At 41.1% G+C, this 115,343-nt stretch carries 97 protein-coding genes, 1 tRNA gene and 2 pseudogenes (2 of these 100 running past the window's edge); 49 read left to right on the forward strand and 51 right to left on the reverse strand.

What is annotated here, in order from left to right:
• Both ACFG4S_RS20230 and ACFG4S_RS20235 read right to left on the reverse strand, forming a co-directional pair.
• Positions 1-511: the 5' portion of a hypothetical protein gene (locus ACFG4S_RS20230; protein WP_392530816.1), read on the reverse strand. 83 nt of this gene lie to the left of the window's left edge; the window shows 511 of its 594 coding nt (coding positions 1-511); the start codon lies at positions 509-511; its stop codon lies off the left edge, out of view.
• Positions 512-710: 199 nt separating this feature from the next.
• Entirely contained in the window at positions 711-2,063 is a 1,353-nt protein-coding gene (locus tag ACFG4S_RS20235; protein ID WP_392530817.1) for an OB-fold nucleic acid binding domain-containing protein, read from the reverse strand.
• Positions 2,064-2,515: 452 nt separating this feature from the next.
• Here ACFG4S_RS20235 and gatA point away from each other — a divergent pair, with 452 nt between their 5' ends.
• Complete coding sequence (gene gatA, locus ACFG4S_RS20240) at positions 2,516-3,976, forward strand: Asp-tRNA(Asn)/Glu-tRNA(Gln) amidotransferase subunit GatA (protein ID WP_392530818.1); 1,461 nt, start codon at positions 2,516-2,518, stop codon at positions 3,974-3,976.
• Between the two features lie 53 nt (positions 3,977-4,029).
• Here gatA and ACFG4S_RS20245 read toward each other — a convergent pair whose 3' ends face one another.
• Positions 4,030-4,485, reverse strand: a complete 456-nt coding sequence (locus ACFG4S_RS20245; protein ID WP_392530819.1) for a helix-turn-helix domain-containing protein — start codon at positions 4,483-4,485, stop codon at positions 4,030-4,032.
• A gap of 193 nt (positions 4,486-4,678) precedes the next feature.
• Between ACFG4S_RS20245 and ACFG4S_RS20250 the strand changes: the two genes are divergently transcribed.
• Together ACFG4S_RS20250 and ACFG4S_RS20255 are read left to right on the forward strand one after the other, a co-directional pair.
• On the forward strand, positions 4,679-5,575 hold the full coding sequence (locus tag ACFG4S_RS20250; RefSeq protein ID WP_392536034.1) for an alpha/beta hydrolase: 897 nt from the start codon (positions 4,679-4,681) through the stop codon (positions 5,573-5,575).
• A 387-nt stretch (positions 5,576-5,962) separates the two neighbouring features.
• Positions 5,963-6,598 carry a PadR family transcriptional regulator gene (locus ACFG4S_RS20255; RefSeq protein ID WP_392530820.1) on the forward strand — a complete coding sequence of 212 codons (636 nt, stop codon included), beginning with the start codon at positions 5,963-5,965 and terminating at the stop codon, positions 6,596-6,598.
• Positions 6,599-6,725: 127 nt separating this feature from the next.
• On the opposite strand, the pseudogene ACFG4S_RS20260 reads toward ACFG4S_RS20255, so the two are convergent.
• Positions 6,726-7,406, reverse strand: a pseudogene (locus ACFG4S_RS20260) (HAD family hydrolase).
• 415 nt (positions 7,407-7,821) lie between these two features.
• On the opposite strand from ACFG4S_RS20260, the gene ACFG4S_RS20265 reads away from it, so the two are divergent.
• Positions 7,822-8,595 carry a glucosamine-6-phosphate deaminase gene (locus tag ACFG4S_RS20265; protein WP_392530821.1) on the forward strand — a complete coding sequence of 258 codons (774 nt, stop codon included), beginning with the start codon at positions 7,822-7,824 and terminating at the stop codon, positions 8,593-8,595.
• Between the two features lie 49 nt (positions 8,596-8,644).
• On the opposite strand, the gene ACFG4S_RS20270 is transcribed toward ACFG4S_RS20265, so the two are convergent.
• On the reverse strand, positions 8,645-9,136 hold the full coding sequence (locus ACFG4S_RS20270) for a pentapeptide repeat-containing protein (protein ID WP_392530822.1): 492 nt from the start codon (positions 9,134-9,136) through the stop codon (positions 8,645-8,647).
• Between the two features lie 15 nt (positions 9,137-9,151).
• Entirely contained in the window at positions 9,152-9,274 is a 123-nt protein-coding gene (locus ACFG4S_RS20275) for a hypothetical protein (protein ID WP_392530823.1), read from the reverse strand.
• 9 nt (positions 9,275-9,283) lie between these two features.
• Here ACFG4S_RS20275 and ACFG4S_RS20280 point away from each other — a divergent pair, with 9 nt between their 5' ends.
• Complete coding sequence (locus ACFG4S_RS20280; RefSeq protein ID WP_392530824.1) at positions 9,284-11,341, forward strand: potassium channel family protein; 2,058 nt, start codon at positions 9,284-9,286, stop codon at positions 11,339-11,341.
• A gap of 245 nt (positions 11,342-11,586) precedes the next feature.
• Here ACFG4S_RS20280 and ACFG4S_RS20285 read toward each other — a convergent pair whose 3' ends face one another.
• On the reverse strand, positions 11,587-12,309 hold the full coding sequence (locus tag ACFG4S_RS20285) for a WGxxGxxG-CTERM domain-containing protein (protein ID WP_392530825.1): 723 nt from the start codon (positions 12,307-12,309) through the stop codon (positions 11,587-11,589).
• A gap of 898 nt (positions 12,310-13,207) precedes the next feature.
• Between ACFG4S_RS20285 and ACFG4S_RS20290 the strand changes: the two genes are divergently transcribed.
• The 7 genes from ACFG4S_RS20290 (at position 13,208) to ACFG4S_RS20320 (ending at position 21,601) form a co-directional block, all read left to right on the forward strand.
• On the forward strand, positions 13,208-15,160 hold the full coding sequence (locus ACFG4S_RS20290; RefSeq protein WP_392530826.1) for a PAS domain S-box protein: 1,953 nt from the start codon (positions 13,208-13,210) through the stop codon (positions 15,158-15,160).
• A gap of 22 nt (positions 15,161-15,182) precedes the next feature.
• Positions 15,183-16,706: a response regulator gene (locus ACFG4S_RS20295; RefSeq protein ID WP_392530827.1), complete on the forward strand. Its 1,524-nt coding sequence runs from the start codon at positions 15,183-15,185 to the stop codon at positions 16,704-16,706.
• 152 nt (positions 16,707-16,858) lie between these two features.
• Positions 16,859-18,019, forward strand: a complete 1,161-nt coding sequence (argJ, locus tag ACFG4S_RS20300; protein WP_392530828.1) for a bifunctional glutamate N-acetyltransferase/amino-acid acetyltransferase ArgJ — start codon at positions 16,859-16,861, stop codon at positions 18,017-18,019.
• A 399-nt stretch (positions 18,020-18,418) separates the two neighbouring features.
• Positions 18,419-18,616 carry a hypothetical protein gene (locus ACFG4S_RS20305; protein WP_392530829.1) on the forward strand — a complete coding sequence of 66 codons (198 nt, stop codon included), beginning with the start codon at positions 18,419-18,421 and terminating at the stop codon, positions 18,614-18,616.
• A 19-nt stretch (positions 18,617-18,635) separates the two neighbouring features.
• On the forward strand, positions 18,636-20,288 hold the full coding sequence (locus ACFG4S_RS20310) for a PRC-barrel domain-containing protein (RefSeq protein ID WP_392530830.1): 1,653 nt from the start codon (positions 18,636-18,638) through the stop codon (positions 20,286-20,288).
• Positions 20,288-20,602 carry a hypothetical protein gene (locus ACFG4S_RS20315; protein WP_392530831.1) on the forward strand — a complete coding sequence of 105 codons (315 nt, stop codon included), beginning with the start codon at positions 20,288-20,290 and terminating at the stop codon, positions 20,600-20,602. The genes ACFG4S_RS20310 and ACFG4S_RS20315 overlap by 1 nt, the downstream gene beginning before the upstream one ends.
• 261 nt (positions 20,603-20,863) lie before the next feature.
• A complete protein-coding gene (locus tag ACFG4S_RS20320; protein WP_392530832.1) occupies positions 20,864-21,601 on the forward strand; it encodes an SDR family oxidoreductase in 738 nt (245 codons plus the stop codon).
• 326 nt (positions 21,602-21,927) lie between these two features.
• Here the strand turns inward: ACFG4S_RS20320 and ACFG4S_RS20325 are convergent, their stop codons facing one another.
• Entirely contained in the window at positions 21,928-23,508 is a 1,581-nt protein-coding gene (locus ACFG4S_RS20325; RefSeq protein ID WP_392530833.1) for a B12-binding domain-containing radical SAM protein, read from the reverse strand.
• A 274-nt stretch (positions 23,509-23,782) separates the two neighbouring features.
• On the opposite strand from ACFG4S_RS20325, the gene ACFG4S_RS20330 reads away from it, so the two are divergent.
• From ACFG4S_RS20330 to ACFG4S_RS20345, 4 genes are all read left to right on the forward strand, one after another.
• Entirely contained in the window at positions 23,783-24,136 is a 354-nt protein-coding gene (locus ACFG4S_RS20330) for a hypothetical protein (protein WP_392530834.1), read from the forward strand.
• 30 nt (positions 24,137-24,166) lie between these two features.
• On the forward strand, positions 24,167-25,177 hold the full coding sequence (gene trpS / locus ACFG4S_RS20335) for a tryptophan--tRNA ligase (protein ID WP_392530835.1): 1,011 nt from the start codon (positions 24,167-24,169) through the stop codon (positions 25,175-25,177).
• Between the two features lie 148 nt (positions 25,178-25,325).
• Entirely contained in the window at positions 25,326-26,246 is a 921-nt protein-coding gene (locus tag ACFG4S_RS20340; protein ID WP_392530836.1) for a methylenetetrahydrofolate reductase, read from the forward strand.
• A gap of 126 nt (positions 26,247-26,372) precedes the next feature.
• On the forward strand, positions 26,373-27,197 hold the full coding sequence (locus ACFG4S_RS20345) for an Rpn family recombination-promoting nuclease/putative transposase (RefSeq protein ID WP_392530837.1): 825 nt from the start codon (positions 26,373-26,375) through the stop codon (positions 27,195-27,197).
• Positions 27,198-27,271: 74 nt separating this feature from the next.
• On the opposite strand, the gene ACFG4S_RS20350 is transcribed toward ACFG4S_RS20345, so the two are convergent.
• From ACFG4S_RS20350 to ACFG4S_RS20360, 3 genes are all read right to left on the reverse strand, one after another.
• Entirely contained in the window at positions 27,272-27,517 is a 246-nt protein-coding gene (locus ACFG4S_RS20350; RefSeq protein WP_392530838.1) for a hypothetical protein, read from the reverse strand.
• A 233-nt stretch (positions 27,518-27,750) separates the two neighbouring features.
• Positions 27,751-28,299 carry a phosphate-starvation-inducible PsiE family protein gene (locus ACFG4S_RS20355; RefSeq protein WP_392530839.1) on the reverse strand — a complete coding sequence of 183 codons (549 nt, stop codon included), beginning with the start codon at positions 28,297-28,299 and terminating at the stop codon, positions 27,751-27,753.
• Positions 28,300-28,481: 182 nt separating this feature from the next.
• Positions 28,482-29,399, reverse strand: coding sequence for a tetratricopeptide repeat protein (locus ACFG4S_RS20360; RefSeq protein WP_392530840.1), 918 nt, complete (start codon positions 29,397-29,399; stop codon positions 28,482-28,484).
• A 283-nt stretch (positions 29,400-29,682) separates the two neighbouring features.
• Here ACFG4S_RS20360 and ACFG4S_RS20365 point away from each other — a divergent pair, with 283 nt between their 5' ends.
• Positions 29,683-31,728, forward strand: coding sequence for an elongation factor G (locus tag ACFG4S_RS20365; RefSeq protein WP_392530841.1), 2,046 nt, complete (start codon positions 29,683-29,685; stop codon positions 31,726-31,728).
• Between the two features lie 422 nt (positions 31,729-32,150).
• On the opposite strand, the gene ACFG4S_RS20370 is transcribed toward ACFG4S_RS20365, so the two are convergent.
• The 3 genes from ACFG4S_RS20370 to ACFG4S_RS20380 all read right to left on the reverse strand — a co-directional run bounded on the left by ACFG4S_RS20370 (position 32,151) and on the right by ACFG4S_RS20380 (position 33,872).
• Positions 32,151-32,223: transfer RNA gene (locus ACFG4S_RS20370), tRNA-Ala, on the reverse strand.
• 24 nt (positions 32,224-32,247) lie between these two features.
• Positions 32,248-32,976 carry an HAD family hydrolase gene (locus ACFG4S_RS20375; RefSeq protein WP_392530842.1) on the reverse strand — a complete coding sequence of 243 codons (729 nt, stop codon included), beginning with the start codon at positions 32,974-32,976 and terminating at the stop codon, positions 32,248-32,250.
• The gene (locus ACFG4S_RS20380) at positions 32,973-33,872 is read right to left on the reverse strand and encodes a class I SAM-dependent methyltransferase (protein ID WP_392530843.1); all 900 of its coding nucleotides are present in this window, start codon (positions 33,870-33,872) and stop codon (positions 32,973-32,975) included. Before ACFG4S_RS20380 ends, ACFG4S_RS20375 begins: the two co-directional genes overlap by 4 nt.
• 657 nt (positions 33,873-34,529) lie before the next feature.
• Here ACFG4S_RS20380 and ACFG4S_RS20385 point away from each other — a divergent pair.
• A complete protein-coding gene (locus ACFG4S_RS20385; protein WP_392530844.1) occupies positions 34,530-35,711 on the forward strand; it encodes an RtcB family protein in 1,182 nt (393 codons plus the stop codon).
• Positions 35,712-35,729: 18 nt separating this feature from the next.
• Here ACFG4S_RS20385 and ACFG4S_RS20390 read toward each other — a convergent pair whose 3' ends face one another.
• The 6 genes from ACFG4S_RS20390 to ACFG4S_RS20415 form a co-directional block, all read right to left on the reverse strand.
• Positions 35,730-36,182, reverse strand: coding sequence for a nitrate reductase associated protein (locus ACFG4S_RS20390; protein ID WP_392530845.1), 453 nt, complete (start codon positions 36,180-36,182; stop codon positions 35,730-35,732).
• Positions 36,183-36,319: 137 nt separating this feature from the next.
• Positions 36,320-36,778: a phosphate-starvation-inducible PsiE family protein gene (locus ACFG4S_RS20395; protein WP_392536035.1), complete on the reverse strand. Its 459-nt coding sequence runs from the start codon at positions 36,776-36,778 to the stop codon at positions 36,320-36,322.
• Between the two features lie 339 nt (positions 36,779-37,117).
• Complete coding sequence (locus ACFG4S_RS20400) at positions 37,118-39,328, reverse strand: molybdopterin oxidoreductase family protein (protein ID WP_392530846.1); 2,211 nt, start codon at positions 39,326-39,328, stop codon at positions 37,118-37,120.
• A 181-nt stretch (positions 39,329-39,509) separates the two neighbouring features.
• Positions 39,510-40,967 (reverse strand): NarK family nitrate/nitrite MFS transporter, encoded by a 1,458-nt coding sequence (locus tag ACFG4S_RS20405; RefSeq protein ID WP_392536036.1) that lies wholly within the window; start codon positions 40,965-40,967, stop codon positions 39,510-39,512.
• Entirely contained in the window at positions 40,871-41,314 is a 444-nt protein-coding gene (locus ACFG4S_RS20410) for a hypothetical protein (protein WP_392530847.1), read from the reverse strand. The genes ACFG4S_RS20405 and ACFG4S_RS20410 overlap by 97 nt, the downstream gene beginning before the upstream one ends.
• A gap of 131 nt (positions 41,315-41,445) precedes the next feature.
• The gene (locus ACFG4S_RS20415) at positions 41,446-43,053 is read right to left on the reverse strand and encodes a ferredoxin--nitrite reductase (RefSeq protein ID WP_392530848.1); all 1,608 of its coding nucleotides are present in this window, start codon (positions 43,051-43,053) and stop codon (positions 41,446-41,448) included.
• A 458-nt stretch (positions 43,054-43,511) separates the two neighbouring features.
• Between ACFG4S_RS20415 and ACFG4S_RS20420 the strand changes: the two genes are divergently transcribed.
• The 3 genes from ACFG4S_RS20420 (at position 43,512) to ACFG4S_RS20430 (ending at position 46,548) form a co-directional block, all read left to right on the forward strand.
• Complete coding sequence (locus ACFG4S_RS20420; protein WP_392530849.1) at positions 43,512-43,925, forward strand: ubiquinol-cytochrome c reductase iron-sulfur subunit; 414 nt, start codon at positions 43,512-43,514, stop codon at positions 43,923-43,925.
• Positions 43,926-44,059: 134 nt separating this feature from the next.
• Entirely contained in the window at positions 44,060-45,361 is a 1,302-nt protein-coding gene (locus ACFG4S_RS20425; RefSeq protein ID WP_392536037.1) for a HEAT repeat domain-containing protein, read from the forward strand.
• Positions 45,362-45,519: 158 nt separating this feature from the next.
• On the forward strand, positions 45,520-46,548 hold the full coding sequence (locus tag ACFG4S_RS20430; RefSeq protein ID WP_392530850.1) for an isochorismatase: 1,029 nt from the start codon (positions 45,520-45,522) through the stop codon (positions 46,546-46,548).
• 81 nt (positions 46,549-46,629) lie between these two features.
• Here ACFG4S_RS20430 and ACFG4S_RS20435 read toward each other — a convergent pair whose 3' ends face one another.
• Positions 46,630-47,523 carry a LysM peptidoglycan-binding domain-containing M23 family metallopeptidase gene (locus tag ACFG4S_RS20435; RefSeq protein ID WP_392530851.1) on the reverse strand — a complete coding sequence of 298 codons (894 nt, stop codon included), beginning with the start codon at positions 47,521-47,523 and terminating at the stop codon, positions 46,630-46,632.
• Between the two features lie 269 nt (positions 47,524-47,792).
• Here ACFG4S_RS20435 and ACFG4S_RS20440 point away from each other — a divergent pair, with 269 nt between their 5' ends.
• Positions 47,793-48,998 (forward strand): HhoA/HhoB/HtrA family serine endopeptidase, encoded by a 1,206-nt coding sequence (locus tag ACFG4S_RS20440; protein WP_392530852.1) that lies wholly within the window; start codon positions 47,793-47,795, stop codon positions 48,996-48,998.
• A gap of 81 nt (positions 48,999-49,079) precedes the next feature.
• Here ACFG4S_RS20440 and ACFG4S_RS20445 read toward each other — a convergent pair whose 3' ends face one another.
• The 3 genes from ACFG4S_RS20445 to ispD all read right to left on the reverse strand — a co-directional run bounded on the left by ACFG4S_RS20445 (position 49,080) and on the right by ispD (position 51,375).
• On the reverse strand, positions 49,080-49,418 hold the full coding sequence (locus tag ACFG4S_RS20445) for a DUF760 domain-containing protein (RefSeq protein ID WP_392530853.1): 339 nt from the start codon (positions 49,416-49,418) through the stop codon (positions 49,080-49,082).
• Positions 49,419-49,659: 241 nt separating this feature from the next.
• Positions 49,660-50,202 (reverse strand): SMC-Scp complex subunit ScpB, encoded by a 543-nt coding sequence (scpB, locus tag ACFG4S_RS20450; RefSeq protein ID WP_392536038.1) that lies wholly within the window; start codon positions 50,200-50,202, stop codon positions 49,660-49,662.
• A gap of 489 nt (positions 50,203-50,691) precedes the next feature.
• On the reverse strand, positions 50,692-51,375 hold the full coding sequence (gene ispD / locus ACFG4S_RS20455) for a 2-C-methyl-D-erythritol 4-phosphate cytidylyltransferase (RefSeq protein WP_392530854.1): 684 nt from the start codon (positions 51,373-51,375) through the stop codon (positions 50,692-50,694).
• A 69-nt stretch (positions 51,376-51,444) separates the two neighbouring features.
• Between ispD and ACFG4S_RS20460 the strand changes: the two genes are divergently transcribed.
• Positions 51,445-52,404 (forward strand): glycosyltransferase family 9 protein, encoded by a 960-nt coding sequence (locus ACFG4S_RS20460; protein WP_392530855.1) that lies wholly within the window; start codon positions 51,445-51,447, stop codon positions 52,402-52,404.
• Positions 52,405-52,884: 480 nt separating this feature from the next.
• Here the strand turns inward: ACFG4S_RS20460 and ACFG4S_RS20465 are convergent, their stop codons facing one another.
• Both ACFG4S_RS20465 and ACFG4S_RS20470 read right to left on the reverse strand, forming a co-directional pair.
• Positions 52,885-53,346 (reverse strand): HAD domain-containing protein, encoded by a 462-nt coding sequence (locus tag ACFG4S_RS20465; protein ID WP_392530856.1) that lies wholly within the window; start codon positions 53,344-53,346, stop codon positions 52,885-52,887.
• A 425-nt stretch (positions 53,347-53,771) separates the two neighbouring features.
• A complete protein-coding gene (locus tag ACFG4S_RS20470) occupies positions 53,772-54,257 on the reverse strand; it encodes a CRR6 family NdhI maturation factor (protein WP_392536039.1) in 486 nt (161 codons plus the stop codon).
• 96 nt (positions 54,258-54,353) lie between these two features.
• Between ACFG4S_RS20470 and ACFG4S_RS20475 the strand changes: the two genes are divergently transcribed.
• On the forward strand, positions 54,354-54,476 hold the full coding sequence (locus ACFG4S_RS20475; protein ID WP_392530857.1) for a hypothetical protein: 123 nt from the start codon (positions 54,354-54,356) through the stop codon (positions 54,474-54,476).
• A gap of 198 nt (positions 54,477-54,674) precedes the next feature.
• Positions 54,675-55,121, forward strand: a complete 447-nt coding sequence (locus ACFG4S_RS20480; RefSeq protein ID WP_392530858.1) for a Fur family transcriptional regulator — start codon at positions 54,675-54,677, stop codon at positions 55,119-55,121.
• A 138-nt stretch (positions 55,122-55,259) separates the two neighbouring features.
• Here ACFG4S_RS20480 and ACFG4S_RS20485 read toward each other — a convergent pair whose 3' ends face one another.
• The gene (locus ACFG4S_RS20485) at positions 55,260-58,301 is read right to left on the reverse strand and encodes a pentapeptide repeat-containing protein (RefSeq protein WP_392530859.1); all 3,042 of its coding nucleotides are present in this window, start codon (positions 58,299-58,301) and stop codon (positions 55,260-55,262) included.
• A gap of 142 nt (positions 58,302-58,443) precedes the next feature.
• On the opposite strand from ACFG4S_RS20485, the gene ACFG4S_RS20490 reads away from it, so the two are divergent.
• Both ACFG4S_RS20490 and ACFG4S_RS20495 read left to right on the forward strand, forming a co-directional pair.
• A complete protein-coding gene (locus ACFG4S_RS20490) occupies positions 58,444-60,216 on the forward strand; it encodes a DUF3685 domain-containing protein (protein ID WP_392530860.1) in 1,773 nt (590 codons plus the stop codon).
• A 49-nt stretch (positions 60,217-60,265) separates the two neighbouring features.
• The gene (locus ACFG4S_RS20495; RefSeq protein WP_392530861.1) at positions 60,266-60,973 is read left to right on the forward strand and encodes a diacylglycerol/polyprenol kinase family protein; all 708 of its coding nucleotides are present in this window, start codon (positions 60,266-60,268) and stop codon (positions 60,971-60,973) included.
• Positions 60,974-61,012: 39 nt separating this feature from the next.
• Here the strand turns inward: ACFG4S_RS20495 and ACFG4S_RS20500 are convergent, their stop codons facing one another.
• The gene (locus tag ACFG4S_RS20500) at positions 61,013-62,248 is read right to left on the reverse strand and encodes an FIST N-terminal domain-containing protein (protein WP_392530862.1); all 1,236 of its coding nucleotides are present in this window, start codon (positions 62,246-62,248) and stop codon (positions 61,013-61,015) included.
• Positions 62,249-62,619: 371 nt separating this feature from the next.
• On the opposite strand from ACFG4S_RS20500, the gene ACFG4S_RS20505 reads away from it, so the two are divergent.
• From ACFG4S_RS20505 to ACFG4S_RS20535, 7 genes and pseudogenes are all read left to right on the forward strand, one after another.
• The gene (locus ACFG4S_RS20505; protein WP_322651734.1) at positions 62,620-62,865 is read left to right on the forward strand and encodes a Calvin cycle protein CP12; all 246 of its coding nucleotides are present in this window, start codon (positions 62,620-62,622) and stop codon (positions 62,863-62,865) included.
• 1,332 nt (positions 62,866-64,197) lie between these two features.
• Complete coding sequence (locus ACFG4S_RS20510; RefSeq protein ID WP_392530863.1) at positions 64,198-64,794, forward strand: DUF3177 family protein; 597 nt, start codon at positions 64,198-64,200, stop codon at positions 64,792-64,794.
• A gap of 46 nt (positions 64,795-64,840) precedes the next feature.
• A complete protein-coding gene (locus ACFG4S_RS20515; protein ID WP_392530864.1) occupies positions 64,841-65,137 on the forward strand; it encodes a hypothetical protein in 297 nt (98 codons plus the stop codon).
• 122 nt (positions 65,138-65,259) lie between these two features.
• Positions 65,260-65,451 (forward strand): annotated as a pseudogene (locus tag ACFG4S_RS20520) (DUF433 domain-containing protein); the annotation flags it as partial.
• 23 nt (positions 65,452-65,474) lie between these two features.
• Complete coding sequence (gene cbiD, locus ACFG4S_RS20525) at positions 65,475-66,587, forward strand: cobalt-precorrin-5B (C(1))-methyltransferase CbiD (RefSeq protein ID WP_392530865.1); 1,113 nt, start codon at positions 65,475-65,477, stop codon at positions 66,585-66,587.
• 227 nt (positions 66,588-66,814) lie between these two features.
• Positions 66,815-68,437 (forward strand): glutamine-hydrolyzing GMP synthase, encoded by a 1,623-nt coding sequence (gene guaA, locus ACFG4S_RS20530; RefSeq protein ID WP_392530866.1) that lies wholly within the window; start codon positions 66,815-66,817, stop codon positions 68,435-68,437.
• Positions 68,438-68,670: 233 nt separating this feature from the next.
• Entirely contained in the window at positions 68,671-68,868 is a 198-nt protein-coding gene (locus ACFG4S_RS20535; protein WP_392530867.1) for a hypothetical protein, read from the forward strand.
• Between the two features lie 129 nt (positions 68,869-68,997).
• Here the strand turns inward: ACFG4S_RS20535 and ACFG4S_RS20540 are convergent, their stop codons facing one another.
• Positions 68,998-71,697, reverse strand: coding sequence for a DUF3656 domain-containing protein (locus ACFG4S_RS20540; RefSeq protein WP_392530868.1), 2,700 nt, complete (start codon positions 71,695-71,697; stop codon positions 68,998-69,000).
• Between the two features lie 206 nt (positions 71,698-71,903).
• Between ACFG4S_RS20540 and ACFG4S_RS20545 the strand changes: the two genes are divergently transcribed.
• The 3 genes from ACFG4S_RS20545 to ACFG4S_RS20555 all read left to right on the forward strand — a co-directional run bounded on the left by ACFG4S_RS20545 (position 71,904) and on the right by ACFG4S_RS20555 (position 74,120).
• Positions 71,904-72,188 (forward strand): DUF1778 domain-containing protein, encoded by a 285-nt coding sequence (locus ACFG4S_RS20545; RefSeq protein ID WP_392530869.1) that lies wholly within the window; start codon positions 71,904-71,906, stop codon positions 72,186-72,188.
• Complete coding sequence (locus ACFG4S_RS20550; protein ID WP_392530870.1) at positions 72,178-72,699, forward strand: GNAT family N-acetyltransferase; 522 nt, start codon at positions 72,178-72,180, stop codon at positions 72,697-72,699. The genes ACFG4S_RS20545 and ACFG4S_RS20550 overlap by 11 nt, the downstream gene beginning before the upstream one ends.
• Positions 72,700-72,791: 92 nt before the next feature.
• Positions 72,792-74,120 carry an IS701 family transposase gene (locus ACFG4S_RS20555; RefSeq protein WP_392530294.1) on the forward strand — a complete coding sequence of 443 codons (1,329 nt, stop codon included), beginning with the start codon at positions 72,792-72,794 and terminating at the stop codon, positions 74,118-74,120.
• 267 nt (positions 74,121-74,387) lie between these two features.
• Here ACFG4S_RS20555 and ACFG4S_RS20560 read toward each other — a convergent pair whose 3' ends face one another.
• From ACFG4S_RS20560 to ctpB, 5 genes are all read right to left on the reverse strand, one after another.
• A complete protein-coding gene (locus tag ACFG4S_RS20560) occupies positions 74,388-75,038 on the reverse strand; it encodes a DUF3226 domain-containing protein (protein WP_392530871.1) in 651 nt (216 codons plus the stop codon).
• 2 nt (positions 75,039-75,040) lie between these two features.
• Entirely contained in the window at positions 75,041-76,177 is a 1,137-nt protein-coding gene (locus ACFG4S_RS20565; protein WP_392530872.1) for an ATP/GTP-binding protein, read from the reverse strand.
• A 138-nt stretch (positions 76,178-76,315) separates the two neighbouring features.
• Positions 76,316-78,301 carry an EAL domain-containing protein gene (locus ACFG4S_RS20570; protein ID WP_392530873.1) on the reverse strand — a complete coding sequence of 662 codons (1,986 nt, stop codon included), beginning with the start codon at positions 78,299-78,301 and terminating at the stop codon, positions 76,316-76,318.
• A 387-nt stretch (positions 78,302-78,688) separates the two neighbouring features.
• Complete coding sequence (locus ACFG4S_RS20575; protein ID WP_392530874.1) at positions 78,689-79,657, reverse strand: glycosyltransferase; 969 nt, start codon at positions 79,655-79,657, stop codon at positions 78,689-78,691.
• An 88-nt stretch (positions 79,658-79,745) separates the two neighbouring features.
• Entirely contained in the window at positions 79,746-81,086 is a 1,341-nt protein-coding gene (gene ctpB, locus ACFG4S_RS20580; protein ID WP_392530875.1) for a carboxyl-terminal processing protease CtpB, read from the reverse strand.
• A 310-nt stretch (positions 81,087-81,396) separates the two neighbouring features.
• On the opposite strand from ctpB, the gene ACFG4S_RS20585 reads away from it, so the two are divergent.
• The 4 genes from ACFG4S_RS20585 (at position 81,397) to ACFG4S_RS20600 (ending at position 83,983) form a co-directional block, all read left to right on the forward strand.
• Complete coding sequence (locus tag ACFG4S_RS20585) at positions 81,397-82,122, forward strand: YdcF family protein (protein ID WP_392530876.1); 726 nt, start codon at positions 81,397-81,399, stop codon at positions 82,120-82,122.
• A 97-nt stretch (positions 82,123-82,219) separates the two neighbouring features.
• Positions 82,220-82,711 (forward strand): GNAT family N-acetyltransferase, encoded by a 492-nt coding sequence (locus ACFG4S_RS20590; RefSeq protein WP_392530877.1) that lies wholly within the window; start codon positions 82,220-82,222, stop codon positions 82,709-82,711.
• A gap of 52 nt (positions 82,712-82,763) precedes the next feature.
• Positions 82,764-83,441 (forward strand): ComF family protein, encoded by a 678-nt coding sequence (locus ACFG4S_RS20595; protein ID WP_392530878.1) that lies wholly within the window; start codon positions 82,764-82,766, stop codon positions 83,439-83,441.
• Positions 83,442-83,527: 86 nt separating this feature from the next.
• Positions 83,528-83,983 carry a PPC domain-containing protein gene (locus tag ACFG4S_RS20600; RefSeq protein ID WP_392530879.1) on the forward strand — a complete coding sequence of 152 codons (456 nt, stop codon included), beginning with the start codon at positions 83,528-83,530 and terminating at the stop codon, positions 83,981-83,983.
• A gap of 52 nt (positions 83,984-84,035) precedes the next feature.
• On the opposite strand, the gene ACFG4S_RS20605 is transcribed toward ACFG4S_RS20600, so the two are convergent.
• From ACFG4S_RS20605 to cobS, 4 genes are all read right to left on the reverse strand, one after another.
• Positions 84,036-84,506, reverse strand: a complete 471-nt coding sequence (locus ACFG4S_RS20605; RefSeq protein ID WP_392530880.1) for a GAF domain-containing protein — start codon at positions 84,504-84,506, stop codon at positions 84,036-84,038.
• A gap of 100 nt (positions 84,507-84,606) precedes the next feature.
• Positions 84,607-86,106 (reverse strand): IS5 family transposase, encoded by a 1,500-nt coding sequence (locus ACFG4S_RS20610; protein ID WP_392530881.1) that lies wholly within the window; start codon positions 86,104-86,106, stop codon positions 84,607-84,609.
• 235 nt (positions 86,107-86,341) lie between these two features.
• The gene (locus ACFG4S_RS20615; protein WP_392530881.1) at positions 86,342-87,841 is read right to left on the reverse strand and encodes an IS5 family transposase; all 1,500 of its coding nucleotides are present in this window, start codon (positions 87,839-87,841) and stop codon (positions 86,342-86,344) included.
• A gap of 187 nt (positions 87,842-88,028) precedes the next feature.
• Positions 88,029-88,802: an adenosylcobinamide-GDP ribazoletransferase gene (cobS, locus tag ACFG4S_RS20620; RefSeq protein WP_392530882.1), complete on the reverse strand. Its 774-nt coding sequence runs from the start codon at positions 88,800-88,802 to the stop codon at positions 88,029-88,031.
• Positions 88,803-89,180: 378 nt separating this feature from the next.
• On the opposite strand from cobS, the gene ACFG4S_RS20625 reads away from it, so the two are divergent.
• The 5 genes from ACFG4S_RS20625 to psbM all read left to right on the forward strand — a co-directional run bounded on the left by ACFG4S_RS20625 (position 89,181) and on the right by psbM (position 91,895).
• Positions 89,181-89,633 (forward strand): hypothetical protein, encoded by a 453-nt coding sequence (locus ACFG4S_RS20625; protein ID WP_392530883.1) that lies wholly within the window; start codon positions 89,181-89,183, stop codon positions 89,631-89,633.
• 127 nt (positions 89,634-89,760) lie between these two features.
• The gene (tgt, locus tag ACFG4S_RS20630) at positions 89,761-90,864 is read left to right on the forward strand and encodes a tRNA guanosine(34) transglycosylase Tgt (RefSeq protein ID WP_392530884.1); all 1,104 of its coding nucleotides are present in this window, start codon (positions 89,761-89,763) and stop codon (positions 90,862-90,864) included.
• A 158-nt stretch (positions 90,865-91,022) separates the two neighbouring features.
• The gene (locus ACFG4S_RS20635) at positions 91,023-91,160 is read left to right on the forward strand and encodes a photosystem II reaction center protein K (protein WP_006195022.1); all 138 of its coding nucleotides are present in this window, start codon (positions 91,023-91,025) and stop codon (positions 91,158-91,160) included.
• Between the two features lie 186 nt (positions 91,161-91,346).
• Positions 91,347-91,643, forward strand: a complete 297-nt coding sequence (locus ACFG4S_RS20640) for a 2Fe-2S iron-sulfur cluster-binding protein (protein WP_392530885.1) — start codon at positions 91,347-91,349, stop codon at positions 91,641-91,643.
• Positions 91,644-91,778: 135 nt separating this feature from the next.
• The gene (gene psbM / locus ACFG4S_RS20645; protein ID WP_191756905.1) at positions 91,779-91,895 is read left to right on the forward strand and encodes a photosystem II reaction center protein PsbM; all 117 of its coding nucleotides are present in this window, start codon (positions 91,779-91,781) and stop codon (positions 91,893-91,895) included.
• Positions 91,896-92,015: 120 nt separating this feature from the next.
• On the opposite strand, the gene ACFG4S_RS20650 is transcribed toward psbM, so the two are convergent.
• Positions 92,016-92,867 carry a universal stress protein gene (locus ACFG4S_RS20650; RefSeq protein WP_392530886.1) on the reverse strand — a complete coding sequence of 284 codons (852 nt, stop codon included), beginning with the start codon at positions 92,865-92,867 and terminating at the stop codon, positions 92,016-92,018.
• 587 nt (positions 92,868-93,454) lie between these two features.
• Between ACFG4S_RS20650 and gatB the strand changes: the two genes are divergently transcribed.
• The 3 genes from gatB to argJ (ACFG4S_RS20665) all read left to right on the forward strand — a co-directional run bounded on the left by gatB (position 93,455) and on the right by argJ (ACFG4S_RS20665) (position 97,237).
• Positions 93,455-94,930, forward strand: a complete 1,476-nt coding sequence (gatB, locus tag ACFG4S_RS20655; RefSeq protein WP_392530887.1) for an Asp-tRNA(Asn)/Glu-tRNA(Gln) amidotransferase subunit GatB — start codon at positions 93,455-93,457, stop codon at positions 94,928-94,930.
• Positions 94,931-95,359: 429 nt separating this feature from the next.
• The gene (locus ACFG4S_RS20660) at positions 95,360-95,536 is read left to right on the forward strand and encodes a hypothetical protein (RefSeq protein ID WP_392536152.1); all 177 of its coding nucleotides are present in this window, start codon (positions 95,360-95,362) and stop codon (positions 95,534-95,536) included.
• A 459-nt stretch (positions 95,537-95,995) separates the two neighbouring features.
• A complete protein-coding gene (argJ, locus tag ACFG4S_RS20665) occupies positions 95,996-97,237 on the forward strand; it encodes a bifunctional ornithine acetyltransferase/N-acetylglutamate synthase (protein WP_392530888.1) in 1,242 nt (413 codons plus the stop codon).
• Positions 97,238-97,831: 594 nt separating this feature from the next.
• On the opposite strand, the gene ACFG4S_RS20670 is transcribed toward argJ (ACFG4S_RS20665), so the two are convergent.
• From ACFG4S_RS20670 to ACFG4S_RS20725, 12 genes are all read right to left on the reverse strand, one after another.
• Complete coding sequence (locus ACFG4S_RS20670; protein WP_392530889.1) at positions 97,832-98,551, reverse strand: mobilization protein; 720 nt, start codon at positions 98,549-98,551, stop codon at positions 97,832-97,834.
• A 359-nt stretch (positions 98,552-98,910) separates the two neighbouring features.
• Positions 98,911-99,270, reverse strand: coding sequence for a hypothetical protein (locus tag ACFG4S_RS20675; protein WP_392530890.1), 360 nt, complete (start codon positions 99,268-99,270; stop codon positions 98,911-98,913).
• A 662-nt stretch (positions 99,271-99,932) separates the two neighbouring features.
• Positions 99,933-101,060, reverse strand: coding sequence for an acyltransferase family protein (locus tag ACFG4S_RS20680; RefSeq protein WP_392530891.1), 1,128 nt, complete (start codon positions 101,058-101,060; stop codon positions 99,933-99,935).
• Between the two features lie 220 nt (positions 101,061-101,280).
• Positions 101,281-102,126, reverse strand: coding sequence for a GNAT family N-acetyltransferase (locus tag ACFG4S_RS20685; protein ID WP_392530892.1), 846 nt, complete (start codon positions 102,124-102,126; stop codon positions 101,281-101,283).
• A 320-nt stretch (positions 102,127-102,446) separates the two neighbouring features.
• Positions 102,447-103,301 (reverse strand): formyltetrahydrofolate deformylase, encoded by an 855-nt coding sequence (purU, locus tag ACFG4S_RS20690; protein WP_392530893.1) that lies wholly within the window; start codon positions 103,299-103,301, stop codon positions 102,447-102,449.
• Positions 103,302-103,328: 27 nt separating this feature from the next.
• On the reverse strand, positions 103,329-103,955 hold the full coding sequence (locus tag ACFG4S_RS20695) for a DUF4340 domain-containing protein (RefSeq protein WP_392530894.1): 627 nt from the start codon (positions 103,953-103,955) through the stop codon (positions 103,329-103,331).
• Positions 103,956-103,998: 43 nt separating this feature from the next.
• Complete coding sequence (locus tag ACFG4S_RS20700; protein WP_392530895.1) at positions 103,999-105,717, reverse strand: GldG family protein; 1,719 nt, start codon at positions 105,715-105,717, stop codon at positions 103,999-104,001.
• A gap of 225 nt (positions 105,718-105,942) precedes the next feature.
• Positions 105,943-106,743: an ABC transporter permease gene (locus tag ACFG4S_RS20705; protein ID WP_392530896.1), complete on the reverse strand. Its 801-nt coding sequence runs from the start codon at positions 106,741-106,743 to the stop codon at positions 105,943-105,945.
• Positions 106,744-107,736 (reverse strand): ABC transporter ATP-binding protein, encoded by a 993-nt coding sequence (locus ACFG4S_RS20710; RefSeq protein ID WP_392530897.1) that lies wholly within the window; start codon positions 107,734-107,736, stop codon positions 106,744-106,746.
• A gap of 301 nt (positions 107,737-108,037) precedes the next feature.
• On the reverse strand, positions 108,038-113,101 hold the full coding sequence (locus ACFG4S_RS20715; protein ID WP_392530898.1) for a PAS domain S-box protein: 5,064 nt from the start codon (positions 113,099-113,101) through the stop codon (positions 108,038-108,040).
• Positions 113,102-113,357: 256 nt separating this feature from the next.
• Positions 113,358-114,299, reverse strand: a complete 942-nt coding sequence (locus ACFG4S_RS20720) for a response regulator (RefSeq protein ID WP_392530899.1) — start codon at positions 114,297-114,299, stop codon at positions 113,358-113,360.
• Positions 114,292-115,343 carry the 3' portion of a response regulator gene (locus ACFG4S_RS20725; protein WP_392530900.1) on the reverse strand. The gene runs 3,223 nt beyond the window's last position, so 1,052 of the gene's 4,275 nt are visible here — the last part of the coding sequence; its start codon lies beyond the right edge, outside the window; the stop codon is at positions 114,292-114,294. Before ACFG4S_RS20725 ends, ACFG4S_RS20720 begins: the two co-directional genes overlap by 8 nt.

A 115,343-nucleotide genomic window follows, 5' to 3' on the forward strand; every position in this document is an offset into this window, starting at 1 on the left:
ATTTTTCAAGATAGTCTATAGATATTGATTTAGATGTGACATTCACACCATTTCCTCGCCAAGCAACTTCTGGATCTGTTGTAAAAACCCCACACTCTAATTGATCTAGCCTAATATTCCAATATTCACTAAATCGACCTTTTAAAGTAATAACTTGCTCAAATACCTTATTTCTGTGTTTATTTCTTCTTTTTCTTTCTGTCGCTCCTGTTGCTTCTGTATCAATAAACTTAGTTTCAACTAAAAACAGACTACCTTTAAAGGTCAAGTAAACAAAATCGCACTTTCCTAAATCGGTATAATCTGATATTGGAGATTTTTCAAATAACAACAATTCCGCGCAAGAGGGAAATAAATCTTTAATATTCAGAAACAAATAAGCTTGCAATAGCAGTTCCTTATCATAAGGAAACAACAGCACCCCTTCAAAAAATTTTTGAATGTCCTCCTGAGTTTGGGGTTGAATTCTTTTACAGTATGAAACAAATTTATGTAACTCATTAACGGTCATCAAGTTATAACTCCTTCCCCCAGTCGCAGCCTTAAGGGCTATGGCATAAAAAGATACCATGTCCTTAAGAGAAATTTCATCCGCATAAGTAACTAAAAAAACCCTTACTAGCCTAAATACTTAAGGCAATATACTGTTGACAGCTAAGAAAAACTGATTTAACTTGCTTTCAGTACTGGAGGACTTTTTACTTCTAAAATCAGCTACCAATAAGGGATTTTAGATGAGCAGGAAAACTGGCATTTTGCAAAGCTTGAACGGTTATTCTAGAATCTTGTACGCAAAATTGCCAACCCAAACGAACAAGTTTACGCGAATGTTCAGTTTGTATAATTCCAATCACTGGCATTTTTGCCTTTTCTTTATCTGGTGAATGCTCTTGCAAAATTGTTTTCAAGCGATGTAGGTCTTCCATATTACCTGCTTGCTGGGGATTTAACTCCACCATTACCATTTGTACTGTTTCCACTGGTTCTGCATCTTCAAGGATAAATTGGGTTTGTTCGTCACGTCGATCTACTTTTCCCCAGATAATCAATCTGGTATCAACTTGGAGTATGGAACTAATACGTTCATAGGTTTTGGGAAAGACTACAGCCTCTAATTGTGTCGTTAGGTCTTCTATTTGCAAAATTGCCATCTGGTCGCCTTTTTTAGTGACGACTTTTTTCACATTATTCAACATGACAACTGCACAAAGTTTTGTATCTTCCCTTTGTTCTCCAAGTTGAGAAAGGTTAATTGGAGTCAAAAGTGGCACTATTTGCCGTAAAGATTTTAGGGGATGATCTGATACATAAAAGCCTAATAATTCTTTCTCCATTTGTAATTTTTTCTGTGGAGGAAAATCCATCACAGATTGAGATTTGGGAGCAGTTTCAAAGGCATTATTTGCTCTTTTATTTTGAGTTTGAGAAAATCCATCACCTAATAAATCAAAGAGATTACCTTGACCACTAGCTCTATCTTTAGCGCGAGATTGTGCCCAATCGTATACTAATTCTGAGTCATTTATTAACTGTTGTCGGTTGGGTTGAATTTTGTCAAAGGCTCCACAATAAATCAGTGACTCCAGAGTGCGGCGGTTAACAGCACGTAGATCCACGCGATCGCAAAAATCAGCCAGAGATTTAAACTCTCCTGTCTCATTTCTCGCCTCCAAAATACAAGCGATCGCATTTTGTCCCACATTACGCACTGCCGAGAATCCAAATAAAATTTTTCCGGCGGTTGGCGTAAAATCAACACCAGAACGATTAATATCTGGCGGATCTATGGGAATACCCATATTTGCACAGTTAGTAATATATCTCTGTACCTTATCTGTATCGCCACTGTTAGCCGTCAACAGTGCCGCCATGTATTCCAATGGGTAATTAGCTTTCAAATACGCTGTTTGATAAGTTACGTAACCATAGGCAGTTGAATGGGATTTATTGAAACAATTGGAAGCTATTAAACCATTTTTTATAACAAAATTATGGTCACACTCAACCCCAATATCATAGACATTTTCTCTGCCTAAATATTTGCGTGTCAGTATTTTTACCATCCTAACCCCTCTGAAAACAAATTTTGCAAACAAAATTAATTAATTGATAAAATGATGAAAATTGTAAATTGAGTAATACTGATAATACAATTCCTCCAAATTAGAAAACATTGATATACTCTTACACAAAATTAACCATAATATATCAAAAGTTTAGTGAACCAATAAATAGACAGTTAATAGGCAGATAATTGGTGTTTTCAAAAAGTATTAAACACATTGAAATACATATTAATCCGCTTAACCAGGTATCTATGATTCGGTATGGGGCATAGAGCATTAGGAGTGCTGAGTTAGGAGTTAGGAGTTTTGTTTATTTCCTTGTCTCCCTCATTTCCCCAATCCCCATTACCCCTTATCCCCAGAGGGGACCCCACCTTCCCCAATCCCCCATTCCCAATCTCATTCAATATGTACTAGAATCAATGATTTGAGTCACTAAGAGAGCAATCATGGCATCCATCCGCGAGTTGCACGAACAGCTAGTAAAAAAAGAACGTTCTGCCGTTGAAATTACCCAAGAAGCTTTAGAGCGTATTCAAACCTTAGAGCCGAAATTGCACAGCTTTTTATGTGTCACGGCAGAACGGGCATTAGAACAGGCGGGTACTGTGGATGCAAAAATTGCTGCCGGAGAAGAAATTGGACTACTAGCAGGAATTCCTGTAGGTATTAAAGACAACATGTGTACCAAAGGGATTCCTACCACCTGCGCCTCCCGGATTTTGGAAAATTTTGTACCGCCTTATGAATCAACGGCGACACAAAAACTTGCAGATGCTGGGGCGGTAATGGTGGGTAAAACCAACTTAGATGAGTTTGCAATGGGTAGTTCCACTGAAAACTCTGCTTACCAAGTGACGGCTAATCCTTGGGATTTGTCACGAGTTCCAGGTGGTTCTTCAGGGGGTTCTGCTGCTGCGGTAGCAGCCGAAGAATGTGTGGTTGCTCTTGGTTCTGATACTGGGGGTTCGATTCGCCAGCCAGCGTCTTTTTGCGGTGTGGTGGGGATGAAACCAACTTATGGTTTGGTTTCGCGTTATGGTTTGGTAGCTTATGCTTCGTCTTTAGACCAAATTGGGCCATTTGGAAACACGGTAGAAGATGCTGCTATATTATTGAGTGCGATCGCAGGTTACGATCCTAAAGACTCTACTAGCCTTAAAGTTCCTATTCCCAACTACGCCGCTAGTTTAAAACCAGACTTCAAACCCAGAGGTCTTTTAAGAATTGGTATCATCAAAGAAACTTTTGGTGAAGGCTTAGACTCTGTTGTGGAAGAAGCTGTAACCAAAGCAGTAGATCAACTACAAAGTTTGGGAGCAGAAATTCATATAGTTTCCTGTCCCCGCTTTCGTTACGGCTTACCTACTTATTACATTATCGCCCCATCAGAAGCATCAGCAAACCTGGCTCGTTACGATGGCGTTAAATATGGTTACCGCGCTGCTGATGCTGATAATTTGCTATCGATGTATACTCGTACCCGTGCCACTGGTTTTGGTACAGAAGTTAAACGCCGGATTATGATCGGGACTTATGCCCTTTCGGCTGGTTATTATGACGCCTACTACTTGAAAGCGCAAAAAGTCCGCACACTGATTAAGCAAGACTTTGAAAAGGCTTTTGGCGTGGTTGATGTGTTAGTCTGTCCCACATCTCCCACTACAGCATTCAAAGCAGGGGAAAAAACGACTGACCCCTTGAGTATGTATTTAACTGACTTGATGACTATTCCTGTAAATCTTGCTGGTTTACCTAGTTTAAGTTTGCCATGTGGTTTTGACGATCGAGGGTTACCCATAGGATTACAGCTAATTGGTAATGTGCTGCGAGAAGATCAATTGTTTCAGGTAGCTTATGCTTATGAGCAATCAACTAGTTGGCATCTGCGTAAACCGAAAATATCTTGAAAATTGTCATTAGTCATTGGTCATTGGTCATTTCTCTTCTAGCTTCTGCTCCCTCACTGATTACTAACTATTGATTGTTGATTGTTGTCCTCTGGTGCCAGGGATTCAGATGTAAGTCGTGGATTAAGTGTATAAACAAGACCGGCAGATGCACCCACTAATAATAAAATATAGGTCAGAACAAGAGGTATATATGTATTTCGTTTATTCTCAAAATTCTTATGAGAATTTTTGGAGTTTTGGCGCACAACATTGGTTATAAGGCTGTATGATAAAGCATTTCCATCCAACCCTAAAGCATCCCCATAGCGACGAATCAATCCTTGAAGAAAAATAGGCTCAGGTAATTCTTCAAATTGCTCTTGTTCTAAGGCTTCCAAAACACCTGGTCTAATTTTTGTTTGAGCAGCTATTTCTTCTAGGCGGATAGATTTCTCTTGTCTAACTTTTCGTAAGTGTGTGCTTATTTCCTTTAGTTGCTCTACTTGAGCTTCGTTTAAGAACGTCACAGTCTTCTCCTAGTATGGGCTAATTCTACTTTCATGGAGAAGACTTAAATATGCATACGTAAAATTACTGAATATTTGATTTTCGGATTAATTTTTTTCATAATAGCTTAATCCTGCATTCCAAAATGCTAAAGCCGCTCAAGGTAAGTATATTTTTTGTTACAATGCATACTTTTTACATCAAAAAATGGGCATAAAAATTAAGAAGCTGCAATTTATAATACAAGTATTTTCACGACTTTTACTGTGGGTTGGGATAATTGCAGCGATCGCTTATTTTGCTATCTGTGTACTTCTTTTTATCGGACAAACTCGGTTCATTTTCTTTCCCTCTGCTGTTATTGAAAAGACACCAGAGTTTTTTTATCTCCCTTACGAAGATGTTTGGTTAGCTGTAAAAGTTAAACCAGGTAAGGTTGAACACATTCATGGTTGGTGGATCAAAGCCAACCAACCCAATGCTAAGGTGTTGCTATACTTACACGGTAACGGTATCAATATTGGTGCAAATGTAGCTCATGCCAATCGGTTTCATCAACTAGGGTTTTCGGTGTTGCTGATTGATTATCGGGGTTATGGTCGTAGCGAAGGCGGCTTTCCCAATGAAAAGCGAGTTTATGAAGATGCAGCCACAGCTTGGAATTACTTAGTGCAGCAACAAAATATTTCACCAAGCCAAATTTTTATTTATGGTCATTCTTTGGGGGGTGCGATCGCCATCGATTTGGCTGTAAAACACCCACAAGCCGCTGCTTTAATCGTAGAAAGCTCTTTTACCTCTATCCGCGATTTAATCACTTATCGAAAGATGTTTCAGATGTTTCCTGTGGATTTAATCTTGACACAGAAGTTTGAATCTATTAAAAAATTGCCAAATTTAAAAGTGCCAGTTTTATTCATTCATGGCGCTCTTGATTCGACTGTACCCTCTTTCATGAGCCAAAAACTTTATGCTGCGGCTCCCGAACCAAAGCAACTACTCTTAGTTGCAGGAGCAGACCATAATAACACCGCAGTAGTTGCCGGTTCACAATATTTGCAGTGGGTAGAGTCTTTTCTCCAACAAGTGCAGATAACTCATAAACGATAACTTTAACCTGAATATTAGGCGATCGCTAAATAGAGCAATATCCACGACGGGCTACACCTACACAGTAGACCTCTTGCAAAAGTGCTTTTTGCAAGAGGTGGGAAAAGGGAAAAGGATAAAGGGGAAAGGGAAAATACAAAACCTTTCCCCCTTATCCCCTTCTTGGGACCCCACCTTCCCCTTTTCCCGACTTCTGCAAGAAGTCTAGTTTCTCCGTCGTTACCAATTTTTGCAACCAAATGGTTGCACAGCTATCTAGCCATAGGAACTTAACAGGTATTTTGTGAAATGCCATTAATTCACAAATCTTCATAAAAATTCTATCCGATATATCGCGATATATTCTGATATATCGTATATTAGAGATAGTTGATTTGAGATTCACTTATGTTTAGACACTTTCGGTCACGTTTTGGCGCACCTGTATGGGCAGGAGTTAGCGAAGATGATTTCTTGCTTGTCAAGTCTTGGTTTGAGCATGGCAAGCATCATGAGCATCATGGTAGACATCATGAGAAACATTTTGGCAATGAAATGTTTGGTCGTGGTTGGGGAGATGAATATCGGAATCGTCGGGGTGACATCAAGTTCATCCTGCTGGAATTGTTATCCGAGCATCCTAGTCATGGTTACGACCTGATTAAAGAAATGGAAACTCGTTATGGTGGTTTCCGTCGCCTCAGTCCTGGCTCAGTGTATCCAACACTGCAACTATTGGAAGAAGGTGGTTATTTAACGAGCGCGCAGGAAGGTGGCAAGCGGATTTACACAATTACCGATGAGGGTAGACAACTTTTAGCAGAACGTACCCAACAAGAAACTTCAGATTCTCCTTGGGATACCTTCAAAAGTTTTGTGACAGGTAAGCCTCAAGAATTTATTGAGTTACGGAATGCGGCTACAGAATTAGCTGCTGTGGTGGTGCAGGTTGCTCGCAGTGGAAATATGGAGCGGATAAATCGGGTGCGTGAGCTTCTAGAGCAAGTTAAGCGCGAAATTTATGCAATTATGGCTGAGAAATAAGTAGAGGCTCGTAGTAAGGACTAAAGTCCTTATTTTCTCAGCACTTTAGTGCTGACTACAAACCTTCATAAATGAGTAGTTTGACTACGCTTAGCGTTCGCTGTCGTGCATCTTTATGTGATGTTCATCATGAAGCGATCGCACTTGAATCTTCGGCGATCAGTGAGTTGAGGAATGTCCACAACTGCAAATCAGTAAAATCTGGTATTGCCATAAATGCGCCAATATCTTGTAAGAGTTGCGGATTATGGGTGGAGGCTATGCCAATGGTGCGGATATCTGCGCTCACGGCAGAACGAATTCCAGAAGGAGAGTCTTCTAAAGCGATCGCTTGTTCTGCTGTAATTCCTAACTTGCTCAAGGCAGCTTGGTACGGTGCAGGGTCAGGTTTACCTGCAATACAATCATCCGCCAAAACAACTGTATGGAAAGCTTCTTTTATTCCTAAAACTTATAGCATAAATTCTGCATTTAGTCTAGGAGCATTAGTTACTAATGCACGTTTTAAATGATGTGTGTCTGTCCATGCTAATAGTTCAGAAAATCCACTCAGGGGTTTGAGATTCGGGGCGAGTTTGCGGAAAAGCGCCTCTTTTTCGTCTGCAAATTTTTGCCCTTCTGCTGCTGATAATTGTGGCAGAATATCCTTAACAATTTCTGGATTCAGCCCTCCACTAATTCGGGATTTATAAAATGTTTCGTCAATTTCTATACCGTAATTTAACAGCATTTCCTGCCAAGCTTGGTAGTGTATGGGGTCAGTATTGACAATAGTGCCGTCTAGGTCAAAAAGAATTGCAGCCAGCATGATTTTTGGGTAAAATGTAAATAATTGTTAACTTAATTTAAATAGTTTACATTGTTTTTTGTCCTTAGTGATTGTTCCTTAGTCAATACTGGGGACTGAGGAATAAATTAGTTTACTATGGGGAAGATTTTAACTAAATCTTAAGAGTCAGAAATTAATCTGCTAAATCTAAAATCTATGCTGGATATGGCATGTAAGGGTAGACATATACAGGGTCTTCAGTAATCAGTTAAACTGTTACGCTTTTAATTTGTAAATTTACCTGATGACTGATGACTGAAAACCCGTCAACAGTTAACAGTCAACAACCATCAATAGTGTTTATATACTTTAGACGCGCATTAGCTAAACAGGGAAATAACTGATTACTATTTTCAGTAACTGGCGTATAATTAGTAACTTTCAACGTAAGCAAATGCTAGCCACCACAAAATTTTTTCGCGTTGATGATTTACTGGTGCAGATTTATAACTCTGAAGTCGAAATGGCTCAGGATGTTGCCGAAATCGTGCAAAAGTATTTACTGCAAATTCTCAAAGAACAGGATATAGCTGCTGTGTTGTTAGCAACAGGTAACTCCCAATTGAAATTTCTCGATGCATTGATTGCATTGGGTGGTGTAGATTGGTCACGGGTTATTCTGTTCCATCTAGATGAGTATTTGGGAATTAGTGGTGACCATTCAGCCAGTTTTCGGCGCTATATGCGAGAACGTGTAGAGAAACGGGTTTTTCCGAAAGAATTTCACTATCTAGAAGGTGATACACTGCAACCAGTGGCAGAGTGCGATCGCTACACGAAATTATTGCAAGCACAACCAATTGACTTATGCTGTCTTGGTATTGGCGAAAATGGACATTTAGCTTTTAACGATCCAGCAGTAGCAAATTTCCAAGATCCTTACAATGTGAAACTAGTGAAACTGGATGCGGTGAACCGTCAGCAACAAGTAAGCACAGGTCACTTTCCGAATCTAGAAACTGTCCCACAATACGCTTTTACTGTTACCATTCCGATGATTTGTTCAGCCAAAAAAATTATCTGTCTTGCTCCAGAAAAACGTAAAGCGAATGTGGTAAAAGAGATGTTGCAAGGAGCTATAAGTACAGATTGTCCAGCTTCTATACTCCGTCAACAATCCCAAGCGACGTTATTTTTGGATGTTAATTCTGCTAGTTTGCTTTCTTGAACTTCTCTCGGAATTATCAGAAGATGTTTTAAAAGTCTTTGGTGATGTATTAAAAATCAAGCTCACCATCCCCTTTAGTTTTGCTTTCAGCAATACGTTCAGCAATATACAGGTCGAAGGTAAAACCAGGGACGAAAACCCCATCGTGTCGAATGACATCCCAGTACTTACAAGGATCTTCGCCAAATCCACGCAACTTAGCACCTTGAAGGTTGACTCTAATGAAATGAGTACTAGTCAGATCGCATACCCTTGTATTAGCACTTCTCAAATCGCAGTCATAAAACCAAGCCCATTCCAAGTTACAACTCTCGATAAGAGCATCCCTGAAGTTACAGTAAATGAACTGAGCTTTCAAAATACAACTCCTCAACTTGATGCCGCTCAAATTGACATAATTAAATTGAGCGCCATGCAGATTGATCCCTTGCAGTTCAGCCCCACTCAAGTCAGCGTATTCTAAAATGATCCGATGGAAATCTCGCTCCCCAGCAGCATAACGTCTGAGAAATTCTTCTACAGTAACTCTCTCCCTTTCCATACCTCAACTCCCACATCAAGTAACACATATTGCCCAATTCCCCATGCCCAATGCCCAATGCCCAATTCCAGCGATCGCGCGAACAGTGATATATAATCCTAGTAAACACATACTGTTAGCAGTATCGAATACTGCCATCGACAGAAAGTGCATTCCCCTCCTACCAGCAATCCCAAAAAAACCCAAGACCTTTTCTTAGTATGCGGACTTCAAAGTTTAGGGCAACATTGTGTTGAAGTCCTAAAAGAATACGATGTTAAAGTCAGCGCCATTGACGATATACAGCCCGAACATTGGGAAGTCCCAGAAGTACCAAGCTTACTAGAAAAATTAATCGTAGGAGACTGCCGCCAGCCAAGTGTTCTAGAGCAAGCAGGTATAAGGCAGTGTCGTTCAATACTTTTAGTGACTAGAAATGAGCGGATAAATATAGAAGCTGCCTTTGCAGCCCGGCGTCTTAATCCGCAGGTTCGCCTGATTGTACGTTCTGATAAACAAAATTTTAACCAACTCTTGTGGGAAAATCTCGGCAATTTTGTTGCCTTTGAGCCTACTCATCTCTCGGCTCATGCCTTTGCTCTGTCAGCCCTTGGCTCTGAAGCTATTGGATATTTCACCTTGGAAGGGCAACTATTGCAAGTGATCAAGCACGAGGTACAAGCGAAGGATAGCTGGTGTAATGGCAAGCCAGTACATAGACTCAATCTGACAACTCGCCGCATCTTGAGTCACAGACCTGTTTCATCTAACCCACCCAAAGAATTGTTTGGCTGGAATCCAGAGACAGAAGTGCAGGTAGGAGACACCCTAGTTTACATTGATGTTGCATACGATTTGGCTTTATCTGAGCAAAATCGAAAATCTAATAGTCAAAAATGGCAGTGGCAAAAGTTTATCCAGGGCATCACACCGAAAAATCTCAAGGAAAAAATAGCAGAATTTTGGCAATCTTACTACCAAAGCCAAAATCAAATCCGGCGAATTGCAACAATCTATGCGATTACCGTACTCATCCTGTGGTTTGTTGCAATAGTTCTTTACCGCTTATATTATCCTGATATCACCATCCAAGAAGCTTTTTATGCAACAGCAGTCTTGCTTTTAGGAGGATACGGAGATTTATTTGGTGGTGTTGAATTTGCATCACAATCAAAACCCTCAGACGATATGCCTTGGTGGTTGAGGTTATTTAGCTTGGGACTAACGTTGACAGGTCAAGCTTTTGTCGGAGTATTATATGCACTGGTGACTGATGCTCTTGTCACTTCAAGATTCCAGTTTTTCAATTCTCGTCCTCCCATCCCACAACGCAACCATGTAGTGATTATTGGCTTAAATCGCTTGGGACAGAGAGTGGCTACCCTTTTACAAGAACTCAACCAGCCCTTAGTAGGAATTCATACTACCACTCTTGAGCAAAACACTTTACCCGATATGCCCCTTATTGTTGGCAATGCTAGCGAAGCACTAACTAAGGTGAATCTCTCCCATGCTAAAAGCATCGTTTTAGTTGGGGACGATAATATGGAAAATCTGGAAATTGGTTTGATGGCTCATGCAATGAACCCCATCACTACCTTGATTATCCGCTCTCAAGACCGCCAATTTAGTGATAATATAGCCCCTTTGTTTCCCTATGCTCAAGTTCTCTGTGGCGCGGCTTTGTCAGCGGAAGTCTTTGCTTGTGCGGCCTTTGGAGAAAATGTTCTGAGCTTGTTTCACTTAAACGAGCAAATAGTCATGGTGACGGAGTACAAGATTGAAGATGGCGATACTCTCAATGGGTTGCTTTTATCGGAAATAGCCTATGGCTACAGTGTTGTGCCGATTCTCTACCAAAAATATCGGCGAGACAATTACTACTTAATGCCCTGGTATGATGTTAAGCTTAATGCTGGCGATCGCCTGATTGTTTTAGCCACAAGCAGTAGTTTGCAGCGAATTGAATGGGGTGAAATGCTGCCTCGCCTTTGGCAGGTGCAGATTGAAAAAGCTTTGACTACAAATGCTGTTATCTATGGTGCAGAAGAAATAGTCTTAATTACGGGATGTAGTAACGCTATTGCCAAGCAATGGATGAATGATTTGCCTAGAGTTTTACCAATATCACTTTATAAACATCAAGCTCAGCGTCTTGTGCGGGAACTGACGAAAGTACAAGTTTTGGCAAATGTCATCTTCATTGGGCAACCATCAAATAATTAAATTTAGTACGTGTTTTCTTGGTTGACGTAACCAAGGGGAGCAAGGGGAGAAATGGAGGCTGGCGTTGAGTTTTCCCTCCCCTGCTTATCCGAGTAGTATTGACCCCACACAGTGTTCCTTTTTTCAGATGACGTGAAAAGTCAGGGAGGCTGAAACAACAATAATCGTTGACGGTTGGCGGTTATCAGTCAATCGCCCGCCAAACGTCATCAGGGAAATCTACAAATGAAACGCATAAAAGCTTACTATCTGGGCCGAGAACCTGTTACTTCATTAGGATCGCTATAAGCCCGAGCTTTTTCACGATTACGAGCCAGACCTGCTAAACCACCTAGACCAAGCAAACCTAGCCAACCCCAATCTAAACCGCGATCGCGATTTTCCTGGTAAGTTGTGACACCTGTATTCCTGTTAGTACCTGTTGTACTAGTGCCATCTGTAGTTGTGCCTGTACCTGTTGTACCTGTACTATCACTACCTGTAATACCAGTGCCAGTGCCATCTGTAGTTGTGCCTGTACCCGTGCCTGTACCTGTGCCTGTTGTACCTGTACTATCACTACCTGTAATACCAGTGCCAGTACCAGTTGTGCCAGTACCAGTTCCAGTACCTGTTGTACTACCAGTACCAGTTCCAGTACCTGTTGTACTACCAGTACCAGTTCCAGTACCTGTTGTACTACCAGTACCAGTACCAGTTCCTGTACCTGTTGTACCTGTACTACTAGTACCATTTATACCAGTGCCAGTACCAGTTGTACCTGTACTACTAGTACCATTTGTACTAGTGCCTGTACCAGTTGTACCTGTACTACTAGTACCACTACCAGAACTAGTTCCCGAGCTAGAGCCAGTGCCACTACCAGAGCTTCCGCTTTGGGCGGAAACAGACACAGGTAAAGATGCAGACGCAAAACTTATGGCGAAGAGACTAACCAAAACAGCTTTAGATAAATCAGAAGGTTTCATGATTATGGTTCCTTGTATGTTCTATATTCTTGTGGTTTGTTGATTTTCAAAATCGATATTGCCTACTCAATCTGCTACTGAAATTAAGTAGATTTAGCTTCCCTAGACAGATTAATGATTATTGAACCTATATAATGTTTCTAGTGCGGAAAAAATCATTAGCTTAATTCCACCATAAGCTTTGAAGTTTAGACAAGCAAGGATTGTTTATTTGTTTAGGTTACTCTAATTTAGAATACATGCTGCTATTTTTCGGGACTTCTATACATAGGAATAACACTAGTTATGTCAAAAGAATTATTTTCAATTTTAACTAAGTTGAGATTGAAAATAATGAAGAAAAATTAGCTAATTAAGCCTCAAGATAGATACAATATTAACAATGCGCTCGTCGTAATTTAGCAGGGTAAGCGTATCTAATTTTTTTGTATCGAAAAATATATATGATTTTCCAAAAGGCTGTATACAGTAATAGAAGTTAAGTATTAAATTATATTAAGTAGTAGGCTAATAAGCCAAGAATCTAATGCTGATGTTATCTTCTATCGTGACTGGCAAAGACTTGTAGCTTTGTCAGATTGACGAGTTAGAGGCCATAGGCAAAATCTCTCGTACATACTACAAATCCGCAAGTAAGGTTTTTATGTGAACGATAAATAGTTCATTTCAGAAGATCTACGGTAACAATAACCAAAGCGATCGCGGTATTTTAATTTCAATAAATCCCAAATTATCAGGTTAAAAACTCAGAAAGTATGATGAATAAAGGATCTAGAAGCTCTATCCAACCTCCAGGCGCTCTGAAGCCTATGGTTTCTGCCCCATAGCACAGCAACATCTGCGTATTGCTTCACACTCTGGCTTCTATGAAGACTTTTGCAGTGTATAGGTTTTGATCGTGGAGTTTTTAAATAGTTTTTTCTCTATTAACCAATTTATTCCGCATGGACATTGCTACCTCTGGAAACCAGAATTGGTATACTTACATCTGCTTTCAGATGTACTAACTGGATTTGCTTATTATTCAATTCCAGTGATGCTAGTTTATTTTGTCCGTAAACGGCGAGATGTGCCTTTTGACTGGATATTCCTGATGTTTAGCACATTCATTGTTGCTTGTGGCACAACCCATTTAATGGATGTGTGGACGCTTTGGTATCCTACCTATTGGCTATCAGGGTTAATCAAAGCTATTACTGCTTTTGTCTCTGTAGCTACAGCCATCAAACTTGTGCCATTAATACCCCAAGCATTGGCTTTACCGAGTCCTGCTCAACTAGAGGCGGCAAACCACCAACTAGGAAAGGAAATTGCTGAGCGCAAACGAACTGAGAAGGTGTTAAGAGAAAGCGAACAACGCTGGCAATTAGCTTTGCGTGGCAATAATGATGGAATTTGGGACTGGAATGTTAAAACCAATGAGGTTTTCTTCTCGACTCGCTGGAAGGAAATGCTGGGTTACGAAGATAATGAAATTTCCAATAATTTAAATGAAAGAGTTATGCGAGTGCATCCGGACGATCGTCAAAGGGTGACACAAGCAGTTCAAGAACACTTTGCCAAAAAAACACCATTTTATACTACCGAGCATCGAGTTTTATGTAAAGATGGCACTTACAAATGGATTTTAGAGCGAGGTCAAGCGCTCTGGGATGATGATAATAACGTAGTGCGAATGACAGGAACGCAGAAAGATATTACTGAACGTAAGCGAGCAGATGAAGCACTAAATAACCTACTTAACCAATTAGAAAATATGGTTGAGGAACGGACAGCAGAGTTAACAAGAATTAATCAATCCCTACAGGTAGAAATTACTCAACGCCAGCGAATAGAAGAAGCATTGCGGGAAAGTGAAGAGCGATTCCGGTCTGCATTCCATCAAGCTGCTGTTGGTATTGCTCATGTGGCAATAAATGGCAGGTGGTTGCTAGTTAATCAGAGGCTTTGCGATATTCTTGGTTACACGCTTGCAGAACTACAATTGCTAACTTTTCAAGATATTACTCACCCAGACGATCTTGATATCGACCTAAAATATGTTGATGATATTTTAGCAGATCGCATTCAAACTTACTCAATCGAAAAACGCTATTTTCGCAAAGATACTTCCATTGTTTGGGTTAATCTCACGGTAGCTTTAATGCGTGAACCTAGGGGGGAACCAAAGTATTTTATTTCTGTGATTGAAGATATTAGCGATCGCAAGTACTCACAAGAGCAAATCAAAGCATCGCTTGTAGAAAAAGAGGTGTTATTGAAAGAAATTTATCATCGGGTTAAAAATAACTTACAGGTTATTAGCAGTTTACTAAATCTGCAATCTGCATACATCAAAGACAAACACGATTTAGTAATATTTCAACAAAGCCAACAGCGAATTGGATCAATAGCTCTAATTCACGAAAAATTATATCAGTCTCAAGATTTGGCAAGGATTAATTTTGCTGAATATATTCGAGATTTAGTAGCTAGTTTATTTACTGCATACGAAGTGAATGAAGATGCGATCGCTTTAAAAATAAATATCGAAGAACATATTTTACTAGGCTTGGATACAGCAATTCCTTGTAGCTTAATTATCCATGAGCTTGTATCTAACTCGTTAAAATATGCATTTCCCACAAAGAGAAATGGTACAATTTGTATCAATTTTAACCAAAACAATCAAAATAATTTTATCCTGATAGTTAGTGATGATGGTATTGGTTTACCCTCAGATTTTGATTTACAAAAAATCGACTCATTGGGCTTACAGCTAGTAGATGCTTTCACTCATCAGTTGGGAGGAAATATCAATATAAAAAGTGATGTCGGAGTAGAATTTCAGGTGAAATTTACCTTGTTTTAAATATTAATAAAAAATATCAAATATGACAAAAGCAAAAATTTTAGTTGTAGAAGATGAAGCTATTGTTGCCAAAGATTTACAGTATAGACTAAAAAAATTTGGTTACACGGTTCCGGAAATCGCCTCTTCAGGAGAAGAAGCAATTAATAAGGCAGTAGAAATTTCTCCAGATTTAGTGCTAATGGATATTAGACTTAAAGGTAAAATGGACGGGATAGAAGCTGCTCAAGAAATCTATAAGCGTTTGGATATTCCAGTAATTTATTTGACTGCTTATGCAGATGATAATACATTAGAACGAGCCAAGATAACTGAGCCATTTGGTTACCTACTCAAACCGTTTAAAGAAAAAGAACTACAAACTAATATTGAAATCACTCTGATAAAACATGGTCTAGAAAAGCAATTGAAAAGCAATAAAAAATGGCTGGATGCACTACTAAAAAGTATCAGCGATGGTGTAATTGCTAGCGACCTTCAAGAATTAGTAACTTTTATGAATCCTGTCGCTGAAAACTTGACGGGATGGAAACAGGAAGAAGCTTGTGGTAGAAATTCCTCAGAAGTCTTTAATATTGCCGATGCAGTAACTCATAATTCTATTGAAAGTCCGATAATAAAAGTCCTTCAAGATGGTATAGTTTTCAAACTACCAGCAGAAACGATTTTGATTGCTAAAGATGGTGTAGAAATACCAATTGATGACAGTGCTGCACCAATTAAAGATGACAAAGATAAAATTACCGGTGCTGTGTTGGTATTTCGGGATATTACCGAACAGAAGGTAGCGATTGAAGCGCGTAAAAAGCAAATTGAGCAAGAGCAACTTGTGGCACAATTAGAGGAGATAAATCAACTCAAAAATGACTTCTTGAACTTAGTTTCGCATGAACTACGATCGCCCCTGAGTAATATTAAGGTAATGATTCAAATATTACAAGGTTCTACTGATATAGAGGAAACTCAGCATTATCTAGAAGTAATGGATGCCGAGTGCGATCGCGAGTTAGAATTAATCAACGATTTACTAGACTTACAACGTCTAGAAAACTCATCTTATTCAACTATTGCACCTGATGCCTTGCTCTTACAACAGTGGCTACCTTGGGTTATTGAGCCGTTTCAAATCCGTATTCAAGAACATCAACAAACTCTACAGATAAATCTCCCTTCAAATCTCCCGCCACTAGTCTCAGACAGCACTAACTTGGAACGAATCTTAGTAGAATTGCTCAATAATGCCTGTAAATATACACCAGCTGGTGGTGAAATTATTCTTAATCTACGTCATGTTTCTTTAGAAACACCTCCACAAACTATAATTGCTATTAGTAATTCAGCAGAAATTCCGGCAACACAATTACCACGAATCTTTGAAAAATTCTATCGCCTCCCTAATGCAGATATCTGGAATCAAGGTGGTTCAGGATTAGGTTTACCTATAGTTCAGAAATTAGTCGAACAACTGCAAGGAAATATTCAAGTAGAAAGCAGTAATGGATGGACAACATTCACCCTCATATTAAATGATTTATTAGGATTTTAGGCTTTATAAGCTGATATGTGTCTAAATTATATAAATAAACACTCTTTATAATCGTTGACGGTCAACCGTCATCAGATAAATGTAATAGTTTTATGCGTAACAGCTTCATTCCAAAATCTGAGATAATTAAAGCGAATTATTAAATAGACAAAATGACATTAACATCTTCCACACCTCAGGGTTTTAGTGCATTTATTACTAATTTAGGAATACGAGACGCAACTGATGATTTTGTATTGATTAAATCATCAGTTCCTTGTGTTGCTGATGGAGTTTTCACTCAAAGTCTTTTTGCTGGACCAAGTGTTACTATTAGCCGCAATAACTTAAAAGACTCACAAGCACAAGCAATTGTTGTGATATCCAAGAATGCAAATGTCGCTAATGGTTCCGTTGGTATCGCTGACGCCGAAGAAGTTTTACAAATGGTTGCAACAGAAACTGGAATAGCTGCACATAATATTGTGATAGCTTCTACAGGTGTAATTGGCAGACGTTACCCGATTGAAAAAATCCGCGCAGGTTTATTAGGATTCGGGAAAAAAATCATTACTGCTGATTTTCATGCCGCAGCTTCTGGTATTATGACCACCGATACAGTTCCCAAACTAGCTACACGGCAAATTGGCAATGCCAAGCTAGTAGGAATTGCCAAAGGTGTTGGCATGATTGAGCCTAATATGGCTACTCTGTTAACTTTCTTTTTTACTGACGCTGCGATTCAAGCAAATAGCCTTCGTTCTATTTTTCGGTCTACTATAGATAAAACCTTTAACTGTTTGAGTGTAGACACTGACACTTCTACTAGTGACTCCGCCGTGATTCTAGCTAATGGAATAGCCGGTGAAGTTTCAGAAGCAGATTTTGCCACTGCATTAGGAGAAGTTGCACAGGAATTAGTGCTGAAAATTGCTAAAGATGCAGAAGGTGCTACCAAAATTATTGAGGTGACTGTAGATTCGGCGATTAACTATGCACAAGCTAAAACAGTAGCTAAAGCAATTGTAAATTCACCATTAGTAAAAACCGCTGTCTATGGAGCAGATCCGAATTGGGGAAGAGTTGCTATGGCTATAGGTAAATGTGAAAATGAACAGCAGATAAATCCCGAAAAAGTTGTTATCAAATTTGATAGAGTTAAAGTTTATCCTGATACTTTAAGCGAGGAAAATCTGGAAGATTTACGGCAAATTATGTCCAAAGACAAAGTAGATATTTATGTTAGCCTGAATATTGGCGAAGCTTCTGCAACTGTATGGGGTTGCGATCTTTCAGAAGGTTATATCGAAATTAATGGCAAATACTCAACGTAACAATTCATCAGCCAGAATCGTTCAGGTGCTTTATCTAAATATAGGAATCCGGTTTGATTCGTGAATGTACTTGTGTCGATAGGCAACAGGATTAGGGAATAGAGTTTGTCTTGAGATATATCATTCAGTCGTAGTTTTAACTACGACTGAATGATAGAAAAGTTCTACTTCGTTAGACATAATCTTGATAGCAGCAGTTAGGTCGCTCGGTGCTATTAAAGCTAGCTGGGGGCTGTAATTCGTCCTTTGTCATTATTCCTTTTGAAAGAACAAATTAAACTAAGGTATATATCGGTAAGTAGATATGTAACTTGCATTAATAATGTAATAATTTTATCTAAGATAATCAGTCAGATTGACGATAAAAAATAAGAATAAATTAAGTAAGTAAGGTAAAAAATGCCTAGACTCGTAGGACAGCGCTCTAATACTGGAGCAAACATTACCGTTCTCATTATGTTAATTGCCATCTTTGGGGTATTTCTCGAATACTTTGGCTTGATTGATATTATCCCTGGTTTTGGGCGAGAGGGGCGATTTTTTCAGCTTAAAGTTCATCCAATCAACGAACAAGTAATTCAACAACCTAATCAATAAAAATCTGAGGGATAGATAAGTGCGTAAAGGTAGTGATGTTATCGATAAAGTGGTCGTTACTTACGATACAGGTAAAAAACTTGTACGAATTATAGATTTAATTTTTGATCCTAAACGCAATCAACTTTTAGGTTTTCTAGTTGCAGAAAAGGGATTGTTTCGAGATGCAAAAGTGATTCCCTTAGAAGAGGTGCAAGCGATCGGGTTAGATGCGATCGTAGTTAACTCGAAAGAATCTGTTGTTAAGGCACATCGTCTACCTCTAATTAAAGAGATCCTACACCAAAATATCGTACTTAAAAGAAAGAAAATTCTGACTACAGAGGGACTCGACCTTGGTGTATTGGTCGATTTGTTCTTCGATGAGCATAGTGGACTGGTGGAAGGATACGAAGTTTCTGGCGGTGTATTTGCTGATGCTTACTCAGGGCGATCTTTCGTTCCGGCTAGTGAAGCACTAAAAATTGGTTACGATGTTGCCTTTGTGCCCCCAGAAACCGCTCAAATGATGGAAGAACAGATCGGTGGTATCCGAGGAGTCGTTCACGCAACTGGAGATAGATTACAAGACTCAGCCCAGACTACCAACCAGAGACTGCAAATAGCAGCTCAAAGCGTGAATGAGCAGCTGCAAAGCTCGGTAGAGAACGTGAATCGTCGGCTACAAGAAGCAAGTCAGAATGCAGGTGAGCAATTGCTTGCCGCAACTGATGCTACTAACAGCAAATTGCAAGATCTCAATCGAGATACAGCCGCCTCCCTGACAAATAATTTGGTTGACCCTGCCGAGCAAAAGGTATATGTGATTGGCAAGGAGCTTGAACGGGATGTACTCACTCCAGATGGTAATGTACTGCTATTACAGGGGCAATTAGTCACGCTAGTTGATGCAGAAGCGGCCGAACGTATGGGTATCCTCGATGAATTATATCGAGCCACAGGTGGCAGTCTAACTACCAATATCAGGCGCAATTTGCAAGCCGCAACAGAATTTACTAGCAATCGAATTGGGAGCGTCACGATGAGTAGCGTCGCTAATGTCCGTGATTCAATTGATTGGCTGACAGCACAAATTCAGCAGACAAGAGGGCGTAGAGTCCTGCAAACTGTGCGTGCTGATGATGGCTTAATTATTGCGGCATCTGGGCAGATTGTGACGGAATCTGTGCTTGCTCGTGTCCAGACTTTCGGTAAACAAGCAGAATTACTAAAAGCTGTTGGTCTGAATCTAGCAACCACAGCCCGTTCGACCGCAAGTGACACATGGTTAGAAGCTAAAGTTCAACTGGGTGATGGGGCAAGCATCGCTCAAGAGAATCTGAATACTTTCTGGCAGGTATTGAAAGCCAAGGCAGAAAAGTTACAAGGACGCAGCACTCAAGTCATCAAGAAGCAGCGGATTGAACAAGCACTGGGTCGTCCAGTGACTCGTGTCATTCTTGACCCAGAAGACAAGGTGATTCTAAATGTAGGTGAGCTGATTACACATCGCGCTGTCAGTCAAGCTGAAGAAAGTGGAGTTCTGAATATCTTATTGAGTTCGGTCTATACCAAAGAGCCAGAAATCTCTGACAAGGAGTTACGTGCTGAGGAACATGGAATGGCAGCCTTAGCAGATCGTCATAATGGGCGATCGCAACTTGAATCGAAATCAATCTTAGTAGTAAATTAATGCTCGACTTTCACACCTTAATTCAATTCTCAAGCACTTACTGTATTGGGATTTGTACTTTTTTAATTCCAGCCAACTTAGTTGCTACCTCATCAACAATAATTTTTGCACTGTTGGGTTATCCGGCTATTCATATCTGGCAAACTGCTGGTATTGCTAGTTTCTTTGCTCTGTTGATGATACTGCACGTATTTGCTTGGTTGGCGATCGGAGTAGTTATGGCACCCACATACATTTTATTGGGGCTAGGAAGCATTTGTTTATTGGCAAATTTAATTGTAATCGTGCCATATAGACGTTTTGTAAACGCATAGGTTTAGCAAATCTGCGTAGCATAAAGGACTTCCAAAAAATAAAACCTTCATCAATAATAATGACTCTTTTAGACCTGAAATGAAACATCGCATTAGTTCTGCTGGGTTGAACTGAAACGCAGATGCGGTGAAGTGGAGAATTTGAAAGCTTGCAAAATTAATGCGACAATCCACTAGTTGATATGGTTGCATAATGCTGAGTTCAACTGAAACAGCACCCAATGTTTCATAACCCACACTCAATAACCCGCATTAATCAATATGTCTCTTATTCAAAACAAAGTGGTAATCATCACCGGAGCCAGCAGTGGTTTAGGTGAGGCCACCGCGAAGCGACTTGCCGCTTCTGGGGCAAAACTCATGCTGGCCGCCCGCCGGGAAGATCGGTTGAAAGAATTGGTTGCAGCGATCGCTAAATCAGGAGGAACTGCAACCTACCAAGTCACGGATGTGGTAGATCGGGCACAGTTAGAAGCCTTAGCGAAGGAAACTTTGAGTACTTATGGTCGGATTGACGTGCTAATCAATAATGCCGGGTTGATGCCCCTCTCTCCCCTTGACCAAGTAAAGGTGGAGGAGTGGGATCGAATGATCGATGTCAACATTAAGGGCGTTCTCTATGGGATTGCTGCCGTGTTGCCGATTATGCGTCAACAAAAATCTGGTCATGTCATTAACCTATCGTCCGTGGCTGGACATAAAGTGTTTCCTGGGTCAGCAGTCTATTGTGCTACCAAGTATGCAGTGCGAGCGATCTCTGAGGGGCTGCGACTAGAGTCAAACGGTGAAATTCGTTCGACTAATATCTCACCAGGAGCCGTTGCGACTGAGCTGACTACTACCATTACCGATAAAGACACAGCAGCGGGAATCGATCGACTTTATGCGATCGCCATTGATGCAGATGCTATTGCCCGTGCGATCGCCTATGCCATTGAGCAGCCCAGTGATGTTGATGTAAATGAAATGATTATTCGTCCGACACGTCAAGAACTTTAGAGGTTTACCATACTCAGTACTCAGCACTCTCGATCGATGCAATTGGGATCTTTTCCAATGGATTCCCTCCCTAAGTTTACCCGGTAATGCTATGGCGTTTCCTCAGCAACTGAGGTACAGCTTAATCTCAAGCCGATAAAGCTGTGCTTTATTTCCCATCTCCTTACTAAGGAGATGGGCTGGGAATGAGGTTTTTCTTTGTACTTCTATCTTATTGGGAACAGCTACAGCGGGTAATCATACAATAAATTCGGTTTCTGAAAGGCGATCGCAACCAATTGCTATAAAAAAACAACAATTAGTTGAGCGAACAAGACCCAGTTTTCTTAAATTCTGACTAATGGTTTTTCAACAGGGGTAGGCGTAACTAATGGATCAAATCCTAACTGTTCAGTAATACGCTCTCTAGCTAAAAGACGATATTCCCAAAAATGCTCGCCAGCCGCACATAAACCCAAATACATATTCACGAATTGGGGTTTAGCGCGAATAATAGCCCAAAGCTGTTGCCAAAATTGACCCCGAATTTCCTTTCGTTGCCAACCTTGTCGCCAGAGCAAGTTTGCAAGTAGTCGCAGTCCTTTGCCAGGAGGAAAATACATCGTCTGCTGTAGTTGGGGATTAGGCGTAATCTTCAGGCATTGTTCAAAACAACGTCGGAGATAGTTTTTGGGTTCGTACATTCTCCAAATTGCCTCTAAATATTCTTTAGCAACTTCAGCCATCGGCCGGCTTGGAACAAAATTCATTAAGGAATTCTGATCCCCCACCTTCAAAGCTCCAAATCCTTCTAATAATCGTTCCTCTCGTTTTAGTCTTTCCCAGAGGGCAGTGTTGGGAAGGGCTTGGAGTATACCTAGCATTGGTTGAGGAATGCTGGTTTCTTCAATAAAAGCTTCAATTCGCTCCCCAGCGCCAGTTTTTTCTCCATCAAAACCAATGATAAATCCTGCATAAATTAACAATCCGGCTTCATTGATGTTACGACAGGCTTCTAACAGAGGATTGCGGGTATTTTGAAACTTGCGAGTGAGTTGCAAGCTGTCTTGATCTGGTGTTTCAATACCTAAAAAGACTGCGTAGAAACCAGCTTTAGCCATTAATTCTAATAGCTCAGTATCTTCTGCTAGGTTGACGGAAGCTTCAGTCATGAAGGTGAAGGGATAATTGCGTTCCTGCATCCAGGGAATTAATGCTTGTAAGAGGCGTTTTACATTGCGTTTATTGCCAATAAAGTTATCATCCACTACGAACAGAGATCCGCGCCAGCCTAAGTCATAGAGGGTTTGCAGTTCTGCTAGGGTTTGACTGGGTTCTTTGGTACGTGGTTTGCGACCGTATAAATTGATGATGTCACAAAATTCGCATTCAAAAGGACAACCGCGAGAAAACTGGATTGCCATCATTAAGTATTCATCTCGCTTGAGTAAATCAAAGCGAGGTATAGGGCTTTTGCTCACATCTGGTTTTTCCAGGGCGCGGAAGGTTCCTTGTTCTTCACCTTTGGCGATCGCTTCTAAAAATTGCGGAACTGTAATCTCGCCTTCATCTAAAATTAAGTAGTTAGCTCCTGCTTTCTGGGCAGGTTCTGGGACTGAGGTTGGATAAGGACCACCGACAGCTACTTTCTTCCCCAGTTGCGCTGCTTTATGAATTTGAGCGAGAAAGTCTTCTTTCTGTGCAAGCATGGCAGAAAGAATTACGATGTCGCACCATTCCCAATCAGCATCTGTTTCTTGGTTAACATTACGGTCATAAAACCGAATTTCCCAATCTGTTGGTAGCATAGCAGCAACAGTCAAAATCCCTAGCGGTGGAATAACTGCCTTAAGTCCCGCTATTTTCATGAATTCGTCGTAAGACCAAAACGTTTTGGGAAAACGGGGATAAAGTAAGAGTACTTTCATTGCTATAGTCCTGTAATTAAATGTTGGTTGGAATATTTTTTACTTTTGATAAATCTGTGTTTTTGGATACTGATTGCAGAGATGATGCTACGATCCCACTACCCCTATTCTTTCGCTATCTGTCTAAAGACAGACATTTGCATCGGCAAAGGTGATGTTTTAGTCAGTTAGCAGGAGTACCGCCATTGTAATAAAACCTAATGGCGGATTTGTGGAGCGAAAAACTGCCATATCAATCGTCTGGTGATAAATCCAGAAATAATTGAGCATTTTTATGCATCAACTTGCAATGCCAATGCATCAACCTGCAATGCCAATGCATCAACCTACAATGCCAATGCATCAACCTGCAATGCCAATGCATCAACCTACAATGCCAATGCATCAACCTGCAATGCCAATGCATCAACCTGCAATGCTAATGCATGAACCTACAATGTTAATGCATGAACCTACAATGCTAATGCATCAACCTGCAAAAATTAACCTACCTTTTATATTAAAGCTTTTGTATTACAGCTTAAATATCTTATTTGGTAACGGCGAGTTGACCTGGAAAATGTCAAAATTAAATGAGTTTTGCGTAGGCGGAAAGCAATTTGTCGCCAGACATCGCCACTTTACATAGCGCGGATTTGAGATACATAACTTGAAATTTATGGGCAAGCAACGTGTTCTTTCTGGAGTTCAACCAACCGGCAATTACCATCTAGGTAACTATTTGGGAGCCATTCGCAACTGGGTAGAAGGTCAGAGCGAATACGAAAATTACCTTTTTGTGGCTGATTTGCACGCGATTACAGTGCCACATGACCCCAAACAGTTAGCAGCTGATACCTACACCCTCGTTGCTCTGTATCTCGCTTGTGGTCTTGATTTAAATCACTCCACGATTTTTGTGCAATCCCACGTTTCAGCCCACAGTGAACTCACCTGGTTGCTCAACTGTATTACCCCTCTAAACTGGCTGCAAGATATGATCCAGTTTAAGGAAAAGGCCGTCAAGCAGGGAGAAAATGTCAGTGCAGGTTTATTAGATTACCCTGTGCTGATGGCAGCTGATATTTTGCTTTACCAAGCCGATAAAGTGCCAGTAGGTGAAGATCAAAAGCAACACTTGGAATTGACACGGGATATTGCAGCTCGGTTAAATCACCAATTTGGTAAACCAGATCGGCCAGTTCTGAAGTTACCAGATCCTTTGATTCGTAAGGAAGGGGCAAGGGTGATGAGTTTGGCGGATGGTACGCGCAAAATGTCGAAGTCCGATCCTTCGGACTTAAGCCGAATCAATTTGTTGGATTCACCAGAGCAAATTCAATACAAGATTAAGCGTTGTAAAACCGATCCAATTCGGGGTCTGACTTTTGACGATCCAGAGCGTCCAGAGTGTAATAATTTGTTAACTTTGTATACATTGCTTTCGGGTCACACAAAAGAAGATGTAGCGGCTGAGTGTCAAGATATGGGCTGGGGGCAATTCAAGCCATTATTAATGGAGACGATAATTGCATCCCTTAAACCAATACAAGAAAAATATCAGGCGATAACGGAGGATAGAAGCTATTTGGAGACTGTGTTGCGGGAGGGTGGCGAAAAAGCTAGAGCGATCGCTAATCAAACTCTCTCGCAAGTAAAAACTGCTTTAGGCTACTCTTTACCTCTATGAGTTTCAACTTTCAGGTGTGATTTGTTATACCATTTAACAAGAAAGAATTCAATAGTCAGGAGCCAGAATTCTCTTGCTTGAATTCTGTGCGACTGCCTTTTTCTGAATTCTGACTTGTTCTTTTGAATCAATCGAGATTTTTAATGATATGCATCATACCCATAGCCCCACTGCCTTCCGTAGAGCCGTGCAAACAGGTGAATTCCTTGTTACCGCTGAGGTAGCACCGCCGAAAGGGGGAGATCCAGCGCACATGATTCAAATGGCGGCGACTCTTAAGGGGAGGGTTCATGCCGTCAATGTTACTGATGGTAGCCGCGCAGTGTTACGGATGTCTTCGTTAATCGCGTCGGTGATTTTGTTACAAAACGGTGTAGAGCCGATTTGCCAAGTTGCTTGTCGCGATCGCAACCGCATTGGTTTACAAGCTGATTTGATGGGCGCTCACGCTTTGGGCATACACAATATATTAGCCCTAACTGGTGACCCATTAAAAGCAGGTGATCATCCAGATGCCAAAGCAGTGTTTGACTTGGAAGCTGTGCGACTGCTGCAAGTCATCCGCAAAATGAATCAAGGCGTTGATTACAACGAGAAACCCCTAACTGATGGGGCGTTAGATTTATTTGCTGGTGCAGCGGTAGATCCACAATGTAAGAGTTGGTCGGGTTTACAAAGTCGATTTGAACGCAAAATCGAAGCCGGAGCGCAATTTTTTCAAAGTCAGTTAATTACCGATTTTGAGCGGCTAGAAAAATTTATGGACACAATTGCTACGGGTTATAAAAAACCAATTTTGGCAGGAATTTTTCTGTTGAAATCAGCAAAAAATGCCCGATTTATTAATAAGTCTGTTCCCGGTGTAGATATTCCTCAGCATATTATTGATAGATTGGCAAAAGCCAAAGATCCTCTTGAAGAAGGTATGAAAATTGCTGCCGAGCAAGTGCAGATAGCGCGGCAATTGTGTCAAGGTGTCCACATGATGGCGGTGAAAAGGGAAGATTTAATTGTGCCAATTCTAGATATAGCTGGAGTCGCTCCAGTTAATCAGTTGGTATCAAGGTAAACGAGGTAATGCATTTTTTACTAAAGCAGTTGGTTATGCCATCTGCTTTTTTTGAATTTTGAAACAGAAGGCGATCGCTATTTTTGATAAACTTTCAGTAGACACTTTTACTTGAACTAAATCTAAGTGCAAACTGATAAAATATTTTATAGCTTATTTCAAACTTTCCCTAGTATATTTTTTGCAATCATTGGCGAAACAACTGTTAATATTAACGCCTATGAATTTGTTTCGGTGGAAGTGAAGGAAACAGCCTTTCGGATTGATGGGGTATTTATCCCTAAAAGTGAAAGCACAAACCAACCACTTTACTTTGTGGAAGTGCAGTTTCAACTAGACTCGAATTTTTATAGACGCTTTTTTGCTGAAATCTTTGTTTACTTACGTCAAAACGAATCAGTTAATTTTTGGCGTGCTGTGGTTATCTATCCCCAAAGGAGTTTAGATCCAGGCGATCGCCTACCCTATGAGTTGCTGCTAAACAGTTCACAAGTGCAACGTATTTATCTAGATGAATTAGCTACAGGAGAGAATTCACTGCAAGTAGCGATCGTTAAGTTAATTATCGAAAGGGAAGAGACAGCCTTAGATAAAGGCAGGGAATTGATTTTACAAGCAAGGCAACAACTGGCAGATGAAGCTACCACCAAGCAAATTGTAGAATTGATAGAGACTATTCTGTTGTACAAATTTACCCGGTTAAGCCGAGAGGAGTTAGCAGAAATGTTGGGTATAGACGACGAATTCAAAAAAACAAGGATGTATCAATCAATCCTGAAAGACGGCTTAGAAGAAGGTCGCCAAGAAGGTCGCCAAGAAGGTCGCCAAGAAGCTAAGTTAGAAGCTATTCCCCGATTGTTAGCATTGGGCTTGAGTGTGGAACAAGTGGCGACAGCTCTTGATTTAACGGTGGCGCAAGTACAGGAAGCAACCCAGAATCAGTCTAGTTGATATGAGACTGTGTTTGCATCTAATGTAATCAGCAAGTGTGTAGGCTAGGCGGCCTACGCACTGTAAAACCTGGATTACATCTTACCGTGTTGCATCACTTCTTGTAGATGGTGGCGAATCTCTTGTGCGTGTTCAATATCAGATTGCCGCAATTTTTGGAACAACTCTACACAAGGCTGAGAACCGGCTTGCTGTGCATCTTTGATGTAAATATCATAAGCCTTAACAGCTTCAGCCTTGTTGTGCAAAACGGTGACAAAATCATACTCCAAGTTGCTAATCACTTCTTGAGACTGTCCGTTACCTGTATTTGTAGCCATTGCTTAAACCTCTTTTAGGATTTCTAATTAACTTTATACTTACCCTTAAAGAGCGATTCATCTTCCAAAAAGAGTATATTCCAATACGTCGTAAGTACCTTGCAAAAGTAGGTTATAGCATTTTAGATTTTAGATTCATTCAAGTTCCTAATACAGTTTCAACCAAAGGAGTGCAGAGGAGGAAAATACTTTTTCCCCACTCCCTACTCCCCACAGTCCATTTTCATAACCATTTATCCCAGTGGTTGATTTTCCTCACATTGATGTGAATACTGTAATTCCAAATCATTTTGCCGTTCTCTACCTCCTCTATATACAACCGGACAAAACTTAGTGTTAGCACTCATACAATCCATGTGTGGCGTTTTAGCACACACCACAAGTAGTCCACCCAAAACAAACAACAAACCACAAATTGCAAGCGTATTAACCCAATAAATTTCTAGCGCTCCGTGAACTACTACCTCTCGCAGTAGAGATACAATTGTTACCTCAACTGCCACTCCTACAGAGATACTATGTTCTTGCAAATAAACCATTAATAGTCGGAATAATTCGACTAAAATCAACACAAACAGTATTTTTGCAGTCACATGTTTATAGTCTAGTGGCTGCGTGAGGGCGATCGCTATCCCCCATAATTGGATCAGCATGACGGCGAACAAACCCAAACACAAAACAATCACAATTAAGTCTTGGAAGGCTTCCATGTTGCGAACAATTGATTGCCGATCGAGCCAGCGATCGCTAAATAAAAATCGACTCTTTAGGCGCTTTTGCATGTAAGTTTCATTCCAATCGGGACAAGTTCAGACAACACCAGCGAGTCAACCCAATAGTTTTATGTTACGCAATATTAAGCTTTTATGCCTCAGCAAGTTTGCTAATTTAGCACTTATTGCTGAATTTTCTCATTGGTCATTAGTGATTAGTTGTAGACAAATTACAGTACACTATTTACTATTCATTGATTTAATTTTTGTGCTTGTTGTAACACTTTTTCAGAATTTTTTGCCCATTGGGGATTCCCCTGAGCATTGTATAAATCTCTAGCAAATTGCAATACTTGTACTGCATCCTTATATTGTTGTAATTGCATAAAAACTAACCCAGCCCCGTAATAAGCATTGGGATAGTTAGAATTAGCTTCGGCTGATTTTCTAAAAGCCTCTAGCGCCTCTTGTAATTTGCTTTGTTTAAACCAAATTGAACCGATATTGTAGTAAGCTTCTGGATACTTTGAATTAATTTTTATTGCCTGATAAAAAGCACCTCTGGCTTGATCCAGTTTACCTTGTTGGAGATAACACATACCTATATGATAAGGAGGTTCTGGTGCATTTTTGCTATATTGTATGGCTTTTTTAAAAGATGCGATCGCCCGCTCGCAATCTTGTTGCTGTTCTTGTACCAACCCCAAGTTATAATGGGCAAATCCTAGTTTAGGATCGAGTTCTAGAGCGCGTTGCAAGTAATCATTAGCTAACTGTAAATTATTGCCTTCTAACAATGCACCGCCTAAATTAGCAAAAGCTGGAGCAAACTTAGGATCTGCTTGTGTCGCTCGATAAAATGCGTCCGCAGAGGGTTGTAATTGTCCCGTTTGTCGTAATGCTAGCCCCAAATTATAGTAGGCTGGTGCTAATGTCGGATCTAATTTAGCTGCTTGTTTAAAAGCTGCGATCGCATCTTGTAACTTTCCCGCCTGAATTGCCTGTAAGCCCTGGTTTAACCAGTCTATGGCAGTTTTAGCATTAGATTGTGCCAGCCTTAAATAAAGAGGAACAGGAACAGCAAGGGAAGAGAGGGAGAAGATGCTACTACCCACTAATATCAAACTTACTAAACTTGCTATGCGATATTTGTAAAGTGATAATCTCATAGATTTTCTAAATCGCTACAATTTTCAGTTACATCTACTTCATAAAAAGTATTGTGTCAACTCCACTTTTTTTACAAAAATTTTTAATGTGGGATTAAACTTTGTGATACTTAACTTTTCTTAAGCTAAATCTTACAACAGGCTACAATTTTTTTAACTTTCGATTAAAGGTAGGATAATAACAAATTAAAGAAGGGGTAATTTTGACTCCAGAGAACCATTTTTTATCCCTGATACATATGGCGTAATGCGGTTGTGAATTAATTACCGCAAGGGAGGTTTTATGAACGAAAAAGTAAAATCGGGTTCGCGAAATGTTGCAATTGTCGGTCCTTATTTAAGTGGAAAAACTACTTTACTAGAAAGCTTGTTATTTGTCACAGGAGCAATTTCTCGCAAAGGAAGTGTTAAGGACAGCAATACAGTGGGAGATAGTGCTGCCGAATCGCGCGATCGCCACATGAGTGTAGAAGTCAGCGCCGCTAGCACTGAGTATAACGGTACTCGGTTCACTTTTATTGATTGTCCGGGAAGTGTAGAATTTGCCCAAGAAACGTACAATGCTTTAATCGGAGTAGATGCAGCAATTGTAGTTTGCGAACCCATACGCGAACGAGTCCTCACTCTCGCCCCTCTATTTAAATTCCTAGACGATTGGGAAATTCCCCACCTCGTCTTCGTTAACAAAATGGATCGGGCAAATATTCATGTTTTAGAAACGTTGCACGCCCTCAAAGCAGTTTCCAGTCGTCCCTTAGTAGCCCATCAATATCCCATCGTGCAAGGGGAACAACTCACCGGCTTTATCGATATGGTGAGCGAACAAGCATATAAATATCATCCAGGCGCACCTGCTGACCCCATTCCCTTCCCCGAAAGTTTAAAAGAAGAAGAACATATAGCCCGGGCAGAAATGCTCGAAGCCTTAGCAAATTTTGACGATCATTTACTCGAAGAACTTTTAGAAGACATCGAACCACCCCAAGAGGAAATCCTTAAAGATTTAAAAATGGAATTAGGGGCAGATTTAGTAGTCCCCGTTTTCTTTGGTGTAGCAGAACAAGATTATGGTGTTAGACCTCTATTAGAAGCCTTGTTACGGGAAGCCCCCGAACCAGAAACCACAGCAGAACGTCGTTTAAAAAACTTAAAAGGCGATACTCCCATAGCGCAGGTACTCAAAACTTATTACACTCCCCAAGGTGGGAAACTTTCCCTGGTGCGGGTTTGGCGGGGCAAATTAACCGATGGTCTTGTCCTCAACGGGATTCGGACAGGTGGAATTTATCGCCTCATAGGACAACAACAGCAGTTTGTTAATGAAGTTTTTGCCGGTGAAATAGTTGCATTGAGTCGTTTAGAAGGAATCAAAACCGGCGATACAATCTCCACAGAACAGCGGGTAATAGAATTACCCAAAGCTGCACAATTGGAACCTGTCTATGCCCTCGCCATTACACCAGAAAAGCGCAACGATGAAGTTAAACTCAGTGGTGCCATTACCAAGTTGTTAGAAGAAGATTCTTCACTGGCTTGGGAACAACACGGCGACACCCACGAAGTTATTCTTTGGGGTCAAGGCGAAATTCATTTGCAAGTCACTTTAGATAGACTGCGCCGCAAATATAATTTACCGATGACAACCCACTTACCGCAAGTGCCTTATAAAGAAACCATCCGTAAAACGGTGGCTTCAGTTCACGGGCGCTACAAGCACCAAAGCGGCGGTCATGGTCAATTTGGTGATGTTTTTCTGGAAATTAAGCCTCTACCACGCGGTACAGGTTTCAATTTCAATGAAACCATTGTTGGTGGAGTGGTTCCTAGACAGTATATCCCCGGCGTAGAAATGGGCGTGCGGGAATTTCTCACACATGGGCCTTTGGGTTTCCCTCTGGTGGATTTAGCGGTAACCTTGACCAATGGTTCTTATCACAGTGTCGATAGTTCCGAACAAGCCTTTAAGCAAGCGGCGCGATTGGCAATGCAAACAGGGATACCCCAAGCCGAACCCACCTTATTAGAACCAATTCTGCGAATAGAAGTGACAACACCAAGCGAATTTACCTCCAAGGTGTTGCAACTGTTGAGTGGTAGACGGGGACAAATTTTAGGCTATGAGGGCAAAAACGATTGGCAAGGCTGGGATAATGTATCGGCATACTTGCCGCAAGCAGAGATGCAAAACTTTATTGTAGAATTGCGATCGCTCACCCTCGGTGTTGGTTCCTTCCACTGGGAATATGACCATTTACAGGAAGTGCCAGAAAAACTCGCCGAACGTGTCATTCAGAGTAATGGCAACGGTGGTAACGGTAACGGTAAGTAACTCTTGATTAATCCAAAATCAACCCTAGCCCGGAACTTTGACTTTCGGGCTAATAAATAGTTTCCAATAAATCACTGTTAGTCTATATTTTCTTCGGTAAGAACTGCATCTTTGAGCAGTCCTTTCAGTCTTGCAATTGGTAAATCCCGATTGCTATGAACAGAGGTTATATATTTTTTTTATTAGACCCAAATAAAGCGCTTTAAAGCTAGTATTGCAATTCAAGAGCCTTGCACTTGCTGTAATAAATTAAATTAGAGAACATATATATTTGTCAGAGTTTTACAGGCTGATTTTCGACAATAATTCTTTAAAACTGATTTGATTGCTGAAAGCCCCGAAAATACGTAACTTATGCCCCTGAACTTAGAAAAAATGGACAATAATTCTTTAAAAGTGACAATAATTATTTAATGGACAAATGGAGAATAACGGATTTGAACCGATGGCCTCTGCGGTGCGATCGCAGCGCTCTACCAACTGAGCTAATTCCCCTTAATTAATTCACCAATGAATATTCTAACATTCTGTTATTGATGACTGATGCTCTTTTTGGGAATAAATTTTCTGCACGCGTTCGAGTTCCAAATCGCTGAGATAATCAACAGTCCAGTTACAGCAGCGCTGAAGCATATGGAATGGGTAAGTATTCGCTACACCCACAACTTGCATTTGCGATCGCTTTGCTGCTTCGATACCTGCTGGAGTATCCTCAATTGCCAGACATTCATGTGGTTGAAGATTCAATTCCGGATATTCTTTATTCAGGCGTTTTACTGCTAGTAGATAACCATCGGGTTCTGGTTTACTGGTGGTGATGTCATCACCCGCAACGATAATTTTAAAATGTTCAGCCAGTTTAGCTCGATGGAGTACCAATTCTATTTCTTGGCGAATAGCGCCACTAACTAAACCTAGCTTCAGATTCCGCGATCGCACCTGAAATATTAAATCTTCTACGCCTGGATATAAAGGCAGTTTCTCGATTTTCTCTAGTTCCACCACATAGGCTTGGGCTTTGCGGTACAGCAACTGAGTTAAATAGCTCTCGCTAGCTACCCTACCACGATTTGCCAGTAGTTGCCCAAAACAAGCGCGATCGCTGCGTCCTAAAGAAGCTTGGCGCTCATCAACGCGCTGGGGTTGGAGATTTTCTTGAATCAGAATCTCATCTATTAGTTGCAGGTGAATTGGCTCATCGTTAATGATGACACCATTAAAATCAAAGAGAACTGCCTTTAAACTCATGCTATTATGCCAAACGCTGGCGATCCAACTCCCTCCAAATTATTATTATCTATTGTGGTGTCTATTGAGGTTGAAGTATATTGGCGGAGATTTTCAGATACTATCGGTTTAATGCCGCTAGTTACCTGATTTATCCACCAGATATCTTGGGTTCGCACTGCTTCAAACCCTGCTGCACCCATATTCGCATCGATGCTAGCATTCGCATACTCACGAATATATGGTTCTTCAAAAAGGTCATTCAGCCATTCTAATTGACGCAGAGTCTTTTGATTACCATCTAAAATTAATACTTGTCCTCCAGTTACCAGCAACCGAAAGCTTTCTCGCAAAATTGCTAAAGACACCGTATCTGGTGTTTCGTGAAATAGCAAAGAAGCTGTCACTAAATCAAAGGAAGCATCACTCAAACCAGTTTTCTCTGCATTCCCGTGTCGCCAGGCTATATCTAAACCAGCATTTATTGCTTTATGTTCTGCCCTTACCAGCATATAAGGTGATAAGTCCAAACCAATAACTTCGGCTTGGGGGAAAGCTTGCTTTAACATTAAGGTAGTGGAACCTGTACCGCAACCTAAATCAAGTATGCGTCGCGGTTTTACCTTAATAGCATCAATTAAAGCCTGACGGACAATAGTTTCGTTAGGTGGTATGACGTATTGGGTAATCGGATCGTAACTCACCGCTGCACCGGAATTCAAATATCCGCCTGTAACACCGTGAAAGTTTTGACTGCTGTAGTACGAGGGGATTATGACATCATCTCGTCGAAAGCGATCGCTTTCTTTCTCCCAGTCAATACTATCAGCGTAATGTCGCAAGCCATCTTCATCAATAAAAAGACGCACCACAGGAGATAAAAAACGCTCCCAGATTGTATCTTGACGCACTGCCATAATTGTTGTGTCAGTAACTGTAAAGGATTATTTCAATCAGAGTTATTTTCTTTACAAATTTTAATACATCTTTTCTTTCTGTGGCGATCGCTTGACATTTGTAATTTATTAAGTTACATTTGTAGTACAAAATTCTCTTAAGAGAATGTTTAAAAAGTGTTTTGCGGTGACTTTAGGCACTTTTAGATCCCCTCTAGCCTTAAAAAGGGGGGAACAGGAATCAAAGTCCCCCTTTTGAAGGAGGATTTAGGGGTATCTAGAACGTTTTGTTACCAAGAAGAGGACTTTTCAAACAACCTCCAATACCGTTTCACTTTAAGATTGATACAGATTCTTGCAGGGGGAAGCAGAGGGATAAGAATAGTTCTTCAGCTTCAGGAAAATTTAGCTTGCTAAATGAAAGACAATACAACATTTAAATTGCTACAACTAACTAGGTAATCGGTTATAAGGGAATGGCACTAAGACTCATATCAAACTTCCTTGCTGACAAGGCGTGGGGTGTAGGGTGTAGTTTTAATAAACAATATGAAACGATGTTTTGTTATTTGTAAGCCCCTTAATTTAACCGGATTCAATTGTCAGTCATACCAATAATTATGAGTGTCCCATACGGAATCCAAAATCTAAAAATTAAAATCCAAAATAGAAAAAATTATGCCATACGAAAAGTTAGAAATTACCACACCAGCACCGGTTTTATCTTGGGCTAACCACTCTTTGGGACCTGAAGAAATCAAAATGGCAAAAAATGTCGCCTCGTTGCCATTTGTATTTAAGCACGTAGCGTTGATGCCAGATGTTCATTTAGGAAAAGGTGCTTTAGTTGGTTCTGTAATTGCAACCAAAGAAGCGATTATACCTGCTGCTGTCGGAGTGGATATTGGTTGCGGTATGAGCGCGATAAAAACAGCATTTACTGCCGAACAACTAGAAGGAAAACTAAAGAAAATCCGCCTGGATATTGAAGCAGCAATTCCTACTGGATTTAACGAAAATAAAGACGTTGAAAAATCTGTCAGCAACTGGCAACACTGGGATGATTTTAAAGATTTGCATCGCGGGGTACAAGACTTACAAAGTAAAGCAATGAAACAAATGGGTTCTCTCGGTGGAGGAAACCACTTTATTGAAGTGTGCCTCGATACAGAGAACCGAGTTTGGCTGATGTTGCATTCTGGTTCGCGTAACATTGGTAATAAACTCGCCCAGTGTCATATTCACACAGCTAGAGAATTAGCAAAAATGGCAGGTAATAAATTGCCTGACCCAGATTTAGCTCACTTTGTCGCTGGTACGCCAGAATTCCAAGCATACTGGCACGATTTACAATGGTCGCAAAACTATGCGCGTGTCAACCGCGATGTGATGATGGCGCGTTTCAAGCACATAGTTGAGAAACATCTCACGGGTGGAAAGGCAACTAAACCTTTATTGCAGGTTAATTGTCATCACAATTACGCCGAAAAAGAAGTGCATTTTGACGAGGATGTATACGTTACTCGTAAAGGTGCAGTCCGCGCCCAAACTGAAGATTATGGGATTATTCCTGGTTCGATGGGAGCAAAATCTTTCATCGTCAAAGGTAAAGGTAATGCCCACAGCTTTTGTTCTTGTTCTCACGGTGCAGGGCGTTTGCTGTCTAGAAATAAAGCTAAGAATATCTACACACTTGATGATTTGATAGAGCAAACCAATGGCGTAGAATGCCGCAAAGATGAGGGTGTTTTAGATGAAATTCCTGGTGCTTATAAACCAATAGAACAAGTGATGGAAAACCAAGCGGATTTGGTTGAAGTTGTAGCAACACTCAAGCAAGTTCTTTGTGTGAAGGGATAAATTTGTCAGGCTGGTTAATTAAAGCAAATGAAATTCTGCCATCGCTTTGGGAAAGTTTTTGTTTTCATGTCCTGAGCGACTAAGTTTAATTAAGGCAAAACGCTCTAATGGTCTTAAAGCTGCCCATTTTTGCTGTGTGATGACTACTCCTATTTCTTCGGCTTTGTCCTGGACGCTAGCTGGTACAGTGGCAAAGTCGAGCCATTCTGGATGGGATTCTATGGGCAATTTGGCAGCTGGTATACCTGTGTGTTTTAGAGTCAAATCCTCAATATATTCGCGGTAAGACTCAATTTCGCTTTCTGTAGTGCAAGGTAGTTCGACTAAAGCTTGATGTTCTAGTGTAGTCATTTGATTCCAATCAGACAATTTTAGCTTAATGCCACAGGTATCTAATTTGCAGCGCACCTGCATGGGAATACAACGCAACGAATGAACAAAATCTGCTTCAAATTGAAAAAAATCTTCCATAAATAAAGTATTCAAAATTAGCTCTTAATTAGAATGTTGCTTGACTACCCTACAATTACTGGCTGAGGGTGGGAAACAGAGAGTACGGAATAGGATAAAGATTTTCGAGACCTACAACAGGTTATAGTGTTTCTTATTTAACGTGAATCTTTTGAATTACTGAGACGAATGATCAAATAGCTAATTGATAGGGCAAGAATAGCAATACCTAAACCAATTATATCAATACCTGGAACTTTTTCTAAGTCAAGAATAATAATTTTTCTAGCAACAGCAATTAAAGAAGTGACAATAACTAATTCAACCTGAAAAACGTGTTTTTGTAAATAAGCTGTGATATTTTCTAAGATTTCTAAAGCAATTAGAATGTTTAAAAATAAACCGAAAATTTTATATAATGTGGTGTTAAATGTACCATAAGGTGCTGTAAATAACTCTTTAAAAATAAAGAATCCTAAATCTGCGATCGCCATCAAAATTACAATTACCATGAAAATAGATAGAACTTTAGAAACTAGCACTTCGACGTTTTCGATGATGTGCATAAAATTCTCATCTTTCGTAGCTCCTAAAATTCGCCTCATTAGCTTTTTCATCATATCCTACACCCCATTTTCAAATAAAAGAAAATCCCATAGATAAATCTAGAGGATTAGAATAACCCGTAATAATAGCTTCTGGCGAGAAGCAAACTACGTAATTTGTAATTACAGCAGAATTCAGAAGTCAGAATTTATATTTTTATTCTTTCTCTATAGCTAAAATGACTTAGTAAAAGCCCTCATTCCTAAATATTTAGTATCTTTAGATATGGTAATTGGTAAGAGTCAAAAGTAGATAGTTATAAAAAATAATAATAACTATTGACTATTGATGATTGACAAAATTACTTATTGCTATTTATAAATTATCGGTTTATAGCTACACTTAGCAGCTTACCATTGGGAGGATTGTAGTTGATAATTTTTGACTGTAACTTTCAGAGAAATTGGTATCAACTGTACTGCACAGGCTTTTAATTCTGGTTGTAGGGAATCGGGGCAAGATTCGGGATGGGTGAGGGCGTTAGCTTCGGCATTGTCTGCCCACAGGTAACCCCAGTGCATAGGGACAAAAACTGTACCAGGTGCGATCGCCTTTGTAACTTTAGCAGGAAACTGAGCTTTACCGCGACGCGATCGCACTTCTACACACTGATTATCTACAATACCTAACTTAGCAGCATCACGGGGGTGAATCTCGATAAACGGTTCCGGGTGCATTTTGCAAATTTTTTCAATGCGACCGGTGCGCGTCTGGGTGTGCCAATGTCCATAAAGGCGACCATTAGTTAGCACAAAAGGATAATCAGGGTTTGGTGGTTCTGCCAATCCCTTTGAGTAATATGCCCCAAATCGAGCGCGTCCGTCAGGGGTGTGAAAGCGCAAGTTAGTATATAAACGCTTTCCAGAGGTTTCTCCCACTACCTCCCCTGCTCCTCTACTTCCCCTGCTCTCTTGGGGGTGAGGCCATTGAATCGGGCTTTGGACTAATTGCGCGTGACTGATACCTGTCATATCGCAGGGGCGATTTTGAGTTAGTTTGACAAACTCTGTGTAAACTTCACCCGAGTTAGCAAAGGCGAATTCCTTTTCAAAACCTAATCTACGTCCAACTTCGGCAAAAATTTCCCAATCTGCTTTCGCTTCTCTTGGCGGTTGGCGGAAGGCTTGACACAAAGTTACCACCCGTTCGGAATTGGTCATCACGCCAGTTTTTTCACCCCACTGGGCTGCGGGTAGCAGGACGTGGGCGTAAGCAGAAGTTTCTGTGGGATAATAGGCGTCTTGGTAGATGGTGAAAGGCGATCGCAATAACGCCTTCTTAGTCCGCTCTAAATCTGGCATACTCACAGCTGGATTAGTCGCAGCAATCCATAGTAGCCCCACAGCATCATCTTCCAGACCAGTAATCATTTCCCAAGCACTTAAACCGGGATTGGGCGAAATTTGCCCTGGCTTGAGTCCCCAAAACTCTTCAACTTCTGCCCGATGCTGGGGATTTTTTACCACCCGATAACCCGGTAATAAATGCGCCAAACCTCCAGCTTCTCGTCCTCCCATCGCGTTTGGCTGACCGGTGAGCGAGAAAGGACCAGCCCCAGGTTTGCCAATTTGTCCAGTCATCAGGTGCAGGTTAATGATAGTTCTGACCTTAGCTGTTCCTTCTGAGGATTGATTTACACCCATTGACCACAAAGATAATACTCGCTGCGATTTACCCCAATAGCGAGCTGCTGTTTCTAAATCTTCAATGCTGATTCCACATTGACGCGCCACGACTTCTGGCGGATAGTGGCGAATTACCTCAGCATATGCAGGAAAATTGCTGGTGCAGTCGTCCATGAACATCGTATCCATGTAGTTCCAACGCATCAACAAATGAGCGATACCGTTTAACAAGTCGATATCTGTTCCGGGACGAATAGCTAAATGCAAATCAGCAGCTTCTGCGGTTGGTGTCCGACGGGGATCAACCACAATCATTTTGACTTTGCGGTTCTTTTTGTGATATTTTTCCAGTCGGTTAAAAACGATGGGGTGACATTCCGCTGTATTAGTGCCAATTAAAAATGCACAGTCAGTTAACTCTAGGTCTTCGTAACAGCAAGGAGGTCCATCTGAGCCAAAGCTTTGAATGTATCCAGCTACAGCGCTAGACATACATAAACGTGAGTTAGCATCAAAATTATTAGTACCCAAGCACCCTTTCATGAGTTTTTGGGCGATGTAATAGTCCTCGGTTTGAAACTGACCGGAACCATACATACATAAGGCTTCTGGCCCTTGGGTGAAGCGGATAGTTTGAATACGCTGCGTGATTATATTAAAAGCTTCGTCCCAACTAACGCGGCGAAACTCCTGATTTAATGAGTCTCGCACCATTGGGTAATGTAATCTATTTTTATCTAAAGATTCCGCGATTGTTGCACCTTTGACGCAAACCATTCCCTGACTAGATGGATGGGCTTTATCGCCCCGCACTCGCCAAGTTGGAGTTCCTTGGCTATCTCGATTAGTTGCTTTGCCATGTTGGGCTGGGGGTGAAACTTCTAATCCACAGCCAACACCACAGTAAGGACAAAGAGTTTTGGTAAATTCACTCATGGGAGTTATAGATTTTTGTTATTCGGATTGTGCAACCTTGGATGGAGCGACTATAATTGCGATTTTATTTACAGGAGTTTTTTACATGAAGTTATTGGTGTAGATAATTGGTGTTTGAAGACGCGATTTATCGCATCTCTACAATAAGAAAGACGCGATAAATCGCGTCTCTACAATAAGATTATTCTTCGGTTAAGAAGATAGTAGTTGGGGTTTGTAATGTTTCAACTTCATGAGATGCGCCAAAGGAATTTTTCGGTTCTTTGAGGAAGAAGGCGCACATGAAAGCGCAGACTAAAGCCGCTAAACCCATTGTGGAAAAAAGTGTTGGAGCGTCGGTTAAGCTAAAAATTGTTAGGTAAACTACGCCGCCAAAATTTCCGTAAGCCCCGACATTACCGGCGATTTGTCCAGTAGCTTCTTTCTTAATTAGAGGTACGATGCTGTAGGTTGCACCGCAGCCAGCTTGAGCAAAGTAAGCGGCAAACATTGTCACTGCGATCGCTAGCGGAATCGGCCAGTTACCATTAATAAAATGTGCCATCAAATAACCAACACCGATACCAGCGCTGATAATTGTCATTGTCCACTTACGGGAGCCGAATTTATCAGAGATTAAGCCACCACTGGGACGAGAAATTAAATTTAAAAAAGGATAGCTAGCAGCAATCATCCCCGCGACAACATGCTCTAAAGCAAAGGTTTTTTCAAAAAATGCCGGGAGCATAGAAACAGCTGCCAGTTCCGAACCAAAGCTAGTTATGTAAGTGAATTCGAGTAAAGCTATTTGACCAAATTGAAAACGCTCAGTTGGTGGATAAGTTTTCTTCCCAGTTAGTAGTTCTCGATTGACTTCCCAAGCTTTATAACTTTGGTAAGCAAACAATCCTGCTAATAGCAACCAAGTGAGATACATTTGGCTCAAATTTAAGAAATGAATGTTCTTTTGTTCTAAGCGCCAAGCTAATAAACCCAAGGCGAAAATTAAACCAAAATTCGAGACAATCATTGCCCAGAAGCTTTTAACAGTGGTTACTTCTAAAGCTCCATTTTTCTTAGGTTTTTTATAGACTTTACCAATCGGGGTATCTTGGACGGTGTTGTAATAAATTACGCCGTAGATGGCTGCTATGATTCCTGTAAAAGCGATCGCTAATCGCCAATTAGAAGTACCACCAGCTAAAAAGCTAGTAGACACTGCAATCATTGGCAAAGCAAACTCCGCACCAAAAGCCCCAAAGTTACCCCAGCCGCCATAAATGCCTTGAGCAATTCCCATCTCTTTCGGCTGGAACCATTCCGCCACCATGCGGATACCCACAACAAACCCAGACCCAACAATTCCCATCAGCAAACGACTGATGACTAGTTGATTAAAATCTTGGGCTACCGCCGTCATCAAACAAGGAACAACCGCAAACATCAATAGCATTGAGTAGGTGATTCTAGGACCAAAACGATCCAGAAGCATCCCAATAATTAAACGTGCAGGAATTGTCAAAGCAAGGTTACAGATACCTAAAGTTTTAATTTGCTCTGGTGCTAGATGTAGTTCTTTGCCAATAGTTGTAGCGAAGGGAGCGAAATTAAACCAACAGACAAAAGTGAGAAAAAAAGCAAACCAAGTTTGATGTAAGATGCGATAGCGATCGCCTGATGAAAATAATTTTTTAAGCATTCTAATCTTTCTAATTGAATAAAATACCGAGAACCGGTAGGGAAAGTTGAGCCTTTGAGGTCGGAAGTTGAGCCTTTGAGGCTGGAAGTTGAGCCTTTGAGGTCGGAAGTTGAGCCTTTGAGGTCGGAAGTTGAGCCTTTGAGGCTGGAAGTTGAGCCTTTGAGGTCGGAAGTTGAGCCTTTGAGGCTGGAAGTTGAGCCTTTGAGGCTGGAAGTTGCGCCTTTGAGGCTGGAAGTTGCGCCTTTGAACTCGGAAATTGCACCTTTGAACTCGGAAATTGCACCTTTGAACTCGGAAATTGCATTCAATAGGCTAGGCTTGGATTAAGGGTTATTGGTGTAGATAATTGGTCTAGAGAAGACGCGATAAATCGCGTCTCTACATGAGGGTTTTGGGTTTATCTGTGAAGTATGAGTCTTGCCCAATGTCCAATTCCCAACTAACAGCCACTAACTACTAAGGCTTCTTGCTTGAGTTTTGCCCCAAAGTTTTTGATAAGTAAATCTTGCAATATTGGCTGTAAATCTTCACAGGGTATGCCTTTGATGACGCAAGTTCCTAAATGGGCATCTTTGCCAACTTTGCCGCCCATATATATGTCAACGCCTTCTAGGGTTTTGCCATTTTTGCGAGTTTTAGTTCCCATCAAGCCAATGTCTGCAACTTGGGGTTGTCCGCAGGAGTTAGGGCAACCTGTCCAGTGAATTCGCACCGGATGAGTGAAGATTAAATCTTCTTCTAAGGCTTTAATCATTGCCAGGGCGCGGTTTTTGGTTTCGATGAGAGCAAAGTTGCAAAATTGTGCGCCTGTGCAAGATACTAGCGATCGCGCCAGTAAACCTGGATCGATGGAAAACCTTTGCAGCAAAGGATCTGTTAAAAATGTTGCTAAACGCAAGTCAGAAATATTGGGGATAACAATGTTTTGCTCGACTGTAAAACGGATTTCGCCACTGCCGTAAACTTCGGCTAGACGAGCAAGTTGAAACATATCTTCGGCATATAACCGACCGACAGGAATATGCAAGCCTACGTAATTTAATCCCGGCTGCTTTTGTTTATATACTCCGATGTGGTCGCGTTTTTCCCAGTCGATTTCGTCTTTTGTTGCTGCGGGTATTAATGATTTACCCAAACGGCTTTCTACTTCTGCTCGAAACTTATCTAAACCCCATTCATCAATTAGCCACATGAGGCGGGATTTTTGCCGATTAGCACGTAAGCCGCGGTCACGATAAACTTCCAAAACAGCTCTACATACAGCGACCACATCTTCCGGAGCCACCCAAGCATTTAAAGGAATCGCCGCCTCACAACGTTTCGCTGAGAAAAAACCACCGACAAGGATGTTAAAGCCGAATATTGGGGATTGGGAAGATTTTTCCCCAGTCCCCAGTCCCCAGTCTCCAGTCCCTTCCTTAAATGCTGGCACGAAAGCCAAATCATTAATCTCCGCATGAACGGAATTGTCTCTTCCACCAGCGATCGCAATATTAAACTTTCGTGGTAGGTTGCTAAACTCTGGGTTCCCTTCGCCTTTGTTGGTGAGCATATCTTGAATTTGCTGTACCAACTCTCGTGTGTCGTACAACTCATCTGCATCCAACCCCGCCACCGGATCGCCTGTGATATTGCGGACGTTATCCATCCCTGACTGGACGGTGGTTAAACCAACTGCATGAAATCTATTAAAAATATCTGGTAAATCTCCAATCCTAATCCCCCGCAATTGAATATTTTGTCTGGTAGTAATATCAGCACTACCCTCATCCCCGTAACGCTGCACTACTTCGGCTAAAACACGCATTTGAGTGCTAGTGAGAATACCATTAGGCATCCGCAACCGCATCATAAACTTGCCTGGAGTGACTGGGCGAAAAAATACACCCATCCATTTGAGTCGATGATCTCGGTCTGTTTCGTCCATTGCTTCCCAACCCAAGGCGGCAAATTTCTCTATCTCACCCTTAACGGCGAGTCCATCTTTTTCTGCCTTGAATTTCTCGAACTTATTGAGGCTGACCCTGGTAGTTGCTATATCTGTCATGAGGCTGACTCTCGTTGCAAATTATTAAAATTCAGTGAGATTTTGTGGTGCTACTTGCCCACGATCCATCAACCCGTAGTCTCATCAGGTGTTGTATCTACGAGGATTAGAAATGATAAACTTTATATTTGGTTACGACTGATTACTTATACTTCAGAGCATTCCAACGCGAAACTTAAAATCCGTGGTTAGTGAGGGAAAAGTTTTCATATCGATATCTTGGGAATTTGTCAAGCAGGTTTAGAGAATGTTCATGTAACAATTTCCATACTCATAACTTAAAGTGATATTTCTGTTAAAATCGTATAAATTGTTACGGTTTTTTAGTAAAATTGCGACAACCGCATGAATGCTATGCATTTTCTACATCAAGCTCAGCAATAAGCGATGCAAAGCGCTCGATCAAAGCATTTGAGATAAGGGATTTTAGCTAAAACTTAGAAATTATTTCAGCAGCTATGAAACGTCGTGATTTTATTAATTGGGTAGGTTTGGGTTTGATTGCGAGTTCTCTACCTGTAGCGATCGCAGCCTGTTCTTCTCAAACAACTTCAACATCTGGAGATTGGCAAACAGTAGGCACCTCAGCAGAATTAGATAAAACAGGACAACTGCTGGCGAAAAACTCACCTGCTGGGCCTGTGTTGGTAGTCGGCACATCTAAAAGCGAAAATCTGACGGCTGTCAACCCTACTTGTACTCACGCAGGTTGTACCGTCGGGTGGGAACCCTCAACAAAAACGTTTTTATGTCCCTGTCATGGTTCCAAATATGGAATTGACGGCAAAGTACAAAAAGGCCCAGCCAAAGAAGCACTTAAAACTTATGCCGCCAAAATTGAGGGGACTTCAGTTGTAGTCAAACCAACATAGTGGTCTGTCGTATTAATTTTGCTGGGTTTGTAGTGAGCGATAAATCGCTCAATTTTAAGCACTTCAGTGCTTACTACAAACTAATGACATGGACTACTAGTACCACTTTGGATAACTCAAAATTCAAGCAGGGTATTGTGAGTAATATCAACCAGCTTTTGCTAGAAGCCGAGGCAGCATATAATGCAGCTGATTGGTCATCACTAATTCAATATTTACAACAATTAATTTTAGGGGCAGATTCTAAAGATCCAGAGATAGTTAAAAATCGAGAATATCTTCTGAAATTAGCGCTTTCAGTGTTAGAGATCGGGGATTTTCAACAACGCTGGGAAATCACCAAGGTGTTAACTGACTTGGGGAATATTGCCATCTCACCACTCATTGACATCTTAAAAGATGAAGATGCAGAAGAAGAATTACGCTGGTATGCAGCACGAACTTTGGGGGAATTTCAGCACCCAGAAGCGATCCCATCTTTAGTGGAATTGTTGAAAATCGATGAGGATGAAGAACTCAAAGCGATCGCAGCTACAGCACTGGGACAAATGGGTACTGTTGCTATTACTTCACTAACTGAACTTCTAATAGATGAAGATACACGGTTGCTAGCAGTGCGATCGCTTTCTTTTATTCCCCAAATAGAAACCATTGCACCACTGCTGAGTGTAGTGCAAGATTCTCAACCCGCAATCCGTACCGCTGCAATTGAAGCCCTCAGTGGCTTTCACGACGAACGTGTACCACCAGTATTATTAAACGCTTTGGATGATGTTGCTGCCACAGTTAGACGTGCAGCAGTGATTGGTTTAGGTTTTCGCCCCGACTTACGCCAAGCATTAGATTTAGTCATAAGACTACAACCGAAACTTTACGACTTTAATCTTGATGTTTGTTGTGCAGCAGTAATTACCCTTTCTCGGATGGGTTGCGATGACGCGGCCAAATACTTATTTGATTTGCTGATTTCACCCCAGACACCAATAACGCTGCAATTAGAAACCATCCGCGCTTTAAGTTGGGTGGGGACGTTATCGAGTTTAGAATATTTGCAAACAGAATTTCATCAAAGTACTTCCGAGACACTCTGGCAAGAAATTGTCACAGTTTTGGGACGAGTGCAAAAACCGCAGTTAACTAGACCAGCCGCAGAAATCTTACTACAAATACTGCGCTCGCCACATCCAGCCAGAGAAATTGCCCATATCAAAAGTGCGATCGCCCTGTCTTTAGGACAGTTAGGAAAAATCCAAGCAATTGAACCATTAATTGGGCTGCTAGCTGATTCTGATGCATCCGTGAAACTACATGCGATCGCAGCACTGAAAAATCTGGACGAACAAGCTGTACATGAACAATTGCAGCAGTTAGCAAATAATGATGCAATTACGCCAGATTTAAAACAAGGAATAGCGATCGCTCTAGCCGAATGGTAAATTTTCTCCAATAATAGAGATAAGCTGATGCGCGTCTAAAGTATATAAACACTCTTGATGGTCGTTGACTGTTGACGGTTAACGGTTAACAGTCAACGACCATCAGGTAAATGTACAAATTAAATGCGTAACAGCTTAACATTAAATACAAAATTTATATGAATACTCAGATAACAACACAACTACCAATTCCCTCCCACTTTAACCGCGATAAAGTCGGCGAGGTCTGGCGCGTACCTTACCTAGAACGTGCTGCAGAAGCCGAAACATGGTCAAAACAACACAACATTAAACCTGCATCTTCAGATAAAACTAAAATTTGCTTACTATTAATTGATGTCCAAAATACCTTCTGTATTCCTGAATTTGAATTATTTGTAGGTGGAAAATCTGGTAATGCAGCAGTGGATGATAATTTGCGATTGTCTGAATTTATCTATCGTAACTTAGGAGTAATTACAAAAATTATACCTACTCTAGATACCCACACAACAACACAAATTTTCCATCCTATCTTTTGGGTAAACGCCGCTGGAGAACATCCCACCCCGGCAGCGACTAGCATCACTCCTGGAGATATCGCCCAAGGTATTTGGAAAGTCAACCCAGCAGTTGCCAATAGTGTTACGAATGGGGATTATGAATTATTAGAAAAACATGCTTACCATTATGTTAAGCAACTAAGTCAGGACGGAAAATATCCGCTGACTGTTTGGCCTTATCATTCCATGTTGGGTGGCATTGGTCATGCTTTAGTTTCGTCGGTAGAAGAAGCAATATTTTTTCACGGTATTGCTCGTCAGAGTCAAACACAATTTGAAATTAAAGGGGAAAATCCTCTAACAGAAAATTATTCTATTTTACGTCCAGAAGTCTTAGAAGATTTTGAGCAACGTCCACTTGCTCAAAAGAACACCCGTCTCATTAAACAACTTTTAGAATTTGATGCTGTAATTATTGGCGGTCAAGCTAAAAGTCATTGTGTCGCCTGGACAATTGACGATTTATTAACAGAAATTAAACAGGTAGATGCCACCCTGACTCAAAAAATTTATTTGTTAGAAGATTGCACTTCTCCTGTTGTTGTTCCCGGTGTTGTGGACTACACAGAACAGGCAGATGCAGCATTTACAAGATTCGCAGAAGCAGGAATGCACATTGTAAAATCTAGCGAATTTGGGCATTAGGAGTTAGGAGTTAGGAGTTAGGAGTTAAGAATTTTTTTATCTCCTTGTCCCCTTGTCTTCCTTGTCCCCATTCCCATTACCTCATTTTTTCAAATAACTCTTGGGATCTTCTGCTACCCAACCCAGAGATGAGCTAGAACGCACTTCAAAATGAAGATGCGGTTGATTGGAACTTGGTTGTCCACTAGTACCTACAGTTCCTAGTAAGTCTCCTTTTTTTACTTGCTGACCAACGGTAACTTTGATGGTGTCAAGTTGGGCGTAGCGGCTTTGAAGTCCGCCATTGTGGTTAATGATGACCAATTTGCCATAACTGCCTTGATTGTTGGCAAAGGCTACAGTTCCAGGTGCGATCGCCAGCACATCTGTACCAACTGGTGCTAACAAATCAACGCCGCTATGAAAGAAAACTTGACCTGTCGCAGGATTAATTTGCCAGCCGTAGGCTAATCCTACTGTTACCACCTCTGCCAAAGGATATCCTGACAAGGATGCACGCTTTGGCGTACCGACATCAGTAGGCGAAGGGGATTTAGTTATTACACCATTAGGCGACCAATTTACCCCCGGAACAAACACGATTCTGGGGTCTTGTTGGCAGCCATTCACCTCAAAAAGGCTATCAGCACGAACCTTGTATTTTGCCGCCACTTGTCGCCAAGTTTGACCACTAGGCACTTCAACTACAATCCCATTGTAGGGAGGAATTTGAAGCACACTACCAACGGCGATCGCTCCGTTGTTTTGCAAACCTGGATTCATCCCAATAATAGTTGTAGGTATGAGATTGTAGCGCTGCGCTATACTCTCCAAGGTTTCGCCACGAACTACTTTATGGCGCTGGAAGCGAGATAAGGCTGGAGTCGGGCAACCACCTACAGCAGCGTTGGCACTGTTTGAGTTTGGCAGTATAGATACTAAGCCTAAGACGCTAACTAAGCTACAGAGAAACAGTTGACAATAGGATAAAGTCATGTATACAAGTCAATAGCGCATTATTAGATTTTAGATGGAGATTTTAGGGAATGGGGACTGGGGAGATGAGGGAGTGGGGGCAGGGAGCAGGGGGCAGGGAGAGAAATAACTCCTAACTCAGCACGGGCTAAACGCCCCACTACCGCTAACGGAGCTGTTTTGCCTAATCCCCAATCCCTAATTCCCAGTAAATTGATCTGTCCACTTGCCGTTAGCTTGACTACACTTAGAAATTAGCAACTGCATTGCTGTCCTTGAGCATAATGATTATGAAGTTATCCTTGAAGCAACTGGCCGTTTATCTGTTTTTACTGGCGATCGGCGGTGGTGCAGGTTTGTTTGGCAGTCGTTATCTGATGCCACAATATCCCTCGTTCCAACAGTTAAAAAATGTAACAATGGCTTTGCCTCCAGAATCGGTAGTTCCAAATTCTCCTAATGGAGCGATTGGGGGTACTGGGGGCAATAATGTAAATTTTATTGCGACGGCAGTGCAAAAAGTTGGCCCAGCTGTTGTGCGAATTAATGCCACTCGCAAAGTAGCCAATCCAATTTCTGACGCTTTGAAAAATCCACTTTTACGGCGATTCTTTGGAGAAGATGACGAACCAATTCCCCAAGAACGCATTGAGCGCGGTACGGGATCGGGATTTATTGTGAGCGAAGATGGAGAACTACTTACCAATGCTCATGTAGTAGCTGATACAGATACCGTACAAGTTACCCTGAAAGATGGTCAGACTTTAGAGGGGAAGGTAGTGGGTGTTGATTCTATGACTGATGTGGCAGTAGTAAAAATCAATGCGAGTCATCTACCCACGGTGAAGTTAGGAAATTCACAAAACTTGATACCAGGAGAATGGGCGATCGCTATTGGCAATCCTCTGGGTTTAGATAATACTGTCACTATTGGCATTATCAGCGCCACAGATCGCACCAGCACTCAAGTTGGTGTCCCCGATAAGCGAGTCACCTTTATCCAAACTGATGCGGCAATTAACCCTGGTAATTCTGGCGGGCCTTTGTTAAACGCCCAAGGCGAAGTGATTGGTATTAACACTGCTATCCGCGCTGATGCTCAAGGACTCGGCTTTGCCATCCCCATTGAAACCGCAGCCCGCATTGCCAATGAACTTTTTACCAAAGGGCGTGTTGAACATCCCTTTTTGGGTATTGATATGGCAGACCTATCTCCCAGCAGAAAACAGCAGATTAATCAAGAAAATCAGTTGAATATCCAACAGGACGCGGGAATAGTCATTAAAGGAATTACAGACAATTCTCCAGCCAAGCGTGGAGGACTTTTGCCTGGAGACCTGATTCAAAAAGTCAATGGTCAACCGGTCAAAACCTCAGCCCAAGTACAGAGGCTTGTAGAGTCCAGTAAGGTTGGTGATATTCTAGCGATCGCAGTCAACCGTAGCGGTAAAATTCAAACCTTCAAAGTGAAGTTAGAAGTTTATCCTAAAAACTAGTTAGAAGTTATGAGTGAGGAGCGAGGAGTGAGGAGTTAGAAGTTAAAAATTTTGCACAACTTCTAACTCTCAACTCATCACTCATAACTTTTGCTCTAGTTGCATCCTTTGTTCCATTTGTCGCAGAAAATACCCCGTCATCATTGCCGATGCTAGAAGTCCTGCTAGGTTATCCCGATCTGTTGTGATTTGCACATTGAAATTTTCTGCAGGGAGCATTCCCACTAGCCCTTGGACGTTTTGGGAGATGATTTGTTTAATTTCAGGGCTGACAGACTGGGCGACCCGGGCTAGAACATCGGGAGACTGATGTTGTAGATATTTGAGTAACTGATTGGGGTATTCTTCAGAGTGATCCGAAAGAAGTTGATTAGGGTGTTCCTCAGAGTTGTCATTCAAAAAGTCAGGATTAAACACCATTGGCAGTTTTATTTAGCTTAATTGCTAACTCTACTTTAAACCATAGTACAAGGGTAGCGCATTCACCACGGGTATAAGTCATTAAGAGGAGATTGGGCATGGGGACTGGAGACTGGGGACTGGGGACTGGGGGAGATGAGGAGGATGGGGGGCGGAGGGGCGGAGGGGCGGAGGGGTGGAGGAGATAAACTAACTCCTAACTCAGCATGGGCTAAACGCCCCGCTATCGCTAACAGCACTCCTAATGCCCCACTCCCTCTAGTTCTAGTTCTAGTTTTAGTTCTAGTTGTTCTTCTTTCTGCGTGGTGGAAAGTATTTGCGGAAGTTCTTCAATTTGGAAATATTGATGAAATTTTGGCGTTACTTGGAGTGAGTAGGAACGAGAATCGCTGTCTCGGCGCTTGCGAACGAAACCGAGTTCAACGAGTTCTGGAACGTGCTGATATACTCCTGAACCCCGCAAGTTAATCAAGTCGGTCTGGAGTATGGGACTATTGAGGGCGATCGCGGCCAAAGTTCTCAATGCACCTACACCTAATTCTACTGGTATCATAGTTTGCACTAAGTCATAAAAATCAGACCGTAGTTGTAAACTGTAACCATCTGGGGTTTCTACTACTTCTAGAGCTGTATCTCGGTGGGCATAATTGTCCATTAGTTCAATGATGCCTTCCTTAATAGTGGCGCGATCGCACGCGGCATACTCGGCGATTTCGCCGAGCGACAAGGGTTTACCCTTTAAATAGAGAATTGCTTCTATCTTCGTCGCTGTGGCTGTAATCATTTGGTCATTAGTCATTAGTCATTGGTCATTAGTCATTAGTTATTAGTCATTGGTCATTAGTTATTTACAAATGACAAAGGACAAATCACAACTAACAATCAATAAGTCTCTGGGATCATATCCTAAAATGTCAAAAATATTTTGACAATCTCAAAATTTGGCATGGGGCAAAAGAGTGCTGTACATGGATAGCGGGGCGTTTAGCCCGTGCTGAGTTAGGAGTTAGGAGTTACGTCTAATGTGAATTGAGTGTGGAAATCCAGCTAATTTCGTCTATCGTTCCAAAAATAGGATTTTTAACAAGTCTTGAAACCCTTATGGGGAAAGAGGCGTTTTTAATTCACATCAGGCGTGAGTTAGAAATTTTTTTATCTCCTTGTCCCCAGTCCCCAGTCCCTAGTCCCCAGTCCCTAGTCCCCAGTCCCTAGTCCCCAGTCCCTAGTCCCCAGTTCCCAGTCCCTAGTCCCTAGTCCCCAGTCCTCAGTCCCCTCAAAAACCTCTGCTTGTAAGAATAAATTCTGCGATCGCTAAATCTTGTGGAGTTGTGACTTTTAAATTTGTCTCTTCTCCTTCGACAATTCGGACTTCAATGCCGCACCTCTCAAACAAAGCGGCATCGTCTGTTACTTCCCAACCTTGACGCACGCCTTCAGCATGACACTGCTTCAATAATTTGACATCAAATCCTTGGGGAGTTTGTGCTGCCCACAGTTGTCGTCTGTCGGGTGTACTTTGAATTATGCCTTGTTCATCGACGACTTTGATGGTGTCTTTAACAGCCACCGCAGCAATTAAACCGGGACAGTGGCGAATAGCTTCGGCACATGAGTTGAATAAATCTGGTGTGACCAAGCATCTAGCCCCATCGTGAATCAATACTTGTTCTGCATTTGCTGGCAGTGCTTGTAAGCCGTTGTAAACCGATTCTTGGCGGGTAGAGCCGCCTTGAATGAATTCGACTGGTTTATTTAAGTTCAGATCCGCAAGAATTGTCTTAAAATCAGGCCAGTCAGTGGGTTGGGAAATAATCCCGATCCAACTGATTGTACTGGCGGCTTCTGCAGCTAATAAAGTCCAGGCAATAATTGCTTGCGATCGCACTTTCAGCAGGAGTTTATTGCGGTTACTCCCCATTCTTTTTCCGATTCCCGCAGCTGGAATTAGTAAATACACAGAATTCCTCAATCTTTAAGCTATATATTTTCCCCTAAAATAGGGAGCGAGTAAGCGTCAATAAATATTATGCGAGTAGTAGCCCTTGTACCTGGCGGAATTGGCGACCAAATTCTCTTCTTTCCGACTCTAGATAACCTGAAGCGCAATTACCCAAACGCTCAGATAGATGTCGTTGTTGAACCCCAATCAAAGGCTGCCTATCAAGTCAGCAAGTCAGTTCACGAGGTACTGGCTTTTGATTTCAAAGATCGTAACAGTCTGGCAGATTGGGGTAATCTGGTGGGGACAATTCGCGATCGCGAGTACGATGTTGCCATTGCTGTTAAGCAAAGTTGGTTGGTAGGTCTTTTACTGTGGTTGACAGGAATTCCCATACGCATTGGCTACCAAGGCAAGGGTTCGGTTTTTCTAACCCACACTGTGCCATTCAAACCATCTCAGTATAGGGCAGAAGTATATCACGACTTGTTGCAACCACTGGGTATTAACACTCCTCTACCAGAGTTAGCAGTAAATGTACCAAAACCAGATATTGAGTGGGCACAAAAAGAACAAAAACGCTTAGGCGTCGATGAAACAGGCTATGTCTTGATTAATGGCTGTTCTGGCCAGTTATCTCAGGCTAAAGAACCGGATAAAATCTACCCTGTGCAAAATTGGCAGCAAGTCATTCAAAATTTCCAATACAAGCAGCCAGATATGCCTGTGGTGGTGATTAAGGGAGCTAATGATGAACAGTTTGTGCGATCGCTTCTGGAGTCTTCTCCAGGAATCAAAGTGACTACCCCAGACAATCTGGGTCAATTAACTGCCATAATTGCCGGTGCAAATTTGATGTTGTCTACTGATAGTGCAGCACTACAACTCAGTGTTGCCGTGCAAACCTATACCATTGTTCTGTTTGGTCCCACCGATCCAGGTAAGTTATTGCCGAAAAACGATAAATTCCTGGGTATTAAATCCCCCACGGGTAAAACGGCAGATATTTCACCAAACACTGTTTTGGAAAAAATTTGGGGTGGTTGAAGAAGAATACAGAATTCAGAATCACTCTTCGTAGGAGATTGGAACTTGCCACCTAAGCCTTGAGATATTGCCTCGCTCCAAAGCCTAAAGTTTACGGTGTATACACAAGTCTCTCAGGAAGTAATTGACGATTTATCGTACACGCCCTAGATACCTCACCCTGGTTGTGCTATGCAAAATCTGTCCCTTTCCTTCCCAAGGCTTAGGTGTACACACATCTCTCGCCAAACCAAAATCATTGGAGTTCCTCCTAAATCCTCCAATTTACCGGAGGATTTTGAGAGGTTTTCCGCTTTTTTTAGCTCTCGTGTATACATCGTAGCTTTAGCAAGGATAGGGTCAATCGTGAAAATTTAAGATAAAGCGTATTTTGTGAACCAATTAAAATACTCAAAATCTAGTTAAGAAAAATGATAATTATCCGTGGGGGAGGAAAAAGGAGGCAAATAAAATTCGATTTATTTCAACCAAGTAAGCTTGTTAGGCTGCTGACAAGTGTTGTTCTAAAGCTAATGCTGCATATGCGTCAAAACCATTATACGCATCGGTCACAATGACTTTAGAATTAGGTGGATAGTGTTCTGCAATGTCATCGATCGCTACCCAAAAATCATCTAATGCATTGTTATGCCGTAAGAATTCCAGAACCTCTTGATACCGAAGGTATTGGAATTCATGGATAATCTTGGGATCTAAAAAAGGCGTAAATCCAACAATGCGCTCAACAATACTTGGTGAAAACAAAGGGCGAACTAATTCAAATGGAAATACCTCTCTCCATGAAGATGAAATAACAACTAAGACTTTCGGATATCGTTGCAAAACATCTTCAAATATTTGCAAACAAATGGGATCGAATTTCAAGAGGTTTTCTCTCTCAACTGGGATGTCAAACTTCTTTTCAGGAACAAGAACACCATCGATATCTAAAAATATCCACATCTCAGGAAGGTTGACTTTTAATAGTATTACTCATCTGGGAACTATAAATTATAGTCAAGGGCAACAGAGAACGCAAAATCAAGCAAAGCAATTACCTATTATTTTACTATTAAAGGCCAGGAAACAACTCATTGGCTCTCACTACCTCACCAACCTCGATCGAATTACTTTGTGCGGAAACCTTTCCAAAGTAATAGACTAAACAATATTAAGCCTAGTGAGGCTATAATCCACCATATTCCACCTTGAACCAAAAGCCAGACAACTAATTTTGGGGCGCCACACGTCGAGCATCCCATAATAATTGATACATTGAGCAAAATTAGTATTTCTCCAAATATATATTAATGGCTTTCCCGTACTGTACCAGGGTGAAACTTTCCGCTGAATCTCCTCCCTTTAAGTATTGCTAAATCCTGACCTCTTCAAAATATTTCAAAAAAAGCATCATCTAATTCATAACCGAGCATTTGCGCCATAGACTTCAACCGCGATAGGCTGGGAATACCTTGCTGTTTAAACCAATCACTTAAAACAAAGATTTTGTGCATCAAAAATATTTCTAAGGCTTCAGGATTATACTGAATACCTTCTTGAGAACTGAACTGGTGTGGTACTAGCATGGCAGCATAACGAGCGAATTCTCCGGCTTTCCAATCTAGTAAAAATGGTAACCAGGGATATTTAGCATCTAGACGCACAAACCACAACCGCACCTCTGGAATTTCTGAGAGTTCGCGTGGATCGCCAGGTTCGAGATCGTAATTGATATCAAAGCGTAGTTGCTGTTCATGGGATGCGACTCCATCTTGCAGCAGTTGTTCGATCGCCACTGACGCAGGTGACAGATCCAAATTGTTAATTAATTCATTATTGAGTGCGATCGCAATTGTTTTTGACTCAGCAGCCACTTTTTTATGCTCAACTGGAGGATCGAGAACCACAGTAGCAGTTTTGGGCGATTGACGCCACATTCACCAAAAAAGTCCTGATTCACAAAGCTTCTAATGTCTAACGACAAGCTTTTGGCGATCGCCATAACATCGTATGCCATCAGAATAAGCCTCCTTTGTCAAGGTAATGCCTGTCCCAAGGTGGACATTTACCGCATTTTTAAGCTAAAGTTGTAATGAGTTTGTTTTAGATTAAGGTCTTAAAAAGTAGGCATCCAAAGCAAAAAAACCATTATCGCAACCTGTGACTCCAGCAGCATCAAAAGCCAAGACACAACTACAGGGAAAAGAGCGATGTGCAATATCCATACATATATTAAATAACCAATAAACATTGAGATGGGAAAACTCCCACAACAGTTAGCAAGCTGTAATATGCAAAAACCAACAATTTCTACAAGACCAATTCGTTCCTTAGAAGATGCGCTTGAGCGCTGTCAATCCCAGGGTATGCGCGTCAGCCGCCAGCGTCGTTTTATTCTGGAACTACTTTGGCAAGCAAACGAACATCTTTCCGCTAGAGAGATTTACGATCGCTTGAACCAACAAGGCAAAGAAATCGGTCATACTTCTGTTTATCAAAATTTAGAAGCATTATCAACTCAAGGCATCATTGAGTGTATTGAACGGTGTGACGGCCGTTTATACGGCAATATCAGTGACTCTCACAGTCATGTCAACTGTATAGATACAAATCAAATTCTGGATGTTCATGTGGAACTCCCAGAAGATTTTATCCGCCAAATTGAAGAACAAACAGGAGTAAGAATTACTGATTACAGTATTAACTTTTTTGGTTACCGCAACTCAGAAGAAAGTTAATTTTCATTGAGGATTGGGCATTAGGAGTGCTGTTAGCGATAGCGGGGCGTTTAGCCCATACTGTACATGAATAGCGGGGCGTTTAGCACGTGCTGAGTTAGGAGTTAGGAATTTTTTTATCTCCTTGTCCCCTTGTCCCTATTCCCTAATTGAGTTATTGCCAAAAAGAGTCTCATCAACAGAGTCATCATCATCTGAATCTACTGTTAAAATTGTGCCTTCGCTGCTTTCAATTAGTCCAAATGCCGGGGGATTATTCCAATTATGATATGTGTTTGAGGTGATTTTTTCGTTATTTAGAAGGGGTTGCGATGCCTGTGGCGGTAAACTACGCAAATTTTTGAGTTTTTGCAACGACTCTTTGGAGAACAAAGCACCATTATCAGCGGCCAATTTTTTGTCAGTCTCAGAAAGAATGGCATCAAATAAACAGGCGTTGGTGAGATTGGCAAAATTAAGATTTGCACCTGTGAGATTTGCCTGTTGCAGGTTTGCCCCTGTAAGATTTGCCTGTTGCAGGTTTGCCCCTGTGAGATTTGCCTGTTGCAGGTTTGCCCCTGTGAGATTTGCCTGTTGCAGGTTTGCCCCTGCGAGATTTGCCCCAATTAACTCCGCATTGGATAAGTTTGTTTGCTCAAGATTTATTTGAGTTAACGTCACTTGCAATAAAGAGGCTGCCGATAAGTTGAGTTTAGCCAGAGATTTGATGCGGGTTGCAAAGACGTTTTTTTCCAAAACGGTTGTCCTAGCAATCAGCGCACTTAACGCCTCCGGATTGAATTCTGCCAAATTAACTGGATTGCCACAAGGCCAAAAAGGAATTTTTGTTTCCCGGTAGCAAGCACAAAGTAATAAAAACACATTCAATCCCACCGCAGCATTTATCTGCTCGACATTAACAGGATTTTGCAGTGCGTGAAAATGAGTCAAAGCTTTGTGTGCTATTCCCTCATCTAACCAACGACCTTGACAATAAGCACGCCAGAAAGATAAAAGACGTTGAAACAAAACTTCAAAAGAAAACTTGTGTTTTTGCTCCTGGCGTAACCCCTCGATCGCCAATTCTTCAATTTCCTGACTCAGAATCCCATAACCCAGTAAATTATAAATATGCTGGGCAACACTACTGGGAGAATCAAGCAAAAAACTAAGCGCCCCATAACCCTCATCTCGATACCGAGTCAGCAATTTCAACTCATTAGCAATAGCTTCCGCACAAAGATATTCTCCCAACTTCACATGCGAAAACTCAACTAAATTACTTTGCGCCTTTGCGCCTTTGCGTGAGCTTTCAAAATCCCTAACTTCAAAATAAAACCTCGGTAAATTCTGACATTCCTCACCCCAATTGACTTGATAACATTGCGAGTGTAAAATCCTCAAAGCGATCGCTTGCATCTGCTCAATTAAATCTTGAGGATGGCGATGGTTGAGTAAATTAGCGATCGCTTCTGGAGTCCGGTGAATATGAGCGAATCCTGAGCGCAATAACATCGTCTTCATCCCACCAGTTAGCGGATAGCCTAATAACCACCGACTCAAGCGATGATAAATTTCCCACATGTGAGTGTTAGTAGCTAATTGCAAAAACTGCTCATCTAGAAGTCCTTCACGGTGCAAAATGCCTAATAAATGCAGCATTAGCGGTTGACGAACAAGGGCAGATAATTCTGGAGACTTTGATTTGGCAAATAACCCCGCCTGTTTGAAGAATGTAAACAAATTTTGAGCAATGGGTAACGATTGTACTTTTGCCCACTGCTGAAACCATTGTTTGAGTTCTTCTACATCCAATGGCTGGATAGTAATTCGTTTGAACAACAGCGGTACTTCTGGGATAATTTGCGGCAACGTTGTTGACCGACTAGTTAACACAATTTTGTGGCGCTGCTGAGACTGAAAGTTGAGCAATTGCTGAATAAAAATTGCTTTTGCTCTTGTACCTTGAACAGAAGGTGGTAATTCGTCCAAACCATCTAGCAGCAATAAACACCGAGAATTTTCTGGTTCTAACCAACTTGAAAGGTTTGTATTGACATTTCCCAGAAAAGCAGAATTTAGGGTTTCAGTAAAAGTTTTACCGTATTTGATATCTCGCAACCTAATTAGTATAGGCATCCAATCTGGGTAAAATTCCTGTGCCACCTGTGCCGCCCAAAGTTGGCAAAAACTAGTTTTTCCATAACCAGGTTCCGACTCAATGATAGCGATGGTTTCTAAATCAGCTAGCTGTTGCTGTGCCCATGTCTTTAAATCAACAGCTGTAACAGTTTTTTTATCCTGGTCAGAAATGCCTTCTTCTACTAGTAAGCCTTGTTGTGCCACATAGATATCCTTAAGGGCAAAGGATTCCATCAGTAAGGGCAGACTCAGATTTTGAATCAAACTTGCGCGGTAATATTCTCGGTGCAAGTCAATTTTATCGCCCACCGATGCTTCTAATATTCCAGATTCTGGGGTAATGAAACTGGGAGATAAGGAAATCCCCAATCGGACAAATTTTTGCAGTTGGGCTAAGGGAGCAGGATTTTCGGTAACCACTATTAGTAGGTGACCAGGAAGTGAGTTAACCAAACGCTGTGTTAAGAGTTTAGCTTCAACTTCCTCTGCACCATTAGCAACAAACCAAGCTATGGCAACATTATTTATTTGTTGTACTAGTAAAGAGTCACCAATCAAAGACAGTGCTTGTTCTGCTTGAGTGTCACTCAATTTACCTGGGCTGAGAGTTTTCAGTAATCCTTGTAATTGAGGATCTTGGAGGGTGAGTTTACCCACTTCCTCTTGCAGGATGTTTGGTTGGGTGGGTATTTTTGCTCGGTCTAACCACGGTCTTTGTAGGCTTTCTTCTTGGTCTAAAATTGTTTGTAAAGCTTGAAGATAGGCAATTTGAAACGCTAGCCATGTGCCTTCGGTACGTTTTAGGGGCTTTTTTTGGCTGAGGCGACGCAACAGACTTGCTGTCAACTCGGCAATGACGCTAATTTCTTCGCAAACAATATCTAAAGGTAGTTCTAAAACCTCTACCAAGGTACAGACATCAAAAGGCATGAGGCTTTTGACTTCCATATCCTGAACAATACGGTAGGTAATACCTGCCAATTGCCCTGGTGAAAATCCCCCAGTCTGATTGATTGCGATATGGCGTTCTGCCAACCAGTGCCGAATACTTAGGTTCATTTAATTACACGGTGAAGGCTGCCTAGGGCAATTATGCTTCATTTATCAGTTTGCGAAAACAGGTAACAATGGGGGAGACAAAGTTTAGCATTAAGGCTGTTTTTTGATTGGTAAAAACAGTACTGGTGTAATTGAGTAAATTATGAGCGATCGCCCTCTAAAATTACTGTTAATCGACCAAGACCCAATTTTCCGTTTGGGACTACGGGTAGCTCTAGAAGCAATTCCTGACTTGCAAGTAACAGCAGTGGTAGAAACTTATACTGCTGCCTTGCAGATTTTAGCAGAAATTGCCCAACAAGACCCAAACCAGGTAAATTTGGTGGTTTTGGAATTAGGTAATGGTCGCTTCACCACAAGTCAGCAGCTAGGATTGCAATTCTGTCAGCAACTTAGAGCCTTGTACCCCAACCTACCAATTTTGCTCCTCAGTTCTGTTCAACAGCAAGGACTATTATCGGCGGCAAAATCTATTGGCGTAAATGGCTACTGTCCCAAAGGCACACCTATTTCTGAGTTGGTCGTCACAATGCAACAACTTGCAGATGGTGCTTCCCATTGGTTTCAGGAGACGGAAGTAATCATAACTCCTAACTCTCAACTCCGTACAGATGCGATTAATCCCGTTTCTACTCACTCCCTACTCCCTTTCTTTAAACTGAGAAATAATTTACGTTTGTCAGGAATTGATTACATTAACGCTACCCTAACGGCGGTAACAGCACAATTACAAATACCTGGAATACTAGTATTAGATCGGGCAATTCTAGCTGGACGACGGCGTGAACTGCTAGCAGCTCGTTGGTTGCTCAATCGCTTGTTGGTTTCACCACAAGAAAGGCAAGAGGAACATATTTCAGTGGCCGATGAGTTCCCTCTGAGTTTTCAAAAGAGTAGTGCCATTCAACAAACGCAAATGCCGCCGCCTTTGCTAACCACGGGAGCGCTACAATCTGCTTTGTTTGCATCTTGCGTTACTAAACTTCAATTTTCTTTAGAAAATGTCACAGATATTCCTTTAGAAATTGACATTTTACGCGAACAAAAAAAACGGGAATTACTTTATCTCATTCTGCAAAAATTAGCTGAACAATTGGATGAACTTCGAGCTTCTGAAATAGAGATTAATCAATTATTTGAGCTAAGAGTTAGCTTATTAAAGGATTTATGGCAAGCAGTAATAACAGATTTTTTTGGAAAGTTTTCTTTGATTAAATTAGGAAAAAACAATATAGAAATTGTTAATTTATTATTGCAAAGTTCGGAAGTTGTAAAAACAGAAATTCTCAATAAAATTCCACTGGCTTTTGAATTGTATAGTTATCTGCTATTTCAAGCAGAATTGTATATTAATAATATTTCCTATTCAGCAGTGAGTGATGAAGCGAAGTCCCAAGCATTAATGATTTTAGAAAACTTATTAATTCAGTTAGCAAATGGGATAGTTCAACCACTGCTAAATTATTTAGCCGATGTAGAAACGATTAAGAAAAACTTTTATGCTAGTCAGTTTATTTCTACAAGAGAAATTGAAAGATTTAGAAACGAATTATCATGGAAATATCGTTTTAATAATTATATAAATGAAGCCAAAGCCGTTTTTGAAAGTCGCTACGAAATATTTGTAATTGCACCTCGTGGCATTGCCAAAACTTCAATTTATGCTTCACGCAATCAGGAGTTAGAAAAACTTTCTAATATTCCTTTATTAGTGACACTGATTATAGAATTTAGTGATGCGATCGCCCCACGTTTAAAATCACTGTTATCCTTTTTAGGTAGCGGTATTGTCTTCATTCTTACACAAGTAATCGGTCGTGGTTTAGGTTTAATCGGCCGTGGTATTCTCCAAGGTATTGGTAGTGTTTCGTTAGCAGAAAAGAACTTTAGACGAAATAGCGATCGGACTAAGTGAGGGAATGGGGGCAAAGGGGTAGAAGGGAATAATTAATAACCAATGACAAATGACAAACAATGATTTTATCGGGTTAGTAATTTCTTATGTATACGCAACTGGTCTACTCGTTATTGGCGAGGCGCTACGCAGGCTGTTTGGTGTCAAGCCAGATTTGACTCGCAAGATAATCCATATTGGTGCGGGAATGTGGGTTTTCGGTGTCCTGTTGCTATTTAACCGCTGGGAAATCGGAATTATACCTTTTGCTACATTTATTGGACTCAACTACCTGTTCTACCGCTACCGAATCATTGGCGCAATGGATACTGAAGATAGTTCACCTGGCACAGTTTATTTCGCTATTTCGGTGACACTGCTATTTGGGTTACTCTGGCGACCAAATAGCCCACTAGATAACGCCCCAATTGCTGTAGCTGGGATAATGGCAATGACTTGGGGGGATGCACTCGCAGCACTAATTGGTAGGCGCTTCGGGGAACATAAATACCAAGTGGGAAATTCTATACGTTCCTGGGAAGGTTCAGCAGTAATGTTTGTGGCAAGTACAGCAGTGATTCTTTTGGTGCTGCTACTACTTCCTGGTTCTTCTCTTTGCCCTCTAGCAAAGTCTTTAAGCTTGGGACATGCTATATTGACGGCGATCGCAACTGCTACTTTTGCAACCCTAGTTGAAGCAGTCTCACCCCACGGCACGGATAACCTCAGCGTACCATTAGTAGCTGCGGGGGTCATCTGGATAGTAATGCAGGTGTAACCAATAATTATTAATTAATAATTATTGGTTACACCTAACTCAAAGCTGATTTTGGCGACAAATTCCAAATGCGGAAGTATAAGCGTGTAAAAAAGTTCTGCCACCAACAGGGCCGATTTCACCGCCACAGAAAAAGCCGCCCACAGGAATATCGTTGAGGTAGCGCCGAAATAGTTCCGAATCGAAATTGGGTTTACCATAAAGTCCTTCACCTCGCCCCAAACAGGAAAACATCAAGGCGGCTACGGCGGAGGGTTCAGAGTTTCGTTGGTCTTGATAACTTTGGAGGAGTAATTCTAGGTCTTCGGCGGAGGCTTGGGCATCACGTAGGTGGAATTGTAGCCTTTGACCGGGGCGGACACGATCGCCAATGGCGATCGCTCCAGCTGTAGGATCTACACCAAGAATACTGCGAATTAAAAAGTCTCCCTGTTGTAAAGCTAGCTTAAATTCATCCATTGCCACCCCCACAAACAAAGAATGCTGCGCTAAAGTTCGTTCGTGTTCGCTGAGACTAGCAATCAAATCTCGCAATACCACCAAAGGTACCTTCTCATCTAACTCTAGAATGATATTGCGATCGGCTTTTGTGACTTGGAATGGTTTGCCAATCGGTCTGCATCCTTGGGCTACAATGGTTTCCAAAACAATATTCCCAGTCAAAGCTATACCGAGAGTACCCTCACGATACAAGCGTTGACCCAAATCGCCGGAGTTATCTTTACAAAATAGGGCAACACGACCACCCATACCCCCCCCACTAGCCTCTCCCCCGACTATTACCGATCCTGGATAAGCAAAATCAAGCCCCTGCAACAAATCATTGATTCCAGAGGCGAAGGAACTAGAAAGCAAAATGAACTGGGGTATCGATGATGGTGGTACACCAACCAAATCAACCCAAGCATCTGGCGGACTGTCCAAATCGGGTAATTGTTCAGCAACAACATGAAATACTTGTACCTTCACCCCTGGAAGGTGGGCTAAAGTCAGACTGATTGCTGGTTCAGCCTCCAATTCTTCCGTTTCTCCGCTAACTGTTGTCCCAATCACACCTCCACCACTACAGCCAATTAGCACTGGAACAGAAAGTTTCTCAGCCAATAAGGGTAATAGTCGGGAATACTCACTCGTAAAAGCAGAAGAAATGAATACCAGCCCTAAATCCGCAGGTGCTGTTAACGACGAGACAGCTCGTTGTACCACATCTGCAACTGCTGCTTCCAATGAATGATGGGTTGATAGGGCGTTTGTCCACTGCATTTGGTCTGCCATGAGTTTTGGGCTTCTTTTTCTTTTTAGGGTAGTAGTTTTTGATTTTTCATTTTGAGAAGAATTGCATCCTACAAAAGTTGACCCCAGTCCTTTGTATTCCCTATCGCCGGAACCTGGGATTCTCGTTCCCTCATACATGCATCTAAATATATTGTATGATTATCTATCTGTAGTACTGATTCAATAAAATCTTAAAAAATAAAGGTGAATGCATTATATGTGTGGCAGTTTGCTGTATTGATTATTAAATCAATAGGCTCCAACGCTAACTCAACTGTTAAGTAGTTAGAATGGTTAGTAATAAAGCCAAAAATTGCCATTTTTGAAGTTTTTCTATACTGGTACTAACAACACATAACGAGACTAAAACAATGACCAACATCCAAGAAACAGCAAAGAGCGACATCCAAGAAAAAATTCAAGAAGAAGTGGAGCAAGCCCGTACTGTCTGTGATGTCAACGGTAGCAACTCACCAGAGTGTGCTGCTGCTTGGGATGCAGTAGAAGAACTGCAAGCAGAAGCTTCCCACAAACGCCAAAGCAAGCCAAAAAACTCTTTAGAACAGTATTGTGATGATAACCCAGATGCAATTGAATGTCGGGTTTACGACGACTAGAAATTGAGGTAAGAGAATTTTCTGTTTGTTTGGTCAGCAAGTAACCAGGATCTATGTTACTGATATCTTGCACCTTCATATAACTCCTGACTAAAATCCCACTCTCACCCTTTGATGATATTTCTCAAGGGGTGGGGAGTTGGTGAAATATCTAGGGTTAGAGATGCCTATAGGTAAAAATTTGAGAGTTTTTCGGCTGGGAAGTAAACCTTTACACCCCAAAAATTTGGGGTTTTGTCCAAGATTGGCAAACATATAGCCCTTGGGTAGATTTTGCAAATTTCCTTGATGCTATTACCTATAGGTAGGTGCAAAATCAAAATTTAAGATCTTTGAGTTGCTTGTTTTTTAGCATATGTAGAGATTTATGAAAAGTAAATTAAATAACCTAAATAATTTCACCATGTAACACATATTATAAAAATCTTTGTCATAAATCAATTGGCTGTAAGATTGTATAGATGTATGCCCAATAAGGTTGGGTTAAGGCAAGTGACGCGATAAATTGCGTCTTTACGAGAATAATCAGTACTTTGTAGAGACAGCGATTTATCGCGTCTTTGCGATCCAGAATTTTTATCAAAAAACCTTATCCGAACTTTATTGGATGTATGCCCCTAAGTAAGTCGGCGAAAAGCATTCAATTTATATAAAAAAATATTAATTTCAAGTATCGGAGCCACTGCGTTGATTTGCTTCCTCTACGTTTAAGTGGGTTAACATGGCTGGAAATATTTAGTGGGAACTTGCTTCCAAACCCATTTATAGTAAAAAACGGCTCAATTAGACCTAAAAACCTTAAAATAAACCCAACATTAAGTGCTAATTATTGGATTAAACAAAGTTAAACCCAAGCCTATTGATTTATAGCGTATTTACGGGTAGGGGCACAACATATTGTGCCCCTACGATTATCTGTACCTCACGCCTGTTGCAATCTGCTGTATAGTATGAATTTCGTGAAATGCTAGAAGTGGAGGGGGAACTTGCTTGCAAAAAAAAGTCAGAGTGCTGTTTTGACACTGCCCACTGAACTTTGTGGTTTGATTAAACTGTTATGTAATATAGATAAGCTAGTAGCTAGCTACTAGCTTAGAGCTATGTCAAAGTTGATTTACTCTCTCGATTAGTTCTCACTTATGGATATTGCTTCTTGGTTAAAAATGGTGATAATTGACTACTCAGGAGTTAAAAGTCACAATCTTTAAAGAGTTTAGTATGCTTGGTATACTTATTCATCAAATATTCTGATGATTCTCGAATTATTCAGACTGATGTATTCTGACTTCTGAATTCTGGCTAAAATGTTTTATTTATCATTTGCAAAAAACTATGGATTTTAATGTTTGGTTTCGCCCTTTCGTCTGGATTGATTACCGTCTGGCAGTATTATTTATGGTAATTATTCCGCTAATTCTTTTGATTTGGGCATTTGTGCAAAAGGCGGAAGGTATACAACGTTTGTTAAGTATATACTGGCGAGTATCAAGCCTGTTGGCAATCACTATTTATCTCATGATCGCTCAGTATCCAGTCAGCTTTATTTCTGGATTAATGGCTCGGATTTTGATTCCGATTTCGCTATGGTTTTGGGTAGATCTCAACGATGAAATTGAGTATCAAACCAGTGGAGCTTTAAAGTTCATTTTTACATCTTGGCGCTGGGCTACAAGTGTTTATTGTCTTTTAGGCGCAATAGCTTCTATGCTTTTTTTAGGTTGTGCTTTTTCTCCCAATGTGCTGAAGACATCTTATTGTCGTGTTTGGTTTGAGGTTCCATTACAATTCAAAGAATATTTCCATGCTAATAGCAAACCTGAGTTTTTAGGTTTTCTGGGCATAACTTGTTTAGTAATTTATGTGCTTTATTTAAGCTACTTTGTCCTAATTAAACTAGGCAAGCAAGGACGCTCAGCCACACCTCAGTAATCATTGTTGTGCTGCAATTCAAAATTGAAAATTTCAAATTCAAAAAATGGATGCCATTGGCAAGCGACTGGAACAATACACAGCTAAACGCCCCCACGAAGTCTTACTTGTAACTGTAAAAATTGACGATGAGCAAGATATAATCGCTATTTTCAAAGGCTTTTCTAGTTCTTTGATGCGCCCTACAGCATTTGATGCAGATGTACCCGTTCTACCAGATGGGGCAATTATCCTGGATATTGACCGAGTAGCTAGTCCTTACAATCCGGAAGCACCTCGTTATATTCAACAACGACTTTCTTGGGAAGCTATGGAAGTCCTATTATTAGAAGTAGGTGTTTAACTAATTTATAATTAGTTATTTTGGTGTAATTAACTAAGCAGTAGTCAGCAGCATAACACTGTCTTGGAGCCGACTGACCAAGAGTGATCTGTGAAAGTCAAAGAAAGGTTATCTACTTTTTTATGAATTACCACGACATGATTACGATTGAACCTGGAAAACGCAGTGGTAAAGGCTGTATTGGGGGAATGCGAATCACTGTTTATGATATTTTAGAGTATCTTGCTGGTGAAATGACTGAAGCAGAAATCCTAGGGGATTTTTCTGAATTAACTTCCGAAGACATCAAAGCCTGTTTAGCTTTTGCTGCTGATAATTTTTTGGGAAGCATTAAAAAATGTCCCGTTCTGGATACACACTCCCGGTATTTGCCTGTGCTGCTGCTGTTGCAGCTTTACACTGGTTACACGATCGCCAACCCCTAACTTTAGCATCTGTAGATCTAATTGAACCCAGCCAAATCGCCGAAATCCCCATTGAACAGGTAGCTGGACTATCTGAAAATATGGCTTTGGCGATCGCTCGCAGCGATCCTGGTGATAATCTTGATTTGACTAAAAACACACCAATTTGGGCAATGGTGGAATGGCGAGAAGCGGGGGAAGCAGTAATTATTAAAGGTGGGGAAGGTATTGGCAAACAGATGAATGCTGGTGACAAGCCGGCTATTTATGCCTATGCCCAAAGGCTGTTGCAAGAGAATTTGCAAGGAATGTTGGCACCAGGGGAAAAAATCACGGTGACGATTATTCTACCTGAAGGGCGATCGCTTGCTGTGAGAACTTCCAATTCTGCCTTTGGTGTGGTTGAAGGACTTTCTCTTTTAGGCACAACCGGCATTTCTCAACCCTTAAGTACACCAGATCAGCTTGCGGTTTTTCGGGCGGAATTACAAAATAAAGCCAGTCGTTTTGAGAGTTTAGTATTCTGTATCGGCGAGAATGGCCTAGATTTGGCGCGTAAACTAGGGATTAATCCCGAACAATTGCTGAAAACTGCTAACTGGCTTGGCCCAATGTTAGTAGAAGCTGATGTGCTAGGCGTGAAAGAAATCTTATTATTTGGCTATCACGGTAAGTTGATAAAGCTGGCTGGAGGGATTTTTCACACCCATCACTACTTGGCTGATGGACGGCGGGAAATTTTGGCAGCACACTGTGCGATCGCTGGTTTAAAATCACCAGATATTCAAGTTGTGTTTAATAGTGCGACTGCGGAAGCTGCACTCACATACCTAAAATCCCTAGACGCTTCTACAGGTAGTGATTGGGTAAACCAAGTTTACAGTGCGATCGCCGAAACTATCGATATTCGTTCCCAAGAATACATCCAAAGCCATAGCGAAAGCCGCACAGCAGTTACAGTTTGTGGCTCGATTCTCTTCGATCGCGATCGCAAAATTATCATGAAGAGTAAAACTGCTGGTCTGCTGATGGGAAAATTATGTTAACTTATTATGAATAATCGTAAATAATTCACACAAATAATCTTTTAAGTACTCACTTTCGGGTAAGTTTATCGTTCTAATACCATCTCCGAGTCAGAGAATAGACAATCGCACATAAAGTTGCGTTTGTCAAGGCTCTTTGTACCATTATCAGGCTGCCCAGGCTGAATAATAGCATCAGCTATAGATTGCATAGCATCAATTTATCCTTCACAGGCATAATTCCCGTCATGAATACAGCGGTGACTCTACCAACAGAACAAGCCCCCCAAACATTAGAAAATTTTGGGCGGCTGAATCGCCAATTGATTGTGATTCTGGACTTTGGCTCTCAATATTCTGAGCTGATTGCCCGTCGCATCCGCGAGACTCAAGTATACTCTGAAGTTTTGTCTTATCGCACTACTTCTGCACATTTGCGCCAACTCAATCCCAAAGGAATTATTCTTTCCGGTGGTCCGAGTTCGGTTTATGGTGATAAGGCTCCTCATTGTGACCCAGAAATCTGGAATTTGGGAATACCCATTTTGGGTGTTTGCTATGGGATGCAGCTGATGGTGAATCAACTCGGTGGGGAAGTGGCCAAGGCTGACCGAGGCGAATATGGTAAAGCATCATTATATATAGATGATCCCACAGATTTGCTCACAAATGTCGAAGATGGCACTACGATGTGGATGAGTCATGGAGACTCAGTTACCCAAATGCCACCAGGGTTTGAATTACTAGCACATACAGAAAATACCCCTTGTGCAGCGATCGCTGACCACGAAAAGAAACTTTACGGTGTGCAGTTTCATCCAGAGGTGGTGCATTCTCTTGGTGGTATAGCATTAATTCGGAATTTTGTCTATCACATCTGTGATTGCGAACCCACCTGGACAACAGCAGCTTTTGTAGAAGACGCAATTCGGGAAATTCGCGCCAGAGTTGGTGAAAAGCGGGTGCTGTTAGCGCTGTCTGGAGGTGTGGATTCTTCTACTTTGGCTTTCTTATTGTATAAAGCTATTGGCGAGCAACTAACTTGTGTATTTATCGACCAAGGCTTTATGCGAAAGTATGAGCCAGAGCGATTGGTCAAGTTATTCCAAGAACAATTTCATATTCCCGTAGAATATGTAAATGCTCGCGATCGCTTTTTAGCTGCGATCGCTGATATCACAGATCCCGAAGAAAAACGTCGCCGCATCGGACACGAATTTATCAGCGTCTTTGAAGAGACATCCAAACGCCTCGGTCATTTTGATTATCTAGCTCAAGGTACTCTTTATCCAGATGTCATCGAATCTGCCGATACCAACGTCGATCCTCAAACTGGTGAACGGGTAGCGGTAAAAATTAAGAGTCATCATAATGTGGGTGGTTTACCCAAAGACCTAAGATTTAAATTGGTGGAACCACTGCGGAAACTATTTAAAGATGAAGTTCGCAAAGTTGGACGTTCCATTGGTTTACCAGAAGAAATTGTCCAACGCCAACCTTTCCCCGGTCCTGGTTTGGCAATTCGCATTCTCGGTGAAGTCACCGCCGAACGGTTAAATATTTTGCGCGATGCTGATTTAATTGTGCGCCAAGAAATTAACCAACGCGGTATGTACCACGATTTTTGGCAAGCGTTTGCTGTGTTACTCCCAATTCGCAGTGTCGGTGTGATGGGGGATCAACGAACCTACGCTTACCCGATAGTTTTGCGGATTGTCACTAGTGAAGATGGCATGACTGCTGATTGGGCGCGAGTGCCTTATGATGTGCTGGAAGTGATTTCTACTCGCATTGTAAATGAGGTCAAAGGAGTGAATCGGGTGGTTTATGACATTACTTCCAAGCCACCTGGAACTATCGAGTGGGAATAATTTAGTTAGGGAACTCCAAGAAATAAATTATCCCGCTTGAAGTTGTTGACTGTTGACTGTTGACTGTTGACTGTGAACGGTGGGATGTTTTTTTGATTTGCAAGTCCCTTAAGAGAGCTCTTACATAAATCATAAAATTTGAAGCCCACCCCGCCAAAGCTACGCTTTATCTCCCTTACCCTCTAGTTAGTAAAGCTATGGTGTACGGACAATTCTCTTAATCGGCATCTTTGTTGCATGGACTGGCACCTTTGTTGCATGGACTGGCACCTTTGTTGCATGGACTGGCACCTTTGTTGCATGGACTGGCACCTTTGTTGCATCGACTGGCATCTTTGTTGCATCGACTGGCATCTTTGTTGCATCAACCTGCATCTTTGTTGCATCGACCTGCAAAAATTAATCTCCCCTACGTTACACGGCAATTTTAAAAGACTTATGCGTACACAGTAGCCTTAGTAAGGGGAGGGGATTAACAGGTGGGTGTTAGAAACTATTTGGAAGATATCTAAAGCCTATTACTTCGTGGGGACGCAAGATTTTGCGCCCCTTTGTAATTATCACCGCATTGCAGACACTCCCATAGGGCCGCGAGTTACGCCTAATTGATTTTGCAACTTCAACTCGCGCCAGAGTTGAGAACCTGTAATCTCACCTTGCAATAATTGACTATAGCAATGTATTGTTTTACTCACTTGCTCTGGGGTTTCATTAACAAACTCAATGCGTAAGTGACGTAATCCCAGTTCAATGAGGCGTTGTACGTACTCGGCTCCTGTTTGAGCAGTGCCGTTAAATACAGTATTGCGACAGCCTATATCTGCTTTTAGAACGTGTTCGCTACCAACGCGGTCTTTTAATTTCACTTCATGCTTCTCGCAAGGTCGTCCACAGTTGGTATAGTCTGTTCCTGTAGATAGAAAAGCACAAAATACGCAGTGTTCCATGTGAAACATCGGCATATGTTGATGGATTGTCACCTCAAACCACTGGGGTGGACAACTAGTAAGCAGGTCTTGTAGTTGGGTAATATTCAGGTCATAGGATGCCGTCAGCCGTTCTAAACCAAAGCGTTGCTGAAAATAGTCTGCTGTCAGCGGGTTGGCAACATTGAGCGAAAAATCTCCAATACAACGGTCTGCCGCAAAAAATTGCAGTTGGTCATAGTTCCGTACCAGATAGCCATCTGCTTTAGAGGCACGTACTTGTTGCAAAATCCAGTTTTCCCCAGGTTTGGTAATTCGCGGTGGTGTAACCCAGATGGTGGGGAGATGGGGAGGATGAGGGAGATGAGGGAGATGAGGGGAAATTTTTCCATTGTCTCCGTTATCTTTTTGTTTGTGTTGGCGTACCAACTGTACAGCTTCTCGATAGGCGCGGGGATCTTCAAATTCACAGTACAGTGTTTGAACCCCAGCTTTAAGGGCGGCTTGGAGTTGCTTGAGATTTCGCACCAAAACGATGAGTGAAGGAGATGAAGAAGATCCCGCGTCTCCGTGTCCCCGCGTCCCCATGTCCTCTTCTTTGGGAGATGAGGGGAGTAACTCTTGGAAAGAGACATGAGAACGTAATTCCCAGCGTTTGGGTTGACTTCGCAATTCTTCCAACTGCACCACGATATCCCGGCGCATTCGGTTTAACTCACTTACGGGTAGCATAATAGCACCGCTGAGATGGTTGGTTAGCTCTCCCAAACAAAAAGGTGTGTTACCAAGACGACCGAACTGTTCTTCTAAACGATCTGTATTTAGAGGTTTGGTGTGCGCTTCAACCAGAGAAATTGCAGACTCCACTTGGACAATATTACCGAATCGATCGCGGGCGATCGCAATTAATGGTTGACCAACTTCTCCATAAAGCTCAAAGTCAATCGGACGCTGAAATTGGGGGTTCTCGCCGGCAAAACTCTGACGCAGTTGCTTATCTAATTCTGGATCGCTGGTTTTCCAAATGCGATCGCCTACATGCACTCGGCGCAAGTTCAAGTCATTTCGACCAAAGGTCAGCACAGTTTCTTTGCCTTTGGACACCACCCCATAAACCCGTCCACCTTCTTCCTTGGCCTCTGGATGACCGCAGTCAAATACAATTCCATCTCCTGGCTTGACAGGCGCTTCCAGTTTGATTATCACTTGTTCGTTGTGGATGCGGGTAACTTCACCTAAATAAACTCCGCGCTTTTTACCAAAACGGGCATGAACCAATTCCTGATTATTAATCCCATCAAACCAACCCGTGTAGAGTCCGCGAGAAAATGCCATCTCTAAGTTGTAGTGTTCCTGGTTTGATTGACCTCTCCCCCAGTCCCTCTCCGAAGCAGAGAGGGGAGCTTTTATTCCCCCTTCCCTTGTAGGAAAGGAGGTTAGGGGGTTAGGTCTTTCCAATTCCTCCATCACCCGATCCAGGGCTTGCCGATAAACACGGGTAACATTAGCAACATACTCTGGGGCTTTCAAGCGACCTTCAATTTTGAGACAAGTTACTCCTGATTTGACCAAATCTGGCAGAACATCTAACCCTGCGAGGTCTTGAGGACTAAGTAAGTATTTGCGATCGCCTAAATCGACAATTTCCTTATCAGCGATTAAATCATAAGGCATCCGACAAGCTTGGGCACATTCACCTCGGTTAGCAGAACGTCCGCCTAAAGCCTCGCTAGTCAAACACTGACCGGAATACGCCACACACAAAGCACCGTGAACAAAGACTTCCAAGGGCAGCGAAGTTTCTTGTAGGGCAATCTGCTGCTGTATTTTATTGATTTCCTTCAGAGAACATTCACGCGCCAAGACTACTAATTGACAACCGAGGGACTTGGCAAATTCCACCCCAGCAGCACTGGTGATGGTCATTTGGGTGGAAGCATGTATAGGAAAATCAGGGGAGAGGTGACGGATGAGACGACATAAACCCACATCCTGAACAATCACCGCATCCACACCTGCGGCAATAATTGTGCGGAGATATTGCTGTGCTTCTGCTAATTCTTTAGGAAATATAAGTGTGTTGACGGTTACATAACCCTTTACGCCCCGACGATGGAGAAATGTCATCAATTGGGGTAAGTCTGCCTCAGTAAAATTTTGTGCCCGCATTCTGGCGTTGAAGCGATCCAAACCGAAGTAAATCGCATCTGCCCCATTTTCTACAGCAGCTTTAGCACATTCCCAGTTACCTGCCGGTGCGAGTAGTTCAGGACGTTGAAGAGAAGGAGGGGAAAAAGGGCGTAGGCGTAGCCCATCGGAGATATCGCTTTTCATCAGATTTGGGGTTAAGTAGCACCATAGTGATTTTATCTAAGTTGATGGGGAAAGGGGGGAAGGGGCGATCGCTATCTCCACACTAGTGTTTTAATTCACCTGGAGGTGAAGAAAAAATGATCTCGCTGACAACTATTGTGTGTACATTGTCCACTAATATTAGCTATACTGTAATTACCAGACTCACCTAAAAGTGGGAATTAACCATGTCAGAAACATCATCAGCAAAAGATTGCCGTATTGATTTACGAGTAACTCAAGAACAAAAAGAACTATTAGAATCTGCTGCTAGTCTCAAAGGAATTTCTTTGAGTGCTTATACACTTTTTCATGTTTTGCCAGCAGCCAAACAAGATATAGATGCCAATGAAAGGCTAATACTGTCTAATCGTGATAGAGATTTGTTTATGTCAGTCATGGAAAACCCACCAGAACTGAAAGGAAAACTAAAATCTGCTATTCACAAATATAGAGATAAGTATGGCAAATAATAGGGAGGTAAGATGGAATTTTATACCAATTGATAAAAAATATCAAAGAGATGCTTTTGATTGTGGTTATACAATTTTGAATGATTATCTCAAGAAATACGCACGACAAAATCATCATAAAGGAATTGCTAAAACATTTATAGCAACTGCGGCATCAGGAAATTTAAAAATTGATGGTTATTATTCTGTTAGCGCAAGTGTTATTGAATATCAATCATTACCAGAATCTTATCAAAAAGGAATGCCTGCCTATCCAATTCCAGCGATACTGATTGGGAGATTAGCTGTAGATAATTCAGTTAAAGGACAAGGTTTGGGAGGCGAATTGTTAGTTGATGCTCTTTATCGTGCTGTTCGTGCTTCTCAAGAACTTGGAATATATGCTGTGAGAGTTGATGCTATTGATTTTCAGGCAAAGGAATTTTATCTCAAGTATGAATTTATTCCTTTTCAAGACAATGAACTCTCACTATTTCTGCCAATGGCAACCATAATTAGAGAATTTAGTTAACAGAGCTATACTCAATTATCCCTCTTCTGTCACTTTCCGGTTATTCTAAATAAAAGAATAAAAAAAGAAAACCCTGAAAGGTAAGTAGGGCAATGGATGTAGAATTACAAATTTTGAAACATTTGGCAAGAGATGCTCACCCAACAGTTGCGACCATAGATGAATATTGTGCAGAGTATAAAGACCTGTTTAAAGAAGTAAGAAATTATGAATGCTTCAAATATTTACATCTGGGAATAATGTCACAAATTAAAAGAAAATCATTACCAGAGATAGCGAAAGTCGTAAGTATAAACTCCGCACAGTCATTACATCATTTTTTAGCCAATTCAGACTGGTCAGTAGATAAATTAAAACAACTAAGATTAAATAAACTTAAAAAAGCACTAAATGGAAATGCGATTACAGTAGTAATAGATGAAACCGGAGATAGAAAAAAAGGTAAAAAGACTGATTATGTAGCCAGGCAATATCTAGGAAGTGTAGGAAAAGTCGATAATGGAATAGTTTCAGTCAATGCCTATGGAGTTTATTCTAATATAACGTTTCCATTAACTGTAAAAGTATTCAAACCCAAAGGAACGTTAAAAGAGGAGGATAAATATAAAACTAAAATAGAGTTAGCGTCAGACATCATTACAGAATTAATTGAATCAGGTTTTAACATTAAACTGGTACTGGCAGATAGTTTATATGGTGAAAGTAGCCAATTTATTAGAAAAGTAGCTGAATATAAATTAGATTATGTCGTAGCAATAAGAAGTAATCATGGAGTCTGGTTGCCAGCAGGACAAAGCGTTAGGGCTAATAAGTGGTGTAAATTTGAAAGAACATTTAGCAATCAAAAATCAGAAACCCGATACATTAGGGAAATAATTTATGGTAAAAAAAGAGCCATAACTTACTGGGAAATAACTACTGACCCAGAAACCATGCCAGAAAATTCTACAACATTTGTGATGACAAATCTTCAAGGAAAACTCAAAAAAACTTTAGGCGATTTATATGGATTAAGAACCTGGGTAGAATATGGATTTCGACAGTGTAAACAGGAACTCGGCTGGACAGATTATCGGTTCACAAATTTTCAACATATAGAAAGGTGGTGGGAAATTATTTTTTGTGTGTACACAATGATTAGTTTAAATTCTCCAGCCTTCTTAAGCTTAAATAAATCTCGTCAAATTGAAGCTGAGGTTCAAAAAAATAGTGATGTTGATTTTTCTAATCATCAACAATGGAACCATGAATGCGGATGGAAAAATACTCTAAATAATCTGCGTCTCATTGCCCAACCACTCTTACTATTTTGGTTAATTTATCCCTGGATACATATTTTCCCAAATTCTAAATTATTGCTGGGATTCAATCAATTAATTAGTGCAATGAATCAATTTAAAACCTGTTATGCTTCTGGATAATTTCACTTTGTTACTACTTGCTTATCTCGGAGAGTGACAGAAGAGGGTTATAGCAATCCTAATCCAAACGTGAGAAAATACTGAGATAAAAATCGTTATCTTATAGGCATTTGAGGCTTATTGAACTCTCACATATCATTTAGGATTGCTATAGTTAGTTAACAATATTTACCATTAATCTACCCAAAGCTATAAAATTTCAAGTTGCTTAAATCTTTTGCACAGGTAGGGCGATCGCTATTTTTTTCTACCCAATTCATCTGAGAATCATAAATCGTATAAAGTCTTAAACCAGGTTACGAATGCCTGTGCTTTTGGATGCTGTGGATTCAGAATTCTATACTTTATAGCTTGATGCAGTTGTCTTCCTGGCTCTTCTTGCCATGCTAGCCAAGTGTAAATTTTAGCTTTATCAAGATAAGAATCTTTGAATGATGCTCCTTTGTTTTTTGCTTCTTGTGCTACTTCCTGAGCATATTGCCAAATAGTTTGGCTTTCATGGTTAATCATATAAGCTAAAAAACTCTCTAGCATACCTCTCATTTGATTATCTGGCATAATCCAGATACCAAATTTAATTCCATTTTCTGTAACGTGGATAAGTCCTGTCTCTGATATTTCTTCAGGAATGTCAGGTATACTTGGCAAACAAGCATTTCTTATACTTATCCAACGTGCAGTTAAATCTTCATCTGCATCTATTATCACGCCTAAATGAGTTAGTCCTGATGCTTGTAATTCAGTCGATATAAGGTTTTTGTCAATATTTTCATAACCTCCACAATCTTGTATTGATACAATTGCTTCCCTTTTGTTATCACCCCAACGAATCCCGTTTTTTTCTATTAGTTCTGGTATAACTCGTAAATCTTCCTGTCCTTCTACTAACAGTTTTTTGGGTTCATAACCTTTTGCCATTACTAACGTACCTCAATTTCTCTTTCAGCAGCAATGACAATTTGAGGTTCAGTGAAGACTACACTTGTTTCTTTACCTTTTTCAATTCTGTGAATTCTAATACCATCCTCAGTTACATCTTCCTGCTCTGCAATACTGGCTAAACTTGTCCAACAATCACTATTGTGAGTAGTTGCGAAAACTTGCACATTTAATCTTTTGGCTGTTTCCCAAATCAGTTTCCACATATCAGACATCGCCGTAAAATGGAGTCCGGTATCAATCTCATCAACAAATAAGTATCCATCTTTAGCACACACTGTAGCTAGTGCAAGTCCTAAGATACGCCAAATACCATCACCCATGCTGCCAATTGGTACACGCTGATTGCTATCAGAAAGAAGTACAAAAAAACCGCCCCGCGAATCTAAGGAATACCTGGACTTTCGAGAACTAACTGGAGCAATCCGTTGAATTTTAGAATCTATTCTATGAAGTGCCTGCTCTACAAGTTTTTCTTCAGGCGTTAGTACTATCTGCTCAAATAGTTCAATCATCTTCTCAGTTTCTAGAGAAGATGATGTTATAAATTGTATTTTTGGTGCTGGGTTTTTACCATCTCGATGGAATGGTTGAATATAATCTAAATTCAAACTATTATTATTTGATAAGGGAAAGGTCAAAATTTCTGTTTTCTCTCCATGAGTCCACTTGATACCCAAATTAAGACCTTTTATGGAAAGTGAAGATTCATTTAAAATGCTAGATTCTTCATTTAATTGTTTACCCAACTTGCCCAAATCATCATCAATGTGAAAGTAACGCGCTCCTATACTAACAGTAATTGTCTCCTTATTTTCGTCATTCATCCCTGATACACAAAGGTTGCTATCTGGTTGAATTTCATGTCCATAAAAAAGATGACAAATATCAAGTTCACTATTTCTTCTTTGATGATCGTTCAAAAAATATTCACCTCGGTTAATCATAACCTCAGCAAGTGGTTCAAGATTAGTCCGTGAGCATAAAAGTTGAATAGCTTCCAGTATTGATGTTTTACCACTGTTGTTTTTACCAACAAGTAGGTTTACTCTACCAAGTTGCTGAAGCTCGAAAGATTTGAAACTACGGAAATTATCTATTTTTATCGTCTTCAACATAATTTTGCTAGCCGGAGACAACAAAGAGGTAATGACTGGTATTAGTATAAGCAGTCTTGATACTTTTCACTCTAGCAAAAAGAGCAACGCCCAGAAATTTTATCTAAGTTGATGGGCAAAAGGCGATCGCTATTATCTTTACCACTGAGGATTTGCCATAATTAATGCCTCTACCTCTGAGCTATTTAATGGAACAGAGAAAAAATGTCCTTGGGCATATTCACAGTTCAACTTTCTCAGAATTGCTAGTTGCTCTTTTGTCTCTACTCCTTCCGCGAGTACATCCACACCCAGCTTATGTGCCAATGCGACAATTATCTCAATAATTTCTAAATTCTTACTACTACCAACCATTGAACTGACAAAAGAACGGTCAATTTTCAACACACTAATGGGAAAGTTATAAAGACGACTTAATGAGGAGTAACCTGTACCAAAGTCATCTATTGATAATTCAATGCCCATCTTTTGAAGTTGTAAGAGTGTAGCAGTTGCGCGATCGCCATTTTCCACAATTACGCTTTCAGTAATTTCTAATACTAGATTGTTCGCATTCAAACCAGTCGAATCCAAAATTTTCTCTATCTGCTCAATCAAATCCGGCTGGGAAAATTGCTTCAAGGAGAGATTGACACTGATTTTTTCTAGCAAATTGGAACGATGCGACTTCCGCCAAGCTTGCATCTGGCGACAGGCTTCATACAACGCCCAGTTACCAATGGCGAAAATTAGTCCAGTTTCCTCTGCTAGAGAAATAAAATCTACTGGATTAAGCAAACCACGGTCTGGATGCTGCCAGCGCAACAGAGCTTCAAAGCCTAAAATAGAGCCACTAGTTAGGGAAACAATTGGTTGGTAATAAATCCGAAACTCATGGCGTTCAATTGCTCGACGCAAGTCCATTTCTAACTGCAATTTCGCCAGAGCATCAGCATACATATCTGAGTTGAATAGTTCGTAACGCGCTCTACCCAAGATCTTGGCTCGGTACATTGCCGTATCAGCATCCCTCAACATGTCTTCTGGATGTTCATAAGCTACTGTCGAACTCAAGGCGATGCCAATACTTGCTGTTGTGAAGATTTCTTGTCCATCAAGGTCAAAAGGTAACGTCAGTTCAGATTGAATCCGCTCAGCGACTTTGATCGCGTCTGACACATCTTGGATTCCTTCAATCAGGATTGTAAATTCATCTCCTCCAAGGCGTGCGGCTGTATCTATGGAGCGTACACATACTTCTAGCTTACTTGCAACAGCAAGCAGAAATTGGTCTCCTTTTAAGTGTCCAAGACTATCATTGATCGCCTTAAATCGATCTAGGTCGAGAAACAGTACAGCAAATAGATAATCGGAATGCCTTTTGGAATAATCGATCGCATGTCTTAGGCGGTTAATAAATGCAGCACGGTTTGGCAGACCCGTCAGGGCATCGTGAAATGCAAGGTGTAGTAGTTGCAACTCGATTCGTTTACGTTCTGTAATTTCAGCTAGCAATTTCTGGTTTGCTTTTACCAGTTCCGCTGTCCGCTCCGCTACTCGTATTTCTAACTCATCGTAAGCTCGGTGCAACATTTCTTGAGTTTGTTTGCGTTCGCTAATGTTGCACAACAACCAACGCCAGCCAATGTGTTTTCCTTCAAGGTCGTACACCCCAGATGCCTTGATACTAGCAGGAAAAGGTGTTCTTCCCTTTGGTTGTAAGGAAACTTCCCAGTTGAGTAACTGCTGTAAATTCTTGATTTGAGAGCTAAACAACTGGTGGTCTTCTTGAGCAATAAAGACAATTAATGGTTTACCTACTAGATACTTTTGGTGGACACCGAGTAAGATTGCTGCTGCATGGTTAGCCTCTTGGATTGTCCCTGCGGTATTAGTTACCAAGTAACCATCTGGAGCTAACTCAAATAAATCTTGGTAACGCTGGCGCTCTTTTTCTAGTGCGGCTTGTGTTACCTCTAATTCCTGGGAGACTATCAATAGTTCTTCCACTGTGGTGTGGAGCTCCTCGAAAGCTTCTGTTATTATTTTTTTTTGTGACTTTGGTTTAGTTGCACTGTGTGAAAGTAGTTCGTCTACTTGTGAGTGCAATTTTTTTATGTGTTGGCTAAACCCATCTACGTTCATGTGGCTCAATTCTGAAAACTATGAAGCGTAGCTGTGAAGCAAAAGGGCAAGATAAATAAATCCTATACCTTCCTTGAATCTCAGACCCTGTAGAATAGGAAAGTAGTATTTAATTTACAAGAGCAGACATATTGTAAATTAATAAGGACTACTTATTGTCTTGATTATTAAAAATAATTAATGATATAGTAATCTATTAGGTTATTTTTTCAAATACCTCTTAAGATACATTTACTACCTCAAAAAATTGGTATTTGACGGAACAAGAAGATTTTAAGTTAGTTTTTTTGAGCTGGAAGAGGCTTTGCTGCCTAGTTATATGGGATGCTATTTATGCCATAACAAAAAGGATTACAGTTATTTGGCTGGCTAAGCTCTCTAGTTTTGTTACAGCCGAGGAATTATCTCGGCATTTTCTGGTAACTTGGCCTCTTTTTGCCCAGCTGCACGCGCTCTTGCTGTGAACAGACCGATGGGGGTATTTAATAAATCTACGAGAGTAGCTTGACCTGCGATCGCTTTTATCGCATCCCTTGGTACTTCTTTCAATAACCAACGCGCCAAACGATAGCCACATTCTTTAAGTGTCATCTCTCGCATTAAATCTACGCCGTGCAGCTCATGTAGATAGAAATTTGAGCGTCCATAGCGCCGCCATTGACTTTGGAGTTCTGGAAGTGTGGCGCGGTGGCGGTGTTGGACGATCGCATTTGGGGCAAATTCCAAACGGCCGATGTTCTCTCCCAAAATTCGCCAACAAATGTCTGCATCGCCACCAGTGGTAAGATAAGGACGAAATAAACCCACTTTTTCTAGAGCGATGGGTCGAATTGCCAAATTAGCAGTTTGTCCATAAGGACGAAAGGAATGGGCAAGGGTATGTTTTTGCGATAAAGTTTCTTGACGCTCTGCATGTTGTTCTAGGATAGTTTTGCCTGGTAGCGCCAAAATTTCCCCAGCAACAATTACCACTTCTAAGTTGACAAAAGGCTGAATTAATGAGTTGAGCCATTGTGGTTGGGGACGGCAATCTGCATCAGTAAAAACTATAAATTCGCCCACAGCCGCACGAATTCCAGTATTACGAGCCGCGTAGGAGCTTTGAATGAGATTTTCGCTTAAGGGGCGAATTGTAATGGGGAAATTTTCGGCAGCTGTCTGTAGGAAAGCGAGAGTGCGATCGCTACTATTATTGTCTACCAGTAAGTACTCTACTCGGTCTTTTGGGTAAGTTTGAAATAACAGACAATTGAGCAAATCTGGTAAATCTGCCTCACCGTTATAAATAGGAATAACCACCGATACCATTGGGAAAAAGCTGGTGGCGGTGGTTGCATCAATTGGTTGAGGATTCATAAATTTGAGATTTGGGAGATGGGATTACTAACTAGTATTCCCAATCCCAAATCCTGGAAGATCGGAAGGAGTCAGAATTCTGTTCAATCTAAAATCTCAAGTCACCAGCACGGCTCATAGGTTGATTAGGTTGATTGGCTGGGGGCTGGGCAAAGTTATTATTTGAGAGAATTGCGATGGCCCGCGCATATTGGGGATCGCTCTTAGTGCCAATTAAATCTGGATTAGAAGCCAACTGACGTTCCTGTGCCTCTGTCAAGTCTAGTTTGATATCTGGAGTAATCCCTTTATGGTTAATATCTGTTCCTAAGGGAGTGTAGTAGTGGGCAATGGTAACTGCCAAGCCGGAACCATCGGCGAGTTCGTGAACTGACTGCACTAAGGCTTTACCAAAGGTTTGACCGCCAACGACTACCGCCCGTTTATTATCCTTAAGTGCGCCTGTGAGAATCTCACTAGCACTAGCTGAATTACCATCTACTAGTACCGCTAAAGGACGATTTGTCAAGGCTGTGCGATTGGCTTTGGTTTCCTCAGCGCTTCCTACACGATCTACTGTTTTGACAATGCCACCGTCATTATACCACATCCGAGCAATTTCAATGCTGGCCTGTAACAAACCGCCAGGATTTCCCCGTAAATCCAAGACATAAGAATCAACTTTCTGATTGCTCAAATCGCGGATAGCTCGTTGCATTTGGTCTGCGGCGTGGGCGCTAAATTCTCGCAAACGGATATAGCCAATGCGTCGATTGCCTTCTTGTCTGAGGGTATAACGTACTGTTGGTACTTCAATATTTGCCCTAGTCAGCTTCAGATCAAAAGCATTTTGCCCCTTGCGTCCCAATCGTAGCTTGATGGGAGTACCTGCTTTACCGCGAATTAGCTTGGAGGCGTCATCTACTTTCATTTTGAGAGTGGGTTTGCCATCAATTGCTAAAATTTCATCACCTGCTTTGATCCCAGCTTTGAGCGCTGGAGAATTTTCTATGGCTTCAACAACAGTCAGCCGCTTAGTTGCTTCGTTCACTTCCATCCGAATACCAACACCAGAGACTTCCCCAGATGTTTGGCTAGTGAGGGCTTCAAATTGTTTGGGGTCCATGAACCGAGTATAAGGATCTCCCAATGTTTGTAAAGCTTCACGAATAGCCGCATAAGCTTCTTCACGAGAAGAATAATCTTTGCTCAAGAGGCTTTGCCTGGTTGCTTGCCAATTTTGTTGATTAAATTTGCCATCAACATATTCATGATTCACCAGTTGCCAAACTTGGTCAACTATCTGTTTCGGACTATCTTGTAAGCTTAGGGCTGCACGGACTCCGCGAGTCCAAGCGGAACCAAACACAGACATAGTAGCAGTTGTGGCGATCGCTCCACCAATCAAGGCTACTTGGAGCGGTGAGTAACTTTTCGCAGATTGGTTCATGTATATTTAGCTGGAATAATTGTGTTGTTGACAGTTTAGCAATCAGGCTTTCTCGAAATTTTTAAGTTTTTATACCCCAAACATAGCTATCTTACTTCATCATTTGGCGTTGAATGATGCCGAAAATACTACATTAGTTATTAATAACCATTTCTCTCTTTGTTAGCCTTCTCCGGAAGGCTATACTGACGATGTGACACTTTGAACGGCGTCATGTTTGTACTGTGGATTACTTTTATAAGATAGCACTTTGATCTCCCAATTGCAGTACTGTTGGACAGTTATCAAATCGGGTTTTCTTACCTAAGTCATGAAACGGAAATCTCCCATAAAATCATTAATTTCTATTAAAAAAAGTTTGGTTAATTTGTGGCATTTGTTACAAAAACTAACTTTTGGATTGTACTTTATTTTGGCGGCTTGGCTGATTTTTACTACTATAACCTTAGTGTTTGCTTCTTCGCAGCCAGTAGATGCCTTCTTTGTACTTGGTGGCAGTATTAGTCGAGAAACTTATGTTGTCCAACAAGCAAAACAATACCCGCAAATCCCTATCTTAATTTCTCATGGTTCGCCAGACCCTTGTATTTGGTTAATTTTTCAGCGGGAATCAGTAAGTTTAGAGAACGTTTGGTTAGAAAAGTGTGCAAATTCGACCTTTGAAAATTTTTATTATGGTATTCCAATACTGCGCTATTGGCGAGTACATAAGGTAAAACTCATTACTTCCCCAACTCACTTACCGAGAGCTAAATGGATGGCACAGATTCTCCTAGGCGCTCATGGTATTTGGGTACAGACAGAAATTGTTCAAGAGTTCGGTATTCCTGGTAATCATGAATCTTGGCTGAAAACTGGACTAGATTTAACGCGCAGCTTATTATGGGCGATTTTAAGTCAAATTATTCAACCACAATGCTCAGGCATCATCAAACTTGCAAAAGTAGATCTGCCAGATTGGCAGAATCGGGGTTTTAAGTGCGAACATCAAGGAGGTTTAGGGGATCGGGGGATAAATAAAACTCCTCACTGTTAACTGCGAGAACTCAAATCTGCAAGAATTGCTATTTGCTGGGTAAATTGGGATATAGATCCAGAAAAATTTTCTGTGTAAACTTGACCAGCAAATGGTAATGAAAAAATATTATCAAGATTTTTTAATTCGTGATTGGGTGGAAAGCGATCGCACAAGAGCTGCCCAAGTAATCAATTATGTGTTATCTGAATACGGTCTGGGTTGGGAACCAAACGATGCCGACCGAGATGTGCTGCAAGTAGAGGAATTTTATTTAACTACTGGCGGGGAGTTTTGGGTAATTGAACACCAAAGTCAGTTAGTCGGTACGGGGGCATACTACCCCATACATCGCGGTCAAAAAGCTGTAGAAATCCGCAAAATGTATCTTTTACCGAGCATCAGGGGTTTAGGATTGGGGAAATATTTGTTACAACAGCTAGAGGCGGCGATCGCAGAGCGTGGTTTTGAGCAAATTTGGATTGAAACCGCCAGCGTTTTAGTCGAAGCAGTCAAACTATATGAAAGCAACGGCTATAAACAAACAACGGGAACAGAAACAGCACGTTGCGATCGCGTTTATCTTAAGTCATTGGTCAATGGTTATTAGTCATTCTTAACTAAACAAATGACAAGTGACAAAGGACAAAGGACAAATCTAAATGCACACTTGGACTCAAAATTTTACAGGCTTACTAAATCTTTTTCTCCAATCCCATTGCCCGCTGTGCCAACGTCCAACTTCCCAAGAATTCTGTCAAAATTGCACCAGACAACTACAAAAATGTCAACGCCAAGACCACATTTCTCTATGGCAAGAGCCACTGGCAGTATTTGGCTGGGGAGAATATGGCGGTCCGGTGAAAAGAGCGATCGCGGCGATGAAATACGAAAATCAACCCCAAATAGCTCGTCCTTTGGGTCAATGGTTAGGAGAGGCATGGTTGTTAGATTCACCAAGCCGAGATAGCCGTCCGATGGTAATTCCCATCCCACTGCACCCTAGCAAGCAAAAGCAACGTAAATACAATCAAGCTGCACTGATAGGACAAAGCTTCTGCGAAATAACTGGATTAAAATTGAAACTAAATGGATTAACAAGAGTGCGAGAAACTGAAGCGCAGTTTGGTTTATCAGTATCTAAACGAGAAAAAAACTTGGACAAAGCTTTTGGTGTTGGACAAGAATTTCGCGATCGTCCCCCAAATGTCCCAGTATTATTAGTAGACGACATTTATACTACTGGTGCTACTGCCAGATCTGCTGTGCAAACACTTCGTGAGTATGGAATTGTGGTCTTAGGATTAGTAGCTGTAGCCACTGCCGTCAAAGACGGATAAATTAAGAATTAATGGGCAAGCTGAGACAGATAATTGCATAGACTAACCAGATACCATAATTTTTGTCGAAAAATTACTTGAAATGTATGAATAAAGTTTTTGCGGCGGGTTTAAAACAACTCACCATCATTCCTGCTACGTTACTGGCAATAGGTATAAGTACAAGTGCAGCTTTTGCTCAAAATAAATTGTATAGTCCAATCCCTTTATCTAACAGTACTGAAATTGATGATAGTCTCTCAGACAAAGACATTCCCACAGGTCAAGGTGGCTTTGCTCGTGATTACACAGTCAAGCTACAGAAGGGCGATAATTTAGCAGTTGACCTGTCATCTGAAAACTTTGACAGCATTATTACACTGTTGGCACCAGATGGTTCGACTTTGGCAGAAAACGATGATGGTCCTGATGGTAGTAGTAATTCCCTACTATTTACTCGCATTGTAGAGACAGGGAATTATGTGATTCGTGTCCGATCTTTTGGAGAAACTGGGGTTGGGGCTTTTAAACTTAAGGTGACAAAGTTGCAACCGATTAAGTGAAGTGGGCATTGGGTATGGGTTATTCTCCTTATATCCCACCGATCCTGTGATGTTAACTAGCGATTTTCCTACTAATAGCCTCTCCAATCTCCATCAGTGTCTCTTCCTCTTGGAGAGTAAATTCGTAGGGAATCAGCTTGGCAATGCCCAAAGTGCCATATAATAGGCCGTTCAGCATCAGCGGTACTGTAATCGAGCCTTTTACCTTGGTTTCTTTGGCCGAGGGTCTGGCCACCCCCGATTCATCGGTTTGCAGGTTACAAATCTGTACGGGTCGGTTGCGTTCGGCGGCGACACCGGCCATCCCTTTGCCAATGGGAATTAGCGTCATTTTAGGCAAGAGGAATTCTGGAATACCTTGGTAAGCCTTTAGGTGCAATAATTGGCTGTGGCGATCGAGGGTATGGATAGTACCTGTAGAGCAGTCGAAAGCAGCCAAGATTTCTGTCAGCAAGCGATTCCAGTTGATACTCAGCCCTTCGTTAGTCAGGGTATCAAAAATGAGTTTGGTATCTGAAGTCATAATGAATTATTAATTAGGGGTTGCTGAAAAAGTATGAAAAAGCAATTCTTTTGGGTTGACTAGTTATTCAAGCAAAATGAAAGATAAGCTTTTGTTGTCTCTAATTCAGAAAATAATAACTTTCAGTTATAGGAAACTGCAAAAAAGGTGCAGTTTTCAAAAATAGACATAAAAAAGCATAAAACACGCGCGACAGGTGAGTAGAAAGATTCATCACTAAAAAAGTAATAGCAATTGCAGTTTCAGAAGTATGGGAAAGTTTCGCCATCACTCGATTGAGGCTAAACCTTCTTTTAGCTTGCCCAAATTTTCCTTCAATACAATTACGAATTTTCTCAGATTCTAAATCTTGTTTCTTTTTTTCTTTACTAAGATTAGCAGGTGGTCTTCCCAAAGGAGGGCCACTGATGATAATACCTCTTTCTTTGCACCAAGCTCTATTCTCTCTTGTGCGATAAATTTTATCTACATGAACCGATTCTGGATAATAGCCAGTATAATTTTTATATGCTTCTACTTGTGCTTTTAAGTCTCCTGATTCATTAAAATTATCCCAACTAATATGGTCTAAAAATACATATCCATCAAAATAACTAGCTGATAATTTTGCCCCAAATTCCACGGCTTTCCCAGCTTTTCCACGGACAATTGGACGGATATGTGGTTGGCTTAAACTAACGATTCGGTCATCAATACTCTGTTTTTTATTTTCATACAACCATAGTTGTTGACGATAAACTTCTACAACTACAAGCAACATTTTATATTGTCTAGTACTTAGTTTTTCTAGAGTTGCTCCTGTTCTGATTAGCTGGTCAATATGAGATAAGTTTCTTTTGATATATTGAAGCTGCTTTTTAATCGCTTTTTTCCTATCTTTTTGGGATACACGACGCTTTTTAGCGACTTCTAAGTAGTCAATTCTTGCTATTTCCCGATAAGTCCTTGGTTTTTTCTCTAATGTACCTTTTATCTGTTCATAAAGAAGGTCTATTATTTGTTCTGTCTGTTTTCTTGCTTGGTTCAATAGCTCGAAATCTGTTGGATAGCTGATGTCTGCTGGCGCACAAGTCGCATCTAATATTAATTCTCCCCGATTTTTTGGCGTGTTATCTTCTTTTTCTAATTCTTCTTTTTTTTTTTGAGTTGATTCAGTTGATTCAATTGATTCAGTTGCTAAAGTCGAAGATGTTGTCTCTAGTATCCTCTTAACAGTTTCTTGATTTACTTTGTTTACTAATTCTGCACTAATTCTTTCACGAAAATGGACTAGCATCGATGCATTAAATGGAGCTTCATTAATATAGGATGACATCCCTATGAAGTACTGTAGATAAGGGTTTTCCTTGATTTGTTCTACTGTCTCTCTATCACTTATTCCTAGTTTTTCTTTGATTATTAATGCCCCTAATGCCATCCGAAATGACTTTGCTGGCGCTCCCATCTCTACAGAGAACCCGGATGAATATTCCTCTTCAAATTCTGCCCAGGGTATTAAATTCGCCAGAATAATCCAACGATTATCTGATGACAACTTGCCTGAAAACGGAAATTCAAAGTTCTCTGGTGAGATTGGATTTTGCCCCTGTTTTCGGTACATGGTTACAAACAGCACACTTGTGTACTGCTGGTCGCGGTTATGCAAGGATTTTGGGCTATTTTACCCTCAAGTCTTGCACCTGAATATACTTCTTTGGTCAGATAATCTATATCCTGTGAGCTTCTCTTTCTTTTTCAGCAACCCCTAATTAGGGGTTGCTGAAAAAGTATGAAAAAGCAATTCTTTTGGGTTGACTAGTTATTCAAGCAAAATGAAAGATAAGCTTTTGTTGTCTCTAATTCAGAAAATAATAACTTTCAGTTATAGGAAACTGCAAAAAAGGTGCAGTTTTCAAAAATAGACATAAAAAAGCATAAAACACGCGCGACAGGTGAGTAGAAAGATTCATCACTAAAAAAGTAATAGCAATTGCAGTTTCAGAAGTATGGGAAAGTTTCGCCATCACTCGATTGAGGCTAAACCTTCTTTTAGCTTGCCCAAATTTTCCTTCAATACAATTACGAATTTTCTCAGATTCTAAATCTTGTTTCTTTTTTTCTTTACTAAGATTAGCAGGTGGTCTTCCCAAAGGAGGGCCACTGATGATAATACCTCTTTCTTTGCACCAAGCTCTATTCTCTCTTGTGCGATAAATTTTATCTACATGAACCGATTCTGGATAATAGCCAGTATAATTTTTATATGCTTCTACTTGTGCTTTTAAGTCTCCTGATTCATTAAAATTATCCCAACTAATATGGTCTAAAAATACATATCCATCAAAATAACTAGCTGATAATTTTGCCCCAAATTCCACGGCTTTCCCAGCTTTTCCACGGACAATTGGACGGATATGTGGTTGGCTTAAACTAACGATTCGGTCATCAATACTCTGTTTTTTATTTTCATACAACCATAGTTGTTGACGATAAACTTCTACAACTACAAGCAACATTTTATATTGTCTAGTACTTAGTTTTTCTAGAGTTGCTCCTGTTCTGATTAGCTGGTCAATATGAGATAAGTTTCTTTTGATATATTGAAGCTGCTTTTTAATCGCTTTTTTCCTATCTTTTTGGGATACACGACGCTTTTTAGCGACTTCTAAGTAGTCAATTCTTGCTATTTCCCGATAAGTCCTTGGTTTTTTCTCTAATGTACCTTTTATCTGTTCATAAAGAAGGTCTATTATTTGTTCTGTCTGTTTTCTTGCTTGGTTCAATAGCTCGAAATCTGTTGGATAGCTGATGTCTGCTGGCGCACAAGTCGCATCTAATATTAATTCTCCCCGATTTTTTGGCGTGTTATCTTCTTTTTCTAATTCTTCTTTTTTTTTTTGAGTTGATTCAGTTGATTCAATTGATTCAGTTGCTAAAGTCGAAGATGTTGTCTCTAGTATCCTCTTAACAGTTTCTTGATTTACTTTGTTTACTAATTCTGCACTAATTCTTTCACGAAAATGGACTAGCATCGATGCATTAAATGGAGCTTCATTAATATAGGATGACATCCCTATGAAGTACTGTAGATAAGGGTTTTCCTTGATTTGTTCTACTGTCTCTCTATCACTTATTCCTAGTTTTTCTTTGATTATTAATGCCCCTAATGCCATCCGAAATGACTTTGCTGGCGCTCCCATCTCTACAGAGAACCCGGATGAATATTCCTCTTCAAATTCTGCCCAGGGTATTAAATTCGCCAGAATAATCCAACGATTATCTGATGACAACTTGCCTGAAAACGGAAATTCAAAGTTCTCTGGTGAGATTGGATTTTGCCCCTGTTTTCGGTACATGGTTACAAACAGCACACTTGTGTACTGCTGGTCGCGGTTATGCAAGGATTTTGGGCTATTTTACCCTCAAGTCTTGCACCTGAATATACTTCTTTGGTCAGATAATCTATATCCTGTGAGCTTCTCTTTCTTTTTCAGCAACCCCTAATTATCAATTATGAGTTATGTTGACACACTCACCCACAGCTTAAAAAACGGTCAATACACAGAGAAATAAGGCTTCTGTCCACTCAACGACTGCGCCGTAGGTATCTCCGGTGTGTCCGCCTAATTTGTGGTTGAACCAGGCACCGGTTAAAGTAGCGATCGCACTTCCAGCAACTATCATTCCTACTGCTAGAAATAGCTGCTGTTTATCTATCAACCAGACTAAACCACTTAAACCGAACAACAACAATAATCCCGGTAACAAATCTTTGTAAGAACGAATGGCTTGTTTGTGAAATGCACCTTTGCCAGTTGGTTTGAGATAAGGGTATCGGGCGATCGCTAACTGCTGTCCCCAACGTCCCCATCCACAAGCGGCCATCAACACTAGACACCGATTTTCTGGCATATCTGTCAAGGCAGTTATTTTCAATAATACCAAGGCGATCGCTGCCATTGCCCCAAAGGCACCTGTGGCACTATCTGCCATAACTTCTAATCGGCGGTTTGGATCGCCCACTGCCAAACCATCGGCAGTATCCATTGCCCCATCTAGGTGCAATCCTCCAGTAATAGCAATCCAAATACTTACCACTAAAGCACTACGAGTTAACAATGGCATACCAATATAATTCATCCCCGTATCCACTAACCCTAAAATTCCCCCAATTATTAACCCTACAGTCGAGGCAAGACGTGCCACTCCCCGAAAGTCTAATCCATTCAAATACGGCAGTGGAATACTGGTATAAAATATAATACTCGCTGCCAACTTTAACAGTAGCTTTTTCCACCACTGTTCCTGTTTCATCATCTTGATTACACTAATAGTTGGTTAATTGCTGGATAATAGTCTGCGCTTAGGTAAAATCCACATTAGTAGACTTTAAAGCTTTAGATAAGATTTACTTCTATTAGAGATTATCCCGGAAAATTTTGTTATGCTGGTCTCAGTGGCAAACTAATAATCTTAAGTAAATTTTCATACAAAAGGTATAAGTGATTCAGGAAATTATAATTCCATCAAGGATCAAAATTTATATTTTGTATGCGTTGACTAAAAACTTACTCCAAAATTATTAGACGATTGCCCCACAAAATTGATATTTTTTAAATGTAGGGAGAAAACAAGCTATTCAATATGACAGTTTAGCTATGTTATCGCTCTCTGTAGCTCAATCGCTATTTTCCTATGAGTCACCATCTACCCGACACCAGGATACCAGCTCCGTGCATTATTAACACGGGCATTATTGTGAATAAGCTCGACATGCGGCGATTGCTAGCTGATTTAGGTCGAGTCCACTACATCTACACCCACGAACATAAGGTACTGAGCGAGGGTGAAGGGGATGTGATGGAAGTTTTTGGCAATCCACAAAGGTCTACCCTAGTGGCTAACCATGCGCTATATTTAAATGTCTGTAGTTTTGATTACTTAGAACTCAAACAGTCATCGCAACAAGAAACCTACTTTGATTTGATGCAAGAAGGAGTGTGTCTGCGTTTAATTCCTCTGTCCACTCCTCTGCAAGAGCGACGGGAGCGAAATTTCAATGTCACAGCTATAGAAGCGATGATGGAGCAAGTACTCTCAGCGAGATGGGATGCCGAAATTGACGATGACTGTTCTGATTCTTTCTAAATAGCAATTATTATACCAATTCTATGTAAGGCTGCGCTTGATTAATGTAGGGGCAATTAATGAATTGCCCCTACATTGTGTAGTTTTGCTTAAGTCCTAGAGCGCGTCTTCAAAAATTCAAAATGGTATGAGTGCCAATTTTTCATTTCAATGTCTTGCTTGCTGTAGCGAAACCAAAGCTAGAGCTGGAGTATTTTTTACCCCTCACGGTATTGTAGAAACCCCAAGATTTATGCCAGTGGGGACGCTGGCCAATGTCAAAACCATCACCCCAGCCCAGCTACGAGATACTGGGGCGCAAATGATCTTATCCAATACTTATCATCTTCACCTCCAACCAGGAGAAGCGATCGTTGCTGGGGGTGGTGGTTTGCACAAATTTATGGGCTGGAATGGGCCAATGCTCACAGACTCGGGTGGGTTTCAGGTCTTCAGCTTAAGTGAGATGCGAAAAATTACGGAAGAAGGTGTAACTTTCCGCTCACCCCATGATGGACAAATTATTAACTTAACCCCAGAACGCTCCATCGAGATTCAAAATACTCTAGGGGCGGATGTAATCATGGCGTTTGATGAATGTCCACCTTACCCAGCCACTCGCCAAGAAGTAGAAACTGCTACCGAGCGTACTTACCGCTGGTTAGAACGCTGTATAACGGCTCATCAACATAGCGAACAAGCATTGTTTGGGATTGTGCAGGGAGGTGTGTATTTGGATTTGCGTTGCCGTGCGGCTGAAGCTTTGGCTAAGTTAGATTTGCCTGGATATGCCATTGGTGGCGTGAGTGTAGGAGAACCACCAGAATTGATGGCTGAGATTGTCAAAGTTACAGCACCACTTCTACCCCCAGAAAAGCCGCGTTACTTGATGGGTGTGGGTACTTATCGAGAAATGGCGATCGCCATCGCCTCTGGTATTGATTTATTTGATTGCGTAATTCCCACACGCTGGGCGAGACATGGGACAGCAATAGTGCAGGGCGATCGCTGGAATTTGAAAAATGCTAAGTTTCGTGATGATTTTGCCCCGTTAGATGAAACTTGTCCTTGCTACACATGTCAAAATTTCAGCCGTGCTTACGTATCTCATTTAGTACGAGCGCAAGAGATTTTAGCTTATACCTTGTTGAGCATTCACAATATTACCGAACTAATTCGCTTTACCCAAAAGATTCGAGAAGCAATATTAAGCGATCGCTTCACTACTGAATTTGGTCACTGGCTCAACTGAATCAGGGAGTAGAGGGTAAAAAGTGGGGACTAGGGACAAGGGAGATGAGATAAACAAGGAAGACAAGCAATGACAAATGACCAATGAGCAATGACCAAACCATGTTAAGATACTTCTCAATTATGAACGCTGTGTTGGATAGGTGGATTTAAACAAACATGGAAGCAGCACTTTTATTAGCAAAACTACCTGAAGCTTACCAAATCTTTGATCCCTTAGTGGATGTTCTCCCAGTTATCCCCGTATTCTTCTTGTTGCTTGCTTTTGTTTGGCAAGCAGCTGTGGGATTTAGGTAAGTTAATTCATTTTCAATTTATTTTTAGGACAGGTACTATACCTGTCCTATTTTTTGTAGCATTGCGTCTCATAAATTAATATTTATTAATATTTTGTAATGAATTATGATAATAACTAAGATCTGAATCAAGCCATGTCAATATGAAGCCTTGAAAGCCAAGCTTACAGTCAAGGAGATGTCAACGATGGGTAATATCAAGTTTGTTAAAGAAAATAAAGAAGTAGTGGCGGCAGATGGTGCAAATCTCCGGCTCAAGGCGATGGAAAATAACATTGATATATATACCTTGATTGGCAAGATGACGAATTGTGGCGGCTATGGTCAATGTGGGACTTGCGTTGTCGAGATAGTTGAAGGACTAGAAAATCTTTCCCCCCGCACAGATGTAGAAAACCGAAAATTCAAGAAAAAGCCCGAAAATTACCGCCTGGCCTGTCAAACTTTAGTGAATGGCTCAGTCAGTGTAGTCACGAAGCCTTAAGTTCTCCAATCTGCCTTTATCCAGTCACTAGTTAAAATACTGCTCAAAATTGACTTTCCTAAAACTCTGTCATCAATGAAAGATGGTATCCTAATCTTGTTGACTGGAAACTAATTTAAGAGAGGCTTTTTTTCCATGCAAGTTAATGACCTGGGATTCGTAGCCAGCATTTTATTCGTGCTAGTTCCCGCTGTGTTTTTACTAATTCTGTACATCCAAACTGCTAGCCGCGAAGGTGGAAAAGATAGTTAAGAGTTTGTGTATCAAATAAATAACCCCTGCACGAATAATGTAGGGGTTTTTACTTAAAAGACAAAATCTTGATTTCTTCACATCCTACAAGAATAATTCTTATACTCAGCACTGTTTATCTTAAGCGATGGTTCGGGCTAACAATACTGGACAAGTGGCATTGACTCGAACATAATCTGACAAAGAAGCTCCGATGAGTCTATCTATATCAACAAAACTCTTAGCGATCGATGGACGGCGATCGGGAGAACCGAGCAATAACAAGTCTACATTTAACTCACCTGCTAATCGGCAAATTTCTTCACCAGGTTTTCCACTACTGATATAAGAACGAGATTGCGTACCTTGTTTTGCGGCTTCTGCAACTGCGGCTGCTAAAACTGAATTTTTGTCGGCATTAACCTGAGTTATTTCTGATATTTTACCACCTAAATCTGTACTAATATTTGCCAAAATCAACTCACCACCCTGAATATCTCTCAGCAAAAATAGTGCCAATTTCAAGCAATTTTTCGCTGCATCAGAATTGTCTATTGCCACCATAATGCGCTTAATTCTTTTAACATAAATGTCATCTTTTACCAGCAACATGGGGCGAGAAGATAGTTGGAAAACGTACTGACTGACTGAATTTGATAAAATCGATTGTAATCGCTTTAGTCCTCGTGAACCCATAATAATCAAGTCAGCGTCGATTTCATCAGCTACTTGACAAACCACGTCTTTGGGATCGCCTTGGCGCAGAATTGAAGAAACTTGACTAGGATCTAGGTTCAAAGATTGAATCGTATTAGCGAGAATTTTACCACCATCTTCCCATTTAGCTGTCATGGTAGTCGCAGTACTTTGTGCAGGAACAACATGCAAAACTGTCACTTTTGCAGATTGAATTGAAGGTATTTCTCTCAGGGTTTTGAGCATCTCTTCAGCATGTCCTAATCCCGATACAGCCAGCAAAATTCTTCTTATCATCTTACGTAATTGTTGTTAAGTTTACTTTAGTTTTCGCTGTTATTAAAATTGGCTCAGATAGGATTTTCACCGCCTTGTGTGACAACATAGTAACGCAAGGCAGAATTGAAAATTCAAAATGAATATATCGTCAGGGTTTCTTTGATTTGGAAGTGGTGGTTTATTTACGCCGTGCTTTACTAGTTAGTAAGTTGACACAAATAAACTTTATTTTTTAGTATTTAACACTAAAATAAATGACAAAGTACAAAATACTAAACAAATATTTAACTTTATTTGTATTTATTTACTTCATTTTTGAACAAGACTTCAACGATTAGCATACTCTTAATTTAGCTTGATAAACTTTATAAATTATGATGATAGTTATTATTTTTAATCTATGTTCACTTTTTTTAATTAGAAACTAGTTAAGTATTGCAAAGAAATACCAAAGCAACCCTTCAAGAAAATTTCTTTACTGTAACTATTGATTAGTTACGATAGAAACAGTACTAACTTACTTACCCAAATAACCCTCTTCAGAGCGACTCCAGACATCGCTACAATAGTAGCCTAAGGAAGGATTATGCCCAAATAGCGATATTATGACCTCTGCTACGACTGTAAAAACTGAGTATGAAGCGATTATTGGTCTAGAAACCCATTGTCAGCTAAGTACCAATACGAAGATTTTCTCTACTAGTTCTACGGCATTCGGCGCTGACCCCAATACTAACATCGACCCAGTTTGTATGGGCTTACCTGGGGTGTTACCTGTACTGAATCAAAAAGTATTAGAATACGCCGTAAAAGCGGGTTTGGCACTTAATTGTCAAATCGCTCGATATAGCAAATTTGATCGTAAACAGTATTTTTATCCAGATTTACCGAAAAATTACCAAATTTCTCAATACGATCTACCGATCGCTGAACATGGTTGGTTAGAAATTGAGTTGGTAGATGCTGAGGGAAAACCCACCCGCAAACGCATTGGCATCACGCGTCTGCACATGGAGGAAGATGCAGGAAAATTGGTACACGCAGGTAGCGATCGCCTTTCCGGTTCTACTTATTCGCTTGTAGACTACAATCGCGCAGGTGTGCCATTAGTCGAAATCGTCTCAGAACCAGACTTGCGTTCTGGACTTGAAGCTGCTGAATATGCCGAAGAGTTGCGGCGGATTGTCCGCTACCTCGGCGTCAGCGACGGAAATATGCAAGAAGGATCTCTCCGCTGCGATGTCAACATCTCCGTGCGTCCCGTGGGACGAAAGGAATTTGGCACCAAAGTAGAAATTAAAAATATGAACTCCTTTAGCGCCATTCAACGGGCGATTGACTACGAAATTGAACGGCAAATTGCAGCCATCGAAGCTGGCGATCGCATTATCCAAGAAACTCGTTTGTGGGAAGAAGGCGCTCAACGCACAAGTAGTATGCGAGTCAAGGAAGGTTCTAGCGATTATCGTTACTTCCCCGAACCAGATTTAGCACCCATTGAGGTGTCAGATGCACAATTAGATAAATGGCGTAGCGAACTACCAGAACTACCAGCCCAAAAACGCCATCATTACGAAAATGAATTGGGGCTTTCGGCTTACGATGGGCGAGTATTGACAGAAGATCGTGTAGTAGCCGAATATTTTGAAGCGGCGATCGCTGCTGGAGCAAATCCCAAAGCTGCCGCCAACTGGATTACTCAAGATATCACAGCATACCTCAACAAACAAAAACTCAGTATCACTGCGATCGCTCTAACTCCCACTAATTTAGCTGATATAATTACCCGCATTGAAACGGGCAAAATTAGCAATGCCCAAGCTAAAGAAAAGCTGCCAGATTTGCTCAGTGGAATTCCTCCGGAAAAAGCTTTTGCTGGTCAAGAATTAATCACCGATCCTGGTGTACTAGAACCCATCGTTGATGAAGTCATCGCCGATAATCCCAAAGAACTAGAAAAGTATCGCAACGGTAACATTAATCTCAAAGGCTTTTTCGTCGGACAGGTTTTGAAAAAGACAGGTAAACGCGCCGATCCTAAGCTGACTAACGAACTAGTCGAGAAAAAACTCAACGGCTAGTGGTCTGTCCCATTAATTTTGCAAGGGCTGCAAGATCCCTGACTTTTTCAATAAGTCGGGGATCTAACCACACCGTTATTTGATGAATAATTTACAAAATTTAAGAATATGATGCGATCGCAAGTGATACCGATAACAATACTGCTCGGGTTTTGCATTTTTAACTCGGAATTGGGTTTTGGGAAAAGGTTAAAGGGTAAAGGTTAAAGGTTTTTTCTTTCCGCTTTCCCCCGCCCCTTATCCCCTTCTTGGGACCCCACCTTCCCCTTTTCCCCAAAACCCGACAACTATTGATACCGATAATTACACCCTACAACACTTGTAAACACTTGACTGTCTAATGGGTATGTTTTTCTTATTTAGTCCAATAGACATCTCCAGAAACTAAATATGCATTATCCAAAATCTTTGTAGAGACGTAGCGCTGCTATGTCTCTACATTCTTTTTTACTCTGTGGTATTCATTGGCGTTCCAATGGTTCAGCTGCTTTGGCCTTGGGAGAAGAAGTTGCTATTAGCCTACTTCGGGATGAAACACTAGATTACAACAAAAAATTTAGCGGCTTCACTTTTACTAAATTTGACGGTACAAAAGTCACAGTTTAACTAAATTCGTAATTTGTAATTTTTGGATCTTAATGCCCAATCTTCTATCCCCTAAGTATTTTCCCGGTTTTTCTTCATGAAATCTTCATAATAAAACTGGTGACAACCCTCATACCAAAAATGGTATGCTCTGGTAAGTAGATGCACCCTGATGATCTGGAGAGCGACTTTATAGCTCTCCTTTTTCGCATTTGTTTTTGATCGTAAGAAAGGTAAAAATAATTATGCTAATGGGCAAGTGGTGCATTATTATTGCCATCAGTAAATAAACTCACAATAAAAGCAACTAGGGATTGGGGATTGGGGATTGGGGAGATGAGGGAGACAAGGGAGACAAGGGAGACAAGGGAGACAAGGAAATAAACAAAACTCCTAACTCCTAACTCAGGACTCAGGACTCAGGACTCAGCACTCAGGACTCAGCACGCTCCAATCTGATAGTTGTTGTAAGGAATAATCATGGCAGATTGGCAAAAAATCACAGGTGGTATCACAGCACCAAGGGGGTATCAGGCGGCGGGAATTACCGCAGGATTGAAACCTTCGGGGTTGCCAGATTTAGCTTTGATATTGTCAGATGTGGAAGCGATCGCAGCTGGTGTGTTCACTACCAGTCAGGTGAAAGCTGCTTGCGTTGACTATTGTCGCCAACGCTTGCAAGCTAAACATAACGCTCGTGCTATCCTCTGCAATGCTGGACAAGCAAACGCCGCGACCGGAAATCAAGGCTGGTTTGATGCCCTAGAATCTGGGATGGCAATAGCCCAAGCACTTAACATTCCCTCTGAATCGGTGTTATTGGCATCTACTGGCGTCATTGGTCAAAGAATTAAGATGGATGCTTTGCGAAGCGGGATTCCCAAGCTAGTAGCGGCACTATCAGAAACAGGCTCAGATGCCGCGGCCAGTGCGATTATCACCACAGACTTGGTAACAAAATCCATAGCGCTAGAGACAACTATAGGCGATCGCCCCGTGCGGATTGGTGGTATTGCCAAAGGTTCCGGCATGATTCACCCCAACATGGCAACCATGCTGGGATTTGTCACCTGTGATGCAGCCGTTTCACCAGCCCTTTGGCAGCAGATGTTAACCAGGGCAGCTGATAGAAGTTTTAATTCCATCACAGTGGATGGTGATACTAGTACTAACGACAGCTTAATTGCCTTAGCAAACGGTCAATCTCGCACCCCAGCAATTACAGAAGTCGGTGTCGAATCAGAGAGATTAGAAGCAATGTTAACAGCAGTTTGCCAGCATTTAGCCAAAGCGATCGCCCGTGATGGTGAAGGTGCAACCTGTCTCATAGAAGTAGAAGTAACTGGTGCCCATGATGAACTCTCAGCCAGACAAATAGCTAAAACCATCGCTGGTTCATCTTTAGTTAAATCTGCAATCTTTGGACGCGATCCTAACTGGGGACGCATCGCCGCTGCTGCTGGGCGTGCAGGTGTACCTTTCCATCAAGAAAATCTGCAAATTAAGCTGGGGGATTTCTTAATGTTAGAAAATGGCCAACCCTTAACTTTCGATCGTGCAGCAGCCAGCGCCTATTTAAAACAAGCTGCCATAGGTGCTTATCTTCAAGAGGATACAGTTTTAATTACTGTTAGCGTTGGCAATGGTTATGGTAAAGGTAAAGCTTGGGGTTGTGATTTGAGTTATGACTACGTGAGGATTAACGCAGAATATACTACGTAAAAGGGATTGGGGACTTGTACTGAGTTTCGACTACGCTCAAATCGAGCGACTTGCACTGAGCGGCGTCGAAGTGAGTCGAGATTAAACTACCGCATAGCCGTTGGCGCACCCTCTCGTAGAGACGTATTGGGGATTGGGTAATCAAGGTAAGTAAACCTTAAATTTTCGAGTGTGTTTAACCCTGTTTTGTCACTTTGGGAGAATCCAATCGCTCAAACGGTTATGGGTCTTTAATTTCTACTTTTTGTCTAAAAATTTTAGTTTCTGTTAGAAAATAAAGCCTCAAACTTGGATTAAATCAAAGTCTCAGAATTTGGCTGAGATTATTGTTTTCCGAGAGTGACAAAAGAGGGTTAAGCAGCGCGTAACGCACCTGTAAATATGCTGTCTTACGGCTAAATTAGATTTTCTCAAACCCTGAAATTCCTAGATAGCGGTAACACACCCTGCTTAATATTTACTTTATCTAGGACTCGGATTTGATTTTTGAAAAAACTAAGTACACATCTATTCCCTTTTTCCCTGTTCCTCTAACCCTGTTCCCTCACTACGCCAGTCAGTTCAGTAATCAAATCGGATTCCTATAAATAGGCTCTAATCCATTGCTTTATTTATAACTTCTTCATGACATATACCAGCGGTTTCAAAAGCAGCATAGGCAAGCTTGAGAAAATTCACCACTCTTTGTTTGCTGATTATGCCAAATTCTTTATACTGCCTTGCCTCCAAAAATGTTAATCTGTGCTGGTCTATAATATTTCTTTCTTTATATGCGAGTTTCGGAAAATCTATAGCCCTAACATTATATTTTTTGACTATTTCTTGTATTGTCACATCAGAATTTACGTGTTCCCAGTCATCGCATAAGCCTAAATTTCTGACTAATACATGAGGAATTTTACCACCATAGCTATTTACAGATTGCTTAAATAGATTTAGACTGTCATACCCTCCTGTTGAGACAAACCACTTGCAAAAATATACTTCTTGTGATTGTCCCAGTTCAATTAAATGATTCTTCTCAATCCATTCCTTAACTGCCCTATGAGATTGTGCGGCTAGATTAGCAATCACTGTCTTATTCATTGCTATTTCAAAAAGTTTATCTGCCTTATCAGCTTGCTTCTCATCTTCGGTAAAAACTGCATACTGACATATCCCCTTGTACACCCCAGCTACATCTGGGTTTGACCTATCCGTTTCTATTGGTACAAAGGGCATATTCTTATCCAGATAATACTGAATCATTGTTCTAGCGACTAGAGACTTGCCTACCCCTCCCTTTTCCCCATCTATCAAATGAATTGTTGGCATAGCTGCACCTCATTTATGTTTGAACATAGTATCGCTCAAAGTCATTTACAATATCATCTTTTGGCTGAGATTAAGTTGCCGTTTTTGCCTAGTGTTTTTAGCGTCACGGGATTCACAAACCCCTAATCTAGCCTAGACGTAAATTTCGATTGGTGGTTGTCTGTTTCAGTTCCTCTGGAATTTGATGATTGGGATTGATAGCAGTAACGATCGCAATTATGCCATTACGACTAAGTAAGTTTGATTAACAAAGGTAAAAGAAAAGGGAAAAACTTTTACTCTTTAACAGTTTGGCTGATGCCGACGACGAAGCCTTTCCCCTTACAAAACTTTACATAGGTTGATTTAATCGCGCCTACTTACTCAGGCAAAACCGCACTTTGACGAACAATACGCTTGCGCTCGCTTTTGCGAGTACCTCCAGCCATCTGATATTCATGGCTATTATTACCAAACTTATAAGCAATACCACGCAAAAATTTATCAGAATAGTCTGCTAAATCTTTTTCATTTTCGACAATCTGAGTTAATAAAATATCAATAGTGGAGAGAGTAGTATTGTATGCTTCTATAGATTGTCGCAGACTTTCAATTTTTGTAGTATAGTCTTTGACCGTCAAACCTTCTCCAACATCAAGAGTTGAACTGATAGATTTAATACTTGCTAGACGGACTTCAGCTTTGTCAAGTGTACGTGAATTGCGTTTTGGTCTTGCCATAATTAACACCAACTTTCCGAATTTCTCATAACTCTATAATGAACAATTGTTAAAAAAGTTGTCATACGTAAAATTGTTGATTTTTCGGAAAAAATCTCATATTTAATTGATTTACAGTAATTTTTACATCTTTGAACTACATCTATTGTTAGGATACATAACTGCTGTACACCAAAACCATATTTTATGTACGTAAAAATAGGTGTAACGCAAGTATGTTTTTGCTAACGTCAAAACGGAAACTGCTACAGGGTGCGTGAAATACTGAAACGTCAAAGCGGAAGCTCTTACAATGAAGACGGAAGCTACTACAAGCTGCGCGTAATACTGAAACGTGAAAACGGAAGCTCTTACAATGAAGACGGAAGCTATTACAAGCTGCGCGTAATACTGAAACGTGAAAACGGAAGCTCTTACAATGAAGACGGAAGCTATTACAAGGAAAGCAAAATAAAGAAATTTGTTCGGTATACGAAATATTTTCCCTCTGTTTTTCCTAAAGTATTGGAAGTTTGGATAAAAGCGATCGCACTTTGGAGAAACTTGAAGTGCGATCGCTTAATTTTTACTTAGACTCGTAGTTCACTAAATTCTCTTGGCAAAGTAAAGGGTAAGGGGAAAATTAGATGTTTTTTGGGTTATCTGCACTCAGCACTTCCCATTTACACTTTCAGAAACCAGCGTTGGCGATACATCACAACACCAACAACCCACCACAACAACACGGTGACTAGGGCAAATAATAGGGAACCGTTAAGCGCCCCAGCCCAAGATGCGAAAAAATTCTGATCGATCCAATTGTAGGTACTGGGAGCCTTTTCTCCTGTACCAATAGTGGTTTTGACTAAAATTTTAATCAATAAAACAGATGCAACAAAAAGAGCGATCGCATTTAAACCCATAATTTCAAAAGGTTTACTCCAGCGACGTATCAGCCGTACTTCGATCAACTCATAACAAGTTGCTAGCAACAATAATGCCCAACCTGTTGTAAAAACCACATAAGAACTTGTCCACAGTTTTTTATTAATGGGGAATGTCCACCCCCACGCCCAACCGATAATTAAACAACCGATTCCAAATAATCCTAAACCCATACTTGTGCGTGACTGTACAGGCTGGCTGCGTATCCATTGCCCAGTAAAATAGCCCGCTAGAACACTCACTATCGCCGGAATAGTACTAAAGAGTCCTTCTGGATCTCCCATGAACTTGAAACCATCACCTTTATATAAATGTGCTTTGGGAATAATTAGGCGGTCAACATAAGCGCCTAAATTACCTTCCCGCGTTAGAACTCCGGCACCATAATCGGGTACTGGTAAATACATCATCATTAGCCAATACCCAATGAGTAGCCCTCCCGCTAGTATCCATTGACCTTTACGCGGAAGGTTGAGAACTATCAAAGAAGCCAGCAGATAAGTAATGCTGATGCGCTGCAACACCCCTAAAATTCGGATGTTACTCAAATCAAAAGTCCAAACACCTTGATTCCAAAAACCATTTAGCAGCAATCCTAAAGCAAACAGAATGCCGGCGCGGCGCAATATCCGCCAGTAAACAGCCGACGTTGGTTTATTACCTTCGGTGTACTTTGACAACGAAAAAGTCATTGCTACACCAACAATAAAGAGAAAAAAGGGAAATACCAAGTCAGTTGGTGTGCAACCGTGCCAATCAGCATGGGCTAAAGGAGGATATACATCATCTGCAACTCCTGCCATATTGACGAGAATCATAGCAGCGATCGTAATGCCGCGAAAAACATCTAGTGAAGTCAAGCGCATAAGCGAAATTTTATATTTTAAAATCTAACAGTAAGTAGAGCCGCGTGAATAATTCAACGTTTGTAGTGAACGCGAACAGCGTCTCGTAGAGAGGTCTACCCTGCGGGAACGCAACTCTTAGAGAGGCTCCGCCAACGCAAACAGACCTGATTTGAGGACTAAAGTCTTCACTACGAAATGTATATATAGTGAGTGGTCTAAACAGATTGTTTGTCCATTTCTAACCTAGTTCCAAACTTGTCACAGCGAACACACGATTAATAGGTAAACTAGGAATTTCTTTAGTGTACATCCGAGCAGCTTGAAAGACTGGCTGCAATTGGTAACGTTCAACTAAGTTAATTGCTTGTAGATTTGTATCTGGCACATCAAGAAACACTGGAGCATGAGGATTTTGTGCAAGTAACGCTTGAAATAATGCTTCAGCAATCTGTTCGTCATTAGCAAACAGCGGCCCAATCCTAAAACCTGTATGGGCAGGCCGGATAACTCCGTAACCAACAAGATATCCATTTTTGAGAAACCCGAAAGCACTACTTTCTGGCTGTTCAATCCAATGTTGCAGAAACACTGGACGCTTAGAAGGAAAAAGTTGGCGATCGTAAGCCACCAATTCTTCAAAAGGCACTGTTTTCAGTTCGATGATACCAGCAGGTATCGCACCGTTACCGACACCTTGATAACGAATATTGTTATAAGCAATTTGGAAACCAGACTTTTTGTAGTTATCTTGTTGAGCTACTACACCATCTAAGCCAATGTTACGGTCAGCACCTAGATAGTCCATTGCTGTCTTCCAAATTTTCATACCCAACCCCTGCCCACGAAACTGGGGTTTCACAATGTAAAAACCTAGAAAGCCAAAATGTCGATCGTAAGCAACAGCAGAAATGCACCCCACCAGATCGCCATTCAACTCGCCCACAAAAAAACCGTTCTTGTCAGTTTGATAAAAAGATTCAGCATCATACCTTCCTGGATTCCAACCTTCGCTTGCTGCCCAAGTAATCGCCAAATCAATTTCCGACCTATTCATTGTGCGGACGATGAAGTTATCAGCGGTCATAATATCTTCTTACTCTGAGGCTGTTAACTATTTAACTTCACTTTCGCAAATCCAGTGATAACTCTTAATATTTTTATACTCATACCAATTCTGTATGAAGATCCGCTAAACATGTTTAAGTAGAAGAAAGAAAAACGAACGGGAGCATCTCTGTTTTGCAAATATACCAGATGAGAAACAAGATTCTTGCTCCCTCTCCTTACCAAGGAGAGGGTTGGGGTGAGGTTTTACAAGGCTTTTTACGAAAGTGAGATGCTCCCCCAACCGCATAGGCGGACTTTGTTAATATAGCCTGAAGTTACATTAGTTCGGATATAAAATCACTCGAATACTACTGTTCTATTACCATAGACTAATACACGATTTTGCAAGTGCGATCGCACTGCTCTTGCTAATACAACTCGCTCTAAATCTTTGCCTTTTCTCACTAAATCATCAACTTCATCACGGTGACTAACTCGTACAACATCTTGCTCAATAATTGGTCCGGCATCTAAATCAGCAGTGGCATAATGAGCAGTTGCACCAATAATTTTAACACCACGTTCAAAAGCTCGGTGATAGGGATTTGCTCCGATAAAAGCTGGTAAAAATGAATGATGAATATTGATAATTTGTGGAAAATTATTAATAAAATCGGCACTAACAATCTGCATATATTTGGCTAATACAACTAAATCAATTTTGTATTGGCGTAGTAATTCTAGTTGTTGAGCTTCTTGTTCTAGTTTGTTGTCTTTAGTAATATGAATTTGTTGAAAATCGATACCAAATTGCTCTGCCACCACCTTTAAATTAGAATGATTGCTCAGAATTAAAGGAATTTCCGCAATAAATTCTTTGGCACGTTGTCGCCAAATCAAGTCAAATAAACAATGGTCTTGACGGCTTACCCAAATAGCAATACGTGGTACAGTATCAGAAAAATGCAGTTCCCACTTAGCGCCTAAAGGTTGAGCAATAGCATTGAATGCCGGTGCAATAAACTCTCGCGGTAAATTGAACCCATCTAACTGCCATTCAATACGAGTGAGGAACAATCCAGCCGCAAAGTCTGTGTGCTGATCTGCATGGATAATATTACCACCATTAGAATAGATAAAATTGGCAATTTTCGCCACAAGTCCGCGTCGATCTGGGCAGGAAATTAGCAATGTTGCTGTCGGTTTTGTCATTAAATATTGGAAGATTTTTGAAGTTAATTATTTGCTATTGGTCGGACTTGGTAGAGGAAGAATGCTTGGTAAAGGTGTTGATTTAATATTATCTACGGGTTGTTTCCACTCTGATAATTCCCGATTCACAGCATTTGCAAAATCTGTAGATACCAACAGCACATTTACAGCTCCATCGGGTTTTATCGTGGGATCGGCTTGAGCATATAAAAAACGCCCGTTAAAGTTAGATTTACCTAAAATTAACCGATGGGTTTGTTTGTTTTTCAAGGTAATATTAATAGTTCCTTGGGGTTGATCTAAAGCGAATTGTCCCAATTCTTTCGCTGGAGTTGATAAAGTACTGTCGCTCTTACCCTTGACCAACAAATCCATCAAATAAGAAACAATAGCGTCATTTGCTGGTTCAGATATTGGAGATTTAATTAACCATTTTGTGTTGCTAGCTTGATTATTACGTTCTAGATTCAGGGTGAGTTTTTTTGTTGTTACTGTTAAAGCCTGTACATCATCTGCATCAAAAGAGAAAATTTTCTGCTTTTGCTCTTTTATCTCTTCTCGCACAGTCGCACCCCGAATTTCATAGAAGTAAACAAAACTGCCTAAACCCAGCGCTAGGAATATCAAAATTAAAGTTGTTCGTGGCAATTTCATTTTTTTGTCATTTATTATTTTTTATGGGGCAGAATTTCTAACTTTACCGTCGTTTCCACCAGAGAATAACTGCTGCCGCAAACCCAATTAGAGGTAAAACTAACAAAGACGACACTGTTAAAAGACTGCCTTGCATTGTTGTCAGGGTTATCCGACGGTTTTTTGGTTCTTTGGGGCGAATGGAAAGGGGCTGCTTATCTTGTTGATTTAGCCAGGTGACTGAGTTGAGAAATACATCTCCATTTAGTTGCTGTTGAAATAAGCCATCGGTGACAAAATTAGAATTTCCGAAAACTACTAAGCGTGATTCGGTGGGTGTTTGAGATGAGGGGGAAGGAGTGGGCGCAACGGAGGCAGGGGGAGTAGGGGAAACTTTGCTTTTGGTGGTTGGTGATGGTAGAGGGGAAGGTGGGGTTTTTGGGTTAGCTTTGCTTTGGGTGATGGGTGATGGTAAGGGAGAAGGTGTCGGTGAAGCTTGGGGAATAGAAGGAGATTTGGATGTTTGTTTTCTTGTTAAAGCAACGCCTAAAGTCAGAGGGCCTTTGAGGTCTTTATCTGCATTAAATTCCAATTTTTCGCTTTTTAGGTCGCTTTCTGCCCAACTGGTGGGATAGGGTTTGGTTTCCAGTAGACGAGTAGCTTGAATACCAGGTACGGAGATAATTTCTAGAGGACGGGCGATGGGATAAAAGGAAATACCGTTACGGAAATCTTTGGTAATCGGATGTTCTCCGTATTCTGTCACCAAGGGCGTGGCGGGGCCAAGTCCTACAACGCTGTCACCGGAAACATCTACTGCTAAACGATTATCCAGACGAATGCCCCACTCTTGTAGCAAGCTATCAAGTTTGGGATCGGTATTCGGATCGATCATCAGCAGTAAGTTACCGCCTCGATTTAGATATTCTTGTAAAGCTTTGACTTCGCTTTCAAACAACCCTCGCTTGGGACCGGCTACTATTACCACAGAGGCATCTTGAGGAACTTTAGGGTTTTCTGTCAGATTCAACGGTGCGGTTGTGTAATTTTTATCGCCTAATCCCTGAATTGCTTGGGATATTGCACCTTTACCTGCTGATAATTGGTGTTCTCCATGACCTTGGAGTAAGTAAACTTTGGGTGTCGTTGAACTTGTTAGTTGTTGTAGGCGAGTAGTTAATCTGATTTCCGACAGGCGTTCATATTGATTTACTGTTTGTACTAATTGCTTTTTATCGCCAGATTCTAGATAAACTTCGCCATAATTTTTGACGCCAAATTTTTCTGCCAGTCCTGGTCTTGCTTCGGGATTTATATATTCAAAATTAAATTTTGAGCTTTGTCGGCGATAATTTTGCAATAATTCTTGATCTTGGGGATTCTTGCTAATATCAAATACCCACACTTTAACTTCCTCTGGCAAAGCTTTCACCAATTCCTGCGACTGAGGTGCAAGAGTAAATAATTGGTTTTCTGTTAAGTCTGCCCGTAAGTGGTAGCGAGTTCCCAAAAAGTTAATTAATCCCAAAATGGCTAATACTGCCAGAGTTGCTACTAGGGCATTAGTTCCAGCTTGGGTAGAGCGACTTTTCCACCAATTAGTTTGGTAGCTTTGTAGTATTATCCACAATACAATGATGATGATTCCCGGTATCAGGAATGCTAATGCAATTAGTCCCCAGTGTTCATCGGAGACTAAACCAACTGTTAAGCCAACAGCTACTAGGAATGGTCCTAGCCAAAATAGATATTTCCACAGTTTCTTTTTTGGGACTATTTTCATAATTATTTGTCATTGGTCATTGGTCATACGAAAAAATTCTATTCCTCAACAATTTTTCCAATTTTATCTGCTTAATGCTTCTAATAATTGATACAGATGTAATTATTGGGAACGCGTTGTTGCCATATATTCACTTGTCTTACTGATTTTTAATCACTCAATGTTCGTGCATATATTTTACTTGTCACTAGTTTTTATAAATAACAAATGACAAATGACAAATGACTAATTACGCTGAAAACGTAGTGCATCAATTGATTGAGCAGTGAGAAATATTCCCAAAAAAATGTAACTAGCAAATAAAATTAAACTGCTGGTATCAAAAATTCCTTGAACTAAATCGTTGTAATGTTTTGCCAATGAAAGATTACTAAGAAATTCTCCCATTGAACCACCAAGTTTCTGCCCGATAAAATCTGGAACTAACATCAGCAATATACTTGCTGTGAAAGTAAAGACAGCAGACAAAATTGTACTTTCACCTAAAGAGGAAATGAACATTCCCAAGGATAAAATTGCTGCTGCTAATAAGATTAATCCCAGATGACCTAACAAGAGAATTGCTGGCTGCATAGGTGGGTTTGCTGCACTCAATGCGATCGCTTCTAATCCCAGTATCGGCACTACCAAAGTGATAAAAAAGGTCAGTACTCCCAATAGTTTACCTACGGCTACTCCCCAGTTAGTTATCGGCGATGTTGCTAGCAGTTCCAAAGTACCACGCTTGCGTTCTTCGGCATAAAGTCCCATTGAAAGAATTGGTAGCAAAAACAGCAATAACCATGCCATGATACTTAAGAAATCTTGTACAAACCTGGAACCAACATCTAGCGATCCTGGCGCTCCTTGTGAATCTTGATAAAAAGCTTCTGCAATAATGCCAGTTGGTCCGAGCAAAATCAAGAAAAAAAAGAACCCTGCGATTAACCAAAATATGCCAGCGATCGCGTAAGCCAATGGTGAGACAAAATAACTCTGTAATTCTCGGCGATAAATGGCAACAATATTACTCAGTACTATACCCATTTATGCGGCTTCTCCTTCTGTGGCTGCTTCTAAGTTCTTTTCTTCTGTGGTCAGTTGCAAGAACACATCTTCTAAGGTAGCGTTAACTCGCCGCAATTCATGTAAACCAAATCCTGCACGCACTAATGTTGTGGCAATTTCCCGTCCTGGTTCTTTTCCTGGTTGCGATATCACTCGCAGGTAAGCCCGATTTGCTTGGGGTTGATGACTGTGCATTCCGGCTGTGGGTATTGATTCTACCAAACTTACACCTGCAACATTTTGCAATACCTGTTTCGCTAGTGCAGCTTCTCCTTCTATTTCAATTTCATACCCAGAACCGCCTGTCAACTGGGTCATGAGATTTTCTGGTGTATTAGTTGCCACTACTTTGCCGCGATTAATGATAGCGACGCGGCTACAAGTCATACTCACTTCTGGCAAAATGTGTGTGGAGAGAATAATAGTGTGAGTACCAGCCAGACTTTTAATTAAATTCCGGACTTCAATGATTTGTCTTGGATCGAGTCCCACAGTGGGTTCATCGAGAATGATTGCTGGTGGATCGTGGACGATCGCCTGAGCAATTCCTACCCGTTGGCGATATCCTTTAGAAAGTTTGCGAATAATTACCCGGCGCTTTTCTTGTAAGTTACAGCGTTCGATCGCTGCTGTAACTTTCTGATGGCGATCGCCTGGTGAAACTCCCTTAATTCGCGCCACAAAATGCAAAAATCCTTCCACCGTCATTTCGGGATATAACGGTGGTGTTTCGGGTAAATAGCCAATTTTTTGCCGCACAGCCAGGGAATTTTCATGGACATCATATCCAGCAATTCGGGCATTTCCATTTGTTGCCGGTAAATAACCAGCGAGAATCCGCATGGTTGTCGTTTTCCCAGCGCCATTGGGACCTAACAACCCTAAAATCTCCCCTGGTTCGACATTAAAAGTCACATCAGTAATGGCGGGGGTAGAACCGTACATTTTACTGAGATGTTCAACTTCAATCATTTTTGGTGGCGATCGCAAATTAGAAGATACCCAATAATCTTAGATCACGATATTGGGTATGGGGGATTGGGCATTGGGTATTCGGCGGGTTGACATATAAGAGCGATGCCAATATGGTTCAGTTAAGCCAAGAGATGCGATAAATCGCCGTCAAGACGGAAGGATTGATTATTGTAGAGACGGCGATTTATCGCGTCTTTGTGATTTAGAATTTTCATTAAAAAGTCCTATTGGAATGTTTGTATATATCCGGCTCAAAATAATGGCTTGGCAGATACTCTAGCTGAAGCCGAAGCAGAAATTAGGAATTACGAATTAGATTAACGATCGCCTTAGCTAAATCTATCGGTTCCACAGGTTTCGGTAGGTGTTTTTGAAATCCGGCTGCTAGGGCTTGATTATAGTTAATTTCTCCAGCATAAGCAGTTAAGGCGATCGCGGGAATTTGTCCGCCTTGTTCTGGCGGCAATTTTCTCACTTCCCGCAGCAGCATGTAGCCATCCATCAAGGGCATTCCAATATCGCTTAACAGGATATCTGGTTTGAACTCGGCTAGTACTTCTAATGCTTCAGTTGCATCCGCAGCTGATGTTACCGTGGCTCCATACTGTTCTAAGGCAAAGCTAAAAAAGTCGCGCACATCTGCTTGATCGTCCACTAACAGAATTTGCACTCCTAAAAGTAATGAGTCTTCAGTATTAAGTTCTGAGTTAGAAGACTCAGGACTGGAAACTCTTAACTCGGAACTTTTCAGCAAAGGTAGCTTCACTGTAAAGGTTGCTCCTTTTCCTTCTCCGAGACTGTCTGCCTCAACTGTACCACCGTGAAGTTCAACTAAATGACGCACAATTGCTAGTCCTAATCCCAATCCCCCAAATACTCTGGTTGTTTTGGCATCTGCTTGGCGGAAGTAATCAAAGACATGAGGCAAAAATTCGGGGATGATTCCCTTTCCTGTATCAATTACTTGAATTTGAGCATCCAAGCCAACCTGTTCTAAACGTACTTCTACTCGTCCGCCGCTGGGTGTGAATTTAACGGCATTAGAGAGTAAATTCCACATTACTTGTTGCAAGCGATCGCCATCACCTAAAACTTTGCCGATATCATGACTCAACACCGTTTGAATTTCAATTGATTTGGCTTCTGCTGCTAAACGTACCGTTTCTTGGGCAGCAGCGATCGCTATTTTCAAATCCACTGCATGGAGATTTAGATTTATCTTACCTTGTAAAATCCGCGATACATCTAGCAAGTCTTCAATGAGTTGGGTTTGTAACTTGGCGTTGCGTTCGATTGTTTCTAACGCCCGGATTTTTGTAGTTTCGTCAAACTTGCGGGTTCTGAGTAATTTTGCCCACCCTAAAATCGGATTCAGGGGAGTTCTCAATTCATGAGAAAGCACAGCGAGGAATTCATCTTTAATACGGTTAGCTGTTTCAGATTGCGCTCGTGCAGCCTTTTCTGCTTCGTAAAGTTGAGCGCGGGCAATGGCTTGTCCACATTGCTGTCCCAATGTCAACATAAATCCCCGATCTTCTTCTTTAAATGCTTGGGCTGTAGCAAAGCTGAATCCCAGAGCCCCAATCGCTTTACCCTCTGCTATCAATGGTATGGAAGCCCAGGCATTAGTCCTAGTGATAGCCACAGCATTAGCTAAGCTGGCATAGTTTGCCATCAAGGCTGCGACATTTTCGGCAAAATTTTCTACAAAAATCGGCTTCTTGGTTCTGACTGTTTCAGCTATGGGGTTAGGGGCCGTAATGGGAAAACTTGCCCAAGCATCTATCAGTGATTGCGGATAGCCAATTGCTTGGACGACTTTCAAGGTAGTATTTCCCTCAGTAAGTAAGACAACAGAACCAGCGGTGGCTCCCAAGGCGAGAATTCCTTGGTTCATCACCACGTCACCGACTTGTTGGGGAGTTAGGGCTTCGGAAAGGGCGGCGGTGATGCTTTGTAAAAGTACTGTGCGATTCATAGAACGCTCAGCGGCTTGTTTTGCCTGTTGAGTTTCTTGGTAAAGTCTGGCGTTGTCGATAGCTGTAGCCGCCCGACGGGCAATATCTTCTGCTAAGGCTAAGTCTGTGTGTTCGTAGTGACGGCCTGACTCGGCTGTAAAAAAAGAGATTGCTCCAAATAATTGCCCGCGGGAACGGACGGGAATCACCATTAAAGAACAAATACCCAAGCTTTGTAGTAATTGCAGATGTGCTTCATCTTGGGACATCTGCACCAGATGAGAGTCAGATAATTGGGGATAAAACACAGATATTCCCAGTTTTAGCTGCTCTACCAGCTGTTTGGCTGTGCCTTTGGGTGGATAACGCTGTTGGATTTGATTTAAGATATTTTGTTTTGTTGGGTCAGCAATGGCGATCGCAATTTGTTTACTTGACCAATCTTCGCCAAAAACATCTACAATACACCAGTCTGCCAAGGTCGGAACTGCCAGATTCGCCACACTTTCTAAGGTAATTTCATAATCCAATGAGGCCGCGAGTAGGGTGCTGGCTTCGACTAAAAACTCTTGTGTGGCTTCAACTCGTTTGCGTTCGCTAATATCCTCGATAATACCTGAGGCATACTTGAGTTCTCCTTTACTATCCCAAACTGCGGATGAAGTTAAGTTTACCCAAACAATAGAACCATCTTTGCGGATATAGCGCTTTTCTAGGGAATAACCATTAATTTCTTGTGCTAAAACTCGCCGAGCATTCTCCATATCAACTTCTAAGTCTTCAGGGTGGCTAATTTCCTGAAAGTTCATCTGAATTAATTCTTCATGGCTATATCCAGTAATCTCGCACAGGGCAGGATTCACCTGAATAAATCCTCCATCTAAGGCTACCAGAGCAATGCCTACAGCTGCCTGATTAAACATTGCCCGGAATCTTTCTTCGCTTTCCCGCAAAGCAACTTCTGTTTGTTTTGCCTCGGTTACATCTGCCAAAATCATGCCAATTCCTACTGTTTCGCCCATACGGTTGTTCACCGGATAATAATTGCCCAGCCAATATTCGTAATTTTCAGATTGTCCTGGTGTCTCGGTGCTAATTTCTACATTCAGCAGAGGTTCTCCAGTATCTAATACGCGCTGTAATTGTTGCTCCAACTCAGCTGTCATCTCTGGTAGCACTTCGGAAAATTTGCGTCCTAAATGCTCGTCTATGGTTATACCGTTAATGTCAGCGAAAACCTGATTAATTCTGATATATCGCAGTTCTCGATCCAAAAAGCATACAGCCACCGGAGCAGCGCCCAGCAGGGCATCTAAAAGAGATAGAGATTCGGCATAATGAATTAAAGCTTGATGAATGTCTCGATAAAGTTGAGCATTTTCCACTGCTAAAGCGGCGCGATAAGCAATATCTGTGAAGAAAGTTAAATCAGAGCGATCGTAGCGACGGTCTAATTGAGTGCTGACAAAGCTGATGCAACCGAGTACTTTCTGGTGGGCAATTAACGGCACAATCATCACAGACTTCATCCCCAATTGCCGAATCAGTTCTAAGTATTGCTGATTTTGAGCATTTGCCACTAATAGCGAGTCAGGTATTTCTGAGATTAATTCGCTTTCTCCGGTTTGCAGTACTTTAGTAATTGCACTTGTACCCTTGTCATCTATCACATAATCCTGAAGTTGACGCGCCAAATCGGCTTGGGATGGTTCTGCATAGGCAATAGGTAGGCGACGAATGGAACCATCTTCATTCAATATATCGACGCTACACAAATCTGCTAGCTGGGGAACTGAGACTTTAGCGATTTGTTGTAAGGTTTCTTCATAATCTAGGGAAGTAGAAAGTATACGACTAACTTGGGCAATATAGCGGAGTTTTTCTTCAGCTTGCTTGCGCTCTGTAATATCTAGAACAAAAAAGGCTCCTCGATTTAAATTCTCTTCAAAGTGGCTAGCACCTACCAAAATCGGGACGCGTGAGCCGTCTTTACGAATATATTCTTTCTCGAAGGGGGTGCAAAAGGGGGTATATTGAAGTTGAATCAGTGCTTGTTCATCCAGCGGTATGTACTCTGGTGGAGTTAGGTTTTGCCAGTTAAGTTTTCCAGAAATTACTTCTTCATGAGAATAACCAAGCATATTCAACAAGGCATCGTTAGCGTCTGTGATACTGCCATCTCTTTGCCAGAAGCCAATGCCAATCATATTTGACTCAACGACACTGCGAAACTTGGCTTCGCTTTCCCGTAAAGTTTGCTCGGATTGTTTCTGTTGAGTAATATCAATGCACGTGACACCTACTCCTAATAACTGCCCATCCGGCAAACACACCGGATAGTAGCTGACAATACCGTAGCAATACACCCCAGACGGATAAGTTTCCCCGCTGACTTCCTGGTTAAGTAACGACTGCCTAGTTTCCATTACTTGCTGAAAAATAGGCTCAATTTGCTCTGCCCATTGCGGTAGTACTTCTTGAAAGGTACGACCAAAATGTTCGCTTTGGGGTACACCATTAATGGCTGCTAAAGCTTCATTAGCGTAAACGTAGCGAAGTTCAGTATCGAGAAAAGCCAGCGCCACTGGCGAAGTCATAACCCAAGCATTAAGCAAGGCCAAAGATTCATCTTTTTGCTGAAGCGCTTGCTGAAGTTCTCTCTGCAATCTGGCATTTTCTAGTTCTGCTTGCTTGCGCTCAGTAATATTCATAGCGACGCAAATAATACCATCAATGCTCTTGTTTGTATCCTTCATCGGTTCAAGGAGCAAATCATAGTAACGGTTTTCTCCATTTACTGGCAGATAAACCTCTTGACGTCTGGAAACACCAGTTTCTAGTACATTTTCCTTAATTGCCGTCAATTGTTCTGCTACTGAGGCTGAAAATATTTCATCATCACATTTACCGATTACTTTCTCTATTTCATCTGTACCATGAGGATTATGAATCCACTGATATCGCAAATTGCGATCGTGCTGAAAGACCATAATATCTGCACTGCTTAAGGCTAAGGAAAATCGTTCTTCACTAAGTCTCAGCTTTTGTACATTCACTTCAGCGTGTTTTTTAGCAGTTTTTAATGCTTCACAAAGCATACTGAAGAGCAATCCTTGCAATGCAAATAACCCAATTCGCACAGAATTTGTTAGGTCAAAACTCAGTTCATAAACTGGTGGGAGGAAAAAGTAATTGCTCAGTAGGCCAGACAAAGAAGTTGCTAATATCCCTGATTTCAAACCACCATACCAGGCACTCACCATAACAGCGCTAAAAAACAGCAAAAAAGGAGTTCCACTCATGCCTAACCAGGGGTCAAGTATCAGCATTAACACTAATGCTAGTGCGACAGTGAATACAACAATGCCGTAACGTAGTAATTGGGAGTAATTAATATGAGGCATGAAAATGTTTAGGAATAACCAATACTTGTTGCAGAGGCTATATACACCCTAAGTTAGTTTGCAACTTTTCGTAATTAATCTCTAGATAGATTTTGATCTACTTTAAAAGTCTCTTTTGCTAGAGGTGAATTTCTGATTTATCTGATATACAAACGGAAAATTTAGCTTGATATTCAAACAAGGAGGATAATATTTTGATAATACTAAATTATGTAAAATATGCATTATATTTTGTCTTAGCATAACTCTATATTACTTATATCTGGTAAATGCGATCGCCTATTGCGATTTTGGCTTGTTTGAGAGCTTTTTCGGCTCTATTAATTAACTGCTGTGGGGATGATTCGGGGCTGGGAAGAATGCTCGTCACCCCTAACTTTAAGCTGAAAAATTCACTGTTAGAATTAGCCTTAGTCGCAGACAAAATCGCTGTTGCTACATCTAAAGCGGATTTGCGTTCACTATTTGGTAAAATCATGGCGAACTCTTCACCACCGTAGCGAGCTACTAAATCCGCTCCCCGCCTTTTGCACTTGCCAATAGTGTCAGCAATTTGTCGTAAGTATGCATCTGGGATATCGCTATTAACAAAAGAAATGTTACATAAAATTAAAGATAGAGATAATTGATATTTTTGCAATCGGTTCCATTCGCGTTCTAGGTATTCATCAAAGTAGGAACGGTTAGCAATTTGAGTTAAAATATCTACAGTGGCTAGGCGTTGCAATTCTCGATTTCCTGTTTCCATCTGGACTGTCAAATGGCATTCTCGTTGGATTTTTCGTTGAATTTCCGCTATTGCCCGTCGAGATGTCAGTAAGCGATTGACTCGTTGACTTAGTACCTTCCAATCGATTGGTTTTGTGATATAATCTGTTGCCCCTGCTTCAAAAGCTCGGTCAACAGACTCTTGGTCGTCGAGAACAGTAATCATTAAAATTGGGGGACAGTTATCACCTAGAAGCCTTTGCATTTGGGTACAACAACTAAAGCCATCCAAGTCTGGCATCATCGCATCTAGTAAAACTATATCTGGTTGCTGCTGTTGAAAAATATCTAAACAATGTCGTCCACTGCACGCTTCAGTAACGCGATATCCTTCTTTTTCCATCGCTCGACGCAGCACTAATCGCAAAACTCTTTCATCATCGACAACGAGAATTGCAGGTGAGTTGTTTTCCAAGTCGGTATTAATCATTTTTATTTTGGGGATGTTGTAATTGCAAAGCAGTTTTTACCCGTTGATACTCGGTTTCAATTTGGGAAACCAGAGTAGAAGCACTGACTATATTATCAGTACGAGCGATCGCTTCTAATTCTTCGCACAGTTGAGCCAGAGGCATAGCGCCAACAGTCGCGCTCAACGATCTCAAAGCATGAGCAGCACTTCGGAGTGCAGCCGCATCTTCTCTGGTAATTGCGTTACCAATTGCTAGTAACCTTTGGGGCGCATCTTCTAAATAACCATCGATGAACTCCGCTAAAATCTCACCAGCATCATCGCCTGTTATGTCTGTTAAAGCGGCAAATATTTCGCTGTCGATCGCTGATGCTAAAATTACCTCTGAATTGATTTCTATTTGGGAAATTTGTTCATTTCTATTGATAAAATCTTTTATTTGTGTATTAGATCGCTGGAAAATTCTATAGTTGTTAAAAACTTGGATGAGAGCCTCTGCTCGGATCGGTTTGCTAATGTAGTCATTCATTCCAGCACTGAGGCATTCTTCCCGATCGCCTTGCATGGCATGGGCAGTCATGGCAATAATCCAAGGTCGCTTGTGATGCGGCCATTCTTGACAGATCCGACGAGTTGCTTGCAGTCCGTCCATTTCTGGCATTTGCACATCCATAAAAACTAAATCATAGAATTGCTGGCGTAAAGCTGACAGTGCCTCTAATCCATTACTAGCAACATCGGCGCGATAGCCCAACCGTTTGAGAATTTGCAGAGCTACCTTTTGGTTTAAAGAAATATCTTCTACTAAAAGAATGCGTAATGGTAGTTGTTGGCTTAACTGTGAATTAAATACTAATGGCAGTGATTGTGTGGGTAGTAGAGAAATTCTTTCCCCGTATAAGATGCGGATGAATACATTGTAAAGATGCGATCGCTTAATTGGTTTATTCAAAGTGGCAGCAAAATCAGATTTGGCTCCCTGTTGTTTATTTGGTAATTTTTCAACAGAACTTAGCATCACTAAGGGTAGTTCTTGACACTTGGGCAGAGAGTGAATAATTC

The organism is Nostoc sp. C117 (genome assembly GCF_043099735.1).
Classification (GTDB): domain Bacteria; phylum Cyanobacteriota; class Cyanobacteriia; order Cyanobacteriales; family Nostocaceae; genus Nostoc.

What these genes read in the sequence shown, in the direction of transcription:
- ACFG4S_RS20235 (WP_392530817.1), bottom strand. Translation starts at nt 2,063, where the DNA reads ATGGTAAAAATACTGACACGCAAATATTTAGGCAGAGAAAATGTCTAT.
- gatA (WP_392530818.1), top strand. Translation starts at nt 2,516, where the DNA reads ATGGCATCCATCCGCGAGTTGCACGAACAGCTAGTAAAAAAAGAACGT.
- ACFG4S_RS20255 (WP_392530820.1), top strand. Translation starts at nt 5,963, where the DNA reads ATGTTTAGACACTTTCGGTCACGTTTTGGCGCACCTGTATGGGCAGGA.
- ACFG4S_RS20265 (WP_392530821.1), top strand. Translation starts at nt 7,822, where the DNA reads ATGCTAGCCACCACAAAATTTTTTCGCGTTGATGATTTACTGGTGCAG.
- ACFG4S_RS20270 (WP_392530822.1), bottom strand. Translation starts at nt 9,136, where the DNA reads ATGGAAAGGGAGAGAGTTACTGTAGAAGAATTTCTCAGACGTTATGCT.
- ACFG4S_RS20275 (WP_392530823.1), bottom strand. Translation starts at nt 9,274, where the DNA reads ATGGCAGTATTCGATACTGCTAACAGTATGTGTTTACTAGGATTATAT.
- ACFG4S_RS20285 (WP_392530825.1), bottom strand. Translation starts at nt 12,309, where the DNA reads ATGAAACCTTCTGATTTATCTAAAGCTGTTTTGGTTAGTCTCTTCGCC.
- ACFG4S_RS20295 (WP_392530827.1), top strand. Translation starts at nt 15,183, where the DNA reads ATGACAAAAGCAAAAATTTTAGTTGTAGAAGATGAAGCTATTGTTGCC.
- argJ (WP_392530828.1), top strand. Translation starts at nt 16,859, where the DNA reads ATGACATTAACATCTTCCACACCTCAGGGTTTTAGTGCATTTATTACT.
- ACFG4S_RS20305 (WP_392530829.1), top strand. Translation starts at nt 18,419, where the DNA reads ATGCCTAGACTCGTAGGACAGCGCTCTAATACTGGAGCAAACATTACC.
- ACFG4S_RS20315 (WP_392530831.1), top strand. Translation starts at nt 20,288, where the DNA reads ATGCTCGACTTTCACACCTTAATTCAATTCTCAAGCACTTACTGTATT.
- ACFG4S_RS20320 (WP_392530832.1), top strand. Translation starts at nt 20,864, where the DNA reads ATGTCTCTTATTCAAAACAAAGTGGTAATCATCACCGGAGCCAGCAGT.
- ACFG4S_RS20325 (WP_392530833.1), bottom strand. Translation starts at nt 23,508, where the DNA reads ATGAAAGTACTCTTACTTTATCCCCGTTTTCCCAAAACGTTTTGGTCT.
- ACFG4S_RS20330 (WP_392530834.1), top strand. Translation starts at nt 23,783, where the DNA reads ATGCATCAACTTGCAATGCCAATGCATCAACCTGCAATGCCAATGCAT.
- trpS (WP_392530835.1), top strand. Translation starts at nt 24,167, where the DNA reads ATGGGCAAGCAACGTGTTCTTTCTGGAGTTCAACCAACCGGCAATTAC.
- ACFG4S_RS20340 (WP_392530836.1), top strand. Translation starts at nt 25,326, where the DNA reads ATGCATCATACCCATAGCCCCACTGCCTTCCGTAGAGCCGTGCAAACA.
- ACFG4S_RS20350 (WP_392530838.1), bottom strand. Translation starts at nt 27,517, where the DNA reads ATGGCTACAAATACAGGTAACGGACAGTCTCAAGAAGTGATTAGCAAC.
- ACFG4S_RS20355 (WP_392530839.1), bottom strand. Translation starts at nt 28,299, where the DNA reads ATGCAAAAGCGCCTAAAGAGTCGATTTTTATTTAGCGATCGCTGGCTC.
- ACFG4S_RS20360 (WP_392530840.1), bottom strand. Translation starts at nt 29,399, where the DNA reads ATGAGATTATCACTTTACAAATATCGCATAGCAAGTTTAGTAAGTTTG.
- ACFG4S_RS20365 (WP_392530841.1), top strand. Translation starts at nt 29,683, where the DNA reads ATGAACGAAAAAGTAAAATCGGGTTCGCGAAATGTTGCAATTGTCGGT.
- ACFG4S_RS20375 (WP_392530842.1), bottom strand. Translation starts at nt 32,976, where the DNA reads ATGAGTTTAAAGGCAGTTCTCTTTGATTTTAATGGTGTCATCATTAAC.
- ACFG4S_RS20380 (WP_392530843.1), bottom strand. Translation starts at nt 33,872, where the DNA reads ATGGCAGTGCGTCAAGATACAATCTGGGAGCGTTTTTTATCTCCTGTG.
- ACFG4S_RS20385 (WP_392530844.1), top strand. Translation starts at nt 34,530, where the DNA reads ATGCCATACGAAAAGTTAGAAATTACCACACCAGCACCGGTTTTATCT.
- ACFG4S_RS20390 (WP_392530845.1), bottom strand. Translation starts at nt 36,182, where the DNA reads ATGGAAGATTTTTTTCAATTTGAAGCAGATTTTGTTCATTCGTTGCGT.
- ACFG4S_RS20395 (WP_392536035.1), bottom strand. Translation starts at nt 36,778, where the DNA reads ATGAAAAAGCTAATGAGGCGAATTTTAGGAGCTACGAAAGATGAGAAT.
- ACFG4S_RS20400 (WP_392530846.1), bottom strand. Translation starts at nt 39,328, where the DNA reads ATGAGTGAATTTACCAAAACTCTTTGTCCTTACTGTGGTGTTGGCTGT.
- ACFG4S_RS20415 (WP_392530848.1), bottom strand. Translation starts at nt 43,053, where the DNA reads ATGACAGATATAGCAACTACCAGGGTCAGCCTCAATAAGTTCGAGAAA.
- ACFG4S_RS20420 (WP_392530849.1), top strand. Translation starts at nt 43,512, where the DNA reads ATGAAACGTCGTGATTTTATTAATTGGGTAGGTTTGGGTTTGATTGCG.
- ACFG4S_RS20430 (WP_392530850.1), top strand. Translation starts at nt 45,520, where the DNA reads ATGAATACTCAGATAACAACACAACTACCAATTCCCTCCCACTTTAAC.
- ACFG4S_RS20435 (WP_392530851.1), bottom strand. Translation starts at nt 47,523, where the DNA reads ATGACTTTATCCTATTGTCAACTGTTTCTCTGTAGCTTAGTTAGCGTC.
- ACFG4S_RS20440 (WP_392530852.1), top strand. Translation starts at nt 47,793, where the DNA reads ATGAAGTTATCCTTGAAGCAACTGGCCGTTTATCTGTTTTTACTGGCG.
- ACFG4S_RS20445 (WP_392530853.1), bottom strand. Translation starts at nt 49,418, where the DNA reads ATGGTGTTTAATCCTGACTTTTTGAATGACAACTCTGAGGAACACCCT.
- scpB (WP_392536038.1), bottom strand. Translation starts at nt 50,202, where the DNA reads ATGATTACAGCCACAGCGACGAAGATAGAAGCAATTCTCTATTTAAAG.
- ACFG4S_RS20460 (WP_392530855.1), top strand. Translation starts at nt 51,445, where the DNA reads ATGCGAGTAGTAGCCCTTGTACCTGGCGGAATTGGCGACCAAATTCTC.
- ACFG4S_RS20465 (WP_392530856.1), bottom strand. Translation starts at nt 53,346, where the DNA reads ATGTGGATATTTTTAGATATCGATGGTGTTCTTGTTCCTGAAAAGAAG.
- ACFG4S_RS20475 (WP_392530857.1), top strand. Translation starts at nt 54,354, where the DNA reads ATGTCTAACGACAAGCTTTTGGCGATCGCCATAACATCGTATGCCATC.
- ACFG4S_RS20480 (WP_392530858.1), top strand. Translation starts at nt 54,675, where the DNA reads ATGCAAAAACCAACAATTTCTACAAGACCAATTCGTTCCTTAGAAGAT.
- ACFG4S_RS20485 (WP_392530859.1), bottom strand. Translation starts at nt 58,301, where the DNA reads ATGAACCTAAGTATTCGGCACTGGTTGGCAGAACGCCATATCGCAATC.
- ACFG4S_RS20490 (WP_392530860.1), top strand. Translation starts at nt 58,444, where the DNA reads ATGAGCGATCGCCCTCTAAAATTACTGTTAATCGACCAAGACCCAATT.
- ACFG4S_RS20495 (WP_392530861.1), top strand. Translation starts at nt 60,266, where the DNA reads ATGACAAACAATGATTTTATCGGGTTAGTAATTTCTTATGTATACGCA.
- ACFG4S_RS20500 (WP_392530862.1), bottom strand. Translation starts at nt 62,248, where the DNA reads ATGGCAGACCAAATGCAGTGGACAAACGCCCTATCAACCCATCATTCA.
- ACFG4S_RS20505 (WP_322651734.1), top strand. Translation starts at nt 62,620, where the DNA reads ATGACCAACATCCAAGAAACAGCAAAGAGCGACATCCAAGAAAAAATT.
- ACFG4S_RS20510 (WP_392530863.1), top strand. Translation starts at nt 64,198, where the DNA reads ATGGATTTTAATGTTTGGTTTCGCCCTTTCGTCTGGATTGATTACCGT.
- ACFG4S_RS20515 (WP_392530864.1), top strand. Translation starts at nt 64,841, where the DNA reads ATGGATGCCATTGGCAAGCGACTGGAACAATACACAGCTAAACGCCCC.
- cbiD (WP_392530865.1), top strand. Translation starts at nt 65,475, where the DNA reads ATGTCCCGTTCTGGATACACACTCCCGGTATTTGCCTGTGCTGCTGCT.
- guaA (WP_392530866.1), top strand. Translation starts at nt 66,815, where the DNA reads ATGAATACAGCGGTGACTCTACCAACAGAACAAGCCCCCCAAACATTA.
- ACFG4S_RS20540 (WP_392530868.1), bottom strand. Translation starts at nt 71,697, where the DNA reads ATGAAAAGCGATATCTCCGATGGGCTACGCCTACGCCCTTTTTCCCCT.
- ACFG4S_RS20545 (WP_392530869.1), top strand. Translation starts at nt 71,904, where the DNA reads ATGTCAGAAACATCATCAGCAAAAGATTGCCGTATTGATTTACGAGTA.
- ACFG4S_RS20550 (WP_392530870.1), top strand. Translation starts at nt 72,178, where the DNA reads ATGGCAAATAATAGGGAGGTAAGATGGAATTTTATACCAATTGATAAA.
- ACFG4S_RS20555 (WP_392530294.1), top strand. Translation starts at nt 72,792, where the DNA reads ATGGATGTAGAATTACAAATTTTGAAACATTTGGCAAGAGATGCTCAC.
- ACFG4S_RS20560 (WP_392530871.1), bottom strand. Translation starts at nt 75,038, where the DNA reads ATGGCAAAAGGTTATGAACCCAAAAAACTGTTAGTAGAAGGACAGGAA.
- ACFG4S_RS20565 (WP_392530872.1), bottom strand. Translation starts at nt 76,177, where the DNA reads ATGTTGAAGACGATAAAAATAGATAATTTCCGTAGTTTCAAATCTTTC.
- ACFG4S_RS20570 (WP_392530873.1), bottom strand. Translation starts at nt 78,301, where the DNA reads ATGAACGTAGATGGGTTTAGCCAACACATAAAAAAATTGCACTCACAA.
- ACFG4S_RS20575 (WP_392530874.1), bottom strand. Translation starts at nt 79,657, where the DNA reads ATGAATCCTCAACCAATTGATGCAACCACCGCCACCAGCTTTTTCCCA.
- ctpB (WP_392530875.1), bottom strand. Translation starts at nt 81,086, where the DNA reads ATGAACCAATCTGCGAAAAGTTACTCACCGCTCCAAGTAGCCTTGATT.
- ACFG4S_RS20585 (WP_392530876.1), top strand. Translation starts at nt 81,397, where the DNA reads ATGAAACGGAAATCTCCCATAAAATCATTAATTTCTATTAAAAAAAGT.
- ACFG4S_RS20590 (WP_392530877.1), top strand. Translation starts at nt 82,220, where the DNA reads ATGAAAAAATATTATCAAGATTTTTTAATTCGTGATTGGGTGGAAAGC.
- ACFG4S_RS20595 (WP_392530878.1), top strand. Translation starts at nt 82,764, where the DNA reads ATGCACACTTGGACTCAAAATTTTACAGGCTTACTAAATCTTTTTCTC.
- ACFG4S_RS20600 (WP_392530879.1), top strand. Translation starts at nt 83,528, where the DNA reads ATGAATAAAGTTTTTGCGGCGGGTTTAAAACAACTCACCATCATTCCT.
- ACFG4S_RS20605 (WP_392530880.1), bottom strand. Translation starts at nt 84,506, where the DNA reads ATGACTTCAGATACCAAACTCATTTTTGATACCCTGACTAACGAAGGG.
- ACFG4S_RS20610 (WP_392530881.1), bottom strand. Translation starts at nt 86,106, where the DNA reads ATGTACCGAAAACAGGGGCAAAATCCAATCTCACCAGAGAACTTTGAA.
- ACFG4S_RS20615 (WP_392530881.1), bottom strand. Translation starts at nt 87,841, where the DNA reads ATGTACCGAAAACAGGGGCAAAATCCAATCTCACCAGAGAACTTTGAA.
- cobS (WP_392530882.1), bottom strand. Translation starts at nt 88,802, where the DNA reads ATGATGAAACAGGAACAGTGGTGGAAAAAGCTACTGTTAAAGTTGGCA.
- ACFG4S_RS20625 (WP_392530883.1), top strand. Translation starts at nt 89,181, where the DNA reads ATGAGTCACCATCTACCCGACACCAGGATACCAGCTCCGTGCATTATT.
- tgt (WP_392530884.1), top strand. Translation starts at nt 89,761, where the DNA reads ATGAGTGCCAATTTTTCATTTCAATGTCTTGCTTGCTGTAGCGAAACC.
- ACFG4S_RS20635 (WP_006195022.1), top strand. Translation starts at nt 91,023, where the DNA reads ATGGAAGCAGCACTTTTATTAGCAAAACTACCTGAAGCTTACCAAATC.
- ACFG4S_RS20640 (WP_392530885.1), top strand. Translation starts at nt 91,347, where the DNA reads ATGGGTAATATCAAGTTTGTTAAAGAAAATAAAGAAGTAGTGGCGGCA.
- psbM (WP_191756905.1), top strand. Translation starts at nt 91,779, where the DNA reads ATGCAAGTTAATGACCTGGGATTCGTAGCCAGCATTTTATTCGTGCTA.
- ACFG4S_RS20650 (WP_392530886.1), bottom strand. Translation starts at nt 92,867, where the DNA reads ATGATAAGAAGAATTTTGCTGGCTGTATCGGGATTAGGACATGCTGAA.
- gatB (WP_392530887.1), top strand. Translation starts at nt 93,455, where the DNA reads ATGACCTCTGCTACGACTGTAAAAACTGAGTATGAAGCGATTATTGGT.
- ACFG4S_RS20660 (WP_392536152.1), top strand. Translation starts at nt 95,360, where the DNA reads ATGTCTCTACATTCTTTTTTACTCTGTGGTATTCATTGGCGTTCCAAT.
- argJ (WP_392530888.1), top strand. Translation starts at nt 95,996, where the DNA reads ATGGCAGATTGGCAAAAAATCACAGGTGGTATCACAGCACCAAGGGGG.
- ACFG4S_RS20670 (WP_392530889.1), bottom strand. Translation starts at nt 98,551, where the DNA reads ATGCCAACAATTCATTTGATAGATGGGGAAAAGGGAGGGGTAGGCAAG.
- ACFG4S_RS20675 (WP_392530890.1), bottom strand. Translation starts at nt 99,270, where the DNA reads ATGGCAAGACCAAAACGCAATTCACGTACACTTGACAAAGCTGAAGTC.
- ACFG4S_RS20680 (WP_392530891.1), bottom strand. Translation starts at nt 101,060, where the DNA reads ATGCGCTTGACTTCACTAGATGTTTTTCGCGGCATTACGATCGCTGCT.
- ACFG4S_RS20685 (WP_392530892.1), bottom strand. Translation starts at nt 102,126, where the DNA reads ATGACCGCTGATAACTTCATCGTCCGCACAATGAATAGGTCGGAAATT.
- purU (WP_392530893.1), bottom strand. Translation starts at nt 103,301, where the DNA reads ATGACAAAACCGACAGCAACATTGCTAATTTCCTGCCCAGATCGACGC.
- ACFG4S_RS20695 (WP_392530894.1), bottom strand. Translation starts at nt 103,955, where the DNA reads ATGAAATTGCCACGAACAACTTTAATTTTGATATTCCTAGCGCTGGGT.
- ACFG4S_RS20700 (WP_392530895.1), bottom strand. Translation starts at nt 105,717, where the DNA reads ATGAAAATAGTCCCAAAAAAGAAACTGTGGAAATATCTATTTTGGCTA.
- ACFG4S_RS20705 (WP_392530896.1), bottom strand. Translation starts at nt 106,743, where the DNA reads ATGGGTATAGTACTGAGTAATATTGTTGCCATTTATCGCCGAGAATTA.
- ACFG4S_RS20710 (WP_392530897.1), bottom strand. Translation starts at nt 107,736, where the DNA reads ATGATTGAAGTTGAACATCTCAGTAAAATGTACGGTTCTACCCCCGCC.
- ACFG4S_RS20715 (WP_392530898.1), bottom strand. Translation starts at nt 113,101, where the DNA reads ATGCCTCATATTAATTACTCCCAATTACTACGTTACGGCATTGTTGTA.
- ACFG4S_RS20720 (WP_392530899.1), bottom strand. Translation starts at nt 114,299, where the DNA reads ATGATTAATACCGACTTGGAAAACAACTCACCTGCAATTCTCGTTGTC.